At 72.3% G+C, this 113035-nt stretch carries 106 protein-coding genes and 1 pseudogene (2 of these 107 running past the window's edge); 30 read left to right on the top strand and 77 right to left on the bottom strand.

Annotated features, from left to right (window positions below; all coding sequences use genetic code 11):
- Positions 1–764, top strand: the 3' portion of a protein-coding gene (locus GJ743_RS09785) for an HNH endonuclease signature motif containing protein (protein WP_155051758.1). It extends 619 nt beyond the left edge of the window; only the last 764 of its 1383 coding nucleotides appear in the window; the start codon falls outside the window, past its left edge; the stop codon is at positions 762–764.
- Between the two features lie 164 nt (positions 765–928).
- Positions 929–1591 (top strand): hypothetical protein, encoded by a 663-nt coding sequence (locus tag GJ743_RS09790; RefSeq protein ID WP_155051759.1) that lies wholly within the window; start codon positions 929–931, stop codon positions 1589–1591.
- A gap of 308 nt (positions 1592–1899) precedes the next feature.
- Here GJ743_RS09790 and GJ743_RS09795 read toward each other — a convergent pair whose 3' ends face one another.
- The 6 genes and pseudogenes from GJ743_RS09795 to GJ743_RS09815 form a co-directional block, all read right to left on the bottom strand.
- Positions 1900–2304: a GIY-YIG nuclease family protein gene (locus GJ743_RS09795; RefSeq protein WP_230386697.1), complete on the bottom strand. Its 405-nt coding sequence runs from the start codon at positions 2302–2304 to the stop codon at positions 1900–1902.
- Between the two features lie 50 nt (positions 2305–2354).
- The gene (locus GJ743_RS09800) at positions 2355–3527 is read right to left on the bottom strand and encodes a restriction endonuclease subunit S (RefSeq protein WP_155051760.1); all 1173 of its coding nucleotides are present in this window, start codon (positions 3525–3527) and stop codon (positions 2355–2357) included.
- The gene (locus GJ743_RS09805) at positions 3524–5032 is read right to left on the bottom strand and encodes a type I restriction-modification system subunit M (protein WP_328289027.1); all 1509 of its coding nucleotides are present in this window, start codon (positions 5030–5032) and stop codon (positions 3524–3526) included. The genes GJ743_RS09800 and GJ743_RS09805 overlap by 4 nt, the downstream gene beginning before the upstream one ends.
- A 134-nt stretch (positions 5033–5166) precedes the next feature.
- Positions 5167–5391, bottom strand: a complete 225-nt coding sequence (locus tag GJ743_RS19565; RefSeq protein ID WP_230386698.1) for a hypothetical protein — start codon at positions 5389–5391, stop codon at positions 5167–5169.
- Between the two features lie 276 nt (positions 5392–5667).
- A pseudogene (locus tag GJ743_RS20360) lies at positions 5668–5898 on the bottom strand (zinc ribbon domain-containing protein); the annotation flags it as partial.
- Between the two features lie 11 nt (positions 5899–5909).
- On the bottom strand, positions 5910–6905 hold the full coding sequence (locus GJ743_RS09815; RefSeq protein ID WP_196216971.1) for an NAD(P)-dependent alcohol dehydrogenase: 996 nt from the start codon (positions 6903–6905) through the stop codon (positions 5910–5912).
- A 105-nt stretch (positions 6906–7010) separates the two neighbouring features.
- Here GJ743_RS09815 and GJ743_RS09820 point away from each other — a divergent pair, with 105 nt between their 5' ends.
- A complete protein-coding gene (locus GJ743_RS09820) occupies positions 7011–7478 on the top strand; it encodes a hypothetical protein (protein ID WP_155051764.1) in 468 nt (155 codons plus the stop codon).
- Positions 7479–7485: 7 nt separating this feature from the next.
- Here the strand turns inward: GJ743_RS09820 and GJ743_RS09825 are convergent, their stop codons facing one another.
- Positions 7486–8331, bottom strand: a complete 846-nt coding sequence (locus GJ743_RS09825; protein WP_328289028.1) for a CPBP family intramembrane glutamic endopeptidase — start codon at positions 8329–8331, stop codon at positions 7486–7488.
- 87 nt (positions 8332–8418) lie between these two features.
- On the opposite strand from GJ743_RS09825, the gene GJ743_RS09830 reads away from it, so the two are divergent.
- Both GJ743_RS09830 and GJ743_RS09835 read left to right on the top strand, forming a co-directional pair.
- Complete coding sequence (locus tag GJ743_RS09830) at positions 8419–9609, top strand: M4 family metallopeptidase (RefSeq protein ID WP_155052001.1); 1191 nt, start codon at positions 8419–8421, stop codon at positions 9607–9609.
- Positions 9610–9619: 10 nt separating this feature from the next.
- Positions 9620–10030 (top strand): protealysin inhibitor emfourin, encoded by a 411-nt coding sequence (locus tag GJ743_RS09835; RefSeq protein ID WP_155051765.1) that lies wholly within the window; start codon positions 9620–9622, stop codon positions 10028–10030.
- On the opposite strand, the gene GJ743_RS09840 is transcribed toward GJ743_RS09835, so the two are convergent.
- From GJ743_RS09840 to GJ743_RS09890, 11 genes are all read right to left on the bottom strand, one after another.
- Complete coding sequence (locus GJ743_RS09840) at positions 9999–10724, bottom strand: lysoplasmalogenase (protein ID WP_155051766.1); 726 nt, start codon at positions 10722–10724, stop codon at positions 9999–10001. The two genes, GJ743_RS09835 and GJ743_RS09840, sit on opposite strands and share 32 nt — an antisense overlap.
- 98 nt (positions 10725–10822) lie before the next feature.
- Positions 10823–11668 (bottom strand): anti-sigma factor, encoded by an 846-nt coding sequence (locus GJ743_RS09845; protein ID WP_196216972.1) that lies wholly within the window; start codon positions 11666–11668, stop codon positions 10823–10825.
- A complete protein-coding gene (locus GJ743_RS09850) occupies positions 11649–12314 on the bottom strand; it encodes an RNA polymerase sigma factor (protein ID WP_230386700.1) in 666 nt (221 codons plus the stop codon). Before GJ743_RS09850 ends, GJ743_RS09845 begins: the two co-directional genes overlap by 20 nt.
- 42 nt (positions 12315–12356) lie before the next feature.
- Positions 12357–13055: a class F sortase gene (locus GJ743_RS09855; protein WP_155051768.1), complete on the bottom strand. Its 699-nt coding sequence runs from the start codon at positions 13053–13055 to the stop codon at positions 12357–12359.
- Between the two features lie 5 nt (positions 13056–13060).
- Positions 13061–13894: a DUF4397 domain-containing protein gene (locus GJ743_RS09860; RefSeq protein ID WP_155051769.1), complete on the bottom strand. Its 834-nt coding sequence runs from the start codon at positions 13892–13894 to the stop codon at positions 13061–13063.
- 177 nt (positions 13895–14071) lie between these two features.
- Positions 14072–14443 (bottom strand): FKBP-type peptidyl-prolyl cis-trans isomerase, encoded by a 372-nt coding sequence (locus tag GJ743_RS09865; protein ID WP_155051770.1) that lies wholly within the window; start codon positions 14441–14443, stop codon positions 14072–14074.
- A 243-nt stretch (positions 14444–14686) separates the two neighbouring features.
- Entirely contained in the window at positions 14687–15106 is a 420-nt protein-coding gene (locus GJ743_RS09870; protein ID WP_155051771.1) for a DUF779 domain-containing protein, read from the bottom strand.
- Between the two features lie 13 nt (positions 15107–15119).
- Entirely contained in the window at positions 15120–16643 is a 1524-nt protein-coding gene (gene exaC, locus GJ743_RS09875) for an acetaldehyde dehydrogenase ExaC (RefSeq protein ID WP_155051772.1), read from the bottom strand.
- A gap of 226 nt (positions 16644–16869) precedes the next feature.
- Positions 16870–18159: a GAF domain-containing protein gene (locus tag GJ743_RS09880; protein WP_328289029.1), complete on the bottom strand. Its 1290-nt coding sequence runs from the start codon at positions 18157–18159 to the stop codon at positions 16870–16872.
- Between the two features lie 73 nt (positions 18160–18232).
- Positions 18233–19426, bottom strand: coding sequence for a PrsW family intramembrane metalloprotease (locus tag GJ743_RS09885; RefSeq protein WP_155051773.1), 1194 nt, complete (start codon positions 19424–19426; stop codon positions 18233–18235).
- Between the two features lie 9 nt (positions 19427–19435).
- The gene (locus GJ743_RS09890) at positions 19436–20887 is read right to left on the bottom strand and encodes an FAD-binding oxidoreductase (RefSeq protein ID WP_155051774.1); all 1452 of its coding nucleotides are present in this window, start codon (positions 20885–20887) and stop codon (positions 19436–19438) included.
- A gap of 173 nt (positions 20888–21060) precedes the next feature.
- Between GJ743_RS09890 and GJ743_RS09895 the strand changes: the two genes are divergently transcribed.
- Together GJ743_RS09895 and GJ743_RS09900 are read left to right on the top strand one after the other, a co-directional pair.
- On the top strand, positions 21061–22584 hold the full coding sequence (locus GJ743_RS09895; protein WP_155052004.1) for a DNA-3-methyladenine glycosylase 2 family protein: 1524 nt from the start codon (positions 21061–21063) through the stop codon (positions 22582–22584).
- Positions 22585–22655: 71 nt separating this feature from the next.
- The gene (locus tag GJ743_RS09900) at positions 22656–23531 is read left to right on the top strand and encodes a fumarylacetoacetate hydrolase family protein (protein WP_328289031.1); all 876 of its coding nucleotides are present in this window, start codon (positions 22656–22658) and stop codon (positions 23529–23531) included.
- 105 nt (positions 23532–23636) lie between these two features.
- Here the strand turns inward: GJ743_RS09900 and GJ743_RS09905 are convergent, their stop codons facing one another.
- Both GJ743_RS09905 and GJ743_RS09910 read right to left on the bottom strand, forming a co-directional pair.
- Complete coding sequence (locus GJ743_RS09905) at positions 23637–25148, bottom strand: aspartate ammonia-lyase (RefSeq protein ID WP_155051775.1); 1512 nt, start codon at positions 25146–25148, stop codon at positions 23637–23639.
- Between the two features lie 256 nt (positions 25149–25404).
- Complete coding sequence (locus tag GJ743_RS09910; RefSeq protein WP_155051776.1) at positions 25405–26991, bottom strand: amino acid permease; 1587 nt, start codon at positions 26989–26991, stop codon at positions 25405–25407.
- A gap of 200 nt (positions 26992–27191) precedes the next feature.
- Here GJ743_RS09910 and GJ743_RS19570 point away from each other — a divergent pair, with 200 nt between their 5' ends.
- The 5 genes from GJ743_RS19570 to GJ743_RS09935 are packed head-to-tail and all read left to right on the top strand — an operon-like array spanning position 27192 to position 32331.
- Positions 27192–28559: a glutamine synthetase family protein gene (locus GJ743_RS19570; RefSeq protein WP_230386701.1), complete on the top strand. Its 1368-nt coding sequence runs from the start codon at positions 27192–27194 to the stop codon at positions 28557–28559.
- Positions 28540–29322, top strand: a complete 783-nt coding sequence (locus GJ743_RS09920; RefSeq protein ID WP_328289032.1) for a gamma-glutamyl-gamma-aminobutyrate hydrolase family protein — start codon at positions 28540–28542, stop codon at positions 29320–29322. Before GJ743_RS19570 ends, GJ743_RS09920 begins: the two co-directional genes overlap by 20 nt.
- On the top strand, positions 29323–30696 hold the full coding sequence (locus tag GJ743_RS09925; protein ID WP_328289033.1) for an aldehyde dehydrogenase family protein: 1374 nt from the start codon (positions 29323–29325) through the stop codon (positions 30694–30696).
- 42 nt (positions 30697–30738) lie between these two features.
- Positions 30739–31530: a 3-oxoacyl-ACP reductase gene (locus GJ743_RS09930; protein ID WP_155051779.1), complete on the top strand. Its 792-nt coding sequence runs from the start codon at positions 30739–30741 to the stop codon at positions 31528–31530.
- Positions 31531–31539: 9 nt separating this feature from the next.
- Positions 31540–32331, top strand: a complete 792-nt coding sequence (locus tag GJ743_RS09935) for a FadR/GntR family transcriptional regulator (RefSeq protein WP_155051780.1) — start codon at positions 31540–31542, stop codon at positions 32329–32331.
- Between the two features lie 29 nt (positions 32332–32360).
- On the opposite strand, the gene GJ743_RS09940 is transcribed toward GJ743_RS09935, so the two are convergent.
- The 8 genes from GJ743_RS09940 to GJ743_RS09975 all read right to left on the bottom strand — a co-directional run bounded on the left by GJ743_RS09940 (position 32361) and on the right by GJ743_RS09975 (position 41316).
- The gene (locus GJ743_RS09940) at positions 32361–33737 is read right to left on the bottom strand and encodes an adenylate/guanylate cyclase domain-containing protein (RefSeq protein WP_155051781.1); all 1377 of its coding nucleotides are present in this window, start codon (positions 33735–33737) and stop codon (positions 32361–32363) included.
- A 119-nt stretch (positions 33738–33856) separates the two neighbouring features.
- Positions 33857–34150, bottom strand: coding sequence for a hypothetical protein (locus tag GJ743_RS09945; RefSeq protein WP_155051782.1), 294 nt, complete (start codon positions 34148–34150; stop codon positions 33857–33859).
- A gap of 135 nt (positions 34151–34285) precedes the next feature.
- Entirely contained in the window at positions 34286–35764 is a 1479-nt protein-coding gene (locus tag GJ743_RS09950; RefSeq protein ID WP_155051783.1) for an NCS2 family permease, read from the bottom strand.
- Positions 35765–35871: 107 nt separating this feature from the next.
- Positions 35872–36207 (bottom strand): peptidase, encoded by a 336-nt coding sequence (locus GJ743_RS09955; RefSeq protein WP_328289034.1) that lies wholly within the window; start codon positions 36205–36207, stop codon positions 35872–35874.
- Entirely contained in the window at positions 36204–37382 is a 1179-nt protein-coding gene (locus tag GJ743_RS09960; RefSeq protein WP_328289035.1) for an inorganic phosphate transporter, read from the bottom strand. The genes GJ743_RS09955 and GJ743_RS09960 overlap by 4 nt, the downstream gene beginning before the upstream one ends.
- Before the next feature lie 91 nt (positions 37383–37473).
- Positions 37474–37986: an 8-oxo-dGTP diphosphatase gene (locus tag GJ743_RS09965; RefSeq protein ID WP_196216973.1), complete on the bottom strand. Its 513-nt coding sequence runs from the start codon at positions 37984–37986 to the stop codon at positions 37474–37476.
- Positions 37987–38005: 19 nt separating this feature from the next.
- Positions 38006–39037 (bottom strand): 6-phosphofructokinase, encoded by a 1032-nt coding sequence (locus GJ743_RS09970; protein WP_155051785.1) that lies wholly within the window; start codon positions 39035–39037, stop codon positions 38006–38008.
- 155 nt (positions 39038–39192) lie between these two features.
- Positions 39193–41316 carry a DEAD/DEAH box helicase gene (locus GJ743_RS09975; RefSeq protein ID WP_155051786.1) on the bottom strand — a complete coding sequence of 708 codons (2124 nt, stop codon included), beginning with the start codon at positions 41314–41316 and terminating at the stop codon, positions 39193–39195.
- A gap of 288 nt (positions 41317–41604) precedes the next feature.
- On the opposite strand from GJ743_RS09975, the gene GJ743_RS09980 reads away from it, so the two are divergent.
- Positions 41605–41817: a hypothetical protein gene (locus GJ743_RS09980; protein ID WP_155051787.1), complete on the top strand. Its 213-nt coding sequence runs from the start codon at positions 41605–41607 to the stop codon at positions 41815–41817.
- A gap of 66 nt (positions 41818–41883) precedes the next feature.
- On the opposite strand, the gene GJ743_RS09985 is transcribed toward GJ743_RS09980, so the two are convergent.
- Entirely contained in the window at positions 41884–43854 is a 1971-nt protein-coding gene (locus GJ743_RS09985; protein WP_155051788.1) for a DUF2207 domain-containing protein, read from the bottom strand.
- Between the two features lie 81 nt (positions 43855–43935).
- On the opposite strand from GJ743_RS09985, the gene GJ743_RS19575 reads away from it, so the two are divergent.
- Positions 43936–44214, top strand: a complete 279-nt coding sequence (locus tag GJ743_RS19575; protein ID WP_129236061.1) for a metal-sensitive transcriptional regulator — start codon at positions 43936–43938, stop codon at positions 44212–44214.
- Positions 44215–44221: 7 nt separating this feature from the next.
- Positions 44222–44779 carry an O-acetyl-ADP-ribose deacetylase gene (locus GJ743_RS09995; RefSeq protein WP_155051789.1) on the top strand — a complete coding sequence of 186 codons (558 nt, stop codon included), beginning with the start codon at positions 44222–44224 and terminating at the stop codon, positions 44777–44779.
- A 24-nt stretch (positions 44780–44803) separates the two neighbouring features.
- On the opposite strand, the gene GJ743_RS10000 is transcribed toward GJ743_RS09995, so the two are convergent.
- From GJ743_RS10000 to GJ743_RS10040, 9 genes are all read right to left on the bottom strand, one after another.
- Positions 44804–45751 carry a glycerophosphodiester phosphodiesterase gene (locus GJ743_RS10000; RefSeq protein ID WP_155051790.1) on the bottom strand — a complete coding sequence of 316 codons (948 nt, stop codon included), beginning with the start codon at positions 45749–45751 and terminating at the stop codon, positions 44804–44806.
- Positions 45752–45818: 67 nt separating this feature from the next.
- Positions 45819–47333, bottom strand: a complete 1515-nt coding sequence (locus GJ743_RS10005; RefSeq protein ID WP_328289036.1) for an SDR family oxidoreductase — start codon at positions 47331–47333, stop codon at positions 45819–45821.
- Positions 47334–47365: 32 nt separating this feature from the next.
- On the bottom strand, positions 47366–47605 hold the full coding sequence (locus GJ743_RS10010; RefSeq protein WP_155051792.1) for a hypothetical protein: 240 nt from the start codon (positions 47603–47605) through the stop codon (positions 47366–47368).
- 10 nt (positions 47606–47615) lie between these two features.
- Complete coding sequence (locus GJ743_RS10015) at positions 47616–48476, bottom strand: aldehyde dehydrogenase family protein (RefSeq protein WP_328289037.1); 861 nt, start codon at positions 48474–48476, stop codon at positions 47616–47618.
- Positions 48473–50044: an aldehyde dehydrogenase family protein gene (locus tag GJ743_RS10020; protein ID WP_230386702.1), complete on the bottom strand. Its 1572-nt coding sequence runs from the start codon at positions 50042–50044 to the stop codon at positions 48473–48475. The genes GJ743_RS10015 and GJ743_RS10020 overlap by 4 nt, the downstream gene beginning before the upstream one ends.
- 81 nt (positions 50045–50125) lie before the next feature.
- The gene (gene deoC, locus GJ743_RS10025; RefSeq protein ID WP_155051793.1) at positions 50126–51133 is read right to left on the bottom strand and encodes a deoxyribose-phosphate aldolase; all 1008 of its coding nucleotides are present in this window, start codon (positions 51131–51133) and stop codon (positions 50126–50128) included.
- 33 nt (positions 51134–51166) lie between these two features.
- Positions 51167–52111, bottom strand: a complete 945-nt coding sequence (locus GJ743_RS10030) for a sugar-binding transcriptional regulator (protein WP_155051794.1) — start codon at positions 52109–52111, stop codon at positions 51167–51169.
- Positions 52112–52258: 147 nt separating this feature from the next.
- The gene (locus tag GJ743_RS10035; RefSeq protein ID WP_328289038.1) at positions 52259–53473 is read right to left on the bottom strand and encodes an MFS transporter; all 1215 of its coding nucleotides are present in this window, start codon (positions 53471–53473) and stop codon (positions 52259–52261) included.
- A 61-nt stretch (positions 53474–53534) separates the two neighbouring features.
- Positions 53535–54131, bottom strand: a complete 597-nt coding sequence (locus tag GJ743_RS10040) for a TetR/AcrR family transcriptional regulator (RefSeq protein WP_196216975.1) — start codon at positions 54129–54131, stop codon at positions 53535–53537.
- A gap of 81 nt (positions 54132–54212) precedes the next feature.
- Here GJ743_RS10040 and GJ743_RS10045 point away from each other — a divergent pair, with 81 nt between their 5' ends.
- Positions 54213–55667 (top strand): DHA2 family efflux MFS transporter permease subunit, encoded by a 1455-nt coding sequence (locus tag GJ743_RS10045; protein ID WP_155051796.1) that lies wholly within the window; start codon positions 54213–54215, stop codon positions 55665–55667.
- A 113-nt stretch (positions 55668–55780) separates the two neighbouring features.
- Positions 55781–56470 carry a hypothetical protein gene (locus tag GJ743_RS10050; protein WP_155051797.1) on the top strand — a complete coding sequence of 230 codons (690 nt, stop codon included), beginning with the start codon at positions 55781–55783 and terminating at the stop codon, positions 56468–56470.
- A 32-nt stretch (positions 56471–56502) separates the two neighbouring features.
- On the opposite strand, the gene GJ743_RS10055 is transcribed toward GJ743_RS10050, so the two are convergent.
- From GJ743_RS10055 to truB, 4 genes are read right to left on the bottom strand one after another with little or no spacing between them, the layout of a single operon-like run.
- On the bottom strand, positions 56503–57432 hold the full coding sequence (locus GJ743_RS10055) for a bifunctional riboflavin kinase/FAD synthetase (protein WP_328289039.1): 930 nt from the start codon (positions 57430–57432) through the stop codon (positions 56503–56505).
- Positions 57429–57917, bottom strand: a complete 489-nt coding sequence (locus tag GJ743_RS10060; protein ID WP_155051798.1) for a hypothetical protein — start codon at positions 57915–57917, stop codon at positions 57429–57431. The genes GJ743_RS10055 and GJ743_RS10060 overlap by 4 nt, the downstream gene beginning before the upstream one ends.
- Positions 57918–57943: 26 nt before the next feature.
- Positions 57944–58312 (bottom strand): hypothetical protein, encoded by a 369-nt coding sequence (locus tag GJ743_RS10065; protein WP_155051799.1) that lies wholly within the window; start codon positions 58310–58312, stop codon positions 57944–57946.
- Positions 58309–59214, bottom strand: coding sequence for a tRNA pseudouridine(55) synthase TruB (gene truB / locus GJ743_RS10070; RefSeq protein ID WP_376861872.1), 906 nt, complete (start codon positions 59212–59214; stop codon positions 58309–58311). The genes GJ743_RS10065 and truB overlap by 4 nt, the downstream gene beginning before the upstream one ends.
- Positions 59215–59272: 58 nt before the next feature.
- On the opposite strand from truB, the gene GJ743_RS10075 reads away from it, so the two are divergent.
- Positions 59273–60280, top strand: coding sequence for a ketopantoate reductase family protein (locus GJ743_RS10075; protein WP_328289040.1), 1008 nt, complete (start codon positions 59273–59275; stop codon positions 60278–60280).
- A 72-nt stretch (positions 60281–60352) separates the two neighbouring features.
- A complete protein-coding gene (locus tag GJ743_RS10080; protein ID WP_155051802.1) occupies positions 60353–61405 on the top strand; it encodes a hypothetical protein in 1053 nt (350 codons plus the stop codon).
- Between the two features lie 15 nt (positions 61406–61420).
- Here GJ743_RS10080 and GJ743_RS10085 read toward each other — a convergent pair whose 3' ends face one another.
- A complete protein-coding gene (locus GJ743_RS10085; protein WP_155051803.1) occupies positions 61421–62089 on the bottom strand; it encodes a nucleoside/nucleotide kinase family protein in 669 nt (222 codons plus the stop codon).
- A gap of 76 nt (positions 62090–62165) precedes the next feature.
- On the opposite strand from GJ743_RS10085, the gene GJ743_RS10090 reads away from it, so the two are divergent.
- The gene (locus GJ743_RS10090) at positions 62166–63074 is read left to right on the top strand and encodes an HhH-GPD family protein (RefSeq protein WP_155051804.1); all 909 of its coding nucleotides are present in this window, start codon (positions 62166–62168) and stop codon (positions 63072–63074) included.
- A 6-nt stretch (positions 63075–63080) separates the two neighbouring features.
- Here GJ743_RS10090 and GJ743_RS20175 read toward each other — a convergent pair whose 3' ends face one another.
- The 3 genes from GJ743_RS20175 to GJ743_RS10105 form a co-directional block, all read right to left on the bottom strand.
- The gene (locus GJ743_RS20175) at positions 63081–64481 is read right to left on the bottom strand and encodes an adenylate/guanylate cyclase domain-containing protein (RefSeq protein ID WP_155051805.1); all 1401 of its coding nucleotides are present in this window, start codon (positions 64479–64481) and stop codon (positions 63081–63083) included.
- A complete protein-coding gene (locus GJ743_RS19985) occupies positions 64478–66334 on the bottom strand; it encodes an FAD-dependent oxidoreductase (RefSeq protein WP_155051806.1) in 1857 nt (618 codons plus the stop codon). The genes GJ743_RS20175 and GJ743_RS19985 overlap by 4 nt, the downstream gene beginning before the upstream one ends.
- A gap of 203 nt (positions 66335–66537) precedes the next feature.
- Entirely contained in the window at positions 66538–67908 is a 1371-nt protein-coding gene (locus GJ743_RS10105) for an MFS transporter (protein ID WP_155051807.1), read from the bottom strand.
- Positions 67909–68032: 124 nt separating this feature from the next.
- Between GJ743_RS10105 and GJ743_RS10110 the strand changes: the two genes are divergently transcribed.
- Complete coding sequence (locus GJ743_RS10110; protein ID WP_155051808.1) at positions 68033–68953, top strand: LysR family transcriptional regulator; 921 nt, start codon at positions 68033–68035, stop codon at positions 68951–68953.
- Positions 68954–68984: 31 nt separating this feature from the next.
- Here GJ743_RS10110 and rbfA read toward each other — a convergent pair whose 3' ends face one another.
- The 4 genes from rbfA to nusA form a co-directional block, all read right to left on the bottom strand.
- Positions 68985–69452 (bottom strand): 30S ribosome-binding factor RbfA, encoded by a 468-nt coding sequence (gene rbfA, locus GJ743_RS10115; RefSeq protein ID WP_155051809.1) that lies wholly within the window; start codon positions 69450–69452, stop codon positions 68985–68987.
- 129 nt (positions 69453–69581) lie between these two features.
- Positions 69582–72380 carry a translation initiation factor IF-2 gene (infB, locus tag GJ743_RS10120; protein ID WP_328289041.1) on the bottom strand — a complete coding sequence of 933 codons (2799 nt, stop codon included), beginning with the start codon at positions 72378–72380 and terminating at the stop codon, positions 69582–69584.
- 88 nt (positions 72381–72468) lie between these two features.
- On the bottom strand, positions 72469–72714 hold the full coding sequence (locus GJ743_RS10125) for a YlxR family protein (RefSeq protein WP_155051811.1): 246 nt from the start codon (positions 72712–72714) through the stop codon (positions 72469–72471).
- A gap of 54 nt (positions 72715–72768) precedes the next feature.
- Entirely contained in the window at positions 72769–73767 is a 999-nt protein-coding gene (gene nusA, locus GJ743_RS10130) for a transcription termination factor NusA (protein ID WP_155051812.1), read from the bottom strand.
- 171 nt (positions 73768–73938) lie between these two features.
- Here nusA and GJ743_RS10135 point away from each other — a divergent pair, with 171 nt between their 5' ends.
- Together GJ743_RS10135 and GJ743_RS10140 are read left to right on the top strand one after the other, a co-directional pair.
- Positions 73939–75444: an alanine/glycine:cation symporter family protein gene (locus GJ743_RS10135; RefSeq protein WP_155051813.1), complete on the top strand. Its 1506-nt coding sequence runs from the start codon at positions 73939–73941 to the stop codon at positions 75442–75444.
- A gap of 47 nt (positions 75445–75491) precedes the next feature.
- Complete coding sequence (locus GJ743_RS10140; RefSeq protein WP_196216976.1) at positions 75492–77099, top strand: flavin monoamine oxidase family protein; 1608 nt, start codon at positions 75492–75494, stop codon at positions 77097–77099.
- An 18-nt stretch (positions 77100–77117) separates the two neighbouring features.
- Here the strand turns inward: GJ743_RS10140 and GJ743_RS10145 are convergent, their stop codons facing one another.
- The 3 genes from GJ743_RS10145 to GJ743_RS19590 all read right to left on the bottom strand — a co-directional run bounded on the left by GJ743_RS10145 (position 77118) and on the right by GJ743_RS19590 (position 82302).
- Positions 77118–80477: an nSTAND1 domain-containing NTPase gene (locus GJ743_RS10145; protein ID WP_155051815.1), complete on the bottom strand. Its 3360-nt coding sequence runs from the start codon at positions 80475–80477 to the stop codon at positions 77118–77120.
- A gap of 45 nt (positions 80478–80522) precedes the next feature.
- The gene (locus GJ743_RS10150) at positions 80523–81041 is read right to left on the bottom strand and encodes a hypothetical protein (RefSeq protein WP_155051816.1); all 519 of its coding nucleotides are present in this window, start codon (positions 81039–81041) and stop codon (positions 80523–80525) included.
- A gap of 151 nt (positions 81042–81192) precedes the next feature.
- Positions 81193–82302: a helix-turn-helix transcriptional regulator gene (locus GJ743_RS19590; RefSeq protein WP_230386703.1), complete on the bottom strand. Its 1110-nt coding sequence runs from the start codon at positions 82300–82302 to the stop codon at positions 81193–81195.
- 170 nt (positions 82303–82472) lie between these two features.
- On the opposite strand from GJ743_RS19590, the gene GJ743_RS10160 reads away from it, so the two are divergent.
- A complete protein-coding gene (locus GJ743_RS10160; protein ID WP_155051817.1) occupies positions 82473–82898 on the top strand; it encodes a hypothetical protein in 426 nt (141 codons plus the stop codon).
- 54 nt (positions 82899–82952) lie between these two features.
- Here the strand turns inward: GJ743_RS10160 and GJ743_RS10165 are convergent, their stop codons facing one another.
- Complete coding sequence (locus GJ743_RS10165; RefSeq protein ID WP_155051818.1) at positions 82953–84992, bottom strand: PhoX family protein; 2040 nt, start codon at positions 84990–84992, stop codon at positions 82953–82955.
- A gap of 237 nt (positions 84993–85229) precedes the next feature.
- Here GJ743_RS10165 and GJ743_RS10170 point away from each other — a divergent pair, with 237 nt between their 5' ends.
- Entirely contained in the window at positions 85230–86036 is an 807-nt protein-coding gene (locus GJ743_RS10170) for a DUF1206 domain-containing protein (protein ID WP_328289042.1), read from the top strand.
- A 69-nt stretch (positions 86037–86105) separates the two neighbouring features.
- Here GJ743_RS10170 and GJ743_RS10175 read toward each other — a convergent pair whose 3' ends face one another.
- The 16 genes from GJ743_RS10175 to GJ743_RS10250 form a co-directional block, all read right to left on the bottom strand.
- Entirely contained in the window at positions 86106–87872 is a 1767-nt protein-coding gene (locus GJ743_RS10175; protein WP_328289043.1) for a proline--tRNA ligase, read from the bottom strand.
- A 70-nt stretch (positions 87873–87942) separates the two neighbouring features.
- Positions 87943–88128: a hypothetical protein gene (locus tag GJ743_RS10180; RefSeq protein WP_155051819.1), complete on the bottom strand. Its 186-nt coding sequence runs from the start codon at positions 88126–88128 to the stop codon at positions 87943–87945.
- A 109-nt stretch (positions 88129–88237) separates the two neighbouring features.
- Positions 88238–89368 carry a flavodoxin-dependent (E)-4-hydroxy-3-methylbut-2-enyl-diphosphate synthase gene (gene ispG, locus GJ743_RS10185; RefSeq protein WP_155052013.1) on the bottom strand — a complete coding sequence of 377 codons (1131 nt, stop codon included), beginning with the start codon at positions 89366–89368 and terminating at the stop codon, positions 88238–88240.
- Between the two features lie 116 nt (positions 89369–89484).
- Complete coding sequence (locus tag GJ743_RS10190; RefSeq protein ID WP_155051820.1) at positions 89485–90276, bottom strand: hypothetical protein; 792 nt, start codon at positions 90274–90276, stop codon at positions 89485–89487.
- 123 nt (positions 90277–90399) lie between these two features.
- Positions 90400–91479: an alpha/beta fold hydrolase gene (locus GJ743_RS10195; RefSeq protein WP_155051821.1), complete on the bottom strand. Its 1080-nt coding sequence runs from the start codon at positions 91477–91479 to the stop codon at positions 90400–90402.
- A 106-nt stretch (positions 91480–91585) separates the two neighbouring features.
- Positions 91586–92242 carry a CoA transferase subunit B gene (locus tag GJ743_RS10200; protein ID WP_196216977.1) on the bottom strand — a complete coding sequence of 219 codons (657 nt, stop codon included), beginning with the start codon at positions 92240–92242 and terminating at the stop codon, positions 91586–91588.
- 1 nt (position 92243) lies between these two features.
- On the bottom strand, positions 92244–93017 hold the full coding sequence (locus GJ743_RS10205) for a CoA transferase subunit A (protein ID WP_155051822.1): 774 nt from the start codon (positions 93015–93017) through the stop codon (positions 92244–92246).
- Positions 93018–93050: 33 nt separating this feature from the next.
- Complete coding sequence (locus tag GJ743_RS10210; protein WP_230386704.1) at positions 93051–93977, bottom strand: alpha/beta hydrolase; 927 nt, start codon at positions 93975–93977, stop codon at positions 93051–93053.
- Entirely contained in the window at positions 93974–94756 is a 783-nt protein-coding gene (locus GJ743_RS10215; protein WP_155051824.1) for a 3-hydroxybutyrate dehydrogenase, read from the bottom strand. Before GJ743_RS10215 ends, GJ743_RS10210 begins: the two co-directional genes overlap by 4 nt.
- Positions 94753–95415, bottom strand: a complete 663-nt coding sequence (locus tag GJ743_RS10220) for a TetR/AcrR family transcriptional regulator (RefSeq protein ID WP_155051825.1) — start codon at positions 95413–95415, stop codon at positions 94753–94755. Before GJ743_RS10220 ends, GJ743_RS10215 begins: the two co-directional genes overlap by 4 nt.
- The gene (locus tag GJ743_RS10225; protein WP_155051826.1) at positions 95412–96992 is read right to left on the bottom strand and encodes a class I adenylate-forming enzyme family protein; all 1581 of its coding nucleotides are present in this window, start codon (positions 96990–96992) and stop codon (positions 95412–95414) included. Before GJ743_RS10225 ends, GJ743_RS10220 begins: the two co-directional genes overlap by 4 nt.
- A complete protein-coding gene (locus GJ743_RS10230) occupies positions 96985–98073 on the bottom strand; it encodes a branched-chain amino acid ABC transporter permease (protein WP_155051827.1) in 1089 nt (362 codons plus the stop codon). The genes GJ743_RS10225 and GJ743_RS10230 overlap by 8 nt, the downstream gene beginning before the upstream one ends.
- On the bottom strand, positions 98070–98945 hold the full coding sequence (locus GJ743_RS10235) for a branched-chain amino acid ABC transporter permease (protein ID WP_155051828.1): 876 nt from the start codon (positions 98943–98945) through the stop codon (positions 98070–98072). Before GJ743_RS10235 ends, GJ743_RS10230 begins: the two co-directional genes overlap by 4 nt.
- Entirely contained in the window at positions 98945–99673 is a 729-nt protein-coding gene (locus GJ743_RS10240) for an ABC transporter ATP-binding protein (RefSeq protein ID WP_155051829.1), read from the bottom strand. The genes GJ743_RS10235 and GJ743_RS10240 overlap by 1 nt, the downstream gene beginning before the upstream one ends.
- Positions 99670–100425 (bottom strand): ABC transporter ATP-binding protein, encoded by a 756-nt coding sequence (locus tag GJ743_RS10245; protein ID WP_155051830.1) that lies wholly within the window; start codon positions 100423–100425, stop codon positions 99670–99672. Before GJ743_RS10245 ends, GJ743_RS10240 begins: the two co-directional genes overlap by 4 nt.
- Positions 100426–100474: 49 nt before the next feature.
- Positions 100475–101671 (bottom strand): substrate-binding domain-containing protein, encoded by a 1197-nt coding sequence (locus tag GJ743_RS10250; RefSeq protein WP_155051831.1) that lies wholly within the window; start codon positions 101669–101671, stop codon positions 100475–100477.
- A gap of 151 nt (positions 101672–101822) precedes the next feature.
- Here GJ743_RS10250 and GJ743_RS10255 point away from each other — a divergent pair, with 151 nt between their 5' ends.
- Entirely contained in the window at positions 101823–103007 is a 1185-nt protein-coding gene (locus tag GJ743_RS10255) for an acetyl-CoA C-acetyltransferase (RefSeq protein WP_155051832.1), read from the top strand.
- A 73-nt stretch (positions 103008–103080) separates the two neighbouring features.
- A complete protein-coding gene (locus GJ743_RS10260; protein WP_230386705.1) occupies positions 103081–104361 on the top strand; it encodes a low temperature requirement protein A in 1281 nt (426 codons plus the stop codon).
- 73 nt (positions 104362–104434) lie between these two features.
- On the opposite strand, the gene GJ743_RS10265 is transcribed toward GJ743_RS10260, so the two are convergent.
- From GJ743_RS10265 to GJ743_RS10290, 6 genes are all read right to left on the bottom strand, one after another.
- Positions 104435–104725, bottom strand: coding sequence for an SHOCT domain-containing protein (locus tag GJ743_RS10265; protein ID WP_155051833.1), 291 nt, complete (start codon positions 104723–104725; stop codon positions 104435–104437).
- Positions 104726–104883: 158 nt separating this feature from the next.
- Positions 104884–105546: a response regulator transcription factor gene (locus GJ743_RS10270; protein WP_155051834.1), complete on the bottom strand. Its 663-nt coding sequence runs from the start codon at positions 105544–105546 to the stop codon at positions 104884–104886.
- The gene (locus GJ743_RS10275; RefSeq protein WP_155051835.1) at positions 105543–106721 is read right to left on the bottom strand and encodes a sensor histidine kinase; all 1179 of its coding nucleotides are present in this window, start codon (positions 106719–106721) and stop codon (positions 105543–105545) included. The genes GJ743_RS10270 and GJ743_RS10275 overlap by 4 nt, the downstream gene beginning before the upstream one ends.
- 80 nt (positions 106722–106801) lie before the next feature.
- Complete coding sequence (locus tag GJ743_RS10280; protein WP_328289044.1) at positions 106802–108127, bottom strand: M50 family metallopeptidase; 1326 nt, start codon at positions 108125–108127, stop codon at positions 106802–106804.
- Between the two features lie 88 nt (positions 108128–108215).
- Positions 108216–109301 carry a 1-deoxy-D-xylulose-5-phosphate reductoisomerase gene (dxr, locus tag GJ743_RS10285; RefSeq protein WP_328289045.1) on the bottom strand — a complete coding sequence of 362 codons (1086 nt, stop codon included), beginning with the start codon at positions 109299–109301 and terminating at the stop codon, positions 108216–108218.
- A 22-nt stretch (positions 109302–109323) separates the two neighbouring features.
- A complete protein-coding gene (locus GJ743_RS10290; RefSeq protein ID WP_155051836.1) occupies positions 109324–109962 on the bottom strand; it encodes a 4'-phosphopantetheinyl transferase family protein in 639 nt (212 codons plus the stop codon).
- 85 nt (positions 109963–110047) lie between these two features.
- On the opposite strand from GJ743_RS10290, the gene GJ743_RS10295 reads away from it, so the two are divergent.
- Positions 110048–110809, top strand: a complete 762-nt coding sequence (locus GJ743_RS10295; RefSeq protein ID WP_376861875.1) for a lysophospholipid acyltransferase family protein — start codon at positions 110048–110050, stop codon at positions 110807–110809.
- Positions 110810–110897: 88 nt separating this feature from the next.
- On the top strand, positions 110898–111812 hold the full coding sequence (locus tag GJ743_RS10300) for a hypothetical protein (RefSeq protein ID WP_155051837.1): 915 nt from the start codon (positions 110898–110900) through the stop codon (positions 111810–111812).
- A gap of 68 nt (positions 111813–111880) precedes the next feature.
- Here the strand turns inward: GJ743_RS10300 and GJ743_RS10305 are convergent, their stop codons facing one another.
- Positions 111881–112360 carry an OsmC family protein gene (locus GJ743_RS10305; protein WP_155051838.1) on the bottom strand — a complete coding sequence of 160 codons (480 nt, stop codon included), beginning with the start codon at positions 112358–112360 and terminating at the stop codon, positions 111881–111883.
- 103 nt (positions 112361–112463) lie between these two features.
- Between GJ743_RS10305 and gabT the strand changes: the two genes are divergently transcribed.
- Positions 112464–113035, top strand: the 5' end (the start) of a protein-coding gene (gabT, locus tag GJ743_RS10310) for a 4-aminobutyrate--2-oxoglutarate transaminase (RefSeq protein ID WP_155051839.1). 814 nt of this gene lie beyond the right edge of the window; the window shows 572 of its 1386 coding nt (coding positions 1–572); the start codon lies at positions 112464–112466; the stop codon falls past the right edge of the window.

The following is a 113035-nucleotide window of genomic DNA, read 5'->3' on the forward strand; positions in this document are numbered from 1 at the left end:
TCGAGCGGCGGCTCGACGTGCTCGCGAGCCGCGAGGCATCCGACGACCACCGCACGGGCGCGCAGCGCGCGACCGACCTCGCCGCCGACCTGCTGCTCTCCGGCACGCTCGTCGACGACCCGCGCACGCGCGACGTGGTCACCGGGCCGACCGGTGCGGTGCAGCCGCGGCTCAACGTGACCGTGCCGGTGCTCACGCTGCTCGGCCTCGACGACGAGCCCGCCGACCTCGAGGGCTACGGGCCGATCGATGCCGAGACCGCCCGCATCATCGCGGCGCACGCGCCGTCGATGCGGCGCATCCTCGTGCACCCCGAGACCGGCGCGACGCTCAGCTACGGGCGCGAGCACTACCGCGCGCCCGCCGACCTCGACGGCTTCGTGCGGGTTCGCGACGGGCAATGCCGGTTCCCCGGCTGCAACCGCCGCGCCGAGCGCGCCGACCTCGATCACACCCGGGCCTGGGCGCACGGCGGCAAGACCTGCTCCGCGAACCTCGCCGTGCTCTGCCGGCACCACCACCGGCTGAAGCACGAAGCGGGCTGGCGGGTCGCACTCGAGGCGAACGGCATCATGCGCTGGACCTCCCCCGCCGGCCACGTGCTGCGCACGACGCCGGAGCGGCGATTCGAGCCGGTCGGTGCGGGTGAGGGAGTTCACCCGCCCGATCCACCGGAACCGACCGATCCACCCGCCCCTGGGGCATCCGTCGATGCCGAAGTTCTGGAGTTGCTCGACTCCGACCTCGAACCGGCGCCGTTCTGACCGATCACTCCGACCGATCACGCTGACCGATCACGCTGACCGATCACGCAACGCGATGTCGGTGGGTCGTCGCATCCTGCTCTACTTGCCGTTCGCACGGTCGGCAGTCGCCCGGATGGAGCATCCGGATGCCACGGAACGGGCCGTGCGCCCAGGAGGACGACATGTCCGAGCACGAGAACGAGCACACGAACGAGCAGACGACGAAGACGGCTGCCGCGACCATCGCCGAACGCACGATCGAAGAGGCTGAGCAGCCACCGGGCGCGGAGACGACGCCGTCGCGCCGCCGCCTCGAGCGCACCACCCTGATCCTGCTCGGCGGACTCGCCGTCGCGATCGTGACGGCGGTCGTACTGGGCGTGGCGGTCGCGAACGCGAACCGCGAGCTCGCGGCATCCGAGGCCGAGACCGCCGAGCTGTCAGCGCAGGTGGCCGACCTGGAGACCGACCTCGAAGACGTGACCGCCTCACGCGATCAGTATCGCGATGACGCGAGCCGCGTCGCCGAGCGAGAGATCGAGGTTTCCAAGCGCGAGGACGAGGTCACGGCCCGCGAGGAGGCGATCACCGCCGAGGAGGAGCGCGTCGCCGCGACGACGCTGCTCGACGGGTTCGCGTACACCGTCGGCCAGACGATGGAGGCCGGCACGTACGAGGCGAACGCGACCGGCGGCACCTGCTACTGGGAGATCACGACCACCGGTTCGAACTACTCCGACATCGTCGACAACGACCTCGGCACGCGCGGCGTGATCCGCGTCACGGTCTCGGCCGGGCAGGACTTCTCGTCGCAGCGATGCGGCGACTGGCGCAAGGTGGGGTGAGCTCGGTGAATCAGCGAGAGGACATGATCCAGGCGCTCATCGTGTGCCGGAACGGCCACGAGCATCGTGTCTGCGTCCCGGCGCTCTCTCCGGGCGTGCCGCACCCGCTGCGGTGCCCGCACGCGCAGCACGGCGGTGGTGGTGGCGCGGTGAGCTGCCTTCCCGCGGAACTGGCGTATCTCGTCGATCGCGAGCTCCGCGAGAACCGGTCGGAATCGATTCGGCGGGGGTTCGTGCTCGTTCGGGTCTGAGCGAATCAGTACACGTGTGCTGCGGCGGGAGGGGCCGAGTATGGACCGCTCGGCCGCTCAGCCGGAGCGTCCGCTCTTGCGGTTCGCGAACGGCAGGGCGCCGTGGGTTGCCGCGAACTCCGCGAGCATCGCCGATTCGACGGACTCGGGGTCGTCGTCGGGCGTCTCGCGCCAGCCGACGAGCAGGTGGGCGCTGTCGGCGAGCTGCCAGATCATGCGGCCGCCCCAGTGGCCGACCGGCGTGCCTTCGCCGTGGCGGCGATACTGCGAGAGCCGCGTCCGAAGGCTCGTCGCCTTCCCGATGTAGATGACGGATGTCTCGCCCACCCACCGCCGTTCGAGCTCGTCGACCGGCAGCGACGGATCCTTGCCCTTGAACCACCCGGCCGGGCTCACGTCGAGGAACTCCGGCACGGCCCTGCTCGGACGACTGACGACGTACACGCCCGGGCCGATCGGCACGCCGGCAGTCGAAAGCTCGGCGAACGGGACGAATTCGGAGAAGCCGTCGATCACAACTCGCCCCGGAACGCGCGGTGCTGGAGGGCGGAGAAGAGGGAGTCGAGTTGACGAAGTTGCAGCAGCTTGGCACGCGCAACATCGCGAGTCCGCGCAAGATCAGAAACGAATGCGCGCTGCTCGACCACGGGTGGCGTGGGGATCAACATGGTTCGGCAATATGGCACACCGAGATGCTTCACCGTGCTTCCAGACGCGTTCTCGGCGAATCGTCGTTGCATGAGCGGCGACATCAGTGCAGCGACTAGGAAATCCGGCAGCAGTCGCGACTCATCAGTTCTGTAAAGCATGAGACGCTGCCCGAGAAACACGTTCTCGTCCGTCCGAAGCACCGCGGCTTCCCCGGCGGGAGCTTCGCGGGTGAATATCACGTCACCAGCGCGAGGTCGAACTCGACGCGTCCAAACCGCGAAGACGTCCTCCTCGACGAACCTGACCTTCGAAACGTCTACGGCGCGATTCCGGACGTTCGTGGTTCGAAGCATCTTGAAATCGGTCGGGCCGTCAACCGTCGTCGCCGTCTTGTTCACGCAATCGACCGCCAGATCGCAAAGCTCATTTACTGGATGCTCCGGAAACCGATGATGCCCAGTGGCGTCCCAGAAGCGTGTTTCGAAGTCCGCCTCTGCATGCTCATCGAGCAGCGACGACGCAGCACGAACCTTCGCGCGAAGGGCGTCGGCCTCGTCGAGGATGGCGGCAATGCGGCGCTGTTCGGACAGGGGTAGGAGGGGAACTTCCAACCGTCGAACGAACTCAGCCGGAACACGCTTCTGGCCAGCGCTACCGGTCATCTGACGTTCACCGGCGACTCGCACGCGTGGAGACCGGAGGAAGTGCAGCAAGTAGCGCGGATCGACCGCTTCGGGCTTCGGCCGGACCACGTGGAACTCGGTCGACCCGAAGCCGACCTCCCGCCGAATTTCTGCCTGCGCGATCTTCCCGTTCTCGAAGCAGGGCGTGATCTTCGCGACGAGCAGGTCACGGTCTTGGAAGGCGGTGTACCCCTTGCGGACTTCGGAGTAGGCCCGCACCGTCCCCTCGGTTGTGAGTCCTTCTTCAGATACGTCAGCCATGCCGAGGAATGCGACCTCATAGTCGTCGTCAATCCCCCGCACCATTCGAGGATTGACAAGCGCCACTTCCTCCAGACGCACCGTGCTCACGCCGCATCCGCCTTACCGGTCGCCAACATCCCCCGAAGCCGCTTCAGCCCCTCCGCGATCTCCACTTCGAGCGCATCGAGCTCATCCAGGATCTCCTCCGGACTGCGGTGCTCGACCTCTTCGTGCTCGATCTCCTTGTACCGGTTGATCGACAGGTCGTAGCCATTCTCGACGATCTCCTGCTTCGGCACGAGGAAGCTCTGCGCGGTGCGGCGGCGGTCGGCCTCGCCATCCCGGTTCTGCCAGCGGGTGAGCACATCGGGCAGGTCGTTCGCCTCGATCGGCGTGCGCTTGTCGTCGAGCGTGAACCCGTCGGCACGCACGTCGTAGAACCAGACGTGGTCGGTGCCGCCCGAGCTCGTCTTGGTGAAGAACAGGATCGCCGTCGAGACGCCGGTGTAGGGCTTGAAGGTGCCGCTCGGCAGCTTCACGACGGCGTCGAGCTTGTGGTCCTCGACGAGCATCTTCCGCAGGCTCTTGTGTGCGTTCGACGAGCCGAAGAGCACGCCGTCGGGCACGATCACGGCCGCTCGTCCGCCGTTCTTCAGGAGCTTGACCATGAGCGCGAGGAAGAGCAGCTCGGTCTTCTTCGTCTTGACGACCTGGAGCAGGTCCTTCGCGGTGGTCTCGTAGTCGAGGCTGCCGGCGAACGGCGGGTTCGCGAGCACGAGCGTGTAGTCCTCGGTCGCCGGGTGGCCCTCGGCGAGCGAATCCGCACGCTCGATGACCGGCTCCTCGACACCGTGGAGCAGCATGTTCATGCTCGCGATGCGAGCCATCGCGGCATCGGAGTCGTAGCCCGTGAACGCCTTGGTGTTGAAGAAGTCGCGCTTCGCGTCATCCGCGAAGATCTCGTCTTCGTAGTGCTCGCGCAGGTACTCCTCGGCCATGACGAGGAAGCCCGCGGTGCCGGCCGCCGGGTCGATGATGCGGTCGGCCGGGGTCGGCGCGGTCATGTCGACCATGAGCTTGATGATGTGACGGCTCGTGCGAAACTGGCCGTTCTGCCCGCTCTGCGAGAGCTTGGCAAGCATGTACTCGTAGATGTCGCCCTTGGTGTCGCGATCCTCCATCGGGATCTCGGCGAGCAGGTCGACGACCTTCGCGAGGAGCGCCGGGGTCGGGATCGTGAACCGCGCGTCCTTCATGTTGCGCGCGTAGCTCGAGCCCTCGCCGCCCATGCGACGCAGGAACGGGAAGACGTGCTCCCCCACGATCTCGAACATCTCCTGCGGCGAGCGGTTCGTGAACGCGCTCCAGCGCAGGTCGTCGTACGGGCGCGGCATCCGGCCCGTGTCATCCATGCCATCGGGGAAGACCCGGCGTTCCATCGGCTTGCCGGTGCGATTCGCCTTGCGCTCCTCGCGCGTGTGGATCTCGTCGAGCCGGCGGATGAAGAGCAGGTACGTGATCTGCTCGATCACCTCGATCGGATTCGCGATACCGCCCGACCAGAACGCATCCCAGACCCTGTCGACCTTGGAGCGGAGTTCACCCGTGACCACTGTTGCGTCGCCGTCCTTCCGTTGCCGCGGCTGCCGTGCCGCAGTCTTCGAGTCTGGCAGACCCGTCGATCGCCGTAGTGCATCAGCGAATCTTGCGTTCAGCGGCTCGCGTCACGCATCGCGATTAACCCGAACTAGAAGGCCGTCTCAGTCCCAACACGTGCGCAGACGCCGTAGCGATCGAACACGAGGTTGATCTGCCACGACCCAGTCCAGAGACTCGTTCGCCCCCAGACCGAGGAACGGATGCCATCACGCGACATGTCGACCATCGGAATACCGGCGATAGAAGCGATCTCGTTGAAGTGCCGGCCGATCAACGTGCCCATGGCCACGAATTTCTGATCGATCCTGCTCAACGGACGTGGGTCCCTTGGGAAGGGCCCGGGATAGGGGAAGTACGCCCAGACACAGTCAGCCGGCACAAGCTCGTCTGGGGTTGGCGGCCGAACCGACGGATCGAACGGTCGGCGCGCCTCAAGTGCTTCCGGCGAGGTTGCCTCTACCGTGATGCTCTTCTCAGTCTGCGCTGGATCGGAGAGCGAGCCCATGCGAACTCGGCGCTCGTCAGGCCGAAGAGTGACCACTGCTATGGAACTCGCGGATGAAACGGCGTCGAGACGCTGTCGTGCCGAACCGCAGCCCGGACAGTAGTTTGCATCGCTGGGCAACGGCACGCCGCAATTCGTACAGAACATCACGGCCGAGAGTATCGAGGATCGTCCGCCTAGCGCGTGAGCAGTCGCGCGTGGCGGTTGTTGGGACCAGCTCGCCCTTCTCGGCTGGAATCCGCGATGGCGTGCTCGGGCTCGGGCGAACACGATCGGTGGCCCCGGCTCGCCAGATACGTAGTCCGAGGGTGGCATTCAGCTGGACGCTACGGCGCGATCACGAGCTTCCCGTGCACCGTGCCCGCGCCGATCCGCGCGAGCGCTTCGGGTGCGCGCTCGAGCGGCAGCACCTCCTCGATGACCGGGGCGAGGGCGCCGGATGCCACGAGCTCGCCGAGCTCGTCGAGACCGCCGTTCGGCTTCGCCGCGAGCAGGCGGAACGTGCGGCCCTCGGCATCGGGTCGCCCGGCGGTCGCCGCGACTCGGGCGATCGCGCGCAGACGACCGCCGACGATGACGAACCGGCCGCCAGGCCGAAGCGCTCGGCGGTACTCGGCGAGCGGACGACCCGCGATGAGGTCGACGATCACGTCGAAGCGACCGGAACCCGACTCGGCCGATCCTGCCGCCTCGGCGAACAGCCCGTCAGCGGCATCCGCCTCGACCGTCTCGGTCGCTCCCAGGTCGCGGAGCATCCCGAGCTTCGCGCCTCGATCGACGGCGACCACCTCGCCCGCTCCGAGATGCCGGGCGAGCTGCACCGCGATCGTGCCCGCACCGCCGCCGGCCCCGATGATGAGCACGCGCTCACCGGCGCGAAGCGCCGCCACGTCGACGAGTGCCTGCCAGGCGAGCCCGCCCGCCTGCGGGATCGCCGCGGCCGCGATCGGATCGAGTCCCGCAGGCCGACGGCGAAGGGCAGCGGCATCCGTCGCGACGAACTCGGCGAACCCGCCCCAGCCCGCCTCCGAGAGATCGCCCCAGACCGCGTCGCCCACGGCGAAGTCGGCGGTCCCGTCGCCACCCGGGCCGACCGCGACGACCTCGCCCGAGACATCCGCCCCCAGCACCGGGTGCGCCGGCCGGCGCGGCGCGACGATCCGCGCCAGGACCCCGCCGCGGAGCAGGTCCCAGTCCCACGAGTTGACTGACGACGCCACGACCCGAACGAGCACCTGGCCGGGCCCGGGCGCCGGAACCGGCGCATCGACGAGCCGCAACCGGTCGGGGCCGCCGTACCGCTCGTACCGCACCGCACGCATGGCGCGAAGCATATCCGTTGCCGGCGGCGCCGGATCCTGCGGCGCGTGCGACCATGGAATCGAGAGATCCGGATCGATCCGGATCGATCCGGAGTTCGCGATCCGATGGCCGACATCCCACGACGAACCGACGAGCGCACGGGCCTCCCGCCGCGCCGGGTCACCGCGGCCGTGCTGGCGATCGGCGCGGTCGCACTCGCGATCGCGGGGATCGTCGCCCTCGGCGAGACCGTCTCCCGGGCGATCACGTCGACCTCGCCGGTCGCGGCGACCGTCGTGGGCGAGTACACGGAGGACCACCTCGTGGCCGACCGGCGCGGCAGCCGGTACGCGCCGTTCCGGTACGTGATCGTCGAACTGCCCGACGGGACCACCGCCGACGTGCAGAGCGACGACCTCGCCGTCGGGGCGGACGCCGAGGTCTATCGCAGCGGCACAGGTGACGTGTTCGAGACGCCGCCCCAGGCCCCCGGCGCGATCGAGTGGGCGGTGTGCGCCTCCGCCGTCGCCGGCGCGATCGCGCTGGGAGCGGGCTCGGTGCGGGCGATGGTGCCCTCGCGGCGGCGGGACTGAACCCGCGCTACCCCGCCGGCACCAGCGGGAAGATCGCCGGCCACCCGTTGTGCGCGTACACGATCACGCAGAACACGACGGCGTCGAACAGCAGGTGCACGACCAGCACGTACGTCAGCGACTTCGTGAGCTTGAACGTGTAGCCCTGGATGAGTGCGAACGGGATGGTCAGCAGCGGCCCCCACGACTGGTAGCCCAGCTCCCAGAGGAACGAGACGAAGACGATCGCCTGGAGCAGGTTCGCCTGCCAGGTCGGGAAGTGCCGGCGCAGGAGCGCGAACACCGTGCAGATGAAGAACAGCTCGTCCCACGTGCCGACGGCGTTCACGCCGACGAAGAGTCGCGCGATCTCATTCGGCTCGGTCACGGTCGGCCAGTTCTGGTAGACGCCCGAGGTGATGAAGTAGAAGGGCAGGATGAGCCAGCCCGCGATGGTCACGACGATGAGGTAGAGCCACTGCGTGCGCGTCCATCGCCGGCCCGTCCGCCACGGGAAGCGGATCGTGCGTTCGCGGTACAGGAACCGCGAGATGAGGAACGGCACCGCGACCGCGGCCCCGAGGACGACCGCGAAGCGCACGATCGCCTCGTTCGAGAGCTCGGCCTCGAGCGAGATCGTCGAGATGATCGCCTGGCCGATCGCGATGAGCGCGAGGTCGGGCAGCAACCGCTCGGTGCGACCCGACCGGTCGACGAGCCACGCGATCACCAGCCCGACGACGAGCATCGCGTACCCGGGCGGGCGCAGCTGGAACCCGAACAGCAGCACCGCGGCCGAGCACACGAGCACGGCCGGGATGAGCGCGATCGGGTGGGTGCGCACTTCGGAGGGAGCGGCGACGGCGGCGGTCACCCTTCAAGCTTGTCATGTGCATGTCCACTGTCCGGCGGGGCGCTCCGACCTGTCGGCGGCGCATGCCAGCATCGACCCATGACCCGGATGCCGCAGCCACCCGCTCCGCGCGACCCCGACGCCCGCACGTTCGCGCGTGCCCGCGCCCGCGCGGGCATCGTCCCGCCCTACCTCCTGTTGCGGATCGCGGCCGCGGAGGAGCACTACGACGTCGCGGCCGACGCCGCCCGCCGCTCGCTGCTGCGCGACGAGCCCATGCGCGAGCTTCGCGTCGAGGGCGCGCACCCCGGGCTGCTGCCGCACGAGCACACGCGGTCGACGACCCTCGAGGGCGAACGCCCGGGCGGGGCCGTCGCCGAGGGCGAGGGCGCTCCGGGAGCCGCGGATCACGGTGTCGCCGCTCCGGCGCCCGCACCCGACCGCCGCATCTCCGACGCCGAGGGCGCCGAGTCGCTGCCCGGGCGGCTCGTCCGCACCGAGGGCCGCCCGCCGACGGGCGATGAGGCGGTCGACGATGCCTACGACGGCCTCGGCGAGGTCTGGGCGCTCTTCGAGCGGGTCTACGGGCGCGACGCGATCGACGGCGAGGGCGCGCCCCTCGAGGCGACCGTGCACTTCGGCGACCGCTACGACAACGCCTTCTGGGACGGCGAGCGGATGGTCTTCGGCGACGGCGACGGCGAGGTGTTCCGCGGATTCACCCAGTCGCTGTCGGTCATCGGCCACGAGCTCGCGCACGGGGTCACCGAGCTGACCGCGCGCCTTCGCTACCGCGACCAGTCGGGCGCGCTGAACGAGCACGTCTCCGACGTGTTCGGCGCGCTCACCGAGCAGTACGCGATGGGACAGGATGCCGACGCGGCGACGTGGCTCATCGGCGAGGGCGTCTTCACCGAGCTCGTGCAGGGCCGTGCGCTGCGCTCGATGCTCGAACCCGGCACCGCCTACGACGACGACGTGCTCGGCCGCGACCCGCAGCCGGCGCACCTGCGCGACTACATCGAGACTGACGCCGACAACGGCGGCGTGCACCTCAACTCCGGCATCCCGAACCGCGCGTTCGCACTCGCGGCCGTCGAGCTCGGCGGCTTCGCGTGGGAGCACGTCGGCCGCATCTGGTACGACACGCTGACCGGCGGCACGCTGAGGCCGAACGACGGGTTCACAGCGTTCGCGGCGGCGACGCTCGCCGCGGCGCGAGACCGCTACGGCGAGGGTTCGCGCGAGGCCGCGGCCGTCGCGAACGGGTGGAACGCCGTCGGAGTCGAAGCGGAGTAGCATCCGGAACATGGAGGTCGAGGTCGTCCGAAGCGGAGGGATCGCCGGACTGCGGCTCACGTGGACCGTCGAGGTCGAGGACCAGCCCGACCCCGAGGAGTGGGTGCTCCTCGTCGAGCGCCTTCCGTGGAGCGAAACGCCGCCCGGCCCGCCGGAGCCCGACCGGTACACCTACCGGATCCGCTGCGAACCGCATGAGGCGACGCTCGCCGAGCGCCAGGTGACCGGACCGTGGCGCGACCTCGTCGACCGCGTCCGCGACGTGGCCGAACCCGAGCGAGGGCGACCGGATGCCGCGGGGCGGGCCGCGCCCGAGGCCGAGAACGAGGCCGAGAACGGGGCCGAGGCCAAGACCGGGTCTGCGCCCGAGAACGCGCCCGCGCCCGCGACTACCGACCCTGAGCGCTCACCCGACGCGTGAGCACGCCGAACGCGATGAGTCCCTGTGCGGCCAGGTAGGTCGACATGACGACGAGGTCGTGCGCCGCGAACTCGTAGCCGGGCAGGAACCGCCCGAGCGCGAGCACCGAGTCGGAGACCACGAAGAGCGCACCGCCGAACGCCACGGCCCCGCCGAGGCCGCCCGCGAGCGCGGCCATCGTGCCGAGCACCGCACCGTAGACCGCGACCGGGACGAGGAGCCCGCCGAGCCCCGGCGCGAGGAGGGCCAGGAAGGCCGCGAACCACGCGACGTACGCGAGCGCCCACCACGGCAGCCGGCGACCGGCCGCGGGCAGCCGCACGAACAGCACGACGTACGCGACGTGCGCGGCGAGGAACGAGAGCAGGCCGGCCACGAACCATCCGTCGCCCGACCCCGTCAGCAGCGCGTCGCCGCCCCACGACAGTATGAGCGCCGTGATGAGCAGCCACGTCGTCGCGGACGCGCGCGGCCGCGCGACGAGCACGGCGACGACGAGCGCGGGCATGAGCAGCAGCTTCGTCGCGGTGACGGCCGCGCCGTCGACCCCGCCGACGAGCACGACGAGGTGCACGAGGCTCAGCAGCACGTACGGCGCGAAGGCCACGAGCAGCCTCCGGCGATCGGCCCGAGCGAGCGGGGCGGGCGGGAGCAGGGCCTCGTCGCGCACGGGCGCGGGGGCGGAAGGGGTCACGTCGTCGTGCCTCTCGGGAGCGTGGATCGGGTCATGGGCAATCTACCGGCTCGCAATCCACCGGCTCGCAGACCGCTGACTCGCCGCGCGACCGACCCTCACGCCGCCCTGAGCTCGCCGCGCACGATCGAGTCGCCGGAGTGCGCCGGATCGCCGTCGACCGGCTCGGCCGAGACATCCACCAGCGGGTACTCGTCGAGGTCGATGCCGGCGGGCACGACGAGCCGCGCCGTGTCGCCGTCCATCAGGCCGAGGCTGACGAGGCCCGAGGCGTCAGACCGGATGAGCCACACCTCGCGCACCTCGCCGGCGGGAACCTCCGCGGCGAGATCGACGAGGAGCGTGCGCTCGCCCGCGGCATCCTCCTCGACCGTGGCGGTGCCGACGGCGTCCCACCCGGGGAAGGCGTCGAGTTCGGCGTTCGCGAGCACGGTCGTGGCCGAACCCCCGCCCGCGCCGCCGATCGCGACGCCGATGCCGATGCCCGCGACGAGGCCGACGACCGCGGCCGCTGCGGCGATCGGCCACCAGCGCCGACGAGCACGTGCGCTCCCGGTCGCGAGCTCGGGGGTGCGTGCACGGCTCGGGGGAACGTGCTGCTCCGAGCGCACGGCCGTCAGTGCGTCGGCGGCCCGCTCTGCCGACGCCGCCACGGCCGCCGACGAGGCGGGTTCAGGCGACACGACCGCGCCCGCCGAGGCGAGCGGGTCGCCCGCGAGCTCCGGCGCGAGTCCGAGCTCGCCGTGGATGCGCTCCCAGACGGCCGGGGGCGGGGGCTCGAGGTCGTCGGCCGGGCCGTCGCGCCCGAGTTCGACGGTTCGCGCGAGCGCCGCGTACTCGGCCGCGCAGGTCTCGCAGGCCTCGAGGTGGGCGCGGACTGCGGCCTCGGGCGCGGCGCCGTCGAGTGCCAGCACGGCGAGCTCCTCAGGCTCGATGTGGTCCATCATCCACCTCCCATCGTGATCTCAATCGCTGCAGACTTCGTCGGACATGGCTCTTCACGGTCCCGATCGGCAGGCCCGTCGCCTCGGCGATCTGCGAGTGGCTCAGCTGGTCGTAGAACGCCAGCCGCATGACCCGCCGCGGCACCGGCTCGAGCCGGTCGAGCTCCTCGGCGACCATGGCGCGCTCCGCGAAGTCGTCGTCGGCCCCGGTCGTGGCGGCGACGGATGCCTCGGCGACGAGACTCTCCTCGAGGCGCCTGGCGCGTGAGCGGGCCTCGTGCGCGTCGGCGATGCGATGCTTCGTGATGCCGACGATCCACGCGCTGAGCGTCGAGCGCGACGCGTCGAACGTGGCCCGGCCGCGCCACGCGGCGAGGTAGACCTGCTGCGTCACGTCCTCTGCGTCGGTGCGATCGCCGAGCGAACGCAGGGCGAGCCGGAACACGAGCGGGGACCAGCGTGCGTACGCCTCGCGGAGCGCCCGTTCATCACCCGCGGAGAACTGCTCCGCGAGGGCTCGGTCGTCGAGGGTGTCGAAGGCGATCGGGCTCACCGTGCGGCGTTCACCCCTTCGTCGGCCGGACCGGGACCGCACGTCGATCATGACGAGCGGCGGCGCCGCGATCGTCGACTGCGGCGTGGGCATCAGCATATCGAGCACTCCCTCCCGTCCGGGTCGCATCCACGGTCACGTCGGAATCGCGGTCACGACGAGGTTGCTGAGGTACCGGCGCGCCTCGTAGTCGAACGCACCGCCGCAGGTGACCAGCGTGAGCCGTGGTCCGCCCGATCGGTCGAACGCGGCATCCCAGTCGACGTCGGCCTTCTCGGTGACCTGCGACGACTCGACGGCGTACGCGTGGCGCGTGCCCGCGGCATCCGTCACGAACACCGCCGTGCCGGCCGCCGCGTCCTTCAGGCGCGCGAAGGGCAGGACGCGGTACTCGAGCGAATCGACGTGGGCCGCGATCACGGTCGAGCCGGCCTCCGATCCCGGCGCCGGCCCCCAGCGATACCACGCGGCGATCGCCGGATCGTCGAAGAGTCCCATGCGACCGTCGGCGTCGAGGCCGACCGGCTCGACGCGCATGTCGATGCCGAGATCGGGCACCTCGATCCGCACCGGCGCCGGCGGTGCCACGAGGCGGTTGGCGTCGAGCGATGCCGACCGCCGCGGCACGTCGGGTATGGCGGAGACCTGGCCCGCAGCCGCGGGCCGTGCCCCGGGAAGGGCGGAGGGCGACGGCGTCGCCGCCGAGGCGGACGCCTCGACGCCCGCCGGCTCGGCCTCCCCCGGCGCGACCGCGCAGCCGGCGAGGAGGGCGAGCACGGCGGCGGCCGCGACCGGGGACCCGAACACCCCGGCCGCGACCGCCTTCCCCCGCATGGCGATCAGCGCTCGGCCTTCGCCGCCACGACCTTGCGGGCCGCGACGACTGCGAGTGCGATCGCCGAGAGGACCGCGATTCCCCCTGCGGCCCACAGGCCGAACACGCGCTCCGGCGAGTTCGTCGCGACGAGACCCGCTGCGCCGGCCGGGACGCCGTCGGGGCTCGAGTGCATGCCGGTCACGGTCTGCACGGCGAGCTCGAGGGTGTCGTCCTCGAGGCTGCCCCAGGCGTAGACGATCGTGAGCGTGCCCTCGGCGACGTCGACGGGAGCCGGGCCGAGCACCGGGTCGGTCGTGCCCGCGGCGGCGACCGAGGCCTCGACGGTGCCTGCCGGCAGGTCGAGCGACTGCTCGTTCGGGTTCTCGAGGCCCGTGATCACGGCCTCGCCCCCGGCCAGCACGTCGACCGCGGGTGCCGCTGCGACGTGGCGCACGGTCAACCGGCCCTCGCCGGCCGCGATCTCCGAGACGTCGTTCGTGAAGAGGTTGGCGGTCGGGTTGCCCTCGGCGTCGAGGTTCGCGACCGCCGTGTAGTTCCCACCGGCCTCGAGCGGCAGGTCGACCGGGCCGATCACGGGCTCCGAGGCGTCGGCGGCGTCCGCCGCGGTGATGGCGACGGTGTAGGTGCCCGTGGCGAGTTCGAGCGGGCCGGCGAGGTCGCCGGGCTCGAAGTCGTCGAGTGTCAGCTCGTCGTTGACGTACACGTCGACGGTGAGGCCGGGGACTCCGTGCAGCACGGAGAGCATGGCCGCGTCCTCGGCGGCGTTCGCGGGCGCGAGCCCGCCGAGCGCGACGAGCGCTCCGACGCCGATGCCGGCGGCGACGATCTTCTTCATGGTGTCCTCCTGGTCGTTCCCGCGGTTCGCGGGGCGGATCTTGCCTGACACCACTTCCTTCCGATCGACCCGCCCGATCGGATGCACATGCATGGAGAATTCCTCGCGCGGACACGACGACGGCCGGCGCCCCGTGGGGTGCGCCGGCCGTCGTGCCGTGCGGTGCTGGGACTCGGGTCAGCTGACGCCGAGCAGGTCGATCACGAAGATCAGGGTCTTGCCCGAGAGCGGGTGACCGCCGCCGGCGGCGCCGTAGGCCTTCTGCGGCGGGACGGTGAGCTTGCGGCGCCCGCCGACCTTCATGCCGGGGATGCCCTCCTGCCAGCCGGCGATGAGCGCCTGCAGCGGGAAGTTGATCGACTGGCCGCGGCTCCACGACGAGTCGAACTCCTCGCCCGAGTCGTACTCGACGCCGAGGTAGTGCACGTCGACCGTCGAGCCGGGTGCCGCCTCGGGGCCGTCGCCCACGACGATGTCCTCGATGACGAGCTCGACGGGAGCCGGACCCTCGGGAGCCTCGACCTCGGGCTTGCTGTTCGTATCAGTCATGGGTCCATCCAAACGGATGCCGCGTGCGCGTTCAATCCGGGACACCCGTCCATGCGGGTCTTGTGCTGACGGCGAACACGTTGCAGTCTGTAGCCCTAAAGAGCTCGTCGCCCCGGAGTGCTGTCGGCTGAGGCCACACCGCGGGGCGACGAGTTTCTTCGTGTACGGCGGCCGTGGGCCGCCGCGACGAGGAAGGGGCAGGCGGCGGAAACGCCGCCCCGCGGGGTGGAGCTGGGAGGCGGCTCACTCCTCCATGAGGCGCGAGCGGATGAGGAAGCGGACGCCCTCCGGCGCCTCGAGCGAGAAGCCGCTCCCCCGGCCCGGCACGACGTCGACCGTGAGGTGCGTGTGTCGCCAGTACCGGAACTGCTCGGCCGACATCCAGAACGGCACGACCCGGCCCGAGCCGAGGTCGAGTTCGCCGAGCAGCACGTCGGCGGCGCTCGTGGCGAAGTCGCCCGCCGGGTAGCACATCGGGGCGCTGCCGTCGCAGCATCCGCCCGACTGGTGGAACATCAGCGGCCCGTGCTTCGCCCACAGCGTCGCGAGCAGGACGCTCGCCGCGGGCGTGAGCTCCACCCGCGGCGAGATGTCCCCCGGCACCGTGACCGACGCGACCACGCGTGCGGCGAGCGCCGCGACATCCGTCGTCTCGATCGTCATGGCCGGTTCCCGATCAGAAGTACCCGAGCGGGTTCTCGCTGTAGCTGACCAGCAGGTTCTTGGTCTGCTGGTAGTGCGACAGCGCCTCCTTGTTGTTCTCGCGGCCGATGCCGGAGGACTTGTAGCCGCCGAACGCCGCGCCCGCGGGGTAGGCGTGGTAGTTGTTCACCCACACCCGGCCTGCCTGGATGTCGCGGCCTGCGCGGTACGCCTCGTTGCCGTTGCGGCTCCAGACGCCGGCGCCGAGGCCGTAGAGCGTGTCGTTCGCGATGCGGATCGCGTCGTCGTAGTCCTGGAAGCTCGTGACCGCGACGACCGGCCCGAAGATCTCCTCCTGGAAGAGCCGCATGCGGTTCTCGCCCTCGAAGATCGTCGGCGCGACGTAGTAGCCCTCGCTGAGGTCGCCGCCGAGGTCGACACGCTCGCCGCCGAGCAGCAGCTTCGCGCCCTCCTTCTTGCCGATGTCGATGTAGCTCAGGATCTTCTCGAGCTGGTCGTTCGAGGCCTGCGCGCCGACCTGCGTCTCGGTGTCGAGCGGGTTGCCCTGCCGGGCGAGCTTCGTCCGCTCGATCGCGTCGTCGAGGAACGTGTCGTAGATCGACTTCTGGATGAGCGATCGGCTCGGGCACGTGCAGACCTCGCCCTGGTTGAAGGCGAACAGGCTGAAGCCCTCGAGCGCCTTCTCGTAGAACGAGTCGCGGCGGTCGGCGACCGACTCGAAGACGATGTTCGGGCTCTTGCCGCCGAGCTCCACCGTCGAGGGGATGATGTTCGCCGACGCGTACTGCAGGATGAGCCGGCCCGTCGTGGTCTCGCCCGTGAACGCGATCTTGCGGATCCGGTTCGAGGACGCGAGCGGCTTGCCGGCCTCGACGCCGAAGCCGTTGACGACGTTGAGCACGCCCGCCGGGAGCAGGTCGGCGATGAGCTCGACGAGCACGAGGATCGAAACGGGCGTCTGCTCGGCGGGCTTCAGCACGACCGCGTTGCCCGCGGCGAGCGCGGGGGCGAGCTTCCACACGGCCATCAGCAGCGGGAAGTTCCACGGGATGATCTGGCCGACGACGCCGAGCGGCTCGTCGAAGTGGTAGGCGACGTTGTCCTCGTCGAGCTGCGTGAAGCTGCCCTCCTGCGCGCGGATGAGGCTCGCGAAGTAGCGGAAGTGGTCGCTCGCGAGCGGCAGGTCGGCGTTCAGCGGTTCGCGGATCGACTTGCCGTTGTCCCAGGTCTCGGCGACCGCGAGCAGCTCGAGGTTCTGGTCGATGCGGTCGGCGATCGCGTTCAGGATGGCGGCGCGGTGCGCGGTGCTCGTTCGGCCCCAGGCCGGCGCGGCCTTGTGCGCCGCGTCGAGCGCGGCCTCGATGTCGGCCGCGGTGCCGCGGGCGACCTCGGCGAACGGCCTGCCGTTGACCGGCGAGATGTCGTCGAAGTAGGCGCCCTCGACGGGCTTCACCCACTCGCCGCCGATGAAGTGCTCGTAGCGCGGCTTGAACTGGATCAGTGCGCCGGCGGTGCCGGGCGCGGCGTACACGGTCATCGTGTCTCCTCGTGACGTCGTCGTCATGCCCTCGGAGTGGGGCGTGCGCCACGCTACGGAGACGGGCGTTGCGGCCCGGTTGCCCGAGGGTTGCAGGAGGGTTGCAGTCAGCGCAGGGTTGCAGTCAGCGCAGGGTTGCAGTCAGCGCAGGGTTGCAGTCAGCGCAGGGTTGCAGACAGCGCAGGGTTGCAGACAGCGCAGGGTTGCAGTCAGCGCAGGGTTGCAGTCAGCGCAGGGCCGCGTCGATGCGCTCGAGGTGCGCGACGACCGACGCGCGACGCGGCGACCGCGGAGGCAGCACCTCGAGGAGCGCCCGCCAGAGCTCGGCGTCGTAGCGGTGCTCGTCGCGCTCGGCGAACTCGGCGAGGAGCTCGGGCGAGGCGTCGGCGAGCATCGACTCGCGCAGGCGGCCCGCGAGTTCATCGCGGAGCTCGACGATGCCCGGCGCCACCGAGGCGGGCAGGAGCGGCCCCGGGTACTGCTCGAGCGCCTTGCGGAGCGACCCCTGGGCGGCGAGCCTCGCCACGCGGGCGGCGTCGACGTCGAGCTCGCGCGCGAGACGGTACGGCCGCGATTCGAGCGGGGGCTCGCCCGCAGCCTCGAGCACCCGTCGGAGCCGCGTGACCTCGGCGCGGAGCGTCACGGGCGAGGCGTCGCCCTCGTACACGAGCGCCGCGAGCCGCTCGGCGCCGATGCCGTGCGGGTGCCACGCGAGCAGGGTCAGGATCTCCGCGTGCCGCGGGCTCAGCTCGTGGGCACCGAGGCGCGGTCGCTGCACCCCGAGCACCGTGAGCAGCGTGCGCGGAGTGGGCACCGGGCGCATGCGCGAGCGGCGGATGGTGGCGTGGACGCTCGACTCGAGGTTCGCGATGCGCAGCTCGGCCTCGACGGCGGCGACCGTCGCCGAGACGAGCGAGAGCGTGTGCGGGGCGACGGCGAGGTCGGTGCCCGTGATGTCGATGACGCCGAGGAGGGCGCCGGTCGCGGGGTCGTGCACCGGCGCGGCCGTGCAGCTCCAGGGGTGGACGATGCGGTTGTAGTGCTCGGCGCCGCGGATCTGCACCGCCCGATCGAGCTGCAGCGCGGTGCCAGGGGCGCTCGTGCCGATGCTCGCCTCCGACCAGTCGGCGCCCGCGACGAAGAGCATGTCCTCGGCACGGCGCCGCAGGTGCGGGTCGCCCTCGACGAAGAGCAGCCGCCCCTGGGCGTCGCCGACGGCGACCACCAGCCCGGCGTCTTCCGTGCCGTCGACGAGCAGGCGACGGATGACGGGCATCACGGGTGCGAGGGCGTGCGAGGCGCGGTACGCGCGGAACTCGTCCTCGTCGAGCTCGATGCGGGGCAGCGCCCGATCGGGGTCGATGGCCCCTCGAATGGCGCGCTCCCACGATTCACGCACGACGGGGCGGAGGCTGAGGGGCACGACGCCCGTGGCGAGGGCGTCCTCCTGGGCGCGCAGCAGCCGATCGCGCAGGGCGCCGGGGTCGCCCTGCGGCACCTCGTTCGGCTTGGGCACGCCGTCTCCGATCGCCGTCGATCACCTCGCGGTTGCGGCAAGCATAGACCGGTCGGTGGTGCGGCGCGCCTGCTCAGGCCGAGATCGCGGCGCGGTCGCGCGCGACGGCGTCGAGGAGGGCCTGCTCGTCTGCATGTCGGCGCACGTCGGCTCGGCCGGTCGCGATGACGTTCCGGGTGAAGGCCAGCCTCGTGGCATCCGCGATGAACCGCTGGACCTCGGCGGTGCGCGGCGGCTGCTGCGCACGAGCCCAGGCGAGCGCGGCCCGCCGGCCGGGCCACGTCGAGAGGCCGTCGACCTCGTCCTGGCTGAACCACCCCGCGGCCGCGTACTCGGCGAGCCGCCGGCGGGTCACGCGCTGCTCCTCGCGCCGGAGGAGCACGGTCACGACGATCGCGGCGATGAAGATCGGCACCTGCACGGTGAAGTACAGCGCGAAGGCGTCGGCGAAGGCGAGCGAGCCGTTCCAGAACGCGTGCAGCAGGATGGCGGCGACGAGGCCGACGAGGAACCACGCGATGACGCCCGCACCGCGTCCGCGTCGGGCGGCGAAGCCGATCGCGACGCCCGTGCACGCCGTGAACAGCACGTGCGCGAACGGGGAGAAGAGCCCGCGGATGATGAAGGTCGTGCCGAGCTCGCCCGCGCCGCCCTCGATGAGCGCGACGCCGAAGTACAGGATGTTCTCGGTGAAGGCGAAGCCGGCGGCGACCGTCGCCCCGTAGACGAGCCCGTCGACCGGGCCGTCGAAGTGCGACCGGGCGAGCAGGAAGATGAGGAGCACCCCGGCGCCCTTCGCGAGCTCCTCGACGATCGGCGCCTGCACGACGGCCTGCAGCGCCTCGTCGGTGCTCGCGCCGTCGGGCGAGGTGAAGGCGGCGAAGAGCTGCACGCCGAGGTCGACGACGAGCGCGATCGCGACCGACACCGCGGCGCCCCAGAGGAACGCGAGCCAGAGCGCCCAGCGCGGCTCCGGCTCCCAGCGGTCGATCCAGCGGACCGCGAAGAGGACGATGGCCAGCGGCACCAGCGCGACGAGCGTGCCGACGGCGACGACGGAGGCGCCGAGCGAGACGGCGAGGTAGCCCGCCACGAGCAGCGCGACGAGGCCCGCGACGGCGATGAGCGCGATGATCGCCGCGCCGGCGCCGAGGCCCGTGCGCGCACGCCCGGGAGGGCGATGCGCGAAGGCGGGATCGCCGGAGGGCGGTCCGGCCGGGTTCAGGTGCCCGTAGGGATCGGCGGGCGGCGGAGGCGTCAGGCTCACGGCGGAAGCCTAGCGATCCGCACCGTCGCCGGGCGGGAACATCACGCCCGGGTTCAGGATGCCGGCCGGGTCGAACACCGCCTTGATCCGGCGCTGCAGGTCGACCGACGCGTCGCCGAGCTCCTCGGCGAGCCAGCGGCGCTTCAGCACGCCGACGCCGTGCTCGCCCGTGAGCGTGCCGCCGAGGCGCACCGCGGCGCGGAACAGCTCGTCGGCGGCGGCCCAGATGTGCTCGGGCACCTCGTCGCCCTCGAACACGAAGTTCGGGTGCAGGTTCCCGTCGCCCGCGTGCGCGAGCGTCGGGATCTCCACGCCGTAGTGCGCGCCGATCCGCGCGATCTCGCGGAACATCTCCGGCAGCTTCGAGCGCGGCACCGCGACGTCCTCGATGAGGACGTTCCCGCGCGAGGCGAGGGCCGGGTGCATGGCGCGGCGGATGTCGAGGAGGCGCTCGCCCGTCGCGGCATCCGTCGACCGCTCGACCCGCCCGCCCGCCTCGGCGAACACGCGCGCGATCACGTCCGCCTCCGCCGCGGCGTCCCCCGCGTCGCACTGTGCGAGGAGGAACGTCTCGCCGGGCGCGAAGTCGGCGAGCGGCGTGCCCGCGAGCGCGTCGGTGCCGAGGTGCTCGGCGACGCGCGCGAGCCCGACGGGGTCGATGAGCTCGAGGATCGCCGGGCGGACCCGGGCCGCGGCGACGCCCCCGACGGCGACGCCCGCCGACTCGACGTCGGGGAAGGCCGCGGCGACCGTCTCGATCGCCCCGTGCACGACCGGGCGCAGGCGCAGGGTCGCCTCGACGATCACGCCGAGCGTGCCCTCGGAGCCCGTCAGGAGCGCGGTCAGGTCGTAGCCGGTCACGCCCTTGACGGTCCGGTGCCCGGTGCGCAGCAGCGAGCCGTCGGCGAGCACGACGGCGAGGCCGAGCACGCTCTCGCGGGTCACGCCGTACTTCGCGCACAGCAGCCCGCCGGCGTTCGTGGCGATGTTGCCGCCGATCGACGAGATCGCGCGGCTCGCGGGATCGGGCGCGTACCAGAGCCCGCGCTCGCGCGCGGCGCGATCGAGGTCGCCGTTCAGCACGCCGGGCTCGACGACCGCGAGCTCGTCGACGTCGTCGATCTCGAGGATCCGGTCCATGCGCGAGAGGTCGAGCACGATCGAGCCGCGGCTCGAGATCCCGCCGCCGGCGAGCCCGGTCCCCGCGCCGCGCGGGACGACGGGCGTGCCGGTGGCGCTCGCGATGCGCATGAGCTCCTGCACCTCCTCGACGGATGCCGCAAGCACGAGTGCCGCGGGCGGCGCGTCGCTGCGCCATCCCGAGCGGTCCTCGCGCACCGCCTCGAGGGCCGGGCCGTCGAACGCGGCGCGGTCGCCGAAGGCCGCTGCGAGGCGCGCACGCACGTCGGCCGTCGAGGAATCGGGGATGCGGGCGGCGGGTGGCGGCGCGTCGGTGGGCATGGGCTCCAGCGTACCGACGCAGTGATGTCCGATTTCCGCTATGCAAGGTCGGGGGCGGATGCGACGCTGGAAGCGTGACCCCGACCGCCACCGCCGTCCCGCCCGCAGGCTCAGCCGCAGCCGCAGCCGCGGACCCGCTCGCCGACCCGGTCTTCGCCGAGCGGTACCGTGCGATGCTCGCGCGCGACGCCCGCTTCGACGGGCAGTTCATCACCGGCGTGCACTCGACGGGCATCTACTGCCGGCCGAGCTGCCCGGCCGCACCGCCGAAGCCCCGCAACGTGACCTTCTACCGCACCGCGGCGGCCGCGCACGAGGCCGGCCTCCGCGCCTGCAAGCGGTGCCTGCCCGACGCCGTGCCGGGCTCCCCCGAGTGGGACCTCGACGACGACCTCGCCGCCCGCGCGATGCGGCTCATCGCCGACGGCGTCGTCGAGCGCGAGGGCGTGCCGGGCCTGGCCGGCCGGCTCGGCTACACGCCCCGCCACCTCACCCGCGTGCTCACCGCCGAACTCGGCGCCGGTCCGCTCGCGCTCGCCCGCGCGCACCGCGCGCAGACTGCGCGAGCCCTGCTCACGTCGACCTCGATGCGGGTCTCCGACGTCGCGTTCGCGGCGGGCTTCGGCAGCATCCGCCAGTTCAACGACACCGTGCGCGCGGTGTACGAGCGCAGTCCGCTCGAGCTCCGCGCGACCGCGCGCGCGCGACGGGGCGGGCGGGTCGCGACCGCGGTCGCGCCGGCGACGCCCGCGCCGACCACCGCAACGGACGGCTCGGGGTCGCCGGAACCCGGCGACGCGGGCGTCGTCCGCCTCCGGCTTCCGGCCCGGCCGCCCTTCGACGCCGCGGGCGTGTTCGCGTGGCTCGCGACCCGCGCGCTCGACGGCGTCGAGAGCGCCGGCCCCGACCATTACGCGCGCACGCTCGCCCTGCCGTCGGGCCCGGCACTCGTCCGGCTCGCCGCGGTCGACGGCGCCCCCGCCCTCGACGTCGAGGCGCACCTGTCGAGCCTCGCCGACCTCGCGCCGCTCGTCGCCCGCGTGCGGCGCCTGTTCGACCTCGACGCCGACGCCGAGGCGATCGACGCCGCGCTCGCCGGCGACCCGGTCCTCGCGCCCGCGGTCGCCGCGGTTCCGGGCATCCGCATGCCCGGCTGCCTCGACCCGCACGAGCTCGTCGTGCGCGCGCTCGTCGGCCAGCAGGTCTCCGTCGCCGCCGCACGCACTGCGCTGACGCGGCTCTCCGCCGACCTCGGCGAACGCGTCGTCGTCGGAGAGGGCATCGGGCACGACGGCAGCGTGCGCACGCTCTTCCCCACCGCATCGGCGATCGCCGAGCACGGCGCCGACGTGCTGCGCGGCCCGTCCGCCCGCATCCGCACCATCGCCGACGTGTGCGGTCGGCTCGCGACCGGCGACCTCGTCGTCGCGCCCGAGCGCGAACGCGGCGAGCTGCGCGCCGAGCTCCTCGCCGTGCCGGGAATCGGCCCCTGGACGGCCGGGTACCTCGCCATGCGCGTGACGCGCGAGCCCGACGAGCTGCTCGTCTCCGACCTCGCCCTCCGCAACGGCGCCGCACGGCTCGGCCTGCCGCCCGACGCGAAGGCGCTCGCCGCGCGCGGCGCGGCCTGGGCGCCGTGGCGGAGCTACGCGTCGATGCACCTGTGGCGGGTCGCGGCATCCGCCTTGTCGACGTGACGGAGCATCGCACCCGGTTCGTTGTACGTTCTGCACAGGGCGGGTGCGAGGGCGGCCGATAGCCTAGACGGGTGAAGTTCGCGCACCTCCGAGTCGAAGGCCAGACGACCCCCCGACTCGCGGTGGTCCACGACGAGCAGGCGACCTTCCTCGACGAGGTGATGTCCGACGCCCCGCGCGACCTGCAGGAGCTCATCGAGCGCGGTCCCGACGCCCTCGCCGACGTGCGCGCGGTCGTGGCCGCGGCCCTCGCGTCCGGCGCTCCGGCGACGCCGGTCGCCGACCTCCGCCACGACCCGGCCGTGCTTCGGCCGGCGCAGGTGCTCGCGATCGGGGCGAACTACGCCGCGCACGCGTCCGAGCTGAAGCTCCGATCCGAGTCGGCGATGACGATCTTCTCGCTCTGGCCGAACTCGCTCGCCGCGCACGGCGGCACGACGACGTGGGCGGGCGACGTCGCGACCCAGGTCGACTACGAGGCCGAGCTCGGCGTCGTCATCGGCACGCCCGCACGCAACGTCTCGCCGCAGGACGCCCTCGACCACGTGTGGGGCTACACGGTCGTGAACGACATCACCGCCCGCGACATCCAGTTCAGCGAGGCGCAGTGGTCGCGCTGCAAGTCGTTCGACGGGTTCACGCCGACCGGGCCCGTCGTGGTCACCGCCGATGAGATCGCCGACCCGCAGGACCTCTGGCTCACCACCAACCTCGACGGCCACATCCTCCAGGACGCCTCGACGAACGAGATGGTCCGCAGCGTCGCCGAGATCATCTCCTATCTCTCGAAGACCGCGACCCTCCCGGCGGGCACGCTCATCTCCACGGGCAGCCCCGGCGGCGCAGGCTACTCGCGCAACCCACAGGTGTTCCTGCACGACGGCTCGACCGTGACCGTCACCATCGAGGGCATCGGCTCGCTCACCACGCACTGCCGCGTCATCTGACGAGGCGGGCCGGCCACCGCGCTCCGCGCACGGCCGGAGGCGACGACGGCGACGGATGCCGTGTGGCATCCGTCGCCGTCATGGTCGACGACGGGGGCGCCGGGCTCAGTCGCTCGGCTCGCCCTTCAGCTCGACGACGTTGATCGCCTGCGTGATCGGGTGCACGCCCGACAGTCGCGACGGCATGAGCTGCCGCGTCACGTCCTCGCGGGTCATCAGGCCGGCCTCGACGACGAGGTCGGCGACCGGCCGCCCGGTCGCGAGCGCGGCCTTCGCGAGCTTCGCCGCCTCGGCGTAGCCGATGAACGGGATGAGCGCCGTGATCACGCCGACGCTCGACGCGACCTGCGCCTCGAGGTGCTCGGTGTTCGGCGTGATGCCGTCGACGCAGTTCACGCGGAGGGTCCAGCAGGCCTGACGCATCCACGTGATCGACTGCAGGAGCGAGTGCGCGATGACCGGCTCGAACGCGTTGAGCTGCAACTGGCCGTTCTCCGCCGCCATCATGACCGTGACATCCGCCCCAGCGACCGCGTACGCGACCTGGCTGACCGCTTCGGGAATGACCGGGTTGACCTTGCCCGGCATGATGCTCGAGCCGGCCTGCTTGGGCGGGAGGTGGATCTCGCCGAGGCCCGCCTGCGGGCCCGACGAGAGCAGCCGGAGGTCGTTGCAGATCTTCGAGAGCTTGATCGCGCTCCGCTTCAGCGCGCTCGAGAAGGTCATGAAGACGCCCGTGTCGCTCGTCGCCTCGACGAGGTCGGGAGCGGTCTCGAGACGCTGGCCGGTGATCTCGCTGAGGTGGCGCACGACCGCGGCCGCGTACCCGGGGTCGGCCGTGATGCCCGTGCCGACGGCCGTGCCGCCGAGGTTCACCTCGGAGAGCAGCTTGATCGTCTCGCGGAGCCGGGCGATGTCCTCGCCGAGGGTCGTGGCGAACCCGTGGAACTCCTGGCCGAGCGTCATCGGCACCGCGTCCTGCAGCTGCGTGCGGCCGACCTTCAGCACCTCGTGGAACTCGCGGCCCTTGCGTCCGAACGAGATGCGGAGCAGGTCGAGCTCGGTGAGCATCGTCGTGAGCGACGCGGTCATCGCGAGCTTCAGGGCGGTCGGGTACGTGTCGTTGGTCGACTGGCTGCGGTTGACGTCGTCGATCGGGTGGATGAGGTCGTAGCGCGCCTTCGGGTAGCCCGCGATCTCGAGCGCGATGTTCGCGATGACCTCGTTCGCGTTCATGTTCGTCGAGGTGCCCGCGCCGCCCTGGATGACGCCGACCACGAACTGGTCGTGGAACTCGCCGTCGATGATCCGCTGGCACGCCTCGTCGATCCACGCCTGCTTGCGCGGATCGAGGGCTCCGAGCTCCTTGTTCGCCCGGCACGCCGCCTGCTTCACCTGCGCGAGCGCGACGACGAGCTCGGGGTAGACGGAGATGGGTCGCTTGGAGATCGGGAAGTTCTGGAGCGCACGCATGGTGTGCACGCCCCAGTAGGCATCTGCGGGGACCTCGACCGAGCCGAGCGAGTCGGTCTCGGTCCGTGTCTCCGACGTGTTCGTGGGGATCACCTCGTCCTCCGATCGGACGCTCTCGACGGTGTTGGGATGCGGTCGGGTCATCGACACTTCGGCTCCATCGCCTCGGGGACACGCGCGGGATCGCCGCGCTCGGTACGTCCCCGAGCCTACTCGCGGGTCCGCGGCGATTCGTGCTGCAGCGTGTACGTTCCATGCGCGTCCGCTGTACACGGCGTCCGATTCGTGCGTCCCGCGCACCGACCCGCGCAGCGCGGGCTCATCCGGGTCGAGGGAGCCGCCCCCGGACACGCCGAGGCGGCGGAACCTTCCGGCCCCGCCGCCCCGATCGTGACGAGCGCTACTCCTTCGCGTCCTCGACGGCCTCCGCACTCCGCGGGTCGTCGACACCGTCCGACGCGAGGATCTCCTCCTCGATCGCGCCGCCGTAGCCCTCGGCCTGCGGGTCGCCGTGGAGGCCGCCGGAGACCGCGTACTCCTCCTCGGGCGAGAGGACGAGGTGGTTGCGGCCGTACAGGCCGAAGCCGATGAGCATGACGGCGTACACCACGGCGATGGCGATGATCGCCGGCACGAAGGTCGGGTTGAGCAGGAACCCGAGGAAGATGAGCGCGGAGATCGCCGCCGCGGTGATCGCGCCGGGCACGCCCCAGGGGCTGCGGTACGGCCGCTTGGCGTTCGGGTACTTCCGGCGCAGGATCACGTACGAGACCATCTGCAGCAGGTACGCGAGCACGGCACCCCACACCGCGATGTTCAGCACGATCGCGCCGGCGACGGCACCGGCGCCCTCGGCGTCGACGCGGGCGAGCACGTCGAGCACCACGAGGGCGACGAACCCGATCACCGCGCCCGCCACGAGTGCGACCCAGGGCGTCTGCCGCTTGCCGGTGAGCGAGAGGAACTTCGGGTAGTACCCGGCGCGCGAGAGCGAGTACATGTTGCGCCCGTAGGCGAACATGATGCCCTGGAGCGACGCGAGCAGGCCGATCAGCGCGAACAGCGCCAGCACCGCGGCGACCTCGTCGCCCACGATCGCCCGGAAGCCGTCCAGGAGGGGTTCGCCTGCGACGCCGGTCGCCTCGGCCCCGATGACGCCCGTGTTGAGGAACAGCACGAGCAGCCCCGTGATGATGAGCGTCGCGCGCGCGATGATCCCGGCCCTGGGGATGTCGCGCACGGGATCGCGCGACTCCTCGGCGGCGAGCGGCAGCTCCTCGATGCCGAGGAAGAACCACATCGCGAACGGCAGGGCGAACAGGATCGGCAGGACGCCGTGCGGGAGGAATGCCGACTGGCCTGCGTCGGGCGCGATGTCGAACAGCTTGTCCCAGGAGAACTGGCCGGAGAAGAGGGCCATGGCGCTGAAGACGAGCAGGATCGCGATGGAGATGATGGAGACGACGATCGCGAACTTGAACGAGATGCTCGCGCCGGCGGCGTTGATCCCGATGAAGATGAGGTAGAGCACGACCCACCACACCCAGCCGGGCAGGGAGAAGCCGAGCAGCTCGCTCGTGATCGCGTCCGCGTAGGAGGCCGAGAAGAAGACGATCACCGCGGTGGTCGCGACGTACTCGATGGTCTCCGCGAGTCCCGTGACGAAACCGCCCCACGGGCCCATCGCGGCGCGCGAGAACGAGTACGCCCCGCCCGTGTGCGGCATGGCGGACGCCATCTCGCCGATCGAGAAGATCAGGCCGTAGTACATGACGACGAGGATCGCGAACGCGATGAGCATGCCGCCGAAGCCGGCGAAGTCGATGCCGAAGTTCCATCCGGAGAAGTCGCCGGAGATGACGGCGGCGACGGCGAGGCCCCAGAGGCCCCACACGCCCGCGGTGCGGGTGAGCTTGCGTTTCTCGAAGTATCCCTGGTCGGCGGTCGTGTACGTCACGCCCGAGACCTTCAGGGTGTCTTTCGTCATGGCGCTCCTGTTCCTCATCGCGCGGGCCTCTGGGGGCGGGCGCGGGCTGCGATGGTGTGCGCCACATGATAGGGGCGGCAATGGTTGCTCGTACAGACCTTTTTCGTGCAGATTCGCCGATGGCATCTCTGGCTCATGCGATCAGCCCGTGGTGTAATGGTCGCCGAACCCGACCATTTCCACGCGAGGAGGCGCTCGACATGTCGGCACCCACCGGATTCCTGACGCTCGACGACCTGCGCGCGGCGGTCGCGGACGGCCACGTCGACACGGTGATCGTCGCCTTCACCGACATGCAGGGACGCCTCGTCGGCAAGCGCGCGTCGGCCCGCCTGTTCCTCGAGGAGATCGCGCACCACGGCGCCGAGGCGTGCAACTACCTCCTCGCGGTCGACGTCGAGATGAACACCGTCGACGGGTACGAGATGTCCAGCTGGGAACGCGGGTACGGCGACATGGCACTCGTCCCCGACCTCGCCACGTTGCGCATGGCGCCATGGCTCGAGTCGACCGCGCTCGTCACGGCCGACCTGCAGTGGCTCGACGGGCGACCCGTCGAGGCATCGCCCCGTCGCATCCTGCAGCGCCAGCTCGAGCGGCTCGCCGAGCGCGGACTCACCGCGCACGTCGGCACCGAACTCGAGTTCATCGTCTTCGACGACGGGTACCGGGACGCCTGGCGCAAGGGCTACCGCGACCTCACGCCCGCGAGCGACTACAACATCGACTACGCGCTGCTCGCGTCCACCCGGATGGAACCGCTGCTCCGCGACATCCGCAACGCCATGGACGGCGCCGGCATGTACTGCGAGGGCGTCAAGGGCGAGTGCAACCTCGGCCAGCAGGAGATCGCGTTCCGGTACACCGACGCGCTCGGCACCTGCGACAACCACTCGATCTACAAGAACGGCGCGAAGGAGATCGCCGATCGCCACGGCAAGTCGCTGACGTTCATGGCGAAGTTCAACGAGCGCGAGGGCAACAGCTGCCACATCCACATCTCGCTGCGCGGCGAGGGCGGCAGCGCGGTGCTCAGCGACGAGTCGCAGCCGCACGGCATGTCGACGCTGTTCCGCCACTTCCTCGGCGGCCAGATCGCCGCGATGCGCGAGCTCACGCTCTTCTCCGCGCCGAACGTCAACTCCTACAAGCGCTACGTCGCGGGCAGCTTCGCTCCCACCGCGATCGCGTGGGGGCTCGACAACCGCACCTGCGCCCTCCGGGTCGTCGGCCACGGCCTCGGCATGCGCGTGGAGAACCGGGTGCCCGGCGGCGACGTCAACCAGTACCTCGCCGTGGCCGCGCTCATCGCCGCCGGGCTCTACGGCATCGACCACGAGCTCGAGCCGGGCGACGTCTTCGTCGGCAACGCCTACGAGAGCGACGTCGAGCGCGTGCCGACCTCGCTGCGCGAATCGTCCGAGCTGTTCGCGGCATCGGATGTCGCGCGCGCCGCGTTCGGCGACGAGGTCGTCGAGCACTACCTCAACAACGCGCGCGTCGAACTCGCCGCGTACGAGGCGGCCGTCACCGACTGGGAGCGGATCCGTGGCTTCGAGCGCTTCTGACGGCGACGCGGCACCCGCACCCGCGCCGCTCATCGGCGTGACGACCTACCTGGAGCGTTCGCAGACCGGCGTATGGGACCTGCCCGCGTCCTTCCTGCCCAAGGTCTACCTCGACGCGGTGACGGACGCGGGCGGGGTCGCCGTGCTGCTGCCGCCCCAGCCCGTCACCCCGGCGATCGCCCGACGCGTGGTCGACACCCTCGACGGGCTCATCGTCGCGGGCGGCGCCGACGTCGATCCGCGCCGCTACGGGCAGGAGCCCCACGAACGCACGGGGGCTCCGCGCACCGACCGCGACACGTGGGAGGACGCGCTGCTCACCGCGGCGATCGAACGCGACGTGCCGTTCCTCGGCATCTGCCGGGGCGCGCAGGTGCTGAACGTCGCCCTGGGCGGAACGCTCGTGCAGCACCTTCCCGATGTCGTCGGCCACGAGGGCTACCAGCCGGCGCCCGCGGTCTTCGGCGAGACCGACGTCGCGGTCGAGCGCGGGAGCCTGCTCGACGCGGTGCTCGGCGATGCCGACGAACCGCGCGGCACGTTGCCCGTGCACGTCTACCACCACCAGGCCATCGACCGGGTCGCCGACGGCCTCACGGTGACCGCACGCACCTCCGAGGGCGTCATCGAGGCCGTCGAACTCGACGACGCGACCTTCGGCCTGGCCGTGCAGTGGCACCCGGAGGAGAACGCCGCGGACCGTCGCCTGTTCGCCGGCCTCGTCGCGGCGGCCCGCACCCAGCACAGCAGGAGGAATCCGTAAGTGAGCACCCACACCATCGTCAACCCGGCCGACGAGACCGTCGTCACGACGGTCGCCTCGGCCGGCATCGAGGAGACGGATGCCGCGATCGCACGCGCCGCGACCGCGCAGCGCGATTGGGCTCGCCTGGCGCCCGCCGACCGCGCGCGCCTGCTGCGCCGATTCGCCGACGCGGTCGACGGCGCGGTGGAGGAGCTCGCGTCGATCGAGGTCGCCAACTCGGGCCATCCGATCGGCCAGGCGCGGTGGGAGGCCGGGCACGTCCGCGACGTCCTCGAGTACTCCGCCGCCGCGCCCGAGCGGCTCTCCGGCCGCCAGATCCCCGTCGCGGGCGGGCTCGACGTGACCTTCCACGAGCCGCTGGGCGTCGTCGGCGTCATCACGCCGTGGAACTTCCCCATGACGATCGCCTCCTGGGGCTTCGCCCCCGCGCTCGCCGCCGGCAACGCCGTCGTGCTGAAGCCGGCCGAGTGGACCCCGCTCACGAGCCTGCGCCTCGCCGAGCTCGGCCTCGAGGCCGGGCTGCCCGACGGGCTCTTCCAGGTGATCCCCGGCAAGGGGTCGGTCGTCGGCGAGCGCTTCGTGACGAACGAGACGGTCCGCAAGGTCGTCTTCACCGGCTCGACCGAGGTCGGCAAGCACATCATGGCCGGCTGCGCCGCACAGGTGAAGCGCGTGACGCTCGAACTCGGCGGGAAGAGCGCGAACATCGTCTTCGCCGACGCCGACCTCGAGCTGGCTGCGGCGACCGCGCCGTACGGCGTCTTCGAGAACGCCGGGCAGGACTGCTGCGCGCGCAGCCGCATCCTCGTCGAGCGCAGCGCCTACGACCGGTTCATGGAACTGCTCGAGCCCGCCGTGCAGGGCGTCGCGGTCGGCGATCCCGCCGACGAGGGGACCGAGATGGGACCGCTCGTCGCGCGCACCCACCTCGAGCGGGTGGCGTCGTTCGTGCCGGATGACGCGGACGTCGCCTTCCGCGGCACGGCACCGACCGGCCCCGGCCACTGGTTCCCGCCGACCGTGCTGACGCCCTCCCGCGACGCGCGCGTCGCCCGGGAGGAGGTCTTCGGGCCTGTCGTCTCGGTGTTCCCGTTCGACGACGAGGCCGACGCCGTCCGGTTCGCCAACGCCACCGAGTACGGCCTGTCGGGCTCGATCTGGACAGGGGACCTCAGCCGCGGCATCCGCGTCGCCCGGGCCGTCGAGTCGGGCAACCTCTCGGTCAACTCGCACTCGTCCGTGCGGTACTCGACCCCGTTCGGCGGGTTCAAGCAGTCGGGTCTCGGGCGCGAGCTCGGACCCGACGCGCCGCTCGCGTTCACCGAGACCAAGAACGTCTTCTTCGCCGTCGACCAGCCGGTGGTCGAGTAGCGGCGACGCCGCGTACGAGGCCCCGCACACCAAAGGAGCACCATGGCAGACCTCACCCAGATCGACCTCACCCAGCGCCTCGCCGGACGCGTCGCCGTCATCACCGGCGGAGCCTCCGGAATCGGTCTCGCGACCGCGAAGCGCCTCGCCGCCGAGGGCGCGAAGGTCGTGATCGGCGACCTCGACCGGGCGTCGGGCGAGGCCGCGGCATCCGCCGTCGACGGACTGTTCGTGCCGGTCGACGTCACCGACCAGGAGCAGGTCGACCACCTCTTCGACGAGGCCGCGCGCGTCTACGGCTCGGTCGACATCGCCTTCAACAACGCCGGGATCTCACCGCCCGACGACGACTCGATCGAGACGACCGAGCTGCCCGCCTGGCAGAAGGTGCAGGACGTCAACCTGAAGTCCGTCTACCTCTGCTCGCGCGCCGCACTGCGCCACATGGTCGCGCAGGGCCGCGGGTCGATCATCAACACGGCGTCGTTCGTCGCCGTGCTGGGTTCGGCGACCTCGCAGATCTCGTACACGGCCTCGAAGGGCGGCGTGCTCGCGATGAGCCGCGAGCTCGGCGTCCAGTTCGCGCGGCAGGGCATCCGGGTCAACGCGCTCTGCCCGGGGCCGGTGAACACGCCGCTGCTGCAGGAGCTGTTCGCCAAGGACCCGGAGCGCGCCCAGCGCCGCCTCGTGCACGTGCCCGTGGGCCGGTTCGCCGAGCCGCAGGAGCTCGCTGCCGCCGTCGCGTTCCTCGCGAGCGACGACGCGTCGTTCATCACGGGCTCGACCTTCCTCGTCGACGGCGGGATCAGCTCCGCCTACGTGACGCCGCTCTAGGCTCGGAGCATGGGCGGGGACGACGACGACGACGGCGCGCGGCGGGTGAACGCGGACGGCGCGGCCGAGCCCGCGGAGGTGCTCGACGCCGGACTCCTGCTCACCCCGGCCCGGCCCGCGAACGCGTTCGAGGAGACCGTGCAGCGGCTGCTGCAGTCGATCCGACTCGGGCTCATCGCCCCGGGCGAGCGCCTGCCCGCCGAGCGCGAGCTCGCCGGCATGCTCGAGGTGAGCCGCGACACGCTGCGCGAGGCGATCGGCTCGCTCGCCGAGGCCGGCTGGGTGGTCTCGCGGAGAGGCCGCTACGGCGGCACGTTCGTGGCCGACCCGCCGCCGGAGCGCACGTCGCCGCACTCGCCCGCGCCCCCGGCGGATCCCGCGGCGCTCGCCGCCGACCTCGAGGACACGCTCGCGCTGCGCGCGGTCGTCGAGGTCGGTTCCGCGCGTCGCGCCGCCGAACGTCCGCTCCCGGCATCCGACCGGGAACGCCTGTGGCAGGCCTACCGGGACTGCCACGACGCCGACCCCGCCCAGTACCGCGTGGCGGACTCGCGGTTCCACCTGCTCGTGGCCGAACTCGTCGGCGTGCCGAGCGTCGTGCGCCTCATGGCCGACGCGCGCATGCGGATCAACGCCTACCTCGACGGCATCCCGCTGCTCGCGCCGAACATCTCGCACTCGGACGACCAGCACCGAGCGATCGCCGAGGCGATCCTCCGGGGTTCCGCCGACGATGCCGCACGGGCGATGGGCGAGCACCTCGAGGGCACCGAAGCGCTGCTGCGGGGGTTCTACGGCTGAGGCGGGACCGCGCTCGAACGGAGTCGGAGTCAGACGCCGGTGACCTCGAACAGGCGCCACTCCCCCGGCACGCCCTTCAGGACGTGCGTGCCGCGCTCCTCGAACCCGATGCCCGACCCGACCACGAGATCCTTCACGGTGCTCGAGGCGAAGGCCGTCCCCGCCGACGCCTGCGACATGACGCGGGAGGCCAGGTGCACCGCGATCCCGGCGACGTCGTCGCCCTGGAACTCGACCTCGCCGCTGTGCAGCCCGGCCCTGACCTCGAGGCCGAGCGAACGCACCGCCGAGGCGACCTCCCACGCACACCTGACGGCGCGCGCCGGCCCGTCGAACAGGGCGAGGAACCCGTCGCCGGTCGAGGAGACGTGGGTGCCGCGATACCGCTCGATCCTCGAGCGCACCAGCTCGTCGTGCGCGAGCTTGAGGTCGAGCCATCGCTGGTCGCCGAGCCGCGCGGCGAGGTCGGTCGATCCGACGATGTCGGTGAAGAGCACCGTCGCGAGCACGCGGTCGTCGACCGGTGCCGGTCGGTCGCCGGTGACGAATTCCTCGACCTCGTCGAGGAGCAGGTCCGACTCGACGAAGGGCGGGTACCAGGCCGTGCCCGGCAGCTCGACGAGCCGCGCGCCCGGGATGTGCTCGGCGAGGTAGCGCCCCATCGGGAGCCGGTAGTGCGGGTTCCGCCTCTTGTGCAGGACGAGCGTCGGGACCTGGATGCTCGGCAGCACCGATCGCACGTCGAGCTGGAGCACCCATTCGTAGATCCGGGTCGCCGCGGCCGGGGATGCCGACAGGCGCATGTAGCGGCCGACCCATCGTTGCAGCTGGGGGTCGTCGGCGACGTCGGGTGCGGTGAGCTGCAGGACGGCCCCCGTGCCCCAGTTGCGGCGCCACTCCCCGAGCAGCAGTTCCGCCGTCGGCTCGGGGATGCCGATCGGGTAGTCGGGCGCGCGGAGCAGGCGCGCGAAGGAGTTGACGAGCACGAGCGCGTCGGTGCGCTGCGGATGGCTCGCCGCGAGCACCATCGCCATGGGCCCGCCCTCCGCATCGCCGAGGAGCGTCGCGGACCTCGATCCGGCGGCGTCGAGTACGGCGCGCGCGTCGTCGATCCAGTGCTCGAGCGTCGGCAGCGCACCCATCGCGACGGGATCCGACAGGCCGGCGCCGCGCTTGTCGAAGCAGATGACGCGTGCGAACCGTGCCAGCCGCTCGAGGTAGCGCGCCATCGACGGGTGCTCCCACATCACCTCGATGTTGCTCGCCCAGTTGCCGATGAACACGAGGTCGCGTGGTCCGCGGCCGAACACCTGGTAGGCGACGGAGCCCTCCTCGCTCTCGGCGTAGCGGGGCTCGGGCGCCCCCGATCCCCACGTCGAGATCCCCTGCCCGTGCTCCGCGTCCATCCGCTCCCCCGCGCTGTCCTCTCACGCGTCAGGGTAGACCCGGCGACGGAGCGGACGCAGGCCCGAACGCGGGCGAGGCCCCCGACCGGCGGGTCGGGGGCCTCGTGGGGCTCGGGCGATCAGACGAACGCGAGCGGTGCGAACGGCAGCAGGAGCAGGCCGAAGGCGAGGAACGCGAGGGTCGCGATGACGACGCCGGCGAGCATCACGCCGTTCAGCACGATGCCCCAGATCGCCATGGTGCGCGCCGAGGGCTCGCGGCGCAGCGCCAGGATGCCGAGCACGAGGCCGGCGACCGGCACCACGAAGGTGAAGCCGGCGACGAGCGAGACGATGCCGAGCACGAGGCTCGACACGGCGAACCCGCGCGTCTCGACGTCGGTCGCCGTCGGTGCGGGGCTGATGGTGGTCATTGGTGGATCTCCTTGTCCATCGGGGTGTTCCGAGGCTACGGATGCCGCGAGGACGACGACATGGGGCGAACCCCCCGATCGGCGGGGCGGCTGCCGCCCGTACGGACCGGCCGGACCGGGAGCCGTGCGCCCCGATCAGCCGGCGAGCAGCGCCTCCACCGGCCCGCGCGCGAAGTAGATCACGAACCCGGCGGCGACGACCCAGAGCAGCGGGCTGATCTCCTTCGCCTTCCCCGAGAGCGAGCGGACGATCACCCAGCTGATGAAGCCCGCGCCGATGCCGTTCGCGATCGAGTACGTGAGCGGCATGACGGTGACCGTCAGGAACACCGGCAGCAGCACGCTGAAGTCGCCGAAGTCGATCTCCCGGATCTGCGACATCATCAGCGCGCCCACGATGACGAGGGCCGCGGCGGCGACCTCGGAGGGCACGACGGAGGTCAGCGGCGTGAGGAACATCGCCAGGAGGAACAGCGCGCCCGTCACGAGGTTCGCGAGGCCCGTGCGCGCACCCTCGCCGATGCCCGAGCCGGACTCGATGAACACCGTGTTCGACGAGCTCGACGTGAACCCGCCCGCGACGGCGCCGACGCCCTCGACGACGAGCGCCGAGCGCAGGCGCGGGAACTCGCCCTTCGCATCGGCGACGCCGGCCTCCTTCGACAGGCCCGTCATGGTGCCGAGCGCGTCGAAGAAGTTCGTGAACACGAGCGTGAAGACGAGCATGAGCGCGGCGAGCACGCCGATGCGCTCGAAGCTGCCGAAGCTCACCTGGCCGACGAGCGACAGGTCGGGCAGGCTCACCCACTGCGCGGGCAGCTCGGGCACCGAAAGGCCCCAGCCCTGCGGGTTCACGGATCCGTCCGCGCCGAACTTCGGGCCGAGGTCGAGGATCGCCTCGAGCACGATCGCGAGCACGGTGCCCGAGAGCAGTCCGATGAGGATGCCGCCCTTCACCCTGCGAGCCACGAGCACACCGGTCAGGAGCAGCGTGACCACGAACACGACGGTCGGGATCGTGCCGACCGACCCGTCGACGCCGAGGCCGACGGGCGGCGAGGACGCGCCGGTCGCCGTCACGAACCCGGCGTCGACGAACCCGATGAACGCGATGAAGAGGCCGATGCCGACCGTGATCGCGAGCTTCAACGGCATGGGCACGGCCTCGAAGATGAGCCGGCGCAGGCCCGTGGCCGCGAGGAGCACGATGATGAGGCCGTTGACGAGCACGAGACCCATCGCCTCGGCCCAGGTGACCTGGCCGACGACCGAGACGGCGAGGAACGAGTTGATGCCGAGGCCGGCGGCGAACGCGAACGGCAGGCGCGCCACGACGCCGAACAGGATCGTCATCACGCCGGCCGTGAGGGCGGTCACGGCCGCGACCTGCGCGAAGCCCAGGTTCTCGCCCGCGACATCCGTGCCGCCCGACAGGATGATCGGGTTCAGGATGACGATGTAGGCCATCGTCACGAACGTCACGACGCCGCCGCGGATCTCGGCGGGGATCGTCGAGCCGCGTCGCGTGATCTCGAAGAAGCGGTCGAGGGCGCCCGTCGGGCGCGGCTCGGCCAGGTCGGGGCGCGGTTCGGTGTCGGGTCGGGGGGTGGTCATGGGCGTCCTGGTCGTCTCGTCGGGTGCGCGGGCGCGCACGATCGGTCGGGCTCCGCTCGTGTCGAGCGGAGGACGGGACGACGGTGGCCCGACGATGCGAGGGCGGCTCAGCCGCCGTGGAGTGCGGGAACGATGAGGTAGATGCCGTAGAGCACCGCGAGGCCGCTCAGGGCGAAGCAGGCCCACGCGCCGACGACCGCCGCACGCTTCTGACCATCGGTGAGCGGGCTCTTGCGGGCGGCCTTCGCCGCGCGCTTCGCGGCGCGCGCGGCCTCCTCGGGCGAGATGACGGTGATGGCGTCGGTGAACTCCGCCGGGGCCACCACGGGCGTCCGGCCGCCGATCGTGAGCAGGCGGATGCCGAGGGCGTACGCGCTCACGACGACGCTCGCCCCGACGAGCGAGGCGACGAGCACGATCACGAACGAGATCCAGTCGATCACGAGGTCACCTTCCGCTTCGGCTCGGGAGTGCGCTTGATCTTCACGGCACGACCCGAATCGGCCACCTCGCTGAGGACGTTCCGGTGGGAGACCTCGTCGCGTCGCGACCAGAGGAAGATGCCGCCGATGATCACCGCGGCCGCGACGGCGTCGATGAGGACCCCGACGACGCCCATCGACGCGACCACCGCCGCGAGCGCACCGACGCCCCCGGCGGCGGGCAGCGTGAGGATCCAGCCGACGCCGATCCGCCCCGCCGTGCGCCATCGCACCGTCGAGCCGCGGCGCCCGAGGCCCGAGCCGATCACCGATCCGGAGGCGACCTGCGTGGTCGACAGGGCGAAGCCGAGGTGGCTCGACGCGAGGATCGTCGCCGCCGTCGCGGTCTCGGAGGCGAACCCCTGCGCGGGCTTGACGTCGGTGAGGCCCGTGCCGAGCGTCTTGATGATGCGCCATCCGCCCATGTACGTGCCGAGCGCGATCGCGACGGCGCAGGTGACGACGACCCAGAACTCCGGCCCCGACCCGACCGGCTGCGCGCCGACGGAGATGAGCGTGAGCGTGATGACGCCCATCGTCTTCTGCGCGTCGTTCGTGCCGTGCGCGAGCGCGACCAGTGAGCTGGAGAAGATCTGCGCGTGCCTGAACCCGTCGCGCCCGTCGGGCTTGCCGTCGTAGCGCCTCGTGATCGCGTAGGCGAGCTTGGTCGCCGCGAAGGCCACGAGACCGGCCGTGAGCGGTGCGAGCAGAGCGGGCAGGATGATCTTCGACATCACGACGCCGCCGTCGATCGCCTGGATGCCGAAGCCGACGAGGGCGGCGCCGATGAGCCCGCCGAAGAGGGCGTGGCTCGAGGAGGACGGCAGGCCGAGCAGCCACGTCACCATGTTCCAGGTGATGGCGCCGATGAGGCCGGCGAAGATGAGCTCGGGCGTGATGAACACGCCGTCCTCGCCCTCGCGGATGAGCCCGCCCGAGATGGTCTTCGCGACCTCGGTGGAGAGGAAGGCGCCGACCAGGTTGAGGACGGCTGCGAGTGCCACCGCGATCTTGGGCCGGAGGGCACCCGTCGCGATCGGCGTCGCCATCGCGTTGGCCGTGTCGTGGAAGCCGTTCGTGAAGTCGAAGAAGAGCGCCAGCGCGATGACCAGCACGACGATGAGGGTGAGATCCACCGGCGTCTTTCTGTCGTCGGCGGACCGGGGTTCGCCGGATGTTCACGGAAGGTGGGTTGCGGAATTCGGCGAGCGCCGAGCCCCGTCGATCCTACGCGACGTGATCGGGCTCATCCACCACGGTCGCGAGGTCCTCGCCGAACACGTAGGTCCGGCCCACCGTTCCGCCCGCGAGCACGTCGGGCAGCCACCTGCGCGCGTCGTCCCACATCTCGGCGAGCGGCACCTCGTCGAGGGCGAACCACTCGGGGTCGAGCTCGTCGGAGGGTGCCGGCTCGCCGGTGAACACCCGCGCCACGAACACGTTCGAGACCTGGCTCCACGCCTCGCGGTGCGGGAAGAGGTAGGTCAGGCGCCCGCGGGATTCGAGGTCGACGGCCGCGACGACCAGCCCCGACTCCTCCTCGACCTCGCGCACCGCGGCGTCGACGGCCGACTCCCCCGGCTCGAGCTTTCCGCCGAGGCCGACGTAGTTGCCGGCTCCGAGGCCGTGCTTCTTCCGGCCGAGCAGCACCTCGGTGCGTCCTCCGACCTCGCGGAGGACGTAGCAGACGCAGACCTCCGGAAGCGGCATCCGCTCGGCCGACGTGCGCTCAGCCGTCATCCGCTCAGCCGACATGCGCTCAGCCGAAGAGGATCCGCGCCTCGTCGTAGCGCGACTGCGGGACGACGTTCAGCCCGCCCGTGGCATCCGCGATCGAGACTCGGGCGATGTCGGTGCCACGGAGGGTGACCATGCTGCCCCAGGCGCGATCGACCGCGGCGTCGACCGCGGCCATGCCGAGTCGCGTCGCGAGCACGCGGTCGTACGCCGACGGGGCGCCGCCGCGCTGGATGTGGCCGAGCACGGTGTGCCGCGACTCGATGCCCGTGCGCTCCTCGATCATGGGCGCGAGCTTCTCGGCGATGCCGCCGAGACGCGGCCGGTTGAACGCGTCGAGGCCGAGGTGCGAGTGCGCCTCCTCCATGGTGTCGAGCTTGAAGCCCTCGGCCACCACGATGAGGGGCGCGCGGCCGCGGTCGCGGACCGACTCGACGTAGTGGCAGATCTCGTCGATGCCCATGGGCTGCTCAGGGATCAGGATCGCGTGCGCGCCGCCGGCCATGCCGGAGTGCAGGGCGATCCAGCCGACGTGGCGGCCCATGACCTCGAGCACGATCGCGCGGTTGTGCGACTCGGCGGTGGTGCGCAGCCGATCGATCGCCTCGGTCGCGATCTCGACGGCCGTGTCGAACCCGAACGAGTAGTCGGTCGCGGCGAGGTCGTTGTCGATGGTCTTCGGGACGCCGATGACGGGGATGCCGCCCTCGTCCCAGAGCCGGCGGGCCGCGGTGAGCGTGCCCTCGCCGCCGATCGCGATGATCGCGTCGATGCCCTCCTCGTCGAGCATGCGGCGGATGTTCTCGGGGCCGCCCCGCTCGCCCTCGAAGGGGTTCGTGCGGCTCGAGCCGAGGATGGTGCCGCCCTGCTTCGAGAGTCCGCGGACGTCGTGGCGCGTGATGGGCATGATGTCGCGCTCGACCACGCCGCGCCAGCCCCAGCGGAACCCGACGAACTCCGCCTCGTGCGAGATGACGCCCTTCAGCACCGAGCCGCGGATGACCGCGTTCAGCCCGGGGCAGTCGCCGCCGCTCGTCAGAATGCCGATCTTCATGCCTGAGTGACTCCTCGTGGGAAGGGACGTTCGCGGGGGTGCCGCATCGTCGAGGCGCGAACGTCACGGAGTCTAGCGGGGCTCGCGGCATCCGGTCGCGTCGTGACCGCCCGACGTGGGCGACCGACGGCGACGACGGATGCCGCGAGCCGGCGCTACAGGGCGCCGTCCAGCGCCTGCCGGAGCAGGTGCTGCAGCGCGTCGAGCTGGACCGAATCGGCCGAGCCCGGCTCGATGTCGCTGCCGTCGAGCGCGCGGAGCGCGAGCCCCTGCTTCTGGTCGATGAGCTCGGCGATGCGGGCGTCGACGGTGTGCGCGGCGATGATCCGCCAGGCGGTGACGGGCTCGTCCTGGCCGATGCGGTGCACGCGGTCGATCGCCTGCGTCTGCTCCGCGGCGGTCCAGCTGAGCTCGGCGAGCACGACGTTCGACGCCGACTGGAGGTTCACGCCGACGCCCGCGGCCGTCAGCGAGCAGACCGCGATCGAGACGTCGGACTCGGTGTTGAACGCGTCGATCGCCTGCTGGCGCGCGACCGCCGTCTGGTCGCCGCGGATGGACACCGTGCGCAGCTCCCGGGCCGCGAACGCGGCCTCGGCCTGGTCCATGACGTCGATGTGCTTGGCGAAGAAGACGACCTTGCCCGCCGAGCGCGCGAGCTGCGCGGCGTAGTCGGCCGCGAGGCCGGCCTTCGCCTGGCCGATGCGGCGCACCATCGTGAAGACGTTCTCGCCCGACTTCGACGACTTCGACTCCTCGAGCTCGGAGAGGGCCACCGCGCGGATGTACTGGTCGCGCTCGAGCTCGTCGAGGTCGCCCACGCGGAGCTTGCGCGATTCGACCAGCGCGCGGAACCGATTCGCGAGCCGGTTGCCGAGCTCGCGCTCGGCGGCGCGGATCGAGCGGCCGAGCTCGTCGTCGAGCTCGACGTGGAGGTCGGCGATGCGCTTGTCGGGCAGGTCGGCGGCGACGTCGACCTTGCGGCGACGCACGATGCCGAGGTCGATGACGGTGCGCCGCGCCTCGGCGTAGAAGCCCGGCTCGGCGGGCGTGAGCCCGGTCTCCTCGAGCCGGCCGAGGAGCTCGGGCGACGGCCGGTCGCCGACGATCCAGCCGAGGAACTGCCAGATCGCGCGGAAGTCGTCGACGTCGTTGATGAGCGGGGTGCCGGTGAGCGCGAGCAGCAGCGGATCGCCGCCCGGCGTGTTCGAGCGGATGCGCTCGGCGAGCGCGAGGACGTTGCGCGAGCGCTGCGACTGGAGGTTCTTGATGAAGTGCGCCTCGTCGACGACCATGCCGCGGAAGCCCATGGTCGACAGCCACGACATGTGCCGGTCGAGGATGTCGTAGTTGACGACGACCACGTCGGCGAACGCGTCGACCGTGTCGCCGTCGCCGTGGATCACGGTCGCGCGGCGGTGCGGGGTCCACTGCTCGACCTCGCGCGCCCAGTTCATCTTCACGACGTTCGGCACGACCGCGAGCAGCGGGTAGGCGTCGGCGACGGATGCCGCGAGCACCGACTGGGCGGTCTTGCCGAGGCCCGGCTCGTCGGCGAGCAGGAACGTGCGGTGCCCCTGGCGCGCCGACTCGATGAACCGCGCCTGGTGGGGCATGAGCTCGAGGCCGCGCGGCGCGAGCCGGTCGACCCGCGGCGCCTCGGGCAGGTCCATCGACGCGGCCTGGCCGCCCGAGCCGGACTCGAACGACTTGAACAGCGGGCCGAGCAGCTCCCAGTTCGCGAGCCGCCGGACGGGGACGACGTGGTGGTCGCCGCGGGCGAAGTCGGGCGCCAGGAACGGGTTCGCGAGCTGCCGGGACTTCACCGACGGCGGGATGACCTGGTTGACTGCGATCTCGGGCGCCGGTGCCGGCTCGCGGACGATGATCAGCTCGTCGTCGCTGAGCTCGGCGCCCGACTCGAGGAGCCAGTCGCGGCGGAACCGCTGCGCGACCGTCGAGATCGACGCATCGGGCTCGAGCAGCGTGATGAGGCTCGTGTCGCGCGCCGCGGTCTTCGCGAGGATCTGCGCGATGCCGTCGAGGCGCTTCAGCAGTTCGGCGCGCGCGCCGTCGCCGATCTCGCCGTCGCCCTTCACCCGGGCCCGCTCCTCGCGCATGAGCAGCGCGATGACCTGGAACTTGGTGCGGTTGGTGGGGCCCAGCCTGTTCTTCTGGGCCTTCTGCTCGACCTCTCGCACCTTGCGCGCGAGGATCGGGATGATGGGCGCGTCGTCGTCACGCGAGCGCGTGCGCTGCCGCTGCCTCGTCTGGGCCAATGGTCCTCCCCTGTCTGGGCCCGATGGGATCCGGCGATCGGGACCACGGGCGGGTGGTCGGCACCGCCTGACGGGATCGGACGTCGAGGCCGTCGCGGTGCGCCGGATCCGGAGAGGCCGAGCATGGCGGAGCGAGTTCCCCCAGCCGTCGGTCGATGGATGGATCCGTCGAGCGCCTCGGCCATTCTACGCGCGGTGGCGCGGTCGGCGCGAATGCGGCGCGATCGGCACGCCCGGACCGGGACCTCGGCCCTGTCGGAGCGCGGCAGGCGGGGCTACGCTCGTGCCATGGACGAGTCGACGGGGGTCGGCGGAGGCATCGCCGACGATCACGAGTTCCAGGTCGCACAGGACGGCGAGCTCCCGCCCGCGCCCGAGCCCGACGAGGACGAGGACGAGCGGCCCGTCGGCGAGGATTCCGACGACGACGTCGTCGGCATCGACGCCGAGCGCCGCGTGGTGCTCCCCGACGAGCGCGCGCCCGCCGCCGACGAGGAGTGACCCGGCCGACCAGGAGTGACCGGGCCGACGCCGAGTGATCGGGCCGACGACGAGTGACCGGGCGGGTCAGACGCCGCCGCCGCCTCCTCCGCCGCCTCCGCCGCCCGAGGATCCGCCGCCGCTCGACCCGCCCGACGACGAGCTCGACGACGAACCCGACCAGCTGGTGCTCGACACGCTGCTGAAGGAGCTCACGCTCGCGGCGAAGTACCCCGCGTGGAAGCCGCTCCGACCCGAGTACCAGTCGGGCTCGCGCCCCTGCTCCGCGTAGAGCGCCGCGAGCACCTGGCTCCACTCGCGCTCCATCCCGAAGAGCACCGAGTACGGCAGGAGCCGCTCGTTGAGGCGCAGCACCGCCTCGGGGTCGGGCGTCCCGTCCGCGCGGATCGGCCGGCTCCCGACCGGCGCGGGGAGCCCGGTCGGGATCGCACCCGGTGCCGGCGGCGGGATGTCGAGCGCCGGCATCGGGGCGCGCTCCGCGCCGGTCGGCGACTGGAGGACGCGGAGGCGGTCGGCCTCGGCGAGCCGGATGTACTCCTCGAGGCCCTCGAGGTGGTCGCGAAGGGCGCGTCCGCGTTCCGTGAGCGGGCGGACGACGCCGACGAGGCCGAAGGTGACGAACACCATCGCGCCGGCGACGAGGATCGTGAGCCACGGCCATCCGCCGCCCATGCGCTCGTCGAGGGCGACGAAGCCGAACACGGCGGCGAGGACCGCCGCGCCGATCGCGAGCAGCGAGAGCAGCGCGCGCATGCCGCGATCGGGCCGGCGCCGGAGTCCCTCCCGTTCCACGCGGGAGTGCACGGAGGTCCGCAGCCGCGCGAGCTTCGTTCCGAGCGTGGCGTCGCGCGACTTCAGGTCGCGGCGCGAGCCGATCGCCGCCATCGGCCCGAAGACGGCCCGGAGGACGGCCGTCGCGTCGCGGTCGGCGCCCTCGATGGGCGCCGCGAGCTGCACCGTGTACTTCCGGGAGCCGGTCTCGATGACCCGCACGCGTCGGTCGACGGCCTCGGCGAGAAGGGTCGCCGTGATGCCCTTCGACGCGGCCTTGACGAGGTCGGCCGCCTCCATGAGCGTCAGCCGCTCGGGCGGCTCGTACTCCGCGATGATCAGCCCGCGACCCGGGTGGTCGCGCCACCGGGTGGCGCGCATGACCCCCGCGGTGACCGCGACGGCGATGGCCGCGAGCGCGCCGACGAGGGAGGTCATGGCCGCGGGCGAGGAAGTGAACCGCTCGTCGCGCGGCTCGAAGGTGCCGGCGGCGAACCCGAGCGCCACGGTCAGGTTCTGGTACGGACCCAGCAGGTCGGCCCGCGCGACGACGATCGGCGCGCCGTCGGGCTGCACCTCGAGGCTCGCGCACGGCGTGCTGGAGCCCTCGTAGCCGCTGTAGCAGGCGACGTCGCCGGTGAACGCCTCGACGAGATCGGGCTCGAGGCGCACCTCGGCCCGGACGACGCCGAACGGCTGGCGCCAGCCGGTGCCGTTGACGTCCCAGTAGAACTCCTGCAGGTCGAGGTCGTCGGGATCGAACGTGACGTTGCGCTGGTCGTAGGTGATCACGTAGGTCTGCTCGCCGTGCACGAAGTCGTCGGCGGCGATCGTGACGAGCTCGAACTCGCCGTCCTCGCTGCGCTCGGTCTCGAACGACCGCGGCACGCCGTCCTGGTCGAAGACGGAGCGGATGCGGATGTCGGTCGGATGCCCGTCGTAGTTGCGCGGGATGGCGCGACGGATGCCGCGGTTCTGGTCGTACTCGGGGAACACGGCGACGAGCGTCTCGGTCGTGCGGAGCGTGGAGCGGCCGTCGCCGTCGCGGCCGAGCTCGTACACCGCGTCGAAGCTCGCGAACGTGAAGTCGTCGACGTCGGCGGGGACCGCGGCAACGGGTCCGTCGACGGACCGCGCGGACGACGCGGCGAGCACGGGCGGCGACGCGGCGGCCGCCGCCGCGGGGCCGATCCCGAGCGCGAGCGCGGCGAGCGCGCTCGCCGCGACGAGGAACTGGCGCCGCCTGGTCGGACGCGGGGTCGTCATGCGCTCACGCTAGCGAACACGGCGCTCCGCGTCATCCGCTCAACCGGCCATCGGACCCGCGTCGGGGCGTATCCTGACGGGGTGATCGAGGACATCAAGAAGCGGGCGCTGCACCGGACGAAGATCATCGAGGGCCAGCTCCGCGGCATCGAGAAGATGATCGAGAACGACGACTACTGCATCGACATCATCACGCTGTCGCTCGCGGTCCAGAAGTCCCTCGGGTCGCTCAACAAGCTCCTCGTCGAGAACCACCTCCGCACCCACGTCTCGCACATGTACGAGCAGGGCGGAGACCAGCGCGAGGAGGCCGTCGCCGAGCTCGTGCGCATCTTCGAGCTCTCCAACAACCGGGGCTGATCTCCGGATGCCGCGGATCGAGCTCGTCACGGGCGACCTCACGCGGGAGCGCGTCGACGCGATCGTGAACGCGGCGAACTCGTCGCTGCTCGGCGGCGGAGGCGTCGACGGCGCGATCCACCGCGCGGGCGGTCCCGAGATCCTCGCGGCGTGCCGACGGCTCAGGGAGACGACGCTCCCCGACGGCCTGCCGACGGGCGAAGCCGTGGCGACCACCGGCGGCCGGCTGGCCGCGCGCTGGGTCGTGCACACCGTCGGGCCGGTGTGGCCGGGCGAGGGTCCGGAGGCGCTGCGCCGGCGGGCGCTCCTCGAGCGGGCGTACCGCAACTCGCTCGCGCTCGCGGCCGAGCTCGGCGCCGCATCCGTCGCCCTGCCCGCGGTCTCGGCGGGCGTCTACGGCTGGCCGGCCGACGACGTGGCCGAGGTCGCCGTCGGCACGGCCGCCGCGGCCGCGGTCGACGCCGCGCCCGGCCTCGTCAGGTTCGTGCTGTTCTCCGAGCGCATGCACGCGACGTTCGCGGAGGCCGGGGCACGCCTCGGCGCCGACGTGATCGTCGTGCGCTGACCGCGACACCGAGCGTGCGACACCTCAGGTCCCGGGCGAGGTCGAGGCGATCCACGCGTCGAGGTCGCTCGGCTGGTCGGTGATGATGCCGTCGACCCCGAGCGCGCTGACCTCCTGCCAGCGGTCCTGGCTGTTGAGGGTGTAGCAGAGCACGGCGATGCCGGCCGCGTGCGCGGAGTCGATCGCCTCGGGGGCCGCGGTGACGGATGCCGCGGTCGTGCCGAACCCGATGAGCCCGAGCTGCTCGGCCAGCGGCACCGGGTCGGCCGGCAGCTCGCGGATCAGCATGATGCGCGGCGTGGTCGGCGAGACCTGCTGGATCGACTGCAGCGTCTCGATGCTGAAGCTCTGCAGGACGACGCGGCCGCGGAGGCCGTGCCGTTCGACGAGGTCGAGCACGGTCCGCACCTCGGCCGGGGTCCAGTCGGCCTTCAGCTCGACGAGCGCCCGCGCGTCCTCGCGCTCGGCGAGCGCGACGAGGAACGCCTCGAGGGTCGGGATGCGCTCGCCCGCCCACTCGGAGGAGTACCAGGCGCCGGCGTCGAGCCGCTCGAGCCGATCGAGATCGAGGTCCTCGACGCGCGCCTCGCGACCGGCGATCCGCTCGAGGTCGGTGTCGTGGAAGAGCACGGGCACGCCGTCGCGCGTGAGCCGCACGTCGGTCTCGACGTAGGCGAGCTCGTCCATCGCGAGCTCCAGCGCCGGCATCGTGTTCTCGGGGGCCTGGGAGCGGTCGCCGCGGTGGCCGATGATGGCCGCCGCGTCGCCCGGTTGGCGGAGCGCGCCGAAGACGTCGATCGCGTACACGTCCGTGGGCGTGGAGACGCCCCAGAGCGCGGCGGCGATCGCGACCATGCCCGCGACGGCGAGTGGGATCCGGACGAGCGGCCGCGGCGGGCGTGCGAGGGTGCGGGCGTGGGGTCGAGCGGGGGTCGCGGTCGCTGGGACGACCGCGTCTCGGGTGGGACGCACTGAGGGGGCCTTTCCACGACCCGCGCCTCCTTGCGCGGGACCGTGCAGGTCACCCTAGCAAAGGCCGTTACCGTTTCGTTACTTTTTCTGGGTCCGTCGCGGCGGTGCCCGCCGGCTGCGCCGTCGACGCGGCGGCCTCCGCCTCCGCGGTGATCCGGTTGGCCATGCCCGCGAACACGATCCCGTGGAACGGGAAGACCGCCCACCAGTACAGCCGCCCGGCGAGCCCCTTCGGGAAGTACACGGCGCGCTGGCGGTAGCGCGAGCCCGAGCCATCCGGTTCGGCCGACATCTCGAGCCAGGCCCGCCCGGGCACGCGCATCTCGGCGCGCAGCCGGAGGAACCGCGGCCGCTCGATGCGCTCGACGCGCCAGAAGTCGACCGCGTCGCCCGGGTGCAGGGTGTCCGGGTCGCGTCGGCCGCGGCGGAGCCCGACGCCGCCGAAGAGCTTGTCGATCCAGCCGCGCACGGCCCAGGCGAGCGGGAAGGAGTACCACCCGTTCTCCCCGCCGACCCCCTCGATCACCGCGAACAGCGCCTCGACGGGCGCGGTCGAACGACGCTCGCGGTGGTCGGTGTAGACCGTGTGGCCGGACCAGTCGGGATCGCTCGGCAACGGGTCGCTCGGAGCTCCGGCGACCTCGGCGTTGCGCCAGCTCGTCTCGACCTCGCCCTCGCGCTCGCGCTCGAGGGCCAGCCGCACGGCCCTGCGGTACGGCGTCAGCCCCTCGGCGGGCGGCGGGATCACGTCGTCGATGTCGTGCTCGCGCATGACGCAGTCGAACTGCAGCGATTCGATGATCGGCACCGCGATGCGCCGCGGGATCGGCGTGACGAGGTTGACCCACTGCCCGGCCAGCCAGGGCGTGAGGACCGGCAGCGCGGCGATCGGACGCTGCCGGAGCCCGGCCTCGACCGCGTAGCCGTTCATGAGCTGGCCGTAGCGGAACACGTCGGGCCCGCCGATGTCGAACGTGCGGTTCACCTCGGGCGGGACCTCGGCCGCGCGGATCAGGTAGTGCAGCACGTCGCGCACGGCGATCGGCTGGATGAAGTTGCGCACCCAGCGCGGCGCGGGCATGTACGGAAGCACCTCGGTCAGGTGCCGGATCATCTCGAACGAGGTCGAACCCGACCCGATCACGACGCCGGCCTGCAGCACGATCGTCGGCACCCCGGAATCGAGCAGGATCTCCCCCACCCGCACCCGCGACCGCAGGTGCCGCGACAGGCGCCCGCCCGCCGGATGCAGCCCGCCGAGGTACACGATGCGCCGCACCCCGTTCTTCCGGGCCTGCTCGGCTACGTTCCGGGCGATCGCGAGCTCGACGTCCTCGAAGTCGCCGCGCCCGCCCATCGAGTGCACGAGGTAGTAGACGACGTCGATGTCGCGCGTGGCGCGGTCGACCGCCGCGGCATCCGTCAGGTCGCCCGCGACCAGGTCGACGTCGGCCGCCCACGGCACGTCGCGCAGCCGCTCGGGCCGGCGGACGATGACGCGGACCTCGTGCCCCTCCGCGACGAGACGCGGCACGAGGCGACCGCCGATGTAGCCGGTCGCCCCGGTCACCAGGACCCGCACGTGCGGCCTCCCCTCGTCGGCGTCGCACGGCCTCAGCCGTGCTCGTTCCCCCGACGATAGTTCCCGCTCGCGCGGGCGAGGAGGTGCTGCGCCTGTGAATCGTCCGCACGTTGCAGCGCCGCGACGAGCTTCGCCGCGGAACGCCCGCCCACCGTCATCACGGGGCGGCCGCCCCGCAGGACGATCACCGCGCCGTGCCCGGTCACCCGGTAGTCGAACGGATCGACCACCAGTCGGCCGCGCTCGTCGGAAGCCCCGTCGCGTCCGGACATGCGCGCTCGCCTACCGCAGGCTCTTCGTGTGCCAGACGGTCTTCGTCTCGGTGAACGCGGCGATCCGGTCGAGCGCCGGTGCCGCGGCATCCGGGCCCTGCTCGGGCCGCAGCACGCGCTTCAGCGTGTCGGCCGCCGCGATCTCGAGGTCGACCCAGTCGAGGTCGCCGGCGCCGACGAGGTCGAGCGCGCTGACGTCGGCGTGGCTCGCGAGCCACGGCGCGATCTCGGCGGGCGCACCCGTCAGGACGTTCACGACGCCCTTCGGCACGTCGCTCGTCGCGAGCACCTCGGCGAGGCTGATCGCCGAGAGCGGGAACCGCTCGCTCGCGACCACGACGACCGCGTTGCCCGCAACGAGCGCGGGCGCGATCGCGGAGACGAACCCGACGAGCGACGAGTCCTGCGGCGCGACGATCGCGACGACGCCCGTCGGCTCGGGCACCGAGATGTTGAAGTACGGCCCCGCGACGGGGTTGGCGTTGCCAGCGACCTGCGCGAACTTGTCGGCCCATCCCGCGTACCAGACCCAGCGGTCGATCGCCTCGTCGACCTGGGCGCCGGCCTGCGCACGCGTGAGGCCCTCGGCCTCCTCGATCTCGGCGACGAACTGCGCGCGACGGCCCTCGAGGAGCTCGGCGATGCGGTAGAGCACCTGCCCGCGGTTGTACGCGGTGGCGCCCGCCCACCCGGCGACCGCGCCGCGCGCGGCGACCACGGCATCGCGGGCGTCCTTGCGGGAGGCCTTCGCGGCGTTGGCGAGGAACGCGCCGTCGGCCGAGCGCACCTCGTAGGTGCGACCGGACTCGCTGCGCGGGAACGCGCCGCCGATGAACAGCTTGTAGGTCTTGGGCACGGCGAGGCGGCTCACTTCGCGGCTCCCTTCTTCGCGGGCTTGGTCGTTCGGCGGGTGCGGCGGGCCGGCTTCTCGTCGGCGGCTGCGGCGGATGCCGCGGACGCGGCCTCGACGGCGCGGGGCGCGGGGCGGCCGGCCCGGGTGACCGAGGCGGGCGCGAGGTACGCGCCGAGCCCGTGCCGGCCGCCCTCGCGGCCGTAGCCGGACTCCTTGTAGCCGCCGAACGGGCTGGACGGGTCGAATCGGTTGAACGTGTTCGCCCACACCACGCCGGCGCGCAGCTGGTCGGCGACGGCGAGGATGCGGCTGCCCTTGTCCGTCCAGATGCCCGCCGAGAGCCCGTAGGGCGTGTTGTTCGCCTTCGCGATCGCCTCCTGCGGCGTGCGGAACGTGAGCACCGAGAGCACCGGCCCGAAGATCTCCTCGCGCGCGATGCGGTTCGAGGTCTGCACGTTCGTGAAGATCGTCGGCGCGTACCAGAACCCGTTCTCGGGGATCTCGCACGGCGCGCTCCAGCGGTCGGCGCCCTCGGCGACGCCCGCATCGGAGAGCTCGCGGATGCGATCGAGCTGCTCGCGCGAGTTGATCGCGCCGATGTCGGTGTTCTTGTCGAGCGGGTCGCCGAGGCGGAGCGTCGACAGGCGGGTCTTCAGGCGCTCGACGACCTCGTCGTGGATCGACTCCTGCACGAGCAGGCGGCTGCCGGCGCAGCACACGTGGCCCTGGTTGAAGAAGATGCCGTTGACGATGCCCTCGATCGCCTGGTCGATGGGCGCGTCGTCGAACACGATGTTCGCGGCCTTGCCGCCGAGCTCGAGCGTGACCTTCTTGTGCGTGCCCGCGACCTGCTTGGCGATCGCGCGGCCGACCGCGGTCGAGCCCGTGAAGGCGACCTTGTCGACGTCGCCGTGGCCGACGAGGGCCGCACCGGTGTCGCCCGCTCCGGTGATGATGTTCACGACGCCGGGCGGAAGGTCGGCCTGCTGGACGATCTCGGCGAAGATGAGCGCCGTGAGCGGCGTCGTCTCGGCGGGCTTCAGCACGACCGTGTTGCCCGCAGCGAGCGCCGGGGCGATCTTCCACGCGAGCATGAGCAGCGGGAAGTTCCACGGGATCACCTGCGCCGCGACGCCGAGGGCCTTCGGGCTCGCGCCGAGGCCGGCGTAGTCGAGCTTGTCGGCCCAGCCGGCGTAGTAGAAGAACCAGGCCGCGACGAGCGGCACGTCGACGTCGCGCGACTCCTTGATCGGCTTGCCGTTGTCGAGCGACTCGGCGACGGCGAGCTCGCGGGCGCGTTCCTGGATCAGGCGCGCGATGCGGAAGAGGTACTTGCCGCGGTCGCGGCCGGACATGCGCGACCAGACGCGGTCGTGGGCGCGCCGGGCGGCGGCCACGGCGTCGTCGACATCGGCGGCGTTCGCGTTCGCGATCGTCGCGATCTTCTCCTCGCTCGCGGGCGAGATCGACTGGAACGGGGTGCCGCGGCCGTCGACGAACTCGCCGTCGATGAAGAGGCCGTAGCTGTCGCGGAGCGAGAGGATCGCCCGCGACTCGGGGGCGGGTGCGTATTCGAGGAAGCTCATGATCTATGGAACCTTCCGGTTCGGTGTTCGATGCGGGTGCGAGTGGTTCGGTGATCGAGTAGGCCGGAGGCCGTATCGAGATCAGTCGATCGTCACGTAGTCGGCGCCGGAGTAGTGGCCGGACGCCATCTTCTGGCGCTGCAGCAGCACGTCGTTCAGCAGGCTGGAGGCGCCGAACCGGAACAGGTGGGGCTGGAGCCACTCCTCGCCGACGGTCTCGGCGACCGTGACGAGGTACTTGATCGCGTCCTTCGAGGCGCGGATGCCGCCCGCGGGCTTCACGCCGATGCGCTGGCCGGTCATCAGGTGCCAGTCGCGCACGACCTCGAGCATGAGGAGCGTGACGGGCAGCGTTGCGGCGGGCTGCACCTTGCCGGTCGAGGTCTTGATGAAGTCGCCGCCCGCGAGGATCGAGAGCCACGAGGCGCGGCGGACGTTGTCGTAGGTCACCAGTTCGCCGGTCTCGAGGATCACCTTGAGGCTCGCGCTCGTGCCGTCGGGGCGGCGGCACGCCTCCTTCACCGCGGCGATCTGGTCGAAGACCAGGCCGTAGCGGCCGGCGAGGAAGGCGCCGCGGTCGATGACCATGTCGATCTCGTCGGCGCCGTTCGCGACGGCCTCGGCCGTGTCCGCGAGCTTGATCTCGAGCGAGGAGCGACCGGACGGGAACGCGGTCGCGACCGCGGCGACCGAGATGAGCCCGTCGTCGGGGTCGCCGTGCACGGACCCGAGCGCGTCGACGGCGTACGGCACCATGTCGCCGTACACGCAGACGGCCGCGACGCGCGGCGTCGTGGCATCCGCCGGGTCGGGGTTCATCGCCTTGGCGACGAGCGAGCGCACCTTGCCGGGCGTGTCGGCGCCCTCGAGGGTCGTGAGGTCGACGAGCGAGATGATGCGGTCGAGCGCCCACTTCTTGGAGGACGTCTTGATGGAACGCGTGCCGAGGCCCGCTGCGCGCTGCTCGAGGCCGACGGCGTCGACGCCCGCGATGCCGTGGAGGTACCTGCGGAGCGTGGCGTCGTCGGGCTCACCGCCGAGCACGGCGAGCGCGCGCTCGCGCGCGGTGACGAGGGAGGTGCCGGACATGGTGGGTGACCTGTCTTTCGTGGTTCGGCCGGATCAGCCGTCGAGGAGGTGGAGTGCGGTGGCCTCGTCGGTGACGAGGACCGAGCAGAGGCCGGAGCGGACGACCGCGTCGGCGACGGCGTGCTTGCTGCGCCCCGCGATCACGGCGATGCGGAGGTGTCCGTCGCGGAGCTGGTCGAGGGTCAGGCCGACGGTGCGCGCGTCGAGCGCGGGGTCGACGATGTTGCCCTCGGAGTCGATGTAGCGGCCGACGACGTCGCCCACGGCGCCCTTCTGGACGAGGAGGTCGACGTCGGCCTCGGTGAGATAGCCGCTCTCGATGTGGACCGAGGTGTGGTCGGCGGGGCCCGCGCTGAAGAGGTACGCGTCGGCGGACCTGGCGAGGTCGATCACGCCCGCGACGACGCGATCGGACTCGATCGCCTCCTTCGTCGCGAGGTGCTCGAGGATGGCGGGGCTCGGCAGCAGCGTGGCGCTGCCGCCGCCTTTCTGCGCGATCGCGACCGCGGTGGCGGCCGCCGTGCCGGCGCGACGGTTGAGGCTCACGCCGCCGTTGATCTGCACGACGTTGACGCCGGTCGCCCAGCCGTTGCGGAGGTGCTGGGAGATCTCGAACAGCGTGCGGCCCCAGCTGACGCCGAGCGTGCGCGGCACGGGTCGGAGCGCCGTGAGGTAGTCGGCCGCGGCCTGCGCGGTGCGCGCCTGCAGCTCGTCGGGCGAGGCGACGCCGGCCGAGGAGACGACGATCGCGTCCTCCAGCCCGCGCTCCTCGCGCAGTCGCCGCTCGATCGGCAGGCGCCTGGCGCGCGGGTGCAGGATCTCGATGCGGATGAAGCCGCGCTGCTTGGCCTGCGCGAGCAGGCGCCCCACCTTCCAGCGCGTGAGTCGCAGCGCCTGGCCGATCTCGTCCTGCGTCTTGTTCTCTTCGTAGTAGAGCTCCGCCGCGCGGATCGAGAGGAGTTCGTCGGTCTCGTCCATTCGTCTCCTTCCGCCTCATCCAGCGTAGGCAGGCATTCGCGCATCGGCAACACTCGCGTGCAAGTCTGCTCATATGAGCAGGCGGCGAGCGGATGGCGCGCCGGATGCGGCATCGGGCGACGAGGCCGACCGGGTCGACCGACGGCCTCAGCCCCGCCGTTCGTCCTCGAGGAATCCGGCGCGCGCGACGACCACGCCGGCGACGAGCGCAGGGACGGACGTTCCGAGCAGCAGGAGCATCGGCGCGGTCCAGTCCCCGGTCGCCTCGTGGAGGAGGCCGACGGCGACGGGACCCAGTGCGACGACGACGTAGCCGACCGACTGCACGAAGCCGCTGAGGGCGACCGAACCGGCGTGCGTGCGCGTGCGGAGGTTGACGAGCACGAGCGAGAGCGGGAACAGCAGCGGCCCGATGCCCGCGAGCGCGACCCAGAGCCAGGTGAGACTCCCTGGGGCGACGAGCAGCCCCGCCCACCCCGCCGCGATCGTGCCGGCCGCGATCGCGACCATCGCCCGAACCCGCGCCGGACGGGTGGCCAGTGCGGGCACGACGAGCGAGACCGGCAGGCCCATCGCGGCGTAGAGCGCGAGCAGGACCCCGGCTGCGGCCGGAGTCGTCCCCGCGGTGTCGGCGAGCATCGAGGGCAGCCAGGCGAAGACGGCGTAGGCGTTGAAGCCGGCGATCGAGAAGACCGTGGCGAGCGCCCACGCGAGCGGCGACCGGAACGCGCCGCGGAGGAGGCCCGGCTCGGCCTCCTCGGGCAGTTCCTCCGGTGCGGTTCGGCGTGGATGGACGAGCAGCGCGACCCACGGGACGAGCGCGGCGAGGGCGACCACGGCCCAGATCTCGAACGAGGCGCGCCACCCCGCGGACTCGGCGACCGGGACTGCGACGAGCGGCGGCACGAACGTGCTCACCGACAGTGCGGTCACGTAGAGCGCGGTCACGAGCCCGATGCGATCCGGGAAGTACCGCTTGACGAGCGGCGGCAGCAGGACGTTCCCGACGCCGACGGCCGCGAAGGTCAGCGCGCTCGCGGCGAAGAGCCACCACGCCGACCCCGCGAGCCCGCGTGCGGCGCTGCCTGCGACGAGCGCGACGAGGGCGATGACGAGCACCGGCTCGAGGCCGGCCCGCCGCGTGAAGACGGGCGTCGCGATGCCGAACACGGCGTAGCAGAGCGGGGGCAGCATGCCGAGGATGCCGACCAGTGCCGTCGAGATCGGGATGTCGCGCTCGACCAGGTCGAGGATCGGCGAGAGCGAGGCGACCGCCGTGCGCAGGTTGAACGCGACGAGCAGGATCCCGAGGAGCGCGAGGGTGCGCCCGTGCCAGAGCGGCCTGGTCGTCGCGGGACTCACCCGCCGAGTCTAGGCGCGACCGCGGATGCCCGAGCGGACCGCTCGGACCCCGGGCGTCCGGTCACGCCGAAGCGCGCTCGAGGACCTCGGCGACGTGCGCGCCGAACGTGCAGTCCATGAGGTCGGCCGCATCGCGGTCGCGCTTGGCCGCGAGGCCGATGCCCGAGGCGAGCAGGGTGTTGATGAGCATCCCGTCGGCGAGGAACCGGTGGATCTGCTCGGGCGTGAAGCCCGCCTCGTCGCGGAGCATGCGGAACACCTGGAGGAACCCGTCGCGCGCGGCGGGGCCGATGACCGGATCAGAGCCCATCATGAACCCGTGCAGCAGCGTGAGCAGCGTGCCCCGGTCCTCGACGAGCTCGAGGTACGCGGCCCCGAGGCGCGCTTCGCGATCCGTCGCATCGCCCGGCGCATCCTCGGCGAGCGCCGCACGGAACGACGCGAGCAGGCGGGCGAGCGTGCGGTCCAGCGTCTCGAGGAAGAGCTGCTCCTTGGTGCCGAAGAGCCGGACGACGTACGGCTGGCTGATGCCCGCCGCACGCGCGACGCGGTCGGTGGTGGCCCCCGCGTACCCGAGCTCGCCGAACACGGTCGTGGCGGCGGCGAGGATCTGCTCGCGCCGTTCCTCGGCGGGGATGCGCTCGGCTCGTGGGGTCATGCTTGACATGTTATCAGTCGATTACTACATTCCCTCTTGTAATCATTCGATTACTCCATTTCGATCGAAACGAGCTCGGACATGCCATCACTCCGCCGGACCCCCGTCTGGCTCATCCTCGTCGCGACGTCGCTGCCGATGTTCATGGCGTCGCTCGACAACCTCGTCATCACCAACGCGCTCCCCGTCATGGCCGTCGACCTCGGCGCCGGGATCGAGGAGCTCCAGTGGTTCCTCAACGCCTTCACGCTCGCGTTCGCGACGTTCATCCTCCCCGCGGCCGCGCTCGGCGACCGCATCGGCCGGCGCACCGTCTTCCTCGCCGGGATCGCGGTCTTCACGGCGGCGAGCGTCCTGACCGCACTCAGCACCGAGCCGTGGATGGTCATCGGCGCACGCGCCGTCCAGGGCCTCGGCGCGGCGGCGATCATGCCGCTGTCGCTCACGCTCGTGGCCGGAGCCGTCCCGACCCGGCTGCGCCCCCTCGCGATCGGCATCTGGGGCGGCGTGTCCGGCCTCGGCGTCGCGCTCGGCCCGCTCGTCGGCGGCGCCGTGATCGAGGGCTGGAACTGGCAGTCGATCTTCTGGATCAACGTGCCCATCGGCGTCGTCGCGTTCGTGCTCGCTCGCCTGGTGCTCGACGACGCGCGCGGCGAGCGCCGCCCGATCGACCTCCTCGGCGTCGCCCTGGCCGGCCTCGGCGTCCTCGGCGTGGTCTTCGGCATCGTCCGCGGCAACGAGGCGGGCTGGACGAGCGGCGAGGTGCTCGTCCCGCTGGTCGCCGGGGCGGTGCTGCTCGTCGGGTTCCTCGTCTGGGAGGCGCGCGCGAGTTCGCCCGTGCTGCCGCTGTCGCTCTTCCGCGACCGCAGCTTCAGCGTCGCCAATGCGGTGGGCTTCACCTTCAGCTTCGGCGTGTTCGGCGCGATCTTCCTGCTCGTGCAGTTCCTCCAGGTCGTCCAGGGGCGCAGCGCCCTCGAGGCCGGGCTCATGACGATGCCGTGGACGCTGGCGCCGATGTTCGTCGCGCCGGTCGCGGGTCTGCTCGCACCGCGCGTCGGCACCCGCGCCCTCATGGTCGCCGGCCTCGCCGCACAGGCGACGGCGATGTTCTGGATCGCCGCGACCCTCAGCGCGGACGTCGCCTACCCGACCCTGGTCCCGGCGTTCGCCCTCGCGGGCATCGGCATGGGCCTCGTGTTCGCCCCCATGGCGACGGCCGTGCTCGCGCACATGCCCGAGCGCGACCACGCGAAGGCGTCGGGCACGAACTCGACCCTCCGCGAGATCGGCGGCGCCCTCGGCGTCGCCGTGCTCACGGCGGTCTTCACCGGTGCGGGCGGTGCGCTCACCCCCACGGCGTACGTCGATGCGGCGATCCCCGCGGTTGCGACCGGCGCCGCGGTGCTCGCCGTCGCCGGTGCGCTCGCGCTCCTGCTCCCCGCGGGCCGCGCGACGCAGCCGAGCGAGGCGGTTCCGGCCGCCGAGGAGGAAGCGAGCACCGCGCCGGCCGCCGCGGCCGTTCCCGTCGCCGGTTGACGCGCTCGACGCAGGCGAACCCCGCGGGTCCCGCGACCGCGCCCACCGGATCGTCGGTGGGCCGGTCCGGGACCCGCGGTCGCGACGCGACGTGCCGCGTCTAGGCTGGTCGCGTGGCCGACCTCTCGCGCTATCTGCCGCTCAGCCGGCGCCCCGACGTGGACGAGTCCGGCGTGACCGCCGACCGACGCGCCGAGACCTCCGAGGTGCTGCGATCGCTCGCCGCGCTGCTGCGCGCCGCCGGCCACGACGATCTCTGGACGACCTCGACCGAGCGCGCCGGGTGGCGTGTCGCCGACGTCGCGGCCGACCTCGTCCGGGGCTTCGACCGGACCCGCACCAGGCGGGCGCTCGACGCGGCCGAACGGCTCGTGCGCGGCGGCGAGGCACGCCGGCTCGACGAGCTGCGCCCCCTCGACGGTCCCGCGGCCGCGGCCGACGCGCTCGACGCCCGCGCCGCCGACCTCCTCGCGCGTGATCGGCCGACGGGCGTCGTCGAACTCGACGACGCCGTGGTCGCGGCGCTCCTCATCGGCGCTGCGGCGGGCACGGTCGTGCCCGTCTCCCCTCGGGCGTCGGGCGCGGTCGCGCTCCGCCGCGCCGCGGCGGCCCCGACCGAGATCCGGGCCGTGATCGCCGGCCACACCCTGCGGGCGACGGATGCCGGGTGGGAGTTCGGGCACGGCAGCCCCCTCGTCGACACGGCGAACGGGCTCCTGCGCTTCCTCACCGGGATCGGCACGGTCGCACCGCACCCGCCGGCCGGCGACGAGCCCCGATCGGCGCAGCCCGGGCGCGACTGACCGCGCGCGACCCGTCGCCCGGCGTGCCGCGATCAGCCGACGAGCGTGCGCGCCCGATCGACGTCGCGGCCCATCTGCACGATGAGCGCGTCGATGCCGTCGAACTTCTCCATGCCGCGGATGCGGTGGGCGAACTCGACGCCGACCACGTGGTCGTAGAGGTCGAGGTCGCGGTCGAGCACGTACGCCTCGACCTGCTTCTTCGGCACGCCCTCGAAGGTCGGGTTGTCGCCGACCGAGATCGCCGCCGGATAGCGCACGCCGCCGTCGATGAGCCAGCCCGCGTAGACGCCGTCGCCCGGGACGAACCCCTCGGAGTCGAGCGCGAGGTTCGCCGTCGGGTACCCCAGCTCGCGACCGCGCTTGAAGCCGTGCACGACGATGCCGCTGACCGTCGGCACGTGGCCGAGCAGCTCGGCGGCGTGCTCGACCTCGCCGGCCTCGAGGAGCTCCCGGATCCAGGTGGACGAGACGCGGCGCCCGCCCTCGGGAACCACGTCCTCGACGACGACGACCTCGAAGCCGAACTCCTCGCCCTGCCGGCGGAGCATCGTCACGTCGCCCTCGTTGCCGGCGCCGTACCGGAAGTCGTGCCCGACGAGCAGCACCTTCGCGTCGAGCGCGTCGACCAGGAACCGGCGCACGAACGCGTCGGCCGTGTTCGACGCGAGCGCGCCGTCGTAGTGGAGCAGCACGGTCGCGTCGAGGCCGGTCGTGGCGAGCAGCTCGAGCTTCTGGCGGGTGCTCACGAGCTGCGGCGGGCACCGGTCGGGTGCGTGGAAGGCGGCCGGATGGCGGTCGAACGTGATCGCGACGGCCTCGAGGTGCCGCGACCCGGCGATCTCGCGCAACTTCGCGATGACGGCGCGATGCCCCTGATGCACGCCGTCGAACTTGCCGATCGTCACGGCGGACGGACCGTAGTGGGCGGGGACCGCCTCGATCCCCGCGAAGGTCCTCACGCGCGCCCCTCGGCGTCGACCGCGGTGCGCGCGCCCTCGCCGCGGACGTCGGCCGCGGCATCCTGCACCGGGTGGCGCGCGAGCCACCACATGCCGAGCGGCGGCAGCACGAGCGGGATGAACAGGTACCCGCGGCCGAACCACGACCACACGGTGTCGTGCGGGAAGAGGTCGGGGCGCACGATGCTGAGCAGGCCCACCACGACCACGCCGGTGAACTCGAAGAGGATCGTCGCCCACGCGATGCGGTACCACGTGCGGCCGGGCATCACGAGCGCGACCGTCGCGAGGATGTAGACGACGGCGGCGAGCGCCGAGAGCGCGTACGCCACGGGTGCCTCGTCGAACTTCTCGACGATCTGCACGAGCGAGCGCCCCGTCGCCGCGAGCGCGAGCACGCCGTAGACGGCGACGAGCACCCGGCCGATGCCGCTGAGGCGCCCGCGACGGCGCGCTCCGACAGGTGCGGTGGATGTCTCGTTCATGTCGTTCGATTCTCCCAGACCGAGCCTCACGCCTGCTGCACGGTCCAGATCTGGAGCATGCGGTAGACCATGACCGCGACGGCGAGCGCTCCGACGCCGCAGACGACGGTCGCCCAGCGGCCGCGGTCGATGAGCGCCCAGAGCGCTGCAGCGGGCGGCAGCAGCACCGCACTGACGAGGTAGACCCAGAACTCGAGGAGGCTGCCCGTGGGCGGATTGCCGACCGCGGGTGCGACGAGCGCGACGACGACCTGGCCGATGAGCAGCACCTCGACGAGCGCGAGCGAGCCGAGCACGAGGTCGTTCGGCACGCGCCCGGCGAGGCCGAGCACGATGCAGAGGAGCCCCGCCACGACGGCGATCCCCACCTGCGCGTACGCGAACCACTCGATCATGCGACCTCCTCCGCGGGGAACCCCGTGATCACCTTGAGCTGCGGGCCGCGACGTTCGACGATCGCGACGAGCACGTCGCCGGGGCCGATGGCGGCGATCGGGGTGCCGCCGGCGAGCTCGCGCACCGCGGCGGGGGCGTCGACGCGCTTGCCGTGGCGGAGGTCGCGCACCGCGTCGGCGTCGACCTCGACCACGTGCAGGGTCCGCCGGGCCGCCTGGGCGGGCGTCAGGCGTGCAGCGGCGACGTCGAGGCCCTCGAGCGCGCCCGCCTCGGCGACGTCGAAGCGGCCGATGCGCGTGCGCCGGAGCGCGGTGAGGTGCCCGCCGACGCCGAGCGCGGCGCCGAGGTCGCGCGCGAGCGCACGCACGTAGGTGCCCGACGAGCACGCGACGCGCACGTCGAGGTCGAGCCATCCGTCGCCCTCGCGCACCTCGAGGAGGTCGAACGCCGACACGGTCACGGTGCGCGCCGCGAGCTCGACCGCCTCGCCGTCGCGCACGCGCTGGTACGCGCGCTTGCCGTCGACCTTGACGGCGCTGACGGCGCTCGGCACCTGGTCGATGGTGCCCGTGAGCTCGGCCATCCCGACCTCGACCGCGGTGCGCGCGATGGCCGCGACGGCCTCGGCGGATGCCGCGGGCAGGGCCTCTCCCTCGGCGTCGTCGGTGGTCGTGGCCCAGCCGAGGCGCACGGTCGCGAGGTACTCCTTGTCGAGGCCGACGAGGTGGTGGAGGAGCCTCGTCGAGCTCTCGATGCCGAGCAGGAGCAGGCCCGTCGCCATCGGATCGAGCGTGCCGGCGTGGCCGACCTTGCGGGTGCCGGCGAGGCGCCGCACGCGGGCGACGACGTCGTGGCTGGTCATCCCCTGCGGCTTGTCGACGAGGAGGATGCCGCTGTTCACGCCGTACAGGCTAACAGCGGGTGCCGACGGTCCCGACCGGTCGCCCTACGCTGGTCCGGTGAGGATCGGGATCATCGGCGCGGGCGCGCTCGGCGGCACGTTCGCCGCACTGCTCGCACGTGCGGGGCACGACGTGGAGGTGACGGCCCGCGGCGCGGGCCTCGAGGCGATCCGCGAGGGCGGCATCCGGCTCTCGGGCGGGTACGGCGAGGCGCACGTGCATCCGGCCGCGGCCGAGCGCCTGACCGTGCGGCCCGAGCTCGTGCTCGTGTGCACGAAGGCGCAGGATGCCGCGGGCGCGATCACCGCGAACGGCGCCGCGATCGACGGCGTGCCCGTCGTGGTCGTGCAGAACGGCCTCGACGGCGTCGCGACCGCGGAGCGGCTGCTCCCCCGCTCCTCGTGCATGGGGATGCTCTCGATCATCGCGGCCAACTACACCGAGCCTGGGTCGGTGCGCGTGACGACGACCGCGGCGAGCTACCTCGGGCGGGGCGACGGCGCGCCCGACGACGAGGTGCGGAGCATCGCCGCCATCCTCTCCGAGGCCGTGCCGATCGTCGCGGTGTCGAACTTCCGCGGTGCGCAGTGGACGAAGCTCGTCGTCAACATGCTGAACGCGGTCCCCGCGATCGTGGGCCGGAGCGTCCAGGACGTCGTCGACGACCGGGCGCTCCGACGCGTCGTCGCGGCCTCGATGCGCGAGTGCGTGCGCGTGGGCGTCGCCCGCGGCATCCGCTTCGGATCGCTCCAAGGTCTCGGCGACGCTCGCCTCCGCGCGTTCGCGCGGCTGCCTCTCCGCCTCGCGCAGGTGCTGCCGTGGTCGATGCGCGTGCGCATGGGCTCGGTGCCGAACCTCGGGTCGACCCAGCAGAGCCTGCGGCGCGGGCAGCCGACCGAGGTGGACTTCCTGAACGGCGCCGTCGTCCGCGAGGCGCAGGCGGCCGGGATCGACGCGCCCGTGAACCGGGTGCTCACAGCGCTCGTGCACGAGGTCGAGGCCTCCGGAGCCCCGCTGCCGCCTGAGCGCGTGTTGGCGGTCCTCGCCGACCTCGGCGCGGAGTGACCGGGTCGCGGCCCTCGCGCGGCTAAGGTGCCCGTGCACCCGACCGGAACGACCCGACCGAAGCGAGCCGACGTGGAACCCGACGACACCGCCATCGAATCCGAACCCGCGACCGCTGCGTCCACCGAGCCCGAGACGACGCGCTCGCGTCCGCTCGGCTGGTGGCTGTGCCTGCTCATCGGCGCCGCCGCGGCCGCGATCGGCCTGCTCCCTTGGCTCGTCGAGGGCATGCGGCTGCCGCTGCAGAACCTGTGGGCGACGGATGCCACGCCCGACGAGTACCCGCTGGTGCTGCTGCCCTTCAGCCAGTACTTCCTCACGCGGATCGCCGCGCTGCTCGTCGTCGGCGCCGCGATCGCGGGCATCGTCGCGCGTGCGACGCGGTCGCGGCAGCGCCGCTTCGGCATCGCCTGGATGCTCGCCGGACTGCTCGCGGTGCAGGTGACGGCGATCGTGCAGACCACCACGGTCGTCCGCGAGGGACTCCAGGAGCGGTTCGAGTCCGACCTGTACCTCGCGGCGCTCGTCGCCATCGCGGTGCTCGCGAACCTCATCGGCGTGCTGGTGATGCTGCTCGTCGGCGCCGCCCCGCGCGCGGGCGCCGTCATCGGGTTCGCCATCGCCGCCGTGCTCGCGCCGTCGTGGCTCGGCGGCCTGCTCCTGCCCGACCCGGTGACGACCGGGCCCGCCACCGACGCCGTGCTCTTCGTGCTGCGCTGGCTGCCCGCCGTGCTCGTCGGCGCCGCGATCGCGTGGGGCGGCGTCGGCTCGATCGGCCGCGTCATCGCCGCGATCGGCGCGCTCGTCGTGCTCTGGATCGGCCCGGCACTCATCACCGCGGTCTCGAACGCCGCCGGGAGCCGCGTGCTCGCACGCCACCCCGACGAGATGCTCGACCAGGCCGTCGGGGTCTTCCGGGCGGCCTCGACGACGCCCGAGCTCGTCGTGCCGCCGATCGTCGTCGCCGTCGTGGTCGCCGCACTCGGGCTGGTCGGCGGGCTGGTCGTGCGGCGGAACCGCGCGTCGACGGCCGCTCCGGGCTCGTCGCCGGGGTCCGACGGCGCGTCGGCGCGCGCGGACGACGACACCGTGGCATCCGGCCCGCCCCCGTCGCGGACGGACTGACCTGACCGACGACTCTCAGTCGGCCTCGGGCCGTGTGCCCGCCGCCTCGGCCCACGCCTCGTCGGCCGGCCCGTCGTCGTCGCCGGCGCCGCCCGCCGCGCCGCGGGTCGGATGCGCGGGGTCCGCGAGGTCGACGACGATGGACGCGACCTCCCGCGGGTCGCTCGACGCGTAGGCGAGCCGGTCCGCGGCGTCCGTGGGCTCGCCGTCGACGGCGATCGCCACGTCCCATTCGTCCCGCAGCCGCGTGCGCAGGAGGAACCGGCCGTCGAGCACGAGGATCGCGTCGGCGGGGCCGGTCCGCCACTTCGGCTCGATCCACGCGTCGCGCGCGAGGTCGAAGCCGCGCGTGACGAAGGCGGTCGACCCGGCCATCCGGTACGGCTCCACGAGCGTGCGCTGCAGCAGCGACTCGTCGATGCCGTAGCGCCAGTATCGTTCGGGCGTGTCGGGTCCGTACTCGGCCTGGGCCTCGCGCGACCGGTGGAAGTCCTCGACGCTCGCGCGGAACACCGCCAGGTCGCGCTCGCGGAGCACGTCGGCGAGGTCGTCGCCGAGCGCGGTCTTGCCGCTCCGGAGCGGCCCGTCGATCGCGACGATCACCCGACCTCGGCCCGTGCGGGCGAGGAACTCGTCGGCGACCCCGCGGAGGAACGCCACCCGGGGTGTGGTGACCAGGCGCATGCTCCGAGCGTACGTCGCCCGACTCGGTCGCGTCGACCGGCGCCCCGCCCCGAGTCGTCGGCCATACGCTGGACGGATGCCGACCCCCGTGCCGAACGTGGACGCCGCCTCCGCGCGGGCGATCGCCGACGCCGTGAACGAGTGGTTCGCCGGCGCGGCGCGGCCGCTCCCCTGGCGGGCGGCGGATGTCTCCCCCTGGGCCGTGCTCGTGAGCGAGTTCATGCTGCAGCAGACCCAGGTCGCGCGCGCGCAGCCGCGCTGGGAGGAGTGGATGCGACGATGGCCGACGCCCGCCGACCTCGCCGCCGCGCCGCCGTCGGAGGCCGTGCGCATGTGGGATCGGCTCGGCTACCCGCGCCGGGCGCTGTGGCTGCACCGCGCCGCGACCGAGATCGTGGAGCGTCACGGCGGCGAGGTGCCGCGCGACCTCGACGCGCTCCTCGCCCTGCAGGGCATCGGGCCCTACACCGCGCGGGCGATCGCGGCGTTCGCGTTCGGGGAGCGGCACCCGGTCGTCGACACGAACACGCGGCGCGTCATCGCGCGAGCGGTCGACGGCGTCGGCGAGGCCGGCCCGCCGGCGACCCGGCGCGACCTCGACGCGATGTCGGCCCTCCTGCCCGACGACCCCGGCGCGGCGCGCGTGTTCAACGCCGCGGCGATGGAGCTCGGTGCGACCGTCTGCACCGCGCGCGCACCGCGCTGCGACGACTGCCCGATCGCCGCCCGCTGCGCCTGGCGGTCCGCAGGCTACCCGGCCTACGACGGCCCGCGCCGAGCCCGTCAGGCGCGCTTCGAGGGCAGCGACCGCGAGGCCCGAGGACTCGTCATGCGCGAGCTGCGCGCGGCACACCGCCCGGTCCCCGTCGACGAGCTCGCGCACGCAGTCGCCGATCCGGAGCGGCTCGCCCGCGCCGTCGACGGGCTCGTCGCCGACGGCCTCGCCGTGCCCGTCGAGGGCGGGCTCGCGCTGCCGGAGGCGTGATCCCGGCTACTCCTCGTCGAGTCCGATCAACTCGAACGCCTCGACCGGCGCCCGACGACCCTTCACCTGGAGGGCGCCGAGGGGGCGAAGCACGGCCGACGCGCCGAGCCGGCGTGCGGTGTCCGCTCCGATCGCGACGCCGCCGACCGGCGCCGAGCCCTCGAGCCGGGAGGCGACGTTGACCGCATCGCCGATCACCGTGTACGTGCGGCCGCCACCGGTGCCGAGGATCCCGACGTTGACCACTCCCGAGTTCACGCCGACGCGGAACCGCGGCCAGTTCGGATGCGCGGCCTGCACCGCGGCGGCCGCCCGCTGCAGCGCCAACGCCGCGCCGGCCGCCCGGCGCGCGTGCGACGAATCCGAGGCGGCGTCCTCGAACACGACCATGACGGCGTCGCCGATCAACCGGTCCACGCGACCGCCGTAGCGTTCGACGAGGGGCGGGATCACGTCGGTGAAGTACGCGTTCAGCGTCGCGGTGACCTCGGCCGGATCGTGCGCCTCCGAGAAGCTCGTGAAGCCCTCGAGATCGGCGAAGAGCACCGACACCTCGCGCTCGCCGGCGGCGGTGTCCCGCGTGTAGAGACCCGCCCAGCGCTCCTCCCGCCACGAGCGCTGCGCGGCGACGACGATGACCACGAACGCGGCCAGCATGAGCACGTGCCACTCCCACCACGACAGGTGCCAGTTGCGACCGAACACGACCGCGATCTCGGCCTCGGCGAGGAGGGTGAACGCGGCGGCGAACGCGAGCGGCAGCGGCGAGGCGGCGTGCCGCGGCATCCGGAGGTACCTGACGACGGCGACCGCGTAGCAGGCGAGCCCGACGATGGCGAGCAGCGCGAAGGGGATCGTCATGCGCTCGGGGGGCGTCTCGGCGAACGGCCCGATCTCGAGCAGCGACACCGCGCCCCAGGCGAGCATCGCCGCGACGAGCCCGGCCACGAGCCAGGGCGCGAGTCGCAGCACGCGCGCGCCGTGCGCGCCGTCGAGGTCGGCGCTCGACCACCCGGCGAACACCGCGGCGATCGTCAGGCCGACCGGCGTCGCGAGCGCGAACCCGGTGTTGCTGCCGGCGAGCAGCACGCCCGGCGTCGCGAGCGCGTGCAGCGCGAGGAACCCGGCCGCGGCGAGGAACGAGAGCGAGACCAGGACGAGTCGTGCGTCGTGGCGCAGGCGCGCCGCCGCGGCGACCGCCCACGCGAGCGCCGCGTTGATGGTCCCGGCCGCGAGCACGAGCCAAAAGTGCGTCGGCTGATGCTCCCACTCGAGGTCGAGCCCGGGGCGGGCGATGAGGAGCGCGAGCCCGGCGAGCGGGATCGCGAGGAGCACGATCGCCCACGCGACCCGCCCGGCGGTCGGCGGCGGTGCCGTCGGACCCGTGCCGGGCGCGAGCCCGCTCACGGCCCGGATGCCCCCGAACCCTGCGCCGCGGTCGGCGCGGCATCATCAGCCGGCGGGGTCGGCGCGGCCGGCGGTGCGACATCCTCGGCCGGCGGGGCAGGCGGAGCCGGTGGCTCCGGCACGGGCGATGCGACGCCGAGCGTCGCCGCGGACGCCGGTTCCACCGTGCCGGTCTCGACCTCGGCGAGTCGCCGGTGCACCGAGGACACCACGACCGATCCCTCGCCGACCGCCGACGCGACGCGCTTGACCGAGCCGCGCCGTGCGTCGCCCACGGCGAACACGCCCGGCACGCTCGTCTCGTGCGGGAACGGCTCGCGTTCGAGCGGCCAGTTCGCGCGTTCGCCCTCGGCGACGACCTCGGGCCCGGTGAGCACGTACCCCCAGCGGTCGCGCAGGATCTCCGGCGGCAGCCATTCGGTGCGCGGTGCCGCACCGATCAGCACGAAGAGCCCGCCGCACTCCACGTCGCGCTCCTCGCCCGTGTCGCGGTCGCGCACGCGGATGCGCTCGAGCACCCCGTCACCGCCCCCGCCGACGACCTCGGCGCGCGTGCGCACGGCGACGCCCTGCGCGACGAGCTGGTCGATGAGGTACTGCGACATGCTGGCGGCGAGCCCCGTGCCGCGCACGAGCACCGTGACGGATGCCGCGTACCGGGCCAGGTGCAGCGCCGCCTGTCCGGCGGAGTTGCCGCCGCCGATGATCGTGACGTGTCGCCCGGCCATGCCCTGCGCCTCGATCGCCGAAGCCCCGTAGTACACGCCGGCGCCCTCGAAGGGGGTCAGTTCATCAACGTCGAGTCGGCGGTACGACACCCCCGTCGCGAGGACGATCGACGAGCAGCGGATGCAGTCCTCGGGCGCGACGCGCACGCGGAATCCGTCGGCATCGCGTTCGATGCCGACCGCCTCGCGCGCGTGCGCGAAGCGGGCCCCGAACACCCACGCCTGCTGGTAGGCCCGCTGCGCGAGCTCCGACCCCGAGATGCCCCGCGAGAAGCCGAGGTAGTTGCGGATGAGCGAGCTGGAGCCGGCCTGTCCGCCGATCGACTCGCGTTCGACGACGAGGACGTCCAGGCCCTCGGATGCCGCGTACACCGCAGCGGCGAGCCCACCGGGCCCCGCCCCGACGACCACGACGTCGGCCTCGCCGTCGAGGGTCGTCGTGAGCCCGTACGCGGCGGCGAGCTCGGCGTTGCCCGGGTCGAGGAGCACCCGGCCGTCCAGGAGCAGCACGACCGGGACGTCCGGCAACTCCTCCTCGACGCCGACCGCGAACAGTCGCTCGCGCGCGGCGTCCGACCCGGGCTCGAGCCACTCGTGCGGGATGCCGCCCCGGGCGAGCAGGCTCCGGAGCTCGTGCGTGCGCGGCATCCCCGCCCGTCCGATCACCGCGACCTCCCGTGGTCGCAGGCCGATCGAGCGCTCCCACTCGAGCAGGAACTCGGTGATCGTGCGGTGGAAGTACTCGTCGGGCGAGTGCCACGGGCGGATGACGTAGTACTCCAGCTCGGCGGCGGCCATGAGCGAGAGGATCTCCTCGCGCACGGCCGAATCGCCCCACTGCCCCCACTCGATGAGGCGTCCGCGCCGGACGTCGGGGAACCGGCGGCGGGCGTGCGAGAAGACGGTGCGCCCGTCGAGATCGCCCGCCCGGTCGGCGAGGATCAGCGCGAGCTGGCCGCCCTCGTCGGCGAGCGCGTCGATGCGTTCGGCCGCCTCCCGGTCGTCGTGGACGGGAACGACGGCGTAGTCGACCGTGTAGCGGCGCTCGAGTTCGGTGACGACGGAGGTGCGCGCGCCGGGCTCGCGTGCGACCACCATGATGACCGGTCGTGCGACGCTCGACATGCGCTCTCCTCCCGCCGGCGCGCCGCGACCACCCGCATCCGGGTCGCCGACCGGGCACCGCCGACGCCCGCAGTGTACCGCCCGCTCCCTCGCGCACGACAGGGGCGTCGGGCCGGTCGCGTGCGGCTCGGGCGAACGGATGCCCCGGGGCGTCGGCCCCGGGGCATCCGTCTCGCTGCTCGGCCGCGCCGCGGCCGCACGGGTCAGCCGACCGTCGCGGTCGCCTCGGTGCGCGCCCGGTCGGCGGCATCGACCTCGCGGAGGTCGAGCCCGCGGGTCTCGCGGGCCGCCGCGACGGCGACGAGCGTGATCGCGCAGGCGACGGCGACGTAGATCGCGATCGGCACGCTCGAGCCGTACTGCCCGAGCAGGGCCGTGGCGATGATCGGAGCGAGCGATCCGGCGAAGATCGAGGTGACCTGGTATCCGAGCGAGACGCCCGAGTAGCGCATGCGCGTCGGGAACATCTCGGCCATGATCGCCGGCTGCGCCGCGTACATGAGCGCGTGGAACACGAGGCCGAGGGCGATGGCCGCCCAGATGACGATCGGGTTGCCCGTGTTCATGAGCGGGAACGCGAAGAACGCCCACGTCGCGCCGAGGATCGCGCCGGCCGCGTAGACGGGCTTCCGGCCGAAGCGGTCGGAGAGGTTGCCCGCGATCGGGATCGCGACGAAGTGGACGGCGTGCGCGGCGACGAGGATGAGCAGCGTGTTCGCCGTGCCCTCCTTCACGACCTGGGTGAGGTACACGATCGAGAAGGTGACGACCACGTAGTAGAGGATGTTCTCCGCGACACGGAGGCCCATCGCGGTGACGACGCCGCGCGGGTAGCGCTTGATGACCTCGAGGACCCCGTAGCTCGTCGCCTTGGCGGCGTCGCGCTCGGCCTGCATCTCGAGGAAGATCGGCGCGTCGGTGACCTTGGTGCGGATGTACCAGCCGATGAGCACGATGACCGCGGAGAGCCAGAACGCGACGCGCCAGCCCCAGCCGAGGAACGCCTCGTCGGAGAGCGTCGAGCTGAGGACGAACAGCACGAGCGTGGCGAGCAGGTTGCCGACCGGGACGGCGGCCTGCGGCCAGCTCGCCCAGAAGCCGCGACGCTCGGACGGGCTGTGCTCGGCCACGAGGAGGACGGCGCCGCCCCATTCGCCGCCGAGCGCGAAGCCCTGCAGGAACCGGAGCAGGACCAGGAGCGCCGGTGCGGCGAGTCCGATCTGCGCGTAGGTCGGCAGGCAGCCGATGAGGAAGGTCGCGACGCCGATCAGGATGATGCTGAACTGCAGCAGCTTCTTGCGGCCGTACTTGTCGCCGAGGTGGCCGAACACGATGCCGCCGAGGGGCCTGGCGATGAACCCGACCGCGTACGTGAGGAATGCGGCGATGATGCCGGCGTACGGGTCGTCGGACGGCGGGAAGAAGGTCGTGCCGAAGACGAGGGTGGCGGCCGAGGCGTAGAGGAAGAACTCGTACCACTCGACGACGGTGCCGGCCATCGACGCGGTGACGACGCGGCGGAGGCCCGACGTCGCGGGGTTCGCGGCGGCGTCCCGTGCGGGTGCCTGGGTCATTCGATGCTCCTTTGCATGGAACGTGATGGGGGTCGGACGCTGGCGCGTCACCGGACGAGTCTCGCGTGCATGCCTGTGCAGTCCAATGACGAACCTCGCACCCGCGATGTGCGAAACTGCACAGATGCCAGCCGCACCGCCACGCCGGACGCCGAGCGCCGACGACCTCATCGTCCTGCTCGCCGTCGCCCGCGAGGGCCGCTACACCGGCGCCGGCACGAGGCTCGGCCTGAACCACACGACCATCGCCCGACGCATCGACGCGCTCGAGCAGGCGCTCGGAGGCCGGGTGCTCGTCCGCGGTGCCGCGGGCTGGGTGCTGACCCCGCTCGGCGAGCACGCGCTCGCCGCCGCGGAGGACGTCGAGCAGGCCATGCGGCGCCTCTCCCCCGACGAGCCGACGCTCGCGGGCGTCGTCCGCCTCTCGGCGACCGACGGCTTCAGCGGGTTCATCGCCTCGCCCGCCATGGCGGCGCTGCGCGCGCGGCATCCGGATGTCTCGCTCGAGGTCGTCGCCGCGACCCGCCGTGCCGCGCAGCAGCGCGTCGGGGTCGACCTCGAGGTCGTGGTCGGTCGCCCGCACGTGCACCGCGCCGAGGCGATCCACCTCGGCGACTACGTCCTGGGGCTCTACGCGAGCCGGAGCCTGCTCGCCCGATGCGGCACGCCGGCATCGGTCGACGACCTCGCCGGCGAGCCGCTCGTGTACTTCATCGAGTCGATGCTGCAGGTCGACGCGCTCGACGCGGCGCGGCGATCCACGCGCGGCATGGTCGACGCCGTGTCGAGCACCAATGTGTACGTGCACGTCGACGCCACCCGCGCGGGCGCGGGTTTCGGCCTGCTGCCGGCGTTCCTCGCGGACCCGCACGACGACCTCGTCCGGCTCTTCCCCGACGAGGTCGAGGAGCGCCTGCCCTACTGGCTGGTCTGCCGCCCCGAGGCGCTGCGCCAGCCGACCGCGGTCGCGTTCATCGCGGCACTCCGTATGCGGATGGACGAGGCGCGTGACGCACTGCTGGGTCGGCCGGCGGCGGCCTGGTAGCGCCGGAGCGCATCCCGACGGCCCCGCGCGATCAGCGGGCCGCCGACTCCTCGTCGAACTCGTCCTCGCCCTCGTCGAGATCGCGCGGCGTCACGTACGGGTCGGCGTCGCCCGCGTACTGCGCGCCGGCGGCGAGCGCCGTGGTCTCGGCGTCGCGCTCGCGAGCCTCGCGGAGCAGGTCCTCGATGTGCTGGGCGTTCTCGGGGATCGCGTCGGCGATGAACTCGAGCGTCGGCGTGAGCCGGGCGGTGATGTTGCGCCCGACCTCGCTCCGCAGCATCCCGGTCGCGGCCTTCAGCGCGAGCGCCGAGTCGCGGCGCTCCTCGTCGGTGCCGTAGACCGTGTAGAAGATGCTGGCGTGCTGGAGGTCGCCGGTGACGCGGACGTCGGTGATCGTGACGAACCCGAGGCGCGGATCGCGCAGGCCCTTGTCGAGGCGACGCGCGACGATCTCCTTGATGCGGTCGGCCAGCTTCCTGGCCCGCTGCGGATCGGCCATGATGGCCTGCCTTTCCGTTCCGCCCCGGATGCCGCGGCTGCGGTCTCGCCCGGAGCGGTCCCTTCGGTTCTGGTGGAGGGGTCGGGGCCCCGCTCATCGTGTCGACGAACGGGGCCCCGCACCGAGGGCCTAGGCCCGCGGCTTCTCGCGCATCTCGATGGTCTCGATCTCGTCGCCGACCTGGATGTCGTTGTACTTGCCGAGGCCGATGCCCGCCTCGAAGTCCGTGCGGACCTCGGTGACGTCGTCCTTGAACCGGCGGAGCGACTCGATCGCGAGGTTGTCGCCGACCACGACGCCGTCGCGGATGACGCGCGCCTTGGCGTTGCGCGTGATCGTTCCCGACCGCACGATGACACCGGCGATGTTGCCGAACTTGGAGGAGCGGAACACCTCGCGGATCTCGGCGACACCCGACTGCACCTCTTCGAACTCGGGCTTCAGCATGCCCTTCAGCGAGTTCTCGATGTCGTCGATCGCGTTGTAGATGACGTTGTAGAAGCGCACGTCGACGCCCTCGCGGGCCGCGCGCTCGCGCGCCTTCACGTCGGGGCGGACGTTGAACCCGATCACGATCGCGTTGTCGATCGTGGCGAGGTCGATGTCGCTCTCGGTGACGGCGCCCACACCGCGGTGGAGGATGCGCAGCTGGACCGAGTCGTCGACCTCGATCTTCATCAGCGACTCCTCGAGCGCCTCGACGGCACCCGACACGTCGCCCTTGATGATGAGGTTGAGCGCCTCGACCTTGCCCTCCTCGAGCGCACGCGTGAAGTCCTCGAGCGAGATCCGCTTGCGGGCCTTGGCCAGCTGGGCGTTGCGCTCGGCGGCCTCGCGCTTCTCGGCGATCTGGCGGGCCGTGCGGTCCTCCTCGGTGACGAGGAAGGTGTCGCCGGCTCGCGGGACGCTCGAGAGGCCCTGCACCTGCACCGGCCGCGACGGCGTCGCGGCGTCCACGGGCTCGCCGTTCTCGTCGCTCATCGCGCGGACGCGGCCGTAGGCCGTTCCGGCGACGATCGCGTCGCCGACCTTCAGCGTGCCCGACTGGATGAGCACGGTCGCCACTGCGCCGCGGCCCTTGTCGAGCTTGGCCTCGATGGCCACACCGCGCGCGTCCTTGTCGGGGTTCGCGCGCAGGTCGAGCCCGGCGTCGGCGGTCAGGAGGACCGCGTCGAGCAGCTCCTGGATGCCGATGTTCTCGCGGGCCGAGACGTCGACGAACAGGACGTCGCCGCCGTACTCCTCGGCCACGAGGCCGAACTCGGTGAGCTGCTGGCGCACCTTGCCGGGGTTGGCATCGGGCTTGTCGATCTTGTTCACCGCGACCACGATCGGCACGTTCGCCGACTGGGCGTGGTTCAGCGCCTCGACCGTCTGCGGCATGATGCCGTCGTCGGCCGCGACCACGAGGATCGCGATGTCGGTCACCTGCGCACCGCGGGCACGCATGGCGGTGAACGCCTCGTGACCCGGGGTGTCGATGAAGGTGATCGCTCGGTCGACGCCCTCATGCTCGGTGTGCACCTGGTACGCACCGATGTGCTGGGTGATGCCGCCGGCCTCGCCCGCGACGACGTTCGCGTTGCGGATGGCGTCGAGCAGGCGCGTCTTACCGTGGTCGACGTGACCCATGACGGTCACGACCGGCGGTCGCGCCATCAGGTCCTCGTCGGTCTCGTCCTCGAGCTCCTGGTCGAGGTCGATGTCGAAGCCCTCGAGCAGCTCGCGGTCCTCGTCCTCCGGGGAGACGACCTGGATCTTGTAGCCGAGCTCGGCGCCGAGCACCTCGAAGGTGGCCTCGTCGAGCGACTCGGTCGCCGTCGCCATCTCACCGAGGTGGAACAGGACGGTGACGAGCGAACCGGGGTTGGCGTCGATCTTGTCGGCGAAGTCGGAGATCGAGGCACCGCGGCGCAGGCGGATGACGGTGTTGCCGTCGCCGCGCGGGACGCTCACGCCGCCGAGCGACGGGGCCTCCCGCATCTCGAATTCCTGCCGCTTCGTCCGCTTGGACTTGCGCGCCTTGCTCTTGCCGCCACCGCGACCGAACGCACCCGCGGTACCGCCGCCGGGACCACGACCACGACCACCGCCGCCACCGGGACGCGGGCCGGCGAAGCCGCCGCCGGGCGCGCCGCCCGGACGGAAGCCGCCGCCGGCGCCGCCGCCGGGACGCGGGCCGCCGCCGCCACCGCCGCCGGGGCGCTGGAAGCCGCCGGGACGACCGCCACCGCCACCGCCCGGACGCGGCGCGCCGGGGCGCGGCGAGCCGGGACGCGGGGGCTGGGGCCGCGGGATGTTGCCGGGGGTCGGACGCTGGCCCATGCCCTGCGAGCTCGAGAACGGGTTGTTGCCCGGACGCGGCTGGCTCGGACGCTGGCCCATGCCCTGGGAGCTCGAGTAGGGGTTGTTGCCGGGGCGGGGCGCGCCGGGGCGGGGACCGCCCGGTCGCGGCGCGCTCTGGCCCGGCTTCGGCGCGCCGGGGCGCGCGACGTCGGCCGGCTTGGGAGCGCCGGGCTTCGGCGCGCCGCCCGGGCGGGGTGCCGACGGCGCGGGGGTCTCCGCGGATGCCGCGGGGGCGGGCGTCGTGTCGGATGCGGCCTTCTCGGCGGCCGCGGCCGCGGCCTTCTTCTCGGCCTCGGCCTGGCGCTCGGCGACGCTCATGGGAGCGTCGGCCTGCGGCGCGGCCGCGGGCTTCGGCGCCGGCTTGGGGCCGGGCTTGGCCGCAGCGGGCTTCGGCGCCGCTGCGGGCTTGCTCGCCGCGCCGGCGCCCTCGAGGGCAGCCCGCAGGCGACGTGCGACGGGGGGTTCGATCGAGGACGACGGGCCCTTGACGTATTCGCCCATCTCCTTCAGCTTCTCGAGCGCGACCTTGCTGTCGACGCCGAGCTCGCTGGCGATCTCGTGTACGCGTGGTTTGGCAGCCACTTCTCTCCTGTTCCGGGTCCGACCCCGGGACAGGGGCGGACCATCAATGGCGGACGGGTCTCATTTCGAGCCGCTCATGAGTTGTCCATTAGCCGTTCAGCCTGTTCTCTACATCGGATGTGTCCAGCTCGCCGCTCACGCGAAGCGCGCGCCCGAAGGCGCGCCGTCGCTGGGCGAGTCGGAAGCACTCGAGCCTCGGATGCAGCCACGCGCCACGCCCGGGGAGCACCGCCGACGTATCGGCGAGGACTCTGGTGTGCTGGGCGACGACCCTCAGAAGCGAGGACCGCGGGGCGCGCGAACGGCATCCGATGCACGTTCTGACGGGTTCCATCCTACACCTCCCGGCTGGGCGTCTTCCGACCGCCGCCCGCGCGGGCGGCGCGCCTCACGCCTGGTCGAGGATCGAATCCGGCTGGATGTCGATCTTCGCGCCCGTGAGCTTGGCCGCGAGGCGGGCGTTCTGGCCCTCCTTGCCGATGGCCAGCGAGAGCTGGTAGTCGGGCACGAGGGCGCGCACGGCACGGGTGCCCTCGTCGATCACGTAGGCGCTCGTCACCTTGGCCGGTGAGAGCGCCGACGCGACGAAGGTCGAGAGGTCCTCGTTCCAGTCGACGATGTCGATCTTCTCGCTGCCGAGTTCGGCGGTGACCGCGCGCACGCGCTGGCCCAGTTCGCCGATGCAGGCGCCCTTGGCGTTCACGCCCGGCTGGTTGGCTCGGACGGCGATCTTCGTGCGGTGACCGGCCTCGCGGGCGAGCGAGACGATCTCGACGACGCCGGAGGCGATCTCGGGCACCTCGAGCGCGAAGAGCTTGCGCACGAGCGCGGGGTGCGTGCGGGAGACCGTGATCGAGGGGCCCTTCGCGCCCTTGGCGACGCTCGTGACGTAGACGCGGATGCGCTGGCCGTGCGGGTACTCCTCGCCGGGCACCTGCTCCTCGGGCGGGAGGATCGCCTCGACCGTGCCGAGGTCGATGTGCACCATGCGCGGGTTCGGGCCCTGCTGGATGATGCCCGCGACGATGTCGCCCTCGCGACCGCGGAACTCGCCGAGCACGGCGTCGTCGGCGATGTCGCGCAGGCGCTGGTTGATCACCTGCTTCGCGGCGAAGGCGGCGATGCGGCCGAAGTCGCTCGGGCTGTCCTCGGCCTCGCCGATGACGTTGCCCTCCTCGTCGTACTCGGGGACGAAGATCGACACGTGACCGGTTTTCCGGTCGAGGTGGGCGCGCGCGCCCTTGGGGTTCGCGTGGCCGTGCTGGCCGGGGTTGGTGTGCTTGAGGTAGGCCATCAGGATCGCCTGCTCGATGATCTGCACCAGTTCGTCGAACGGGATCTCCTTCTCGCGCTCCATCATGCGGAGCACGCTGAGGTCGATGTCCATTACGGCCTCCTCTATTCAGCTCTCAGTCCGCCTCCCCCTCTCGGGCGGAACACTCAAGCGTAGCGGATGATGCGGCGTCCGCCCGAACGCTCCGACGATGGGATCCCGCTCGACCACGCCGATTCGGCCGGGTTCCCGAGGTTCGCTCGGGATCGCTGCCATGCTTGCGGGATGGACGCGCTCAACGACCTCGTGCTCGCCGCGGGCGACACGCTCTGGACCTGGATCGTGCTGCCCGTCGTGGTGCTGCTCGGCCTCTACTTCACGGTGCGCTCCGGCGTCGTGCAGTTCCGGCTCATCCCCGAGATGTTCCGGACCCTCACCGACAAGACGCCGCGCGACGAGTCGGGCGAGCCGCAGTCGGTGTCCGCCTTCCAGGCCTTCACGATCTCGGCGGCCTCGCGCGTGGGCGTCGGCAACATCGCGGGCGTCGGCACGGCGATCGCGATCGGCGGGCCGGGCGCGATCTTCTGGATGTGGCTCATGGCCTTCATCGGCGGCGCCTCCGCGTTCGTGGAGTCGAGCCTCGGCCAGCTCTTCAAGGTGCGCGACAAGGACGGCTTCCGCGGCGGGCCCGCGTACTACATCGAGCGCGGGCTGAAGGCGCGCTGGGCCGGCATCCTGTTCGCGGTGATCCTCATCGTCTGCTTCCCGTTCGCGTTCTCGTCGCTGCAGGCGAACACGATCAGCGCGTCGCTGACCGGCGCGGTCGCACCCGAGGGCGGCGGCGAGTGGATCGCCTGGATCGCGGGCGCCGTGCTCGCGGTGCTCACCGGACTCGTCGTCTTCGGCGGCGTCCGCCGCATCGCCCACGTCACGCAGGCGGTCGTGCCGCTGATGGCGCTGCTCTACCTGCTCGTCGGGCTCATCATCGTGGCCCTCAACATCACGCGGCTCCCCGAGGTGTTCGCCTCGATCTTCACCGAGGCGTTCGGATTCAACGAGGTCGTCGGCGCGACGCTCGGCACGATCATCCTCACGGGCGTCAAGCGCGGCATGTTCTCGAACGAGGCCGGCCTCGGCTCGGCGCCGAACGCGGGCGCGAGCGCGGCCGTGACCCACCCGGTCAAGCAGGGTCTCGTGCAGACCCTCGGCGTCTACTTCGACACGTTCCTGGTCTGCACGATCACGGCGTTCATCATCCTCGTCTCGAATCCCGACCTCGCGAGCGCCGAGCGCGGCATCGGTCTCACGCAGGACGCGATGGTCGCGAACCTCGGGCCGTGGGCGAGCATCCTGCTCACGATCATCGTGTTCCTGCTCGCGTTCAGCTCGATCCTCGGCAACTACTACTACGGGGAGTCGAACATCGAGTTCATCTCGCCGAAGCCGTGGCTGCTCACGACCTACCGGTCGCTCGTCGTCGTCGCGATCTTCGTCGGCTCGGTCGCGGCATCCGACCTCGTGTGGAACACCGCCGACGGCGTCATGGGGCTCATGGCGCTCGTGAACCTCATCGCGATCGCACTGCTCTCCGGCATCGCGTTCCGGCTGCTCCGCGACTACACCCACCAGCGCAGGCAGGGTCGCGATCCCGTCTTCACGCGCGACCGGCTGCCGGATGTCTCGGGCATCGAGTGCTGGGTCGACGAGCGGTCGGTCACCGGCCCCATCGACATGCCGACCGCCCAGCACCAGGCCGAGAAGCACCGGGACCACCTGCACCACGAGGAGTAGCTCCTCCCCACACCTACCGGATCGCGAGGCTCATCATGGCAGGACGAATGGGCACCACTCCCACGTCGGCACGCATCGGCCGGATCCTCCGCGCCCACGCGGAATCCGAGCGTTCGGGCGTGCCCGTCGACGACGTGCTCGGCCGCGCGGCCGAGGGCCCGCCCGGCGCGCACGGCATCTCGCGCCGCGCACTGCTCCGCTCGGGCGCGGCACTCGGGGCCGCGCTGGCGATGGCCGGCCCCGCCCACGCGGCGAGCGCCGCGAAGCCCACCGCACCGCGCGTCGCCATCGTGGGCGCCGGTCTCGCGGGGCTCCGCGCCGCGCACTGGCTGTGGCGCGTCAAGGGCATCGCGTCGACGGTATACGAGGCGAACACCCGGGCCGGCGGCCGCTGCTGGTCGCTGCGCGACCACTTCTCGAACGGCTTCGTCGTCGAGCACGGCGGCGCGCTCATCAACACCGACCACAACGCGACCCGCAACCTCGCCTCCAACCTCGGCCTGAGCCTCGACGTCGTGGCGGGCGGCAGCTACCAGGGGTGGGAGGACAAGTACTGGATCGACGGCGTCGACTACCCGTACGACGACGCGAATGAGGACTGGGGCGCCGTCTACCAGGCGTTCAAGGCCGATCTCGCGGCCGCGCCGTACTGCCAGACGTACGACTCGCAGACCGCGGCCGGAATCGCGCTCGACCGCATGACCGTCGACGAATGGCTGCAGCAGAAGGTCCCCGGCGGGCTCGCGAGCCCGTTCGCGAAGCTCATGCAGTCGAACGTCATGGCCGAGTACGGCCTCGAGCCGCACGAGCAGTCCGCGCTGAACCTCGTCTACCTCCTCGGCTGGAACTCCCAGAACAGCCTCTCGCCCGTGAACGGCGCGGACGAGAAGTACAGCGTGCGCGGCGGCAACGACCTGCTGATCTCGCGGATGATCGAACAGCTGCCGGCAGGCACGGTGCAATACGGCCGCGAGCTCGTCGCGGTCGCGCAGCTCGCGGACGGCACCGTCCGGCTGAGCTTCCGCTCCGGCAACTCCACCGTCGACGTCGTGGCCGACCGCGCCATCCTCGCCCTGCCCTTCACGACGCTGAAGGACTGCGACCTCTCGCAGTCGGGCTTCTCGGCGCTGAAGCGCCGCGCCATCGCCGAGGTCGGGCTCGGCGCGAACTCGAAGATCCACGTCGAGCTCTCGCGTCGGCCGTGGGTCGAGCAGGGCTACGGCGGCGCGACGTACACGAACAAGGCGGGCTTCCAGTGCGGCTGGGACGACACGGCCGACCAGCCCCTGCCCGCGGGCGTCTTCAACTTCTTCCCGGCGGGCGACCAGGTGAAGGCGTGGAAGGGCGACCCCTTCGGCGTCGCCCCGGGCGCGCAGGTGAACGCCTACCTCGCGCAGCTCGAGCCGATCTTCCCGGGCGTCACCACCGCCTACACCGGACGCTCGTACCGCGACTTCTGGTGGGCGAACCCCTGGTCGAAGGGCGCCTACACGTGCCAGCGCCCCGGCCAGTACACCGAGCTCTTCGGCGTCGCCGCGGTGCCCGAGGGCAACGTGCACTTCGCGGGCGAGCACACGAGCGTCTACTACTACGGGTTCCTCAACGGCGCGGTCGAGTCGGGCGAGCGCGCGGCGAAGGCGGTCGCGTTGTCGTGAACGGGCGACCGCGGCCGGTCAGGGCACGTCGGGGCAGGTGCGCCGGTACGGCTCGTCGCCGAAGTGGTCCGCCCATTCCGTCCTCGTGAGTTGACGCGAGGCGAGGGCGCACGCCGTGTCGCGCATGGCGTCGAGGTCGCGGACGACGATCCCGCCGTCCGGCCGCCAGCGCCGGATCGTGGCGGGATCGCGCGTCACCGTCACGACCTCGGCGGCGCCCGCGATCCAGTACATCGTGGACGTCCATGACGCAAGCGGTTCCAGGATCCGGCGGAGCGGCTGCCCGGTGTCGAGGTCGTACGACCAGATCCCGTCCACGCGGCTGCAGAGGAAGCCCGATCCCCGATGGACGAGGACCGTCCGGCATCGGAGGTCCGTCCGGACCCAGCTCACCTCGCCCGATGGGACGCCGATGCGCGCCGCCCGGTCGGAGGACATCACCAGCACCCCGCCGGTCCCGTCCGACGCCAGGAGGAGCGAGGTCATCGAGGCGTTCCCCTCGACGGGAAGGTCGATGGCCCCGGTGAGCGCGAGCGACTCGGCGTCGTAGACGCGGAGGTGGTCGCCGGCGCCGCCGTACAAGCGGCCGTCGACGAGTGCGATCCGCTGGAGGCCGACCCCGACCTCGGATGCCGCTGCGGCCTCGAGAGGGCGGATGAGGTGGCCGGTCGTCAGTTCGAGCATCGCCGGCTCGCCGGCGCCCCGCAGGAGCAGGTAGGCGGTGCGGCCGTCGGGCGCGAGCACGGGGCGATCCCTGAGATCCACGTCCAGGGTCGTCGCCTCGAGCGCGAACCCGCTCGACCGCAGGGGCACGCCGACGAGGTCGCTCACGCAGCAGGACTCGGGCTCGGCCGACGAGGGGCGACGCGTATGGATCAGCGCCGTCGACCCGTCGTCGCTGACGATCACCTGGCGGTACGGGGCAGCGGAACGGCTCACGCGGCGAGCCGCCTCGCCCCCGAGGGAGGTCAGGTCCACGTCCAGTTCGCGCACAACCCCGCCGGTCGAGAGGTCGAGGATCATCGTGGTCGAGGCGGGCTCAGCGTCCTCCACGGCCGGATCGACGACGACGAGGGCCGTGCGGGTTCCGGGGACGACCGCCGCGGCGACGCTCACGGCATCGGGAAACCTCACCGTGCGCACCAACCCGTCCGCGTTGCCGAGGGCCCCTTCCAGCGCGACCCTGGCACGAGGGTCCTCGGGCCAGCGCCGGTGGATCTCCGCGGCGACGAGCGCCGCGACCTCCCGATCCGTCGCCGCGCTCGACGCCGCCGAGGTGAGCGCCTCGATGCGGACCTGCTCAGCGGCGGCCTCGGCGTCCGCACTCCGGATCACCGCGACGCCCGAGGCGATCACGGCGATCACGGCGAGGATCGCCGAGACCGCGAGTGCGACGCGCAGCCTGCGGTTGATCGCCCGCTCCCGTTCCGCGCGGTCCTCCAGTTCCCGCACCTCGTCGCGGTGCGCGGCGAGCGACGCGGTGACGTAGTCGGACTCGGTGCTCGTGAGCCCCGGAGCGGTGCGTTCCCGCCATTCGACGGTCGCCTGCAGGCTCGCACCGCGCATGAGTTCGTCGTCGGGTCGCCCGGCGTCGTCCCATGCGGCTGCGGCGGCTTCGGTCCGACGCAGCATCCGCGCGTCTCCCGCATCCTCGTCGAGCCACGCATCGAGCCGCGGCCAGGCCCGACCGACCGCCTCGTGGGCGATGATCGCCGAGTCGCGGTCGATGGTGACGAGCCTCGCCGCGACCAGGGACTCGACGACGGCGCGGCGCGTGGCGCCGCCGGTGAGCGTGTCCAGCGGCACGCGCCGACGAACGGTCGCACCCTCGGGAGTGCGCTCGACCAGTCTCATCATGAGCGAGCGGCAGACCTCTCGTCCCTCGGTGCCGAGGGCGCCGTAGACCTGCTCGGCGGAACGGGCGATCGCGCCGGCGATCCCGCCGACTGCGTCGTATCCCTCGAGCGTGAGGGTGGCGCCGTCGCGACGGCCCCACGTCGCCGCCAGTGCGTGGGACAGCGCCGGGAGGATCGCGGCCCGGTTCCCGGCGTCGCGGAGGATCACCTCGACCAATCCGGCCTCGAGCGAGAGTCCCGCAGCCTCTGCGGGCCCGTTGCACGCGAGACGGAGTCCGTCCTCGTCCATCGGGGCGAGGGCGTAGACGTCCTGTCCGAGCGCCGTGCCGATCACCGGGACCGCACTGGCCCGGTCCAGGAAGTCCGAGCGGAGTGTGAGGACCATGCTGCCGCCGGCATCGAGCCAGGAGCGGATGAGCGCTCCGAGCTCGCGCAGCTCGTCTCCCGGGAGTTCGAGCAGTTCCTCCGCCTGATCCACCGCGAGCGCGGCGGGATCGCCCGACACCGTGTCGCGGAGCTCGGCCAGGCCCGATTCGTCGGGAGTGATGACGACCACGCGGCGGCCCAGCTCGCGCAGCCGCGGCACCACGCCGGCACGCAGCACCGAGGACTTGCCCGACCCGCTCGGGCCGACGATCGTCACGACCGCTCCGGGCCGGACGCGGGCGAGGATCGCTCCGACGTCTCGGTCGCGTCCGAAGAACACGGCCGCGTCGTCGACGTCGTACGCGGCGAGGCCCCGGTACGGGCACGACTCGTCAGCGCCGCCCGGCCGCCCGCCCGGGAGTCCGGCGTCCGACTCGAGTGCGGGGTCGTGGCGCAGGATGTCGACCTCGAGGCCCCGGAGCTCGTCGCCGAGGTCGAGTCCCAGCTCCTCCACGATCCGCCCGCGCGCGGAGCGGAGGACCCCGATCGCCTCGGCCTGCCGCCCGGCCCGGTAGTTCGCGAGGGCGAGGACGGCCCAGCGGTGCTCGCGCAACGGGGCCTCCCGCACCATCCGCTCGGCATCCGGGATGACCGCCGCGTCCTCACCGAGACGCAGCCGAGCGTCGAGGAGCTCCTCCTCGACGTCGGCGCGGATCTCGGCGAGACGCATCGCCTCGGCGCGCGCCGGCGGCCAATCGGAGACGTCCGGGTAGGGATCGCCCCGCCACAGGTCGAGCGCGCGGCGATAGGCTGCGGCGGCACGATCGTGGGCGCCCTCCAACCCGAAGCGTCGCGCCCGCGACACCTCGCGCTCGAACATCACGGCGTCGACCGCGCCGTCGGGAACTCCCAGTCGGTAGCCGCCCCCGACCGTGAGCACGGCGTCCCTGCCGAGACGCGAGCGGATCCTCGCGATCGCGTTCTGGACCTGCTGCGTCCACGTCTGCGGGGGCCGCTCGCCCCAGCACGCGTCGGCCAGCTCGTCAGGTGAGACCGAGCGTGCGCGCCGCACCACCAGGGCGGACAGGATGGTCCGCTCCCTCGGACTGAGCGCCGGCCCGCCGGTGTCGAGGGGACCGAGCACGCACACGGTCATGCTGGCAGTGTGGGCCGCGGCAACGGACGCGTCAACCTGATCGGGTCACCGCTCGAGGACGGTGATTCCGACCATCGGCGGCGGGAAGGGGCCGGGTCGCACCTCGAGCGCGACAACGAAGTCGTCGTCGACGAAGCCCCAGCGCTCGCCCTCGTCGCCGCCGCGGAGCGGGCCGTTCCAGACCTGAGGAACGATCTCGCCGATCCGCTCGGCCAGTTGCTCCGCCTGCGGCTCGGGCTCGTCCATCTCGAAGATCATGTCCCACACCCCGGGGGCCACGCTGGAGTACGCGAGTTCCCCGTCCGGAAGCGGGAACTGCGCGGGGAAGTCCGCGGCGACACCCTCGATCTCCTCGATGTACTCCCCCTCCTCGCCGTAGGCCTCCCAGATCGGGTCGTCCCACTCCGCCTCGGCGGTGGACTCCGATCCGGCGGCGGCGGTCGCCGCGGGCCGGCCGCCGTCGCCCGACGAGGCGCACCCGGTGAGCAGCAGCACGGCCGCCGCCGCGCCTCCCGCGATGTGCCGGTGCACGGCCCTGCGATCAGTGGTCGCTGCGAACATCATTCCCTCCACCTCTCGAACTCTGCTGCGGGCGACGGGTGATCGTCGCCCTCGGCCGGGGAGCGCGGTGCGTGCTCCCCTCTCATGTTCCTAGGCTCCATCAGGGCACTATCCGTTCGCTATCCGCGTGGGTCGAGCGAGTACCCGGCGCCGCTCAGCGCCGATCGCGCAGGTACGCGAGGCTCGCCGCCACGCGGCGATGCGTGTCGGGCCCGGGCTGCAGTCCGAGCTTCTGGAAGATCGCATTGACGTGCTTCTCCACGGCCGAGAGCGACACGTGCAGTTCGCGTGCGATCGCCGGGTTGCTGCGTCCGGCCGCGACGAGCGCGAGCACCGCGGACTCGCGGTCGGTCAGGCGATCCAGTCGTGGGTCGGGGACCATGGCGTCGGCGGCGCGCGGCGCCGGTGCGGCGGCCTCCGCCTGCTCGGCCGGCAGTGCGCGCGACGCGGCCTCGAGCCGCGCGGCGATCGACCGGAGTTCCCGTCGCAGTCGCCGTGCCTCCGCGTCCGCGTCCGCGTCGTCGTCCACGCGGGCGCCGGCGATCAGGCCGACCGGAACGAGCGGCGAGGAGGCGAGGAACAGCGCCGTCGTGAGTCCCGCCGCGGTCGACTGGAACGCGGCGCCGACGGCGACGACCGCGGCCATCGCCGCGAGCGCCGCGAGCGGCCAGGCGAGCCGACGACGCAGCGCCCGGTCGCCCCCCAGGAGCCGGACGAGGCCGACGACGACGGATGCCGCAGGGAGCAGGAACACGATCGCGCTCGCGGAGGCGATCCAGCGGGGCAGGACCTCGGCGAGCGGTCCGAGCATCGTGGTGCCGTCGAGGACCGCCGGAGTCGGCCCGGCCAACGCGGCGAACACGGGGATCGCCACGCCGGAGCCGAGGACGAGGAGCGACCACGCCGGGACGGGACCGTCGGAGTAGCCGGCGGCGAGGGGCACGAGCAGACCGAAGCCGGCGACGAAGGCGACCTGGGAGACGACGTGCCAGGCGAGGCCGGGTCCGGGATCGGCGAGCGCGAGCGCCGAGGCGGCGAGGGCCACGAGGTGCAGCACCCCGACGCCGGCGACGGCGGCGCACGTGAACGCACTCCCCCGCCAGATCGGGCCGAGGAGGCCGGCAAGGACGAACATCACGGGGACGATGAGCGTGGGGCCGGTCTCGGCGAGCGGGAGCGGTCCCGTGACCACCACGACGACCAGCGCGGCGGCGGCCGTCGCGGCGAGCACGGCCGCGCCGATCGCGGACCGGATCCGAGGCATGCCCGCAGTATCCCACCGATCGGCCGCGCATGATCGTGCGGTCGACCGCAGCGGTCGTGCGGTTCGCCGCAGTGCGCCCGCACGGCGCACCGCGATTGGCTGGCGTCGCCGGGAGGGACCCGGATCAACCGACCCGCCGCGTGGTTCGCGGTCACGAGAGGGGAATGAACATGTCCACTGCCCAGACCGATCTCGAGGGCGCCGACGCAGCACCGAACGTCGATCCGGTATCCGCCCCACGCCGGCGCGCGCGACGCGGCGCGCGCGTCCGCATCGGACAGGGCGTCCTCATCGCCCTGTTCGCGCTCTCCGGCGTGATCGCGCTGTCCACGCTCTTCGCCGACGACCCGTTCCCGGCACCGGCGACCGTGCTCATCGCCTCCTTCGGCGCCCTCGCGTCGGTGCTGGGCATCACGGCGGCGATCGGCGGCCTCGACTCCCGCGTCGTCCGCGCCGGCCTCTGGGCCTTGCCGCTCTTCTTCGTATGGCACGTCGCCGCGCTCGGCACCTGGGTGCCCGACGCCGCGTTCGCCGTGATCGCCGCCGTGGGGGTCGCGCTCGCCAGCGCTCCCCGTCCCCGCCGTCGCCCGGCATGACGAAGGGCGGTGACGGATGCCGCGGCATCCGTCACCGCCCCCTGATCAGGCTGCTCAGCCCTGCCAGACCTGCACGACCGACGGCCGCGGCGCGGCGACCCTGTCACCCGAGTGCGCGGCGACGTAGTCCGGGAACAGCGACGTCTGCGCGCCGACCGCACCGTTCTCACCGGGGTGCTGCACGGCGACGAACACGAGCCCCTCGCGGTCGTGGATCACCGGGCCGCAGGTCTCGGCCTCACGCGGCACCGAGAGGAACTGCTGGACGTTGCCGCGCTGGTCGCCCTCGAGCGGCACGCGGAACAGGCCGTCGTTGTAGCCGATCGTGCTCGGCTGCCCGTCGGTCGAGATCCAGAGGTTGCCCTCGGAGTCGAACGCGACATTGTCGGGGCAGGAGATCGGAGACACGAGCTCCTTCGGGAAGCCGGCGAAGTACGTGTAGCCGGTCACCGCGGGGTCGCCGCAGAGGAGCAGGATGCTCCAGCCGAAGGTCTCGCCCGCCTGGCCCGAGGTCTCGGTGAGCTCGACGACGTGGCCGTAGCGGTTGCCGGTGATCGGGTTGGTCTCATCGACCGGCACGGTGATGCCGCGGTTGGAGTTGTTCGTGAGCGCGAGGTACACCTTGCCGGTGAGCGGGCTCGGCTCGACGTCCTCGGGGCGGTCCATCTTCGTCGCTCCGACGAGGTCGGCCGCGAGTCGCGTGTACACGAGGACCTGCGCCGTGGTCATGCCCGGGACGACGCTCTCGCCGTTGCGGGTCAGGGCGATCCACCGGCCCGTGCCGTCGAATGCCCCGTCGTTCGGCGTGTCGCCGGCTCCGGTGATCTCGCCGGCGGGCGAGTTGCCCGAGAACTTCGCGACGAACAGGTCGCCCTCGCTGAGCAGGCGCATGTTCTTCTTGCGCGCGCTCGTCGAGGTCGCCGCCGTGTAGCGGCCCTTGGAGACGAACTTGTACAGGTAGTCGTTGCGCTCGTCGTCACCCATGTAGGCCACGACGCGGCCGTCCTCGGCGATCGTCACGTTCGCGCCCTCGTGCTTGAAGCGACCCATCGCGGTGTGCTTCAGCGGCGTCGACGTGGGGTCGCTCGGGTCGATTTCGACGATGTACCCGAAGCGGTTCGGTTCGTTGACGTAGCCGGGGTCGTGCGCGTCGAAGCGCTCGTCGTAGCGCTCCCAGCCCGTCTCGGTCGACGTGGTCGAGCGGTTGCTGTAGCGCGCCTGCTCGGGGGTGTCCGCGGCCCAGGCGAAGTAGCCGTTGAAGTTCTCCTCACCCGAGAGCACGGTGCCCCACGGCGTGGTGCCGCCGGCGCAGTTGCCGAGCGTGCCCTTGACCCAGCGCCCCTCGGGGTCGGCCGTGGTCTTCACGAGATCCGAACCGGCCGCCGGGCCGGTGAGCTCGAAGGTGGTCTCGACGGTGACGCGCCGGTTCCGCTTGCCGTCGACGACGTACGTCCACGGGTCGCCGACGCGACCGCGCTTCAGCTCGACGACGGCCATGCCCATCGCCGCCTTGAAGATCTCGCTGCGCTCGCGGAGTTCGTCGGGGTCGCTCGTCGGCGCGAACATGATCTCGGGGTTGACGTACTCGTGGTTGGTGACGAGCACGCCCGTCTTGCCGCTCGGGTCGGCGATGATGTCGAGGTAGTCGTTGTTGTAGCCGAACTGCCCCGCCTGCGCCGCGGCGGTCTGGCCCTCGAAGTCGAACGCGGGGACCGAGGAGAACAGCGGGTCGCCCCAGCGGATGATCGGCTGCCAGCGGTAGCCGTCGGGCACCGTGAAGTCGTCGACGTAGCGGCCGACGGGGTCGATCGGGGAGAACGGCAGGCCCGCGGTGCCGGGCTTCGCGGCGAAGGCCGGGGCGGCGTCGCCGCCGACCGCGCCGTTGAACACGAGGCCGATCGCGCCGGCGACGCCGAGGCCCAGGGCCGTGCGGCGCGAGATCGCCTGCGACGCGATGTCGCGGAAGTGGGCGTTGGAGGAGGTGTTGCACTCCGGGCCGAGGCACGCGTCGGCGCACTTCAGCCGGCAGGTCACCGGCGAACGCTTGCCGATCGCGTGCGAGACCGGGGTGAGACGGAGTTCGGGGATGGTCATGATGCTCCTCGTTCAGTGCACGGACGACCCGCGCGTCGGGCCGGAGGGATGCGCCGAGCCTCGCGGGACGGGATGACCGTCGGCCGACGTCCCGGCAGCCGCCGGGTGAACGACCGGCGTCGGCTCCGGGAAGGCTCCGACGGTCGCCCGCGCGTGCGACTACCACTCGTCCACGGCCCCGCGCAACCACGAACAGCGACCTGACGCACGTGCCTCCGCCGTCGCTACGCTGTGCGGATGATGACCGATACCGGCAAGGCCGCGGCCAGCGCGGCGCAGAACTCCCGTGCCTTCGAGATCGCCGCGCGCGTCGGCTTCGTCGTGCTCGGGATCGTGCACATCGTCATCGGCGGCATTGCGATCTCGGTCGCGCAGGGAGCCGGCGGCGAGGCGGACCAGAGCGGCGCGATGCAGCAGGTGGCGAGCCTGCCCTTCGGCGTGCTGCTGCTCTGGATCATCGCGCTCGGCCTGTTCGCCCTCGCGATCTGGCAGGTCACCGAGGCGTTCCTCGAGCGCGATCCGGACACGAAGAAGAAGTGGGGCCACCGCGTCAAGTACGTCGGCACCGCGATCGCGTACCTCTCGATCGGCATCACGTCGCTCGTGTACGCGCTCGGCGGCAGTTCCGACTCCGACCAGTCGTCGCAGACGCTGAGCGCGCAGATCCTCGCGGCGCCGGGCGGCGTCTTCCTGCTGGTCCTCGTCGGACTCGTCATCCTCGGCGTGGGCATCGCCTTCGTCTACCGGGGTGCGACGCAGCGCTTCGCCAAGCACCTCTCCCTGCCGGGCGACCCCGTGCGGAAGGGCATCCTCACGCTCGGCACCGTCGGCTACGTCGCCAAGGGCATCGCGATCGGCGTCGTCGGCGTGCTCTGGATCGTCGCCTCGCTGACGAACGACCCGGAGAAGGCCGGCGGACTCGACGCCGCGTTGAAGAGCCTCGCCGAACTGCCCTTCGGGACCGTCCTGCTCTGGCTCGTCGGGGCGGGGCTCATCGTGTACGGCGCCTACTGCTTCGCCCGCGCGAAGTACGCGCGCATGTGAGAAGCGCGCGGGAACGCGCGAGGGCCGGCGCGGATCATCCGCACCGGCCCTCGCCGCGTCAGGAGGCGCTCAGCGCCCGAGCACCGCGCGCACGCCCTCGATCGGCACGCTCGTGCGCTCGCCCGTCGCGCGATCCCAGACCTCGACGACGCCGTCGGCGACTCCGCGACCGGCGATCACGATCGTCGGCACGCCGATGAGCTCGGCGTCGGCGAACTTCACGCCCGGCGAGAGCTTCGGCCGGTCGTCGAAGAGGATGTCGAGCCCGGCGGCCTCGAGGTCCGCGACGACGCGCTCGGCGGCCTCGAACGCCGCCTGGTCCTTGCCCGTCGCCAGCACGTGCACGTCGAAGGGCGCGACCGAGGCGGGCCAGACGAGGCCCTTGTCGTCGTTGTGGAGCTCGGCGATGATCGCGAGGATGCGCGTCACGCCGATGCCGTACGAGCCCATGGTGACGGTCGCGAGCTTGCCGTTCTCGTCGAGCACCTTGAGGCCGAGCGCCTCGGCGTACTTGCGACCGAGCTGGAAGACGTGGCCGATCTCCATGCCGCGCGCGAGCTCGACCGGCCCCGAGCCGTCCGGTGCCGGGTCGCCCTCGCGCACGTTCGCCGCCTCGATCGTCCCGTCCGCGACGAAGTCGCGTCCGGCGACGAGCCCGAACACGTGCTTCTCGTCGAGGTTCGCGCCCGTGATCCACTCGGTGCCGTCGACGACGCGCGGGTCGACGAGGTAGCGGATCCCCGTCGAGGACTCGGCGCCGAGCACGGCGCCCTCGGGCGACCACGGGCCGATGTAGCCCTTGACGAGGCCCGGGTTCTTCGCGAAGTCCTGCTCGGTCGCCGCCTCGACCTCGGCCGGCGCGAACGCCACCTCGACGCGCTTGGCGTCGACCTCGCGGTCGCCCGGGATGCCGACGACGACGATCTCCCGCGTGTGGTCGGGGTGGGTCAGCGCGAGCACGACGTTCTTCAAGGTGTCGGCCGCGGTCCAGTCGCGGCCGTCGGGGCGCGGGTACTCGAGGTTCGCGAGGTCGACGAGCGTGGCGATCGTCGGCGTGTTCGGCGAGTCGAGCACCTCGGCGGCGGGGAGTCCGTCGAACGGGATCGGCTCGGGCGCGGTCGTCGTGAACGCCTCGACGTTCGCGGCGTAGCCGCCCGCCGACCGGACGAACGTGTCCTCGCCGACGGGGGTCGGGTGCAGGAACTCCTCGCTCTTTGAGCCGCCCATGGCGCCGGCATCCGCCTTCACGATGACGTAGTCGAGGCCGAGCCGGTTGAAGATGCGCTCGTACGCGTCGCGCTGCGCCTGATAGCTCGCGTCCAGTCCCGCGTCGGAGACGTCGAACGAGTACGCGTCCTTCATCGTGAACTCGCGCCCGCGCAGGAGGCCCGCGCGCGGGCGTGCCTCGTCGCGGTACTTGTCCTGGATCTGGTAGATCGTGAGCGGCAGCTCCTTGTACGACGAGTAGAGGTCCTTCACGAGCAGCGTGAAGACCTCCTCGTGCGTCGGCGCGAGCAGGTAATCCGCCTCCTTGCGGTCCTTCAGCCGGAACAGGGCGTCGCCGTACTCGGTCCAGCGGCCGGTCTGCTCGTAGGGCTCGCGCGGCAGGAGCGCCGGGAAGTGCACCTCGTGCGCGCCGGCGGCCTCCATCTCCTCGCGGACGACGCGCTCGATCTTCGCCTTCACGCGCAGGCCGAGCGGCAGCCACGCGAACACGCCCGGCGCCTGGCGCCGGATGTAGCCGGCGCGGACGAGCAGCTTGTGGCTCGCGACCTCGGCGTCGGCGGGGTCTTCGCGGAGCGTGCGGAGGAAGAAGTTCGTCAGGCGTGTGGGCACCCGACGATTCTATGCAGGGCGGATGCCGCAACCGCGCGCAGCACGAACGGCCGGCACGCCGCCCCGAAGATCACACGTTCCCGTCGAGGTCCTCCTCATCCTCCATCGCGAACTCGTTCAGCTCGGTCTCGACGGTGTCCGCCTGGTCGGCGACGTCGCCGTCCGCCGCCTCGGTGTCGTCGGTGCCCTCGTGCAGCGTGCCCATGCCGTCCGGGTAGCCCGCCTCGTCCGGGTACTCGTATCCATCGCCGCTCATGGTCTCCCCCTCCGACGGCACCGCTGCCGGGCGCCGCTGCCCGACAGACTACGTCCGGCGGCCGGGCGCGGACAGGGGTTGCGGCAGTGGCCGCGAGGCATCCGCTCGGCTAGGACGTGACGACCGTCGGAGTCCCGACCGGGGCGTCCACGCCCATCTCGTCGGCGATGCGGTTCGCCTCGGCGATGAGGGTCTCGACGATCTCGGCCTCGGGCACGGTCTTGATGACCTCGCCCTTGACGAAGATCTGCCCCTTGCCGTTGCCGGATGCCACGCCGAGGTCGGCCTCGCGCGCCTCGCCGGGGCCGTTGACGACGCAGCCCATGACGGCGACGCGGAGCGGCACGCTCATGCCCTCGAGTCCGTCGGTGACGTCGTTGGCGAGCTTGTAGACGTCCACCTGGGCGCGGCCGCACGACGGGCACGAGACGATCTCGAGCTTGCGCTCGCGGAGATTCAGCGACTGCAGGATCTGCAGGCCGACCTTGACCTCCTCGACCGGCGGCGCCGAGAGCGAGACGCGGATGGTGTCGCCGATGCCCTCCGAGAGCAGGATTCCGAACGCGGTCGCCGACTTGATCGTGCCCTGGAACGCGGGCCCGGCCTCGGTCACGCCGAGGTGCAGCGGCCAGTCGCCCCGCTCGGCCAGCATGCGGTAGGCCTTCACCATCACGATCGGGTCGTTGTGCTTGACCGAGATCTTGAAGTCGTGGAAGTCGTGCTCTTCGAACAGGCTCGCCTCCCACACGGCCGACTCGACGAGCGCCTCGGGCGTCGCCTTGCCGTACTTCTGCAGCAGGCGCGGGTCGAGCGAGCCCGCGTTCACGCCGATGCGGATCGAGACATCCGCCGCCTTCGCGCGACGCGCGATCTCGGCGACCTGGTCGTCGAACTTGCGGATGTTGCCCGGGTTCACGCGGACGGCCGCGCAGCCCGCGTCGATCGCCGCGTAGACGTAGTTCGGCTGGAAGTGGATGTCGGCGATGACCGGGATCTGGCTCTTCTTCGCGATGATCGGCAGCGCCTCGGCGTCGTCGCGGCTCGGCACCGCGACGCGCACGATGTCGCAGCCCGACGCGGTGAGCTCGGCGATCTGCTGCAGGGTCGCGTTGATGTTCGGCGTCGGCGTCGTGGTCATCGACTGGACGCTCACCGGGGCGTCGCCGCCGACGAGCACCTTGCCCACCTTGATCTGGCGCGACTTGCGTCGGGGGGCCAGGACTTCGGGGACCTTGGGCATTCCGAGATTCACAGCAGGCACGTCTTCGAGTCTACGGCCGGGCCGCTGGGCGGGGCCTCCATCGAACGGATGGCTCGTGCGCCCCGCCCGACTGACTGGCGCGTGGGCAGTGCGCCTCACGCGCACTCCTCGGTGGACGGGACCGGGGCGCCGACGCGCGCGACGAGGGCCTCGTCCGCCGTCGGACGGAAGTCCACCACGATCGGGATCGAGTAGGCGCCTCCGTCGACGTTCACCCCCGTCAGCTCGACGAAGTCCACGTATGGTCCGGAACAGCCCGTCGGGTTCGTCACGAGGCCCGGCTCCTCGAGGACGTCGGACCATGGATCGCCCGCCTGGATGCCCTGCTCCGTCGTGAGCTCGACGCCGACGGCGCTCGGACTCGTGAACTCGATGAGGAACCGCGGGTTCGTGATCGAGTACTCGACCGGCTCCCACCGGTCAACGTGGCGCTGCTCCCAGAGCACCAGCCCCTCCCAGCGGTACGAGGTGTTCGGCGGGAAATGGCTGCTGCCCTCGTGGTCCTCCGCGATCGGGGTGGTCCCGACCAGCTCGGTGAATGCGCTCACGACCTCGGCAGGGTCGTCGAGGTAGGCGTACTCCTCGACGACGGCGCCCGCGGCGTCGCGCAGCTCCACCGCCTCGGGACGGGCCACGATCGTGGTGACCGTCGCCTCGCCGTCGACCTCCCCCGCTCCTGCGGGCGGCGTCGAGGCGGCGGGGTCCGCGGTCGCCGACGGCGGCGCCGTGGCCTCCGGCGGCGTCGCGGCGCACGCGCCGAGGAGCGCCGCGACGGGCACGAGGACCGCACCGGCCATCGCGACGCGCACCGCTCGGCGCCGATCGATCCTGCCGGGTCCTCCGCCGAGCGTCGGAGGGATGTCGCGTGGGGACGCGCGTCGGGTCATGGCTGCTCCTCGATCGAAGGTAGGGAGGTGGGGAACCGCCGGCTCCAGCATGGCAGCGGGGGTGCGCCCGTGGGCGCACCCCCGCATCACGACTCGATCACGACTCTCGCCATGACCGGCGACTCAGCCCTCCGAACCGCCCTCGCCGACGACGTGCAGGACGAGCTCGGCGACGAACCGCTCGGGCTCCTCGAGGAGCGGCGAGTGCCCGCTCGCCTCGAACACGGCCTCGCGGTACGTGCCGCCCCGCCCGGCGTAGGTCTCGAGCACTGCACGGGTCTGGGCGATCATCGGCTGGGCAGGTGCGACGTCCTCGCCCGGCCAGCCGGGGATCACGCCGAGCGCGCCGAGGTGGTTGAGGTCGAAGAGCGATGTGTCGGACACGATCACGTCGTTCGCACCGCGGATCCACAGGATCGGCGGCTTGGCCTCCAGGTCGACGATGCCGCTGACGTCGAACCGGGTCGGCGCCATCGTGTTGAGCACGCCCCGCGTCCCGGGCGCGAAGCCCGGCCAGTTCTCCGACGGCTGCGCATCGCCCGGATAGTTGTCCTCGCCGATCGCGGTCGTGAGCATCGACTCGACCCAGCGGTCGTCGTGCTCTGAGGCGAACCCGGGCGTCACGTACGTGCCGAGGTACACCGAGCGCGGCGACGACGGCGCGTCGGAGGTCCGATCGCCGTCACGCAGCCGGGCGATGAAGTCGGGGTTCGCTCCCCCGCCGCCCGAGCCCGCGGCATCCGGTGTGAGCAGGCGGCCCGCGGCATCCGTCGCCCCGAAGCCGTAGGGCGAGACGGGGTTGACCAACGTGACGGATGCCACGGGCAGCTCGTGCTCGATGAGCGCCTGCATCACGACCCCGCCGCCCATGCTCCAGCCGACCAGGTGCACCTCGTCGAGCCCGAGCGCGTCGACCACGGCCGCGACGTCCTCGGCGTAGTCGCCGAGACCGCGCGTCGCGTCGACCGGGCGCACCTCGCTGCCGCCGAATCCGCGAAGGTCGACGGCGAGCGCGCGGACGTCGGCCGGCAGGGCGAGCATCGTCGGCTGCCAGAACAGCGACGACGACACGTTGCCGTGCACGAACAGCACGGTCGCGCGCGGGGCGTCGGCGTCCGCGGCCGGACGCTCGAGCACCTGCGCGGTGTAGCGCGGCGTCGCGAGCTCGTGCACCACGATGCCGGGGAGGATGTGATCGACCATGACGGGTCCTTTCGCGAAGTGGGGTCTCGATACGGCCCTGGCGGGCCTACTCGACCACCGGGAACGGCTGGCGGGCCTACTCGACCACCAGGAACGGCTGGCGGGCCTACTCGACCACCAGGGCGATGACGCCCGTGGTGTCGAGCGCGGGCTCGGTCTTCTCCACGACCTCCTCGACGCTCACCCCGGGGGCGAGTTCGACGAGCTTGAGCCCCTCGGGGGTCACGTCGATGACGGCGAGGTCGGTGATGATCCGGTCGACGACGCCCTTGCCGGTCAGCGGCAGCGAGCAGGAGTCGACGATCTTCGCCGAGCCGTCCTTCGCGACGTGCTCCATCAGCACGATGCGCTTGCGGGCGCCGTGCACGAGGTCCATCGCACCGCCGGGGCCCTTGACCATCTTCCCCGGGATCATCCAGTTCGCGAGGTCGCCGTCCTTCGACACCTGCATGGCGCCGAGGATGGCCGCGTCGACCTTGCCGCCGCGGATCATGCCGAAACTCGTCGCCGAGTCGAAGTACGCCGCGCCCGGCAGCACCGTCACGGTCTCCTTGCCGGCGTTGATGAGGTCGGGATCGACCTGGTCCTCGGTCGGGTACGGCCCGACGCCGAGGATGCCGTTCTCCGACTGCAGCACGACGGTCACGCCGTCGGGCACGTAGTTCGGCACGAGCGTCGGCAGGCCGATGCCGAGGTTCACGTACGAACCGTCGGCGAGCTCCTTCGCCGCGCGCGCGGCCATCTCGAGGCGGGTGAGCGCCATCTCAGTTCTCCTCTCGCACGGTGCGTCGTTCGATGCGCTTCTCGATGTCGCGGCCGACCTCGACGATGCGGTCGACGAAGATGCCCGGCAGGTGCACGGCGTCGGCGTCGATCTCGCCCGGCTCGACGAGCTCCTCGACCTCGGCGATGCAGATGCGGCCGGCCATCGCGCACAGCGGCGAGAAGTTGCGGGCCGACTTGTCGAAGACGAGGTTGCCGTGCCGGTCGCCCTTCAGCGCGTGCACGAGCGCGAAGTCGGTCGTGATGGCCTCCTCGAGCACGAACTCGTGCTTTTCGCCGCGCACCGTGAAGGTCTGCACGGGCTTGGCCTTCGACGCGATCGCGATCGACCCGTCGGCCGCGTACTTCTGCGGCAGGCCGCCCTCGGCGACCTGGGTGCCGACGCCGGTCTGCGTGAAGAACCCGGCGATGCCGGCGCCGCCGGCGCGGAGCTTCTCGGCGAGCGTGCCCTGCGGGGTGAGCTCCAGCTCGAGCTCGCCCGAGAGGTACTGCCGCTCGAACTCCTTGTTCTCGCCGACGTACGACGAGGTCATCTTGCGGATCAGGCCTGCGCCGAGCAGCACGCCCAGGCCCCAGTCGTCGACGCCGCAGTTGTTCGAGACGACCGACAGGTCGCCGACCTTCCGCTCGAGCAGCGCCTGGATCAGCACCATGGGGATGCCGCAGAGCCCGAACCCGCCGACGGCGAGTGACGCGCCGTCCGGGATGTCGGCGACGGCCTCCGCGGCCGATCCGACGGTCTTGTCCAATGTCATCGTGTGACCTCCTTGTCAGTGACGGCGTTCGCGTCAGCGATGTCCGACGGATGCCGCGGCGTCGGCCTCGGCGAGCCGCGGCGCGACCACCGAGGCGACCTGGGCCGCGCCGGCATCCGTCATGACGATCGTGTAGTGGTTGAGCCCCGCGACCTCGGTGACGCGGAGCGCCGGCATCCGTTCTGCGAACGCCGCCACCCGCTCGCGAGGGTACAGGGCTTCGGGCTGGTCGAGGAGGCCGCGCTCGGCGCGGAGGAAGTCGACCGGTGCCGGAAGCGCGAGGAGGTCGTCGACGTAGCCGTCGCCGCCGTCGAGTTCGAGCACGTTCTCGCCGACGGCCTCGGGCACCGACGATGAACGCAGCTCCGGCGCGGCGCCGACGAGGTCGTAGGCGACGTAGTCGGCGACGCGCTCGTCCCAGGCGGGTCCGATCGCCGGATGCGCCTTCCAGAACTCGTCGTAGGCCGCGCCGTCGGCGAAGCGCATCTCGAGCCGGGCGATGGCCGGGCCGAGCACGGCCGCGGCGACCTCCTCGGGCGGCAGGCCCTCCGGGTGCGGGATCGGCAGCCCGCCGTCGACGAGCACGACGCCGGCGACCCGGTCGGGGTGCGCGGCCGCGAGGCGGACGGTCACGAAGGCACCCATCGAGTGGCCGACGACGAACGCCCGTTCGATGCCGAGCGCGTCGAGGAGTCGCACCTGGTCGTCCGCGTGGTCGCGGAGCGACCACGGGCCCGGCAGGTCGGCCGAGCGGCCGCGACCCCTGAGGTCGGGCGCGACGATGCGGCGCCCCGGCAGCGCATCGGCGACGTGGTGCCAGGCCCGGTGGCTCGCGGTGATGCCGTGGACGGCGAGGATCGGGGTCCCCGCGGCATCCGCTCGCCACTGCCCGCCGGCCAGGCGGCCGCCGCGGACCGGCGCCGAGCACGGCACCGGCGTCGAGAATTCCGTGCCGGTCATCGGGCGCTCCATCCGCCGTCCATGGTGTAGCTCGCGCCGGTCACCATGCGGGCGTCGTCGCTCGCCAGCCAGCCGACGAGGCTCGCCACCTCGGCGGGCTCGACGAGCCGCTTGATCGCGGACTCGGTCAGCATGACCTTCTCCACGACGTCCTCCTCGGGGATCCCGTGCACGGTCGCCTGGTCGGCGATCTGCTTCTCCACGAGGGGCGTGCGCACGTATCCGGGGTTCACGCAGTTCGACGTGACGCCGTGCGGGCCGCCCTCCAGCGCCGTGACCTTCGAGAGCCCCTCGAGCCCGTGCTTCGCCACGACGTACGCCGACTTGAACGGCGAGGCGCGGAGCCCGTGCACGCTCGAGAGGTTGATCACGCGGCCCCAGCCCCGCTCGTACATGCCCGGCAGGGCGGCGCGGATGAGCAGGAAGGGGGCCTCGAGCATGATCCGCAGGATCAGCGAGAACCGCTCGGGCTCGAACTGCTCGATCGGCCGCACGTGCTGGATCCCCGCGTTGTTGACCAGGATGTCGGCCTCGAGGCTGAGTTCGGCGAGCGCCGCCGTGTCGCCGAGGTCGACCTGCCAGGCCTCGCCGCCGATGCGCTCGGCCGCCGCGGTCGCCGCCTCGCCGTTGAGGTCGGCGATCGTCACGTGCGCGCCCGCCGCGGCGAACGCCTCGGCGCACGCGAGCCCGATCCCGCTCGCTCCACCCGTGACGATCGCGCGGCGTCCGGCCAGAGCCGTCGATCGGCCCGGTGCCGTCGATCCGGCCAGTCCCGTCATGAGTCCTCCCCTTCGCTGCGGCGATCGCCCCGTCCGAGGGCGCCGCCGATGAATCGCATCATCTCGTCGAGCACGTGCTCGGGAACCGCGTCGGTGCCCGACGCGGTCGGGTCGGCGTCGTCGCCGGGCCCGCCCGCCCCGTTGCCCCAGAGCACCCAGCGCATGCCGATCATCTCGCCGATGCCCATGAGCGCCCATGCGGCCACGGTCGGGTCGATGTCCGAGATCTCGCCGTCCAGCTGCGCCTGTCGCAGCCCGTCGATGTAGCCCTCGACGATGCGCGTGTAGTGCAGGCGCAGCGCGCCCGGCGAGACGAACTCCGCCTCGCGGACCACCCGGTAGAGCGCCGGGTGCTCGGCGGTGAACCGGAAGAACGCCGCGAAGCCCTCGCGCTCGGCCTCGAGCCGGCTCGTCGCGCCGCGCGCGCCCTCGCTCATGGCGTGCCGCACGCGCTGGTTGAGGTCCTCCACGAGTTCGTCGAACACGTCGAGCTTCGAATCGAAGTACAGGTAGAACGTGCCCTGGCCCACGCCCGCGCGCTCGGTGATTCGCGAAACGGATGACTCGGTGTAGCCGTGCTCGGCGAACACGTGCTCGGCGGCCTCGAGGATCCGCCGGCGGGTCTGCTCGCCGCGCGCGGTGCGCGGTGCGGCGCTCATGCGCCCACCCCCTCGGCGGTCGCGGCAGCGGTCGTCGACTCGGCCTCGCGGAGGCGCGCGGCCCGTTCGGCGAGCACCCGGCGGAGCGTCTTCGCCGCCGTCGAGCGCGGGATCTCGTCGATGAAGCGGATGTCGCGCGGGACCTTGTAGCCCGCGAGCGAGCCGCGGGCGAACTCGGCGAGCTCGGCGGCATCCGTGATCGCACCCGGTCGGAGGACGACCCAGGCCGAGCCGACCTCGCCCCAGCGGTCGTCGGGCACGCCGACGACCGCGACGTCGGCGACGGCGGGATGCGCGATGAGCACCGACTCGACCTCGGCCGGCGAGACGCCCTCGCCGCCGGAGATGTACACGTCGGTCAGCCGGTCGACGATCGTGAAGTAGCCGTCCGCGTCGCGACGCACGAGGTCGCCCGTGTGCAGTCGCCCGTCGCGGAGTGCCGCGGCCGTGGCATCCGGATCGCGGAAGTAGCCGGCGAACACGCCCGGCCCCGAGACGAGCAGTTCGCCCTCGGCCGCGCCCTCGAGGAGCTCGCCGGTCGCCGGATCGGCGACCTCGACGTCGACGTGCGCGTACGGCAGTCCGGCCGACCCGACGCGCTCGCGCGCCTCGCGGTCGGGCAGGCACAGCACGTTCGGCGACGCCTCGGTGAGGCCGTAGCCCTGGGTGAGGGCGACGCCGCGCGCGTGCCAGGTGCGCAGCAGCGCCGGTGGCATCGGCGCGCCGCCGACGACGGCGTGACCGAGCCGGGAGAGGTCGGTGTGTGCGAAGTCGGGGTGCTGCGCGAGGAACAGGTAGTTCGCGGGGACGCCCATCATGGTCGTGATGCCGCGCTCGGCGACGAGGCGCAGCACGCGCCCCGGGTCGAAGGTCCGCTCGAGCACGACGGTCGCGCCCGACCACCAGGCGAGCAGCGGCTGGATGTTCCAGCCGCCGACGTGGAACTGGGGCATGACCGCGAGCACCACGTCGTGCTCGGCGATCGCGATCGTCTTCGACAGCGACAGGTTCGTCCAGAAGCAGTTCGCGTGCGTCAGCATCGCGCCCTTCGGCCTGGAGGTCGTGCCCGAGGTGAAGACGATGAGCAGCGTGTCGTCGTCGCGCACGTCGGTGCGGGTCGACGGGGTCTCGCCGCGCGCGCCCGGATGCGGGACCCGCCGCTCGACGCCGTGCGCGCCGAGCGCCGCGACCGGGATGCGCTGCGCGAGCCGACCGAGGGTCGCCCGCGACAGCGTCTGGAACTCGTCCTCGACGAGGAGCAGCACCGGATCGGCGATCTCGAGCTGCTCGGAGAGCTCACGGGGCGAGAGCCGCCACGACAGCGGCACGAGCACGAGCCCCGCCTTCGCGCACGCGAAGAACAGCACGACGTGGTCGGCGCTGTTGCCGGTGATCGTCGCGACCCGGTCGCCGATCGCGTACCCCGCCGTGCGGAACGCCGCAGCCAGCCGCCCGGCGCGCTCGTCGAGCTCGCGGTACGTGATCGCGACGCCGCGGTCGTCGATCGCGATCGCGTCGGGGGTCGTGCGGGCGCGGTCCGAGGTCCAGCGCCCCAGGGTGCAGGCTCCGTCAGGCATCGACCGTCTCCTCCGGTTCGGCCGGGTGCTGCTTGCGGCCCGTCGTGATGCGGGCGGGCAGCCCCGCGATGCCCCCCGGCAGGAACAGCACCACGAGCACGAACAGCGTGCCCAGGATGAACAGCGGCTCGGACAGCGGGACCCGGAGGATGTCGGGCAGGGCGGCGATCGCGTCCGACCCGGCGAGCGCCGTGAGGCGCTGGTCGAGCAGTGTGTAGACGATACCGCCGACGATCGCGCCCCAGCGCGCCCCCACTCCGCCGAGCACCACGATGACGAGCAGCGTCAGCGTGAAGTCGGCGGTCGCGATGCGCGGCGCCGCACCCGACTGCAGCAGCAGGTACCCCATGCCGGCGACCGACGCCAGCACCGACGCGGCGATGAAGACGAGCAGCTTGACGTTGTACGGCCGCAGGCCGATGACCCGCACGCGCAGCTCGTTCTCGCGGATCGCCTCGGCGACGTGGCCGGCCCGGCTCTTCTCGACCCAGAGGACGATGAGGTACACGAGCACGAGGATGCCGAGCGCCACCCAGTAGAGGTTGCGCGTGTCGACGACGCCGACGAGCTCGGGCGGGACGTTCGAGGTGTCGAGCGCGAGGCCCTCGTCGCCGCCGGTCGCGCTGCCCGGGTTCCGGCGGATGAGCACCGAGCCCGCCTGGGCGAACGCGAGGGTCACCATCGCGAACGAGATGCCGGTGACCCGGAGCGCCAGCGCGCCGACGGTCGCCGCGAGCACGAACCCGAGGACGAGCGTCACGGCGATCGAGACGGTGAAGACGAGCGCGCTCGGCCACTCCGCCGGGCCGAACGCCTCGAGCGTCATCGCGAGCCCGTACGCGCCCGCGGCGAAGAACAGCGCATGGCCGAACGACAGGAGCCCGGCGAGGCCGAACATCATGCGGTACGTCAGCGCGAGGGCGGCGATGAGCAGCGCGAACGCGAGCAGCTGGAGCGTGCCGGGCGTGTAGGTCGGGCCGGGCAGAACTCCCGGGATGTCGATCGCGAGCAGCGGCAGGACTGCGAGCGCGACGACGAGCAGGATGCCGCCGATGACGAGGCGGAGCGACTTGGCGGTCATGCGGCCTTCCCCATGAGTCCACGCGGGCGGATGAGCAGCACGGCGGCGAGGAGCACGACGACCACGAGGTCGCCGGTGCCGCCGAGGTAGAAGTTCGCGAACTGCTGCAGCACGGCCACGAGCACCGACGCGATCGCGGCGCCCGTCAGCGATCCGAGCCCGCCGATGACGGTGACGATGAACGCGAAGATGAGCAGCACCGAGCCGAGGTGCGCCGAGACGTACCCGTAGTAGACCGAGGCCAGGACCCCGCCGAGGCCGGCGGCGGCGCCGCCGATCGCGAACACGAGCGTGAACGAGCGCCGCACGTCGATGCCGAGCGCCGTGACCATGTGCCGGTTCTCGACGCCGGCGCGGATGATGAGGCCGTACCGGGTCTTCCTCAGGAAGAGCACGATTCCGCCGAGCACCAGTGCCGCGCACGCGATGAGCACGAACCGGTCGTTCGGGATGCGGGCGCCGAGGATCTCGGTCGTCTGCGTGAGCCACGCGGGCCGGTCGGTGTAGATCGGGTCGGTGCCCCAGATGCCCTCGAACAGCGCGACCGCGGCGAGCGAGATGCCGACCGTGACGAGCGCCTGCTCGATGTGCCGCTCGTAGAGGCGGCGGATGATGAGCACCTCGGTGAGCACGGCGACGGTCGCGCCGACGAGGATGCCCACGAGCGCGGAGATCACGAGTCCGGTCCACGTGCCGTCGGAGATCCGGCGCCCGGCCTCCCAGCCGAGGAAGGCGGCGATCGTGAGGAACGCGCCGTGCGCGAAGTTCAGCACGCCCATGAGGCCGTAGATGAGCGACAGGCCGCTCGCGACGAGGAAGTACAGGGCGCCGAGGCCGAGCCCGGTGATGACGAGGAGGATCAGCGTGTCCATCAGGCGGCCTCCCGTTCGTCGTGCACGCCGAGGAAGCGCTGGACGCGGTCGTGATCGTCGAGGAGTTCCGCGGCCGAGCCGGTGAACACGACGCGGCCGCTGCTCAGCACGACGACGCGCTCGGCGAGCCGGCGGACGACGAGCAGGTTCTGCTCGACGAGGAGGATCGGGGCGGTGCGGGCGGCCTCGGCGAGCGCGTCGGCGACCTCGTCGACGATGCGCGGGGCGAGTCCCTTGGTCGGCTCGTCGACGAGCAGCAGCCGGTTCTCGTTTACCAGTGCGCGGGCCAGCGAGACCATCTGCTGCTGACCTCCGGAGAGCGTGCCGGCGCGCTGCTCGCGTCGGGCCTCGAGGTCGGGGAACAGGGATGCCACGAGCTCGCGCCGCGGCGACCGGTCGCGCTCGGCGAGCCGCAGGTTCTCGGCCACCGTGAGCGAGCCGAAGACCTCGCGGTCCTCCGGCACGTACGCGACGCCGCGCTGCACGATGCGGTGCGTGGGCGCCCGGTCGATGCGCTCGCCGGCCAGGCGGATCTCGCCCGTCCGGTCGATGAGGCCGAGGATCGACTTGATCGTCGACGTCTTGCCGACGCCGTTCCGGCCGAGGAGCGCCGTGACCCCGGTCGCCGGGACGTCGAACGAGACGTCCTCGACGACCTGCTGGCCGGCGATCCGGCCGTACAGGTTGCGGACGCTCAGGATGGGTTCGTCCGCGACGGGCCCGCTCATGCGGCGGTCCCGAGGTAGGCGGACTGGACGGTGGGGTTCGCCATGACGGCCTCCGGGGAGTCGGCGGCGAGCAGTTCGCCGTGGTGCATGACGGCGACCCGGTCGGCGAGACCGAGAACGACGTCCATGTGGTGCTCGACCATGAGCACGGTGCGCCCGCCGCGATGGAGCCCGCGGATGACCTCGGTGAGCGCCGGGACGTCGGCCGAGCCGACGCCCGCCATGGGCTCGTCGAGGAGGATCACGCGGGGCTCCATCGCGATGAGCATCGCGATCTCGACCTTGCGCTTCTCGCCGTGCGACAGCCCCGAGGCGCCGGCATCGGCCCGGTGGGCCATGCCGACCTCCTCGAGCGCCGCGAGGGCACGCCGGGTCGCGGCATCCGTGCGCCGGGGGATCCGGAACACGGATGCCGCGCGGCCCTCGCGCGCCTGGGCGGCCAGCCGCACGTTCTCGAGCACGTCGAGCGCCGGGAAGAGGCTCGAGGTCTGGAACGTGCGGCCGAGGCCGGCCGCGGCACGTCGGTGCACGGGCTGGGCGGTCACGTCGGCGCCCGCGAGGCGCACGACGCCCTCGCTGGGCCGCAGGACGCCGGAGACGATGTTGAAGAGCGTCGTCTTCCCTGCGCCGTTCGGGCCGATGACGCCGAGCATCTCGCCCTCGGGCACCGTCAGCGACACGTCCTTGAGGAGGAGCGCGCCGCCGATGCGGAGGGTGACGTGCTCGAGTTCGAGCGCCGCGTGGTCGGTCATGATCGCGAGTGCCTTCGGTTCCTGGTCGGTTCGGGTCGGATGGCCCGGCTCAGCCGGCGACCGGCGGGGCGACGGTCTCGGCGTCGACGGTCTCGATGAGCTCGGGGGCCCATCCGTCGGCACCCTCGACGAGCTTCACCTGGTACATCGGCTGGATCAGCGCGTGGTCCTCCTCGCGGACGGTGACCTCGCCCTTGACCGACTCGAAGGTCCAGCCCTCGAGCGCGTCGATCATCGCGTCGACGTCGTCGCCGCCCTCGCGGACCGCCTGCACGATCATCTGCGCGGCGACGAAGCCGTCGACCGAGAACAGGTCGGGCACGGCCCCCGCCTCCTCGAGGCGCGTGATCATCTCGTCCTCGATCTCGGTGCCCGCGGCGCCGCCGAAGTAGTGGTTCAGGAACGAGATGTCGGCCGAGGCCTCGCCGTAGGCCTGGTAGGTCGCGACGTCGCCGAGGCCGGTGACGACCGGCGCGGCGTCGAACACGCCCTGCTGCTGCAGCGCGGTCCACATGGCGCCGGAGGACGCGCCCGCCCATGCGACGAAGATCAGGTCGGGCTGCGCGTCGATCAACTGCTGCGCGAAGGGGGTGAACTCGGTCGCGTCCTCGGCGACGAGCACGCCCTGCACCTCTGCACCCTGGCCGCCGAGCACGGCCTCGACGCCGGCGAGGTTGCCCTGGCCGAACGCGGTGTCCTGCGCGAAGACGACGACCTTCTTGCCATCGGGGTCGCCGATGAAGGTGCCCGCGGTCGCCACGTCCTGGTAGGTCTGGCGGCCCGAACGGAAGGTGTAGTCGTTCACGCCGGTGATCGCGTCGGCGGCGGCGGGACCCGAGATGTAGAGGATCTCGTTCTGCTCGGCCTGCTCGGCGAGCGAGGTCGCGATGCCGGAGACGACGGTGCCGGCGAGGACCTGGGTGCCCTGGCCGATGAGGTCCTTGGCCTTCGCGACCGCGGTGTCGGGGTTGCCCTGGTCGTCCTCCCAGGTGATCTCGAGCTCGCGGCCGTCGACCTCGCCGGTGCCCTCGGTGGCGTAGTCGAGGCCGGCCTCGAAGCCGGCGGTGTAGGCCTCGCCGTACGCGGCCAGTGGACCGGTCTGGGACGTGATCATGCCGATCGCGACGGGAGCGGCGTCCGCCCCGTCGGCGTCGCCTCCCCCGGAGGTGGTCGGCGCGCAACCGGACAGGGTGATCGCCGCGGCGGCGACGAGCGCCGGCGCGAGGTACTTCGGTGTAACTCGCATGCTGTGAGCCTCTCTGAGTGACGACGGTGTCAAACCTGACAGGTGGTTCAGGTCTCAGGAACGTACACTAGAGTCGATCGCGCACGACGCGCAACCCGGATCGGTGCGCCCACCCCGTGCACCCCCATCGAGACGAAGGAGTCCCACCGTCATGAGCTTCCCCGACGTCGTCATCGTCGCCGGCGCCCGCACGCCGTTCGGCCGCATCGCCGGCAACCTCGGCAGCCGAACCGCCGTCGAACTCGGCACCGTCGCCATCCGCGGCGCCCTCGAGAAGGCCGGGGTCTCCCCCGACGACGTCGACGCCGTGATCATGGGCCAGGTGCTGCAGGCCGGCGCCGGCCAGAACCCCGCCAAGCAGTCGGCGGTCGCCGCCGGCATCCCGTGGCGCGTCCCCGCCGTCACACTCAACAAGGTCTGCCTGTCGGGCCTCGTCGCGATCGCCGACGCGGCGCGCCTGATCCGCCTGGGCGAAGCCGAGGTCGTCGTCGCCGGCGGCCAGGAGTCCATGACCAACGCGCCGCACGTCCTGCCCGGAAGCCGCAAAGGACACCTCTACGGCAGCGTCGAACTGCTCGACGTCACCGCGCACGATGGGCTCACCGACGCGTTCGACCACGAATCGATGGGCGCGTCGACCGAGCGGTTCAACGCGCGGTACGGCCTCGGCCGCCCCGAACAGGACGGGATCGCGGCGGCCTCGCACGTGCGGGCCGGCACGGCGCAGGCCGAGGGCGTGTTCGACGACGAGATCGTCCCCGTCGAGATCCCGCAGCGCAAGGGCGACACGGTCGTCGTCGCGACCGACGAGGGCGTGCGCCCCGACTCGACGCCCGAGACCCTCGCGAAGCTCCGTCCGGCCTTCGCCGAGGGCGGTGCGATCACCGCGGGCAACTCCTCGCCGATCTCCGACGGCGCCGCGGCCGTCGTCGTCGCGAGCCGCGCCTGGGCCGAGGAGCGCGGCCTGCCGTGGCTCGCGCTCGTCGGGGCGTCCGGCCAGGTCGCCGGGCCTGACAACTCGCTGCACTCGCAGCCCTCGAACGCGATCGCGGCGGCCCTCGACCGCGAGGGCTGGACGGCGGGCGACCTCGACCTCGTCGAGATCAACGAGGCGTTCGCGGCGGTGTCGCTGCAGTCGATGAAGGACCTTTCACTCGACCCCGAGAAGGTCAACATCCACGGCGGCGCGATCGCGCTCGGCCATCCCATCGGCGCCTCCGGCGCCCGTCTCGCGCTGCACGCCGCCCGAGAGCTCGCGCAGCGAGGCGGCGGCAAGGCGGCCGTCGCGCTGTGCGGCGGCGGCGGCCAGGGCGAGGCCCTGCTGCTCTCGCGCTGACCCGCGTCAGCGGGGGCCCGTGCTGTGGTGGAATGATCCCCACGGCACGGGCCCGTCCGACGAGGAGGCGCAGATGAGCGAGACGACGACGGATGCCGCGGGGCGCGACGCGCACCGACCGACGGGTCTCGACCACCGGCTCCGCCGGATGACCGGGCGCAACCCGGACGAGCCGCACCGCTCGGCCACGCCGCTCGAGCTCTTCTTCGACCTCGTCTTCGTCGCGGCGTTCAGCGCGGCGGGGAGCCAGACCGCGCACCTGCTCGAGCTCGGCCATTTCGCCGCGGCGACGGCGGGCTTCGTGTTCGCGGTCTTCGCGATCGCCTGGGCGTGGATCAACTTCACCTGGCTGGCGTCGGCCTACGACAACGACGACATCTTCTTCCGCATCGCGACGATGGTCGTGATGGTCGGCGTCATCGTGCTCGCGCTCGGGCTGCCGCAGGCCTTCCACTCGATCGACGAGGGCGGCGAGCTCGAGAACGGCGTGGTCGTGATCGGGTACGTGATCATGCGCGTGGCGGTCGTGGCGCTCTGGATCCGCGCGGCACGGCACGACCCGGCGCACCGCCGCACCGCGCTCGCCTACATCGTGCTCGTCTCGACGGCGCAGGCGGGATGGATCCTCCTGCTCGTCGCGAACCCGCCGCTCTCGACCGTGTTCATCGTCTGGATCGCGCTCGTCCTCTACGAGATGGCGGGCCCGATCATCGCGGAACGGGTCGGCGGCCGAACCCCGTGGCATCCGCACCACGTCGCCGAGCGGTACGGCCTGCTCGTCATCATCACGCTCGGCGAGATCGTGCTCGGCACCATCCTCGCCATCAGCGCCGTCGTCGAGGAGCAGGGCTGGGACGTCGAGGCTGTACTCGTCACCGTCGGCGGCACCATGCTCGCGTTCGGGCTCTGGTGGGTGTACTTCATCATGCCGTCGGGCGCCGTGCTCGCGCGGCACCGCGAGCGCGGGTTCGTCTGGGGCTACGGGCACCTCGCCATCTTCGGCTCGCTCGCAGCGACCGGCGCCGGCCTGCACGTCGCCGCGTACGTGATCGAGGGCACGGCCCACATCGACGACACGACGGCGCTGCTCACGGTCGTGGTCCCGGTGGCGGCCTACTCGACCGCGCTGTTCACGATCTACTCCGCGCTGCTCCGGGAGTTCGACCCGTTCCACATCCTGCTCTACGTCGGCAGCATCCTCCCGCTCGTCGCCGCGGTCATGGCGGTCGCCGCGGGCGCGAGCATCGGGACCGGCATCGTGATCACGTCGCTCTCGCCCATCGTCGTGATCGTCGGATACGAGACCATCGGCCACCGGCACCAGGCCGCGGCGCTCGAGCGCTCACTGGCCTGACATCGGTCCGGCCTCGGTGCGAGGCGAACGGATGCCGCGGCGCGGGCCGCGGCATCCGTCTTCGCCCGGCGGGTCAGCCGTTCGGCCGGTTCGCGCGGAGCACCTCGAGCCGCGCGCGGTACTCGTTCTCGTCGATGTCGCCCTGTGCGAACCGCTCGGCGAGCGTCGACTCGGCCGAGGCGGAGCGCGCCCACGGCGGGCCGTCGGCGCCGCCCCACGCGCGCCGGCGACGCGTGACGAGGAACACCACGAGGCCGATGACGAGGATCCAGAGGATCGGGACGAACAGGAACGCCCAGCCGAAGCCGGCGCCCCACGGGCCGGCGTGGGCGACCGCGGACGCGGCGGCGAGGGTGGTGAGCATGACGGGACTCCTTGATCGTGCGGCCCCGGAACAAGCCGTCGCAGCAAGCCTCGCCGCGGGCGATCGACGGCGCATCCGCCGCCGGGCGGCACTCCGCCTACTCCCGCGGGAGGAACCCGGTCGGAGCTACGGCGGTCAGCGCCATCCGCTCGCGACCGTCACTGCCAGCCCGGCGCGACGAGCCCCGACTCGTAGGCGGTCACGACGAGCTGGACCCGATCGCGGGCGTGCAGCTTCGACATGATCCGCGAGACGTGCGTCTTCGCCGTGAGCGGGCTGAGCACGAGCCGCCCGGCGATCTCGTCGTTCGTCAGCCCCTGCCCGACGAGCCGCAGGACCTCGCGTTCGCGCTCGGTGAGCGCGGCGAGCGCGGCGGCGTCGGGCGCATCGCGAAGCCCCACCGACATCCGCTCGAGGAGGCGCCGGGTCACGCCGGGCGAGAGCAGTGCCTCACCCGCGGCGACCACGCGGACCGCGCGGATGAGGTCGACCGGTTCGGTGTCCTTGACGAGGAATCCGCTCGCCCCCGCCCTGACGGCACGGGCGACGTACTCGTCGAGCTCGAACGTCGTCACGACGACGACGTGCACGCCCGCGAGCGCCGGGTCGGCGGCGATCCGCTCGGTCGCCCAGAGGCCGTCGCCGCCCGGCATCCGGATGTCCATGAGCACGACGTCGACCGGCTCCGTTCGCAGGAGCGCGAGCAACGCCTCCCCCGTCGAGGCCTCACCCACGACCGAGATGTCGGACTCGGCCTCGAGCAGGGCCCGGAACCCCGCACGCACGAGCACCTGATCGTCGGCGAGCGCGACCCGGATCATGCCCCGGCTCCCCACGGCAGCCGCGCCGTGACGCGGGTCCCGCCCCGCGGCGAACGTTCGACGGCGACCGTGCCGCCGAGCAGCGCCGCGCGCTCGCGCATGCCGAGGATGCCGCCGCCCTCGATCTCGCCCTGGACGCCACGACCATCGTCGTCGACCGTCAGGAGCAGGTCGTCGCCCAGCCGCTCGACCACGACGACCGCCCGCGACGCCCCCGCGTGCCGTACGACGTTGGTGAGCGCCTCCTGCGCGATCCGGTAGGCCGCGAACTGCACGGCACGGGGCGGTGCCGAATCGAGCCGGTCGACGAGTTCGGCCTCGAAGCCGGGCGCGGCGACCCCGGCCACCAGCACCGGCAGGTCGGCGAGCTCGGCCTGCGGCGCGAGCGGCGCCGCAGCATCGTCGACGCCCTCGGACCGGATGACGCCGAGCACGGTGCGCACCTCCTCGAGTGCGGTCTTCGAGGTCGTCTTCACGTGCTCGAGCGCGCTCCGCGCCTGGTCGGGGTCGCGGTCCATCAGGTGCAGGCCGACGCTCGCCTGGACGTTGATCTGCGAGAGCGCGTGCCCGATGACGTCATGCAGTTCACGGGCGATCCGCATCCGCTCCTGCTCCTCGGCGGTCCGCCGTCGCTGCGCCAGGTCGGCGCGGTACGCCCGCGCACGCTCGCGCCGCACGCGTACGAAGGTCCCGATGCCGAAGCACGCGGCGAGGAGCGCGGTCGTCGCCGCGATGCGGAGCGGATGCCACGTCGGCCCGAGGCTCGCCGCCAGGACGATCGCGGCGACCCAGCCGGTGACGACAGACACCACCGCCCAGCCCAGCGCGCCCCGCGCGACGGCGAGGATGATCGCGAACGCGAGGGCCACGTAGGGCGGCCCGACGTCGGGCGGCAGGAGCAGGTCGGCGAGCGCGAGAGCCGTGACGGCCGCGACGGTCGGGCCGGGCGCGCGGCGGGCCGCGAGGAGCGCCAGCGGTCCCGCGAGGGCGAGCCCCACCGAGAGGACCTCGACGCTCAGCGGCAGCCGCATCCACACCGCGATCGCGATCGCCGCCGGCACCTGGACGATCGCGCTGACGACCACGGGGGCGAGGAGCACCGCGGTCGGCGAGGGCCGGAATCGCTCGGGTCGGCCACCCCACGGGGCGGCGCCGTCCCAGGTCGGCGCGGGCATCTCCCGATCGTATCCCCAGGGGTGTCGGGCGGGATCGGCCGGAGGATGCGCCCGCGCCTACTCCCCCGGGAGTACGCGCATCAGAGCACGCTGATGGGCTTCACGATGTCGGCGTAGATGAGCAGCGCGCTCATGCCGCCGAGGATGATCACCATCGCGAACGTGAGCGGCATGAGCTTGGCGAGGTCGACCGGACCGGGATCGGGTCGGTTCCGCAGCTTCGCCCAGCCACGGCGGATCGCCTCCCAGAGGGCGCCCGCGATGTGGCCGCCGTCGAGCGGGAGGAGCGGGATCAGGTTGAAGACGAAGAGGGCGACGTTGAGCGAGGCGAGGATGCCGACGAGGCCCGCCGCGCGCGAGGCGATCGGCACCTCGTCGAGGCTCGCGATCTCGCCCGCGACGCGGCCGACGCCGACGACCGAGATCGGCCCGTTCGGGTCGCGCTCCTCCGGCCCGAACGCCGCGTTCGCGACATCCACCAGCCGTTGCGGGAGGTTCACGATGATGCCGGCGACCGCCTGCACGTTCTCGCCGACCATCGGCAGCACGGCCGTGACGGGCTGGCGCACGGTCTCCGTCGCGGGCCCGATACCCACGAAGCCGACCTCGTCGGTGAGCGGCTCGCCGTCGGACCCGGTGACCACCTGCCCCTGCGCGTCGACGACGTACCGTTCGCTGAGCAGCGGCGTGACCGCGAGCGTGACCTCCGCGCCGTCGCGGAGGACCACGACCGAGATCTCGTCGCCCGGGTGCTCCCGGATGATCGCCGTGGACTCGTTCCACGAGTCGATCGGCTCGCCCTCGATGGCGACGATCGTGTCGCCGGGCCGGATGCCCGCCTCGGCGCCCGGCGCCGCCGGATCGCCCGACTCGCAGGTCTGGCGCTCACTCGTCGCGGGCAGCGCGCACTCGGAGACCGACCCGATCGTCGTCGACGGCTGCGCGACGCCGAAGCCCATGAGGAGCACGCCGAAGAGCACGATCGCGAGCACGAGGTTCATGAACGGCCCGCCGAACATGACGATGATCCGCTTCCAGACCGGCAGTCGGTAGAAGGCGCGGTGCTCGTCGCCGGGCGTGATCGACTCGGCGCTCGAGTCGCGGGCGTCCTGCACGAGCGAGCGGAAGAAGCCCGTGCTGTCCTCCTTGGCGTGGCCGTCCTTGCCGGGCGGGAACATGCCGATCATCGCGATGTAGCCGCCGAGCGGGATCGCCTTGACCCCGTACTCGGTCTCGCCCTTCCGGCGGGACCAGATCGTGGGGCCGAAGCCGATCATGTACTGCGTCACCTTGACTCCGAAGAGCTTCGCGGGCACGAGGTGCCCGATCTCGTGCAGGCCGATCGAGACGGCGAGGCCGACGACGATGATGGCGACGCCGATCACGAACAGGAGCACGGATTCCACCCCGTCATCGTAGGGGCGATCCCTTGGCGCGCGCTGTCCGCCGACTGTGAACGGATGCCGCGGGGCGACCTCCGTCGTCGGGCCCCGCCTACGCCCGCGCGATGCGCAGGTCGGCCGCGCGCCGCGCGACCCGCTCCGCCTCGGCGAGCGAGTCGACCGTGAGCACGCCCGACGGCGACTCGTGCGCGTCGACGACGGCCTTCACCGTGTCGACGATCTCGGTGAACCCGATGCGGCCCGCGTGGAAGGCCGCAACGGCCTGTTCGTTCGCGGCGTTGAACACGGCCGGGTACTCGCCGCCGGCACGGCCGACCTGCTTCGCGAGCTTCACGGCGGGGAACGCCGCCTCGTCGAGCGGCTCGAAGCTCCACTGCTGTGCGCTCGTCCAGTCGAGCGGCTTCCCGGCCGCACCCACCCGGTTCGGCCAGTCGAGTCCGAGCGAGATGGGCAGGCGCATGTCGGGCGGCGACGCCTGGGCGATCGTCGAGCCGTCCACGAACTCGACCATGGAGTGCACGATCGACTGCGGGTGCACGACGACCTCGATGCGGTCGTAGTCGACGGCGAAGAGCAGGTGCGCCTCGATCACCTCGAGGCCCTTGTTCACGAGGGTCGCGGAGTTCGTGGTGACCACGAGTCCCATGTCCCAGGTGGGGTGCGCGAGCGCTTCGGCCGGTGTGACGTCGACGAGCTCCTCGCGCCGGCGGCCTCGGAACGGCCCGCCCGACGCGGTGAGCACGAGCCGGCGGACCTCGTCGTGCGTGCCCGAGCGCAGGGCCTGCGCGATCGCGGAGTGCTCCGAGTCGACCGGCACGATCTGCCCGGGGGCCGCAAGTCGGGTGACGAGGTCGCCGCCGACGATGAGCGACTCCTTGTTGGCCAGCGCGAGGGTCATGCCGCGCTCGAGCGTCGCGAGCGTCGGCCCGAGCCCGACCGATCCCGTGATGCCGTTCAGCACGACGTCGGCGTCGACGCTCCGCACGAGCTGCACGGCCTCGTCGATGCCGACGGCGGTGTTCTCGACGCCGAACTCCTCCGCCTGCCGCTCGAGTTCGGCGCGGTTCGACCCGACGGCGAGGCCGACCACGTCGAAGCGGCGCGGGTTCGCACGGATGACGTCGAGCGCCTGCGTGCCGATGGAACCGGTGGACCCGAGGATGATGACGCTGCGCACAGGGCCACTCTAGGCCGCGCGCTCAGCGGCGCGGGAGCAGGGCGACGGATGCCGCGACGCGACCAGGCACGGCGACATCCGTGATCCGCACGTCCTCCCAGCGCGACCCGAGCTCGGGCACGCTCCTCGAGATGCGGGCGTCGCCGTGGTCGTCGCCGGGCATCGTCACCGCGATCCGCGAGGGTTCGACGACCTCGAGGTGCCCGACGGCTCGGAGCAGCGCCGACTTGCGCGCCCACAGCTGGGCGCGCACGAGCGCGCGGGCGGACGCATCGAGTTCCGCCAAACGCTCGCGCTCCTCGGGGTGAAGCGCCGCGGCGTCCAGGATCGGCGCGCCGTCGGCCGCCGCCTCGACGCCGACCCCGACCGGATGCCGCGTGCCGACCGCCGCGACGACCACCCCGGCGACCGTCGCCGCGTCGGCGAACCAGGGACCGCCGGAGGGCGTCGTGGGATATCGGACCACCGGGCTGCCGTGCCGTACGCCGCACACCGGGCAGGCGTGGTCGAGCTCGACGTCGTCGGCCGGCACGCCGGCCGACGCGGCGAGGTGCGCCCGGAGGACCGAATCGACCCCGGCGCCGCGTCGGCCGAGTGCGGCGACCAGCACGCGAACGCCCGACTCCCCGAGTTCGACGACGTCGGCCGATGCGGTGTCCATCAGCCCATGATGGCGCACGCGCACGCCGCTGCCGACCCCCACCAATATTCCGGGGCTCGCATACGGCCTGACGTAGCGTCGGAGGGTGAGTGAGATCGAGGCCGACGCCGTCCCGTCCCCGCCGTCGAAGCCCGGGCCCGTCTACGGCCTCGTGCGCGGCGTCCTCCGTCCGCTCGTCCGGCTCATCTTCCGGCCGACGATCACCGGCGCCGAGAACGTGCCCCGGTCCGGCCCCGTCATCCTCGCCTCGAACCACTTGTCGTTCGTCGACAGCATCGTGATCCCCCTCGCGGCGCCGCGACCCGTGCAGTTCCTCGCCAAGTCGCACTACTTCACCGGCAAAGGCCTGAAGGGCTGGGCGTCGCGGACGTTCTTCACCGCGATCGGCGCAGTGAGCGTCGAACGCGGCGCCGGCGCCCAGGCGCAGGCCGCGCTCGACCAGGGCCGGCGCATCCTCGACTCGGGAAGCGCCTTCGCCCTCTACCCCGAGGGCACGCGCTCGCTCGACGGACGCCTCTACCGCGGACGGACCGGCATCGCCTGGCTCGCCCTCACGACGGGCGCCGCCGTCGTGCCCGTCGGCCTCATCGGCACCCAGGAGATCCAGCCCGTCGGCTCGTCCATGCCGCGGGTGCGCCCCGTGACCGTTCGATTCGGCGAGCCGATCGACCTCAGCCGGCACGGTGCCGCGACCTCGGGCCGCGCCCGCCGGGCCGCGACCGACGAGATCATGGCCGCGATCCACGCCCTCACCGGGCAGGAACTCGCGAACGCCTACAACGAGGCGCCGCCGCAGGGCGCGCTGGCGAAGATCGCCGACCGCGTCGCCCCGCGCGAGCGCGTGTAGCGGCACGCCACGTCCCGCGTCGCGCGACCCGCCGGGATCGGTGGAGGTTCCCAGCGACCGGGCGGTCCGCACCGGTATCGTCGGCCCGATGAGGACTCGCTCTCGTGCGTGGATCGCCGCGGTCGCGGCATCCGTCGCCCTGCTGCTGGCCGGCTGCGTGCCGACCCCGGGGATCGAGCGCGACCCGACCTCCGCCGACCGGCGCATCCCCTCGACCGACCGGTTCGACCCGGGCTTCATCGTGAGCGACGACGCGTTCTACGACTCGGCCGCGATGACCGAACGCGACGTCCAGGCGTTCCTCGAGTCGCGCGACTGCCGGCCCACCGACGACGTGCCGTGCCTCGCGGAGTACACCGAGGACGTCGAGGCCGTCCCCACGGCCGGCCCCCGCCACTGCACCGCCGTCCCGGGCGGCGAGGCGGTGCCAGCGAGCCGCATCATCGCCGAGGTCGCCGCCGCCTGCGGGATCAGCCCGCGAACCCTCCTCGTCCTGCTGCAGAAGGAGCAGTCGCTGCTCACGCGCCCGAGCGCGCGCGGCTACGAACGCGCGACGGGGTACGGCTGCCCCGACACCGCCGACTGCGACGCACGGTACTTCGGGTTCTTCAACCAGGTGTACCGTGCGGCCTGGCAGTTCCGGCAGTACACCGTCGAACCCGTGCGGCAGTTCCGCATCGGCGCCATCGACGTCGGCTTCCACCCCGACGCGGCGTGCGGCGCCTCGACCGTGCGGATCCGCAACCAGGCGACGGCGAACCTCTACAACTACACGCCCTACCAGCCGAACGACGCCGTGCTCGCCGACCCGTCGGGCGGCGACGACTGCTCCGCGTACGGCAACCTGAACTTCTGGCGCATCTGGAACCGCTGGTTCGGCGATCCCCACGACGAGCGGCTGCCTCCGTACTTCCCGCCCTGCTCGCGACTCGTCGGCGGCTACCCGTGCCCGGCGCCCGCACCCCCCGGGTCGGGACTCGCGCCGACCACGGTCCTGCCCTGAGCCCGGCCGACCGCACCCGGTCGCTCGCGCGGCCGGACGCTCGCTGCCCGGCCGCTCGCCCGCCGTCGTCAGTCGCCGCGGACGAGCGTGATCGGCTCGTGCCGGACCGGGAACGCGACGGATGCCGCGATGAAGCACTTCTCGGATGCCTCGTGGTGCAGCGAGTCGGCGAGCTCGCGCATCGCGGGATCGGCGACCGTGACCCGCGGACGGAGGACCGCCTCCTGCAGCCGCCCGCCGCCGCGGCCGTCCTCGCGCAGGGTCGCGGTCGCGGCATCCGTGTAGCCGACCACGACGACCCCGTGGTTCACGGCGACGTGCAGGTAGGAGAGCATGTGGCACTCGCTGAGGGCTGCGAGCACGAGCTCCTCCGGATTCCAGCGGTCGCGGTCGCCGTGGAAGGCGCGGTCGCTCGAGCCCGCGATCTCGTGGAGCTTGCCCGCGGCGCGCACCGCATGCTGCCGGCCGTAGGACCGGTACGAGGCCGTGCCCTCGCCGCGGTCGCCCTGCCACTCGACCTCGATCGCATAGTGGTGCTCCCCGAGCATGTCGCTCCCTCCCGTTCGGCGTGAACGGAACGCTCCGCCGTCGTCGATCCTGCACCCGGCCACCGACCTCGCTCGGCGGCCCCGGGGTTAAGCTGGTCCGATCATGACTGACACCTGGATCCCCGTCGAATCCGTGCCCGCCGAATCGGCCGAATCGGCCGCCGTGCCGCAGGAGCGACGGATCGTCACCGCCGTCCCCGGCCCCCGCTCGCAGGAGCTCCAGGCGCGCCGCACCGCCGTCGTGTCCGCGGGCGTGTCGAGCGTGCTCCCCGTCTACATCGAGCGCGCGCATGGCGCCGTCCTCGAAGACGTCGACGGCAATCGGTTCCTCGACTTCGGAGCCGGCATCGGCGTGACCACGGTGGGCCACACGCCCGCCCGTGTCGTCGAGGCCGCCACCGCGCAGTCGCGCGACGTGCTGCACACGCTCTTCACCATCACGCCGTACGAGGAGTACGTCCGCGTGGCCGAACTGCTCGCCGCGCACACGCCCGGCGACTTCGCCAAGAAGTCGGTGCTCGTCAACTCCGGCGCCGAGGCGGTCGAGAACGGCGTGAAGATCGCGCGCAAGCACACCGGTCGGCGCGGGGTCGCCGTGCTCGACCACGCGTACCACGGCCGCACGAACCTGACGATGGCCATGAACTACAAGGCCATGCCGTACGGCACCGGTTT

It is taken from the genome of Agromyces bracchium, from assembly GCF_009709675.1.
Taxonomy (GTDB): Bacteria; Actinomycetota; Actinomycetes; order Actinomycetales; family Microbacteriaceae; genus Agromyces; species Agromyces bracchium.

What these genes read in the sequence shown, in the direction of transcription:
- GJ743_RS09905 (WP_155051775.1), bottom strand. Translation starts at nt 25,148, where the DNA reads ATGACCCGACCGCATCCCAACACCGTCGAGAGCGTCCGATCGGAGGAC.
- GJ743_RS10140 (WP_196216976.1), top strand. Translation starts at nt 75,492, where the DNA reads ATGGGCACCACTCCCACGTCGGCACGCATCGGCCGGATCCTCCGCGCC.
- GJ743_RS10190 (WP_155051820.1), bottom strand. Translation starts at nt 90,276, where the DNA reads ATGACCCGACGCGCGTCCCCACGCGACATCCCTCCGACGCTCGGCGGA.
- GJ743_RS10265 (WP_155051833.1), bottom strand. Translation starts at nt 104,725, where the DNA reads ATGCTCACCACCCTCGCCGCCGCGTCCGCGGTCGCCCACGCCGGCCCG.
- GJ743_RS10250 (WP_155051831.1), bottom strand. Translation starts at nt 101,671, where the DNA reads ATGCGAGTTACACCGAAGTACCTCGCGCCGGCGCTCGTCGCCGCCGCG.
- GJ743_RS09985 (WP_155051788.1), bottom strand. Translation starts at nt 43,854, where the DNA reads ATGACGACCCCGCGTCCGACCAGGCGGCGCCAGTTCCTCGTCGCGGCG.
- GJ743_RS10145 (WP_155051815.1), bottom strand. Translation starts at nt 80,477, where the DNA reads ATGACCGTGTGCGTGCTCGGTCCCCTCGACACCGGCGGGCCGGCGCTC.
- GJ743_RS09970 (WP_155051785.1), bottom strand. Translation starts at nt 39,037, where the DNA reads ATGAAGATCGGCATTCTGACGAGCGGCGGCGACTGCCCCGGGCTGAAC.
- GJ743_RS10245 (WP_155051830.1), bottom strand. Translation starts at nt 100,425, where the DNA reads ATGACCGACCACGCGGCGCTCGAACTCGAGCACGTCACCCTCCGCATC.
- nusA (WP_155051812.1), bottom strand. Translation starts at nt 73,767, where the DNA reads ATGGACATCGACCTCAGCGTGCTCCGCATGATGGAGCGCGAGAAGGAG.
- rbfA (WP_155051809.1), bottom strand. Translation starts at nt 69,452, where the DNA reads ATGGCCGATCCGCAGCGGGCCAGGAAGCTGGCCGACCGCATCAAGGAG.
- GJ743_RS19590 (WP_230386703.1), bottom strand. Translation starts at nt 82,302, where the DNA reads ATGCCTCGGATCCGGTCCGCGATCGGCGCGGCCGTGCTCGCCGCGACG.
- GJ743_RS10225 (WP_155051826.1), bottom strand. Translation starts at nt 96,992, where the DNA reads ATGCCTGACGGAGCCTGCACCCTGGGGCGCTGGACCTCGGACCGCGCC.
- GJ743_RS09995 (WP_155051789.1), top strand. Translation starts at nt 44,222, where the DNA reads ATGCCGCGGATCGAGCTCGTCACGGGCGACCTCACGCGGGAGCGCGTC.
- GJ743_RS09940 (WP_155051781.1), bottom strand. Translation starts at nt 33,737, where the DNA reads ATGGACGCGGAGCACGGGCAGGGGATCTCGACGTGGGGATCGGGGGCG.
- GJ743_RS10180 (WP_155051819.1), bottom strand. Translation starts at nt 88,128, where the DNA reads ATGAGCGGCGATGGATACGAGTACCCGGACGAGGCGGGCTACCCGGAC.
- GJ743_RS10200 (WP_196216977.1), bottom strand. Translation starts at nt 92,242, where the DNA reads ATGGCGCTCACCCGCCTCGAGATGGCCGCGCGCGCGGCGAAGGAGCTC.
- GJ743_RS10105 (WP_155051807.1), bottom strand. Translation starts at nt 67,908, where the DNA reads ATGACCCAGGCACCCGCACGGGACGCCGCCGCGAACCCCGCGACGTCG.
- GJ743_RS10065 (WP_155051799.1), bottom strand. Translation starts at nt 58,312, where the DNA reads ATGATCGAGTGGTTCGCGTACGCGCAGGTGGGGATCGCCGTCGTGGCG.
- GJ743_RS09930 (WP_155051779.1), top strand. Translation starts at nt 30,739, where the DNA reads ATGGCAGACCTCACCCAGATCGACCTCACCCAGCGCCTCGCCGGACGC.
- GJ743_RS10090 (WP_155051804.1), top strand. Translation starts at nt 62,166, where the DNA reads ATGCCGACCCCCGTGCCGAACGTGGACGCCGCCTCCGCGCGGGCGATC.
- GJ743_RS10230 (WP_155051827.1), bottom strand. Translation starts at nt 98,073, where the DNA reads ATGACCGCCAAGTCGCTCCGCCTCGTCATCGGCGGCATCCTGCTCGTC.
- GJ743_RS09945 (WP_155051782.1), bottom strand. Translation starts at nt 34,150, where the DNA reads ATGACCACCATCAGCCCCGCACCGACGGCGACCGACGTCGAGACGCGC.
- GJ743_RS19570 (WP_230386701.1), top strand. Translation starts at nt 27,192, where the DNA reads ATGTCGGCACCCACCGGATTCCTGACGCTCGACGACCTGCGCGCGGCG.
- GJ743_RS09980 (WP_155051787.1), top strand. Translation starts at nt 41,605, where the DNA reads ATGGACGAGTCGACGGGGGTCGGCGGAGGCATCGCCGACGATCACGAG.
- GJ743_RS10160 (WP_155051817.1), top strand. Translation starts at nt 82,473, where the DNA reads ATGTCCACTGCCCAGACCGATCTCGAGGGCGCCGACGCAGCACCGAAC.
- GJ743_RS09950 (WP_155051783.1), bottom strand. Translation starts at nt 35,764, where the DNA reads ATGACCACCCCCCGACCCGACACCGAACCGCGCCCCGACCTGGCCGAG.
- GJ743_RS10275 (WP_155051835.1), bottom strand. Translation starts at nt 106,721, where the DNA reads ATGCCCGCGCCGACCTGGGACGGCGCCGCCCCGTGGGGTGGCCGACCC.
- GJ743_RS09830 (WP_155052001.1), top strand. Translation starts at nt 8,419, where the DNA reads ATGCCGCAGCCACCCGCTCCGCGCGACCCCGACGCCCGCACGTTCGCG.
- deoC (WP_155051793.1), bottom strand. Translation starts at nt 51,133, where the DNA reads ATGTCCGGCACCTCCCTCGTCACCGCGCGCGAGCGCGCGCTCGCCGTG.
- GJ743_RS10010 (WP_155051792.1), bottom strand. Translation starts at nt 47,605, where the DNA reads ATGTCCGGACGCGACGGGGCTTCCGACGAGCGCGGCCGACTGGTGGTC.
- GJ743_RS10040 (WP_196216975.1), bottom strand. Translation starts at nt 54,131, where the DNA reads ATGACCCCACGAGCCGAGCGCATCCCCGCCGAGGAACGGCGCGAGCAG.
- GJ743_RS10150 (WP_155051816.1), bottom strand. Translation starts at nt 81,041, where the DNA reads ATGATGTTCGCAGCGACCACTGATCGCAGGGCCGTGCACCGGCACATC.
- GJ743_RS10045 (WP_155051796.1), top strand. Translation starts at nt 54,213, where the DNA reads ATGCCATCACTCCGCCGGACCCCCGTCTGGCTCATCCTCGTCGCGACG.
- GJ743_RS09895 (WP_155052004.1), top strand. Translation starts at nt 21,061, where the DNA reads ATGCTCGCGCGCGACGCCCGCTTCGACGGGCAGTTCATCACCGGCGTG.
- GJ743_RS10260 (WP_230386705.1), top strand. Translation starts at nt 103,081, where the DNA reads ATGAGCGAGACGACGACGGATGCCGCGGGGCGCGACGCGCACCGACCG.
- GJ743_RS10085 (WP_155051803.1), bottom strand. Translation starts at nt 62,089, where the DNA reads ATGCGCCTGGTCACCACACCCCGGGTGGCGTTCCTCCGCGGGGTCGCC.
- GJ743_RS09820 (WP_155051764.1), top strand. Translation starts at nt 7,011, where the DNA reads ATGGCCGACATCCCACGACGAACCGACGAGCGCACGGGCCTCCCGCCG.
- GJ743_RS10300 (WP_155051837.1), top strand. Translation starts at nt 110,898, where the DNA reads ATGAGGACTCGCTCTCGTGCGTGGATCGCCGCGGTCGCGGCATCCGTC.
- GJ743_RS09865 (WP_155051770.1), bottom strand. Translation starts at nt 14,443, where the DNA reads ATGACTGATACGAACAGCAAGCCCGAGGTCGAGGCTCCCGAGGGTCCG.
- GJ743_RS10030 (WP_155051794.1), bottom strand. Translation starts at nt 52,111, where the DNA reads ATGGACGAGACCGACGAACTCCTCTCGATCCGCGCGGCGGAGCTCTAC.
- GJ743_RS09890 (WP_155051774.1), bottom strand. Translation starts at nt 20,887, where the DNA reads ATGCCCACCGACGCGCCGCCACCCGCCGCCCGCATCCCCGATTCCTCG.
- GJ743_RS09835 (WP_155051765.1), top strand. Translation starts at nt 9,620, where the DNA reads ATGGAGGTCGAGGTCGTCCGAAGCGGAGGGATCGCCGGACTGCGGCTC.
- GJ743_RS10195 (WP_155051821.1), bottom strand. Translation starts at nt 91,479, where the DNA reads ATGGTCGATCACATCCTCCCCGGCATCGTGGTGCACGAGCTCGCGACG.
- GJ743_RS10240 (WP_155051829.1), bottom strand. Translation starts at nt 99,673, where the DNA reads ATGAGCGGGCCCGTCGCGGACGAACCCATCCTGAGCGTCCGCAACCTG.
- GJ743_RS09790 (WP_155051759.1), top strand. Translation starts at nt 929, where the DNA reads ATGTCCGAGCACGAGAACGAGCACACGAACGAGCAGACGACGAAGACG.
- GJ743_RS09855 (WP_155051768.1), bottom strand. Translation starts at nt 13,055, where the DNA reads ATGCGGGGGAAGGCGGTCGCGGCCGGGGTGTTCGGGTCCCCGGTCGCG.
- GJ743_RS10020 (WP_230386702.1), bottom strand. Translation starts at nt 50,044, where the DNA reads ATGAGCTTCCTCGAATACGCACCCGCCCCCGAGTCGCGGGCGATCCTC.
- GJ743_RS10290 (WP_155051836.1), bottom strand. Translation starts at nt 109,962, where the DNA reads ATGGACACCGCATCGGCCGACGTCGTCGAACTCGGGGAGTCGGGCGTT.
- GJ743_RS10205 (WP_155051822.1), bottom strand. Translation starts at nt 93,017, where the DNA reads ATGACATTGGACAAGACCGTCGGATCGGCCGCGGAGGCCGTCGCCGAC.
- GJ743_RS10110 (WP_155051808.1), top strand. Translation starts at nt 68,033, where the DNA reads ATGCCAGCCGCACCGCCACGCCGGACGCCGAGCGCCGACGACCTCATC.
- exaC (WP_155051772.1), bottom strand. Translation starts at nt 16,643, where the DNA reads ATGACCGTGTACGCCGCGCCCGGCACCGCCGGCGCACTGATCCAGTTC.
- GJ743_RS09815 (WP_196216971.1), bottom strand. Translation starts at nt 6,905, where the DNA reads ATGCGTGCGGTGCGGTACGAGCGGTACGGCGGCCCCGACCGGTTGCGG.
- GJ743_RS10170 (WP_328289042.1), top strand. Translation starts at nt 85,230, where the DNA reads ATGATGACCGATACCGGCAAGGCCGCGGCCAGCGCGGCGCAGAACTCC.
- GJ743_RS10305 (WP_155051838.1), bottom strand. Translation starts at nt 112,360, where the DNA reads ATGCTCGGGGAGCACCACTATGCGATCGAGGTCGAGTGGCAGGGCGAC.
- GJ743_RS09935 (WP_155051780.1), top strand. Translation starts at nt 31,540, where the DNA reads ATGGGCGGGGACGACGACGACGACGGCGCGCGGCGGGTGAACGCGGAC.
- GJ743_RS10220 (WP_155051825.1), bottom strand. Translation starts at nt 95,415, where the DNA reads ATGAGCGCCGCACCGCGCACCGCGCGCGGCGAGCAGACCCGCCGGCGG.
- GJ743_RS10235 (WP_155051828.1), bottom strand. Translation starts at nt 98,945, where the DNA reads ATGGACACGCTGATCCTCCTCGTCATCACCGGGCTCGGCCTCGGCGCC.
- GJ743_RS09870 (WP_155051771.1), bottom strand. Translation starts at nt 15,106, where the DNA reads ATGACGATCGAGACGACGGATGTCGCGGCGCTCGCCGCACGCGTGGTC.
- GJ743_RS10210 (WP_230386704.1), bottom strand. Translation starts at nt 93,977, where the DNA reads ATGACCGGCACGGAATTCTCGACGCCGGTGCCGTGCTCGGCGCCGGTC.
- GJ743_RS10255 (WP_155051832.1), top strand. Translation starts at nt 101,823, where the DNA reads ATGAGCTTCCCCGACGTCGTCATCGTCGCCGGCGCCCGCACGCCGTTC.
- GJ743_RS10270 (WP_155051834.1), bottom strand. Translation starts at nt 105,546, where the DNA reads ATGATCCGGGTCGCGCTCGCCGACGATCAGGTGCTCGTGCGTGCGGGG.
- GJ743_RS09850 (WP_230386700.1), bottom strand. Translation starts at nt 12,314, where the DNA reads ATGCCCACGCCGCAGTCGACGATCGCGGCGCCGCCGCTCGTCATGATC.
- GJ743_RS19985 (WP_155051806.1), bottom strand. Translation starts at nt 66,334, where the DNA reads ATGTCGAGCGTCGCACGACCGGTCATCATGGTGGTCGCACGCGAGCCC.
- ispG (WP_155052013.1), bottom strand. Translation starts at nt 89,368, where the DNA reads ATGCCCAAGGTCCCCGAAGTCCTGGCCCCCCGACGCAAGTCGCGCCAG.
- GJ743_RS09845 (WP_196216972.1), bottom strand. Translation starts at nt 11,668, where the DNA reads ATGGACCACATCGAGCCTGAGGAGCTCGCCGTGCTGGCACTCGACGGC.
- GJ743_RS10125 (WP_155051811.1), bottom strand. Translation starts at nt 72,714, where the DNA reads ATGGAACCCGTCAGAACGTGCATCGGATGCCGTTCGCGCGCCCCGCGG.
- GJ743_RS09965 (WP_196216973.1), bottom strand. Translation starts at nt 37,986, where the DNA reads ATGACGGCTGAGCGCACGTCGGCCGAGCGGATGCCGCTTCCGGAGGTC.
- GJ743_RS10165 (WP_155051818.1), bottom strand. Translation starts at nt 84,992, where the DNA reads ATGACCATCCCCGAACTCCGTCTCACCCCGGTCTCGCACGCGATCGGC.
- GJ743_RS09910 (WP_155051776.1), bottom strand. Translation starts at nt 26,991, where the DNA reads ATGACGAAAGACACCCTGAAGGTCTCGGGCGTGACGTACACGACCGCC.
- GJ743_RS10135 (WP_155051813.1), top strand. Translation starts at nt 73,939, where the DNA reads ATGGACGCGCTCAACGACCTCGTGCTCGCCGCGGGCGACACGCTCTGG.
- GJ743_RS10060 (WP_155051798.1), bottom strand. Translation starts at nt 57,917, where the DNA reads ATGAACGAGACATCCACCGCACCTGTCGGAGCGCGCCGTCGCGGGCGC.
- GJ743_RS09860 (WP_155051769.1), bottom strand. Translation starts at nt 13,894, where the DNA reads ATGAAGAAGATCGTCGCCGCCGGCATCGGCGTCGGAGCGCTCGTCGCG.
- GJ743_RS10215 (WP_155051824.1), bottom strand. Translation starts at nt 94,756, where the DNA reads ATGACGGGACTGGCCGGATCGACGGCACCGGGCCGATCGACGGCTCTG.